General features: G+C 36.0%; 111 protein-coding genes, 1 tRNA gene and 1 other RNA gene (1 of these 113 only partly in view). 80 read left to right on the top strand and 33 right to left on the bottom strand.

What is annotated here, in order from left to right:
* Positions 1 to 351 precede the first annotated feature (351 nt).
* From ACXYMZ_RS06400 to ACXYMZ_RS06425, 6 genes are all read left to right on the top strand, one after another.
* On the top strand, positions 352 to 789 hold the full coding sequence (locus tag ACXYMZ_RS06400) for a CotD family spore coat protein (RefSeq protein ID WP_458947554.1): 438 nt from the start codon (positions 352 to 354) through the stop codon (positions 787 to 789).
* A 63-nt stretch (positions 790 to 852) separates the two neighbouring features.
* The gene (locus ACXYMZ_RS06405; RefSeq protein WP_458947555.1) at positions 853 to 1407 is read left to right on the top strand and encodes an SLOG family protein; all 555 of its coding nucleotides are present in this window, start codon (positions 853 to 855) and stop codon (positions 1405 to 1407) included.
* A gap of 79 nt (positions 1408 to 1486) precedes the next feature.
* Entirely contained in the window at positions 1487 to 1651 is a 165-nt protein-coding gene (locus tag ACXYMZ_RS06410; RefSeq protein ID WP_458947556.1) for a hypothetical protein, read from the top strand.
* A 652-nt stretch (positions 1652 to 2303) separates the two neighbouring features.
* Complete coding sequence (locus ACXYMZ_RS06415) at positions 2304 to 2771, top strand: GNAT family N-acetyltransferase (protein ID WP_458947557.1); 468 nt, start codon at positions 2304 to 2306, stop codon at positions 2769 to 2771.
* Positions 2772 to 2841: 70 nt separating this feature from the next.
* Entirely contained in the window at positions 2842 to 4518 is a 1677-nt protein-coding gene (locus tag ACXYMZ_RS06420) for a formate--tetrahydrofolate ligase (protein WP_458947558.1), read from the top strand.
* A gap of 19 nt (positions 4519 to 4537) precedes the next feature.
* Complete coding sequence (locus tag ACXYMZ_RS06425; RefSeq protein WP_458947559.1) at positions 4538 to 5092, top strand: 5-formyltetrahydrofolate cyclo-ligase; 555 nt, start codon at positions 4538 to 4540, stop codon at positions 5090 to 5092.
* Positions 5093 to 5148: 56 nt separating this feature from the next.
* Here the strand turns inward: ACXYMZ_RS06425 and ACXYMZ_RS06430 are convergent, their stop codons facing one another.
* Positions 5149 to 5676: a YusW family protein gene (locus tag ACXYMZ_RS06430; protein WP_458947560.1), complete on the bottom strand. Its 528-nt coding sequence runs from the start codon at positions 5674 to 5676 to the stop codon at positions 5149 to 5151.
* 204 nt (positions 5677 to 5880) lie between these two features.
* On the opposite strand from ACXYMZ_RS06430, the gene ACXYMZ_RS06435 reads away from it, so the two are divergent.
* Positions 5881 to 7293, top strand: coding sequence for an MDR family MFS transporter (locus tag ACXYMZ_RS06435; RefSeq protein ID WP_458947561.1), 1413 nt, complete (start codon positions 5881 to 5883; stop codon positions 7291 to 7293).
* A 43-nt stretch (positions 7294 to 7336) separates the two neighbouring features.
* Here the strand turns inward: ACXYMZ_RS06435 and ACXYMZ_RS06440 are convergent, their stop codons facing one another.
* Positions 7337 to 7894 carry a beta-class carbonic anhydrase gene (locus tag ACXYMZ_RS06440; protein WP_458947562.1) on the bottom strand — a complete coding sequence of 186 codons (558 nt, stop codon included), beginning with the start codon at positions 7892 to 7894 and terminating at the stop codon, positions 7337 to 7339.
* A 577-nt stretch (positions 7895 to 8471) separates the two neighbouring features.
* The gene (locus ACXYMZ_RS06445; protein ID WP_458947563.1) at positions 8472 to 9509 is read right to left on the bottom strand and encodes a C45 family autoproteolytic acyltransferase/hydolase; all 1038 of its coding nucleotides are present in this window, start codon (positions 9507 to 9509) and stop codon (positions 8472 to 8474) included.
* A gap of 147 nt (positions 9510 to 9656) precedes the next feature.
* Between ACXYMZ_RS06445 and ACXYMZ_RS06450 the strand changes: the two genes are divergently transcribed.
* Together ACXYMZ_RS06450 and ACXYMZ_RS06455 are read left to right on the top strand one after the other, a co-directional pair.
* Complete coding sequence (locus ACXYMZ_RS06450; RefSeq protein WP_458947564.1) at positions 9657 to 10091, top strand: universal stress protein; 435 nt, start codon at positions 9657 to 9659, stop codon at positions 10089 to 10091.
* A 211-nt stretch (positions 10092 to 10302) separates the two neighbouring features.
* The gene (locus ACXYMZ_RS06455; protein WP_458947565.1) at positions 10303 to 10521 is read left to right on the top strand and encodes a YdbC family protein; all 219 of its coding nucleotides are present in this window, start codon (positions 10303 to 10305) and stop codon (positions 10519 to 10521) included.
* Here the strand turns inward: ACXYMZ_RS06455 and ACXYMZ_RS06460 are convergent.
* The gene (locus ACXYMZ_RS06460; protein WP_458947566.1) at positions 10514 to 11302 is read right to left on the bottom strand and encodes an NRDE family protein; all 789 of its coding nucleotides are present in this window, start codon (positions 11300 to 11302) and stop codon (positions 10514 to 10516) included. The genes ACXYMZ_RS06455 and ACXYMZ_RS06460 overlap by 8 nt on opposite strands.
* 145 nt (positions 11303 to 11447) lie before the next feature.
* On the opposite strand from ACXYMZ_RS06460, the gene ACXYMZ_RS06465 reads away from it, so the two are divergent.
* The 4 genes from ACXYMZ_RS06465 to ACXYMZ_RS06480 all read left to right on the top strand — a co-directional run bounded on the left by ACXYMZ_RS06465 (position 11448) and on the right by ACXYMZ_RS06480 (position 13298).
* Entirely contained in the window at positions 11448 to 11723 is a 276-nt protein-coding gene (locus ACXYMZ_RS06465) for a hypothetical protein (RefSeq protein ID WP_458947567.1), read from the top strand.
* Positions 11724 to 11842: 119 nt separating this feature from the next.
* A complete protein-coding gene (locus ACXYMZ_RS06470) occupies positions 11843 to 12541 on the top strand; it encodes a CBS domain-containing protein (RefSeq protein WP_458947568.1) in 699 nt (232 codons plus the stop codon).
* 64 nt (positions 12542 to 12605) lie between these two features.
* A non-coding RNA gene (ssrS, locus tag ACXYMZ_RS06475) (6S RNA) lies at positions 12606 to 12792 on the top strand.
* Between the two features lie 143 nt (positions 12793 to 12935).
* On the top strand, positions 12936 to 13298 hold the full coding sequence (locus ACXYMZ_RS06480; protein ID WP_458947569.1) for a hypothetical protein: 363 nt from the start codon (positions 12936 to 12938) through the stop codon (positions 13296 to 13298).
* 29 nt (positions 13299 to 13327) lie between these two features.
* Here ACXYMZ_RS06480 and ACXYMZ_RS06485 read toward each other — a convergent pair whose 3' ends face one another.
* A complete protein-coding gene (locus tag ACXYMZ_RS06485; RefSeq protein WP_458947570.1) occupies positions 13328 to 14425 on the bottom strand; it encodes an SDR family oxidoreductase in 1098 nt (365 codons plus the stop codon).
* A 331-nt stretch (positions 14426 to 14756) separates the two neighbouring features.
* Here ACXYMZ_RS06485 and ACXYMZ_RS06490 point away from each other — a divergent pair, with 331 nt between their 5' ends.
* The 7 genes from ACXYMZ_RS06490 (at position 14757) to ACXYMZ_RS06520 (ending at position 22162) form a co-directional block, all read left to right on the top strand.
* Positions 14757 to 15605 carry an SAM hydrolase/SAM-dependent halogenase family protein gene (locus tag ACXYMZ_RS06490; RefSeq protein ID WP_458947571.1) on the top strand — a complete coding sequence of 283 codons (849 nt, stop codon included), beginning with the start codon at positions 14757 to 14759 and terminating at the stop codon, positions 15603 to 15605.
* A gap of 178 nt (positions 15606 to 15783) precedes the next feature.
* On the top strand, positions 15784 to 16593 hold the full coding sequence (locus ACXYMZ_RS06495) for a cytochrome c oxidase assembly protein (RefSeq protein WP_458947572.1): 810 nt from the start codon (positions 15784 to 15786) through the stop codon (positions 16591 to 16593).
* Between the two features lie 203 nt (positions 16594 to 16796).
* Positions 16797 to 17759: an alpha/beta hydrolase gene (locus ACXYMZ_RS06500; protein WP_458947573.1), complete on the top strand. Its 963-nt coding sequence runs from the start codon at positions 16797 to 16799 to the stop codon at positions 17757 to 17759.
* 139 nt (positions 17760 to 17898) lie between these two features.
* Complete coding sequence (gene argC, locus ACXYMZ_RS06505) at positions 17899 to 18939, top strand: N-acetyl-gamma-glutamyl-phosphate reductase (protein ID WP_458947574.1); 1041 nt, start codon at positions 17899 to 17901, stop codon at positions 18937 to 18939.
* 12 nt (positions 18940 to 18951) lie between these two features.
* Positions 18952 to 20175, top strand: a complete 1224-nt coding sequence (gene argJ, locus ACXYMZ_RS06510; RefSeq protein WP_458947575.1) for a bifunctional ornithine acetyltransferase/N-acetylglutamate synthase — start codon at positions 18952 to 18954, stop codon at positions 20173 to 20175.
* A gap of 9 nt (positions 20176 to 20184) precedes the next feature.
* Positions 20185 to 20985, top strand: a complete 801-nt coding sequence (argB, locus tag ACXYMZ_RS06515) for an acetylglutamate kinase (RefSeq protein ID WP_458947576.1) — start codon at positions 20185 to 20187, stop codon at positions 20983 to 20985.
* Positions 20978 to 22162 carry an acetylornithine transaminase gene (locus ACXYMZ_RS06520; RefSeq protein WP_458947577.1) on the top strand — a complete coding sequence of 395 codons (1185 nt, stop codon included), beginning with the start codon at positions 20978 to 20980 and terminating at the stop codon, positions 22160 to 22162. The genes argB and ACXYMZ_RS06520 overlap by 8 nt, the downstream gene beginning before the upstream one ends.
* Positions 22163 to 22460: 298 nt before the next feature.
* On the opposite strand, the gene ACXYMZ_RS06525 is transcribed toward ACXYMZ_RS06520, so the two are convergent.
* Both ACXYMZ_RS06525 and dat read right to left on the bottom strand, forming a co-directional pair.
* Positions 22461 to 24464 (bottom strand): S9 family peptidase, encoded by a 2004-nt coding sequence (locus ACXYMZ_RS06525; RefSeq protein ID WP_458947578.1) that lies wholly within the window; start codon positions 24462 to 24464, stop codon positions 22461 to 22463.
* 149 nt (positions 24465 to 24613) lie between these two features.
* A complete protein-coding gene (dat, locus tag ACXYMZ_RS06530) occupies positions 24614 to 25507 on the bottom strand; it encodes a D-amino-acid transaminase (RefSeq protein WP_458947579.1) in 894 nt (297 codons plus the stop codon).
* Between the two features lie 277 nt (positions 25508 to 25784).
* On the opposite strand from dat, the gene ACXYMZ_RS06535 reads away from it, so the two are divergent.
* From ACXYMZ_RS06535 to odhB, 7 genes are all read left to right on the top strand, one after another.
* Complete coding sequence (locus ACXYMZ_RS06535; protein ID WP_458947580.1) at positions 25785 to 26297, top strand: GNAT family N-acetyltransferase; 513 nt, start codon at positions 25785 to 25787, stop codon at positions 26295 to 26297.
* A gap of 254 nt (positions 26298 to 26551) precedes the next feature.
* A tRNA-Gly gene (locus ACXYMZ_RS06540) sits at positions 26552 to 26625 on the top strand.
* Between the two features lie 127 nt (positions 26626 to 26752).
* Complete coding sequence (queG, locus tag ACXYMZ_RS06545) at positions 26753 to 27910, top strand: tRNA epoxyqueuosine(34) reductase QueG (protein ID WP_458947581.1); 1158 nt, start codon at positions 26753 to 26755, stop codon at positions 27908 to 27910.
* Positions 27911 to 27956: 46 nt separating this feature from the next.
* Entirely contained in the window at positions 27957 to 28802 is an 846-nt protein-coding gene (locus tag ACXYMZ_RS06550) for an amidase domain-containing protein (RefSeq protein ID WP_458947582.1), read from the top strand.
* Between the two features lie 59 nt (positions 28803 to 28861).
* The gene (locus ACXYMZ_RS06555; protein WP_458947583.1) at positions 28862 to 29335 is read left to right on the top strand and encodes a tRNA (cytidine(34)-2'-O)-methyltransferase; all 474 of its coding nucleotides are present in this window, start codon (positions 28862 to 28864) and stop codon (positions 29333 to 29335) included.
* A 1226-nt stretch (positions 29336 to 30561) separates the two neighbouring features.
* A complete protein-coding gene (locus tag ACXYMZ_RS06560) occupies positions 30562 to 33399 on the top strand; it encodes a 2-oxoglutarate dehydrogenase E1 component (RefSeq protein WP_458947584.1) in 2838 nt (945 codons plus the stop codon).
* A gap of 14 nt (positions 33400 to 33413) precedes the next feature.
* A complete protein-coding gene (gene odhB / locus ACXYMZ_RS06565) occupies positions 33414 to 34667 on the top strand; it encodes a 2-oxoglutarate dehydrogenase complex dihydrolipoyllysine-residue succinyltransferase (protein ID WP_458947585.1) in 1254 nt (417 codons plus the stop codon).
* A 124-nt stretch (positions 34668 to 34791) separates the two neighbouring features.
* Here the strand turns inward: odhB and ACXYMZ_RS06570 are convergent, their stop codons facing one another.
* The gene (locus ACXYMZ_RS06570) at positions 34792 to 36150 is read right to left on the bottom strand and encodes an MATE family efflux transporter (RefSeq protein WP_458947586.1); all 1359 of its coding nucleotides are present in this window, start codon (positions 36148 to 36150) and stop codon (positions 34792 to 34794) included.
* A 239-nt stretch (positions 36151 to 36389) separates the two neighbouring features.
* Between ACXYMZ_RS06570 and ACXYMZ_RS06575 the strand changes: the two genes are divergently transcribed.
* Positions 36390 to 37472 (top strand): undecaprenyldiphospho-muramoylpentapeptide beta-N-acetylglucosaminyltransferase, encoded by a 1083-nt coding sequence (locus tag ACXYMZ_RS06575; protein WP_458947587.1) that lies wholly within the window; start codon positions 36390 to 36392, stop codon positions 37470 to 37472.
* A gap of 230 nt (positions 37473 to 37702) precedes the next feature.
* Here ACXYMZ_RS06575 and ACXYMZ_RS06580 read toward each other — a convergent pair whose 3' ends face one another.
* From ACXYMZ_RS06580 to ACXYMZ_RS06590, 3 genes are read right to left on the bottom strand one after another with little or no spacing between them, the layout of a single operon-like run.
* Positions 37703 to 38854, bottom strand: coding sequence for a Ger(x)C family spore germination protein (locus tag ACXYMZ_RS06580; protein WP_458947588.1), 1152 nt, complete (start codon positions 38852 to 38854; stop codon positions 37703 to 37705).
* The gene (locus tag ACXYMZ_RS06585) at positions 38844 to 39968 is read right to left on the bottom strand and encodes a GerAB/ArcD/ProY family transporter (RefSeq protein ID WP_458947589.1); all 1125 of its coding nucleotides are present in this window, start codon (positions 39966 to 39968) and stop codon (positions 38844 to 38846) included. The genes ACXYMZ_RS06580 and ACXYMZ_RS06585 overlap by 11 nt, the downstream gene beginning before the upstream one ends.
* An 8-nt stretch (positions 39969 to 39976) precedes the next feature.
* Positions 39977 to 41479 carry a spore germination protein gene (locus tag ACXYMZ_RS06590; protein WP_458947590.1) on the bottom strand — a complete coding sequence of 501 codons (1503 nt, stop codon included), beginning with the start codon at positions 41477 to 41479 and terminating at the stop codon, positions 39977 to 39979.
* 341 nt (positions 41480 to 41820) lie between these two features.
* On the opposite strand from ACXYMZ_RS06590, the gene ACXYMZ_RS06595 reads away from it, so the two are divergent.
* The 6 genes from ACXYMZ_RS06595 (at position 41821) to sigI (ending at position 49046) form a co-directional block, all read left to right on the top strand.
* Positions 41821 to 42057 (top strand): hypothetical protein, encoded by a 237-nt coding sequence (locus ACXYMZ_RS06595; RefSeq protein WP_458947591.1) that lies wholly within the window; start codon positions 41821 to 41823, stop codon positions 42055 to 42057.
* A 388-nt stretch (positions 42058 to 42445) separates the two neighbouring features.
* Positions 42446 to 44224 (top strand): ABC transporter ATP-binding protein, encoded by a 1779-nt coding sequence (locus ACXYMZ_RS06600; RefSeq protein ID WP_458947592.1) that lies wholly within the window; start codon positions 42446 to 42448, stop codon positions 44222 to 44224.
* 1 nt (position 44225) lies between these two features.
* Positions 44226 to 46259 (top strand): ABC transporter ATP-binding protein, encoded by a 2034-nt coding sequence (locus tag ACXYMZ_RS06605; RefSeq protein WP_458947593.1) that lies wholly within the window; start codon positions 44226 to 44228, stop codon positions 46257 to 46259.
* Between the two features lie 15 nt (positions 46260 to 46274).
* A complete protein-coding gene (locus tag ACXYMZ_RS06610; protein WP_458947594.1) occupies positions 46275 to 47096 on the top strand; it encodes a S1 family peptidase in 822 nt (273 codons plus the stop codon).
* A 67-nt stretch (positions 47097 to 47163) separates the two neighbouring features.
* Complete coding sequence (locus tag ACXYMZ_RS06615) at positions 47164 to 47904, top strand: PRC-barrel domain-containing protein (RefSeq protein WP_458947595.1); 741 nt, start codon at positions 47164 to 47166, stop codon at positions 47902 to 47904.
* Positions 47905 to 48314: 410 nt separating this feature from the next.
* The gene (sigI, locus tag ACXYMZ_RS06620; protein ID WP_458947596.1) at positions 48315 to 49046 is read left to right on the top strand and encodes an RNA polymerase sigma-I factor; all 732 of its coding nucleotides are present in this window, start codon (positions 48315 to 48317) and stop codon (positions 49044 to 49046) included.
* A gap of 50 nt (positions 49047 to 49096) precedes the next feature.
* Here sigI and ACXYMZ_RS06625 read toward each other — a convergent pair whose 3' ends face one another.
* Positions 49097 to 49333 carry a YhdB family protein gene (locus tag ACXYMZ_RS06625; RefSeq protein WP_458947828.1) on the bottom strand — a complete coding sequence of 79 codons (237 nt, stop codon included), beginning with the start codon at positions 49331 to 49333 and terminating at the stop codon, positions 49097 to 49099.
* Between the two features lie 161 nt (positions 49334 to 49494).
* Here ACXYMZ_RS06625 and ACXYMZ_RS06630 point away from each other — a divergent pair, with 161 nt between their 5' ends.
* The 5 genes from ACXYMZ_RS06630 to map all read left to right on the top strand — a co-directional run bounded on the left by ACXYMZ_RS06630 (position 49495) and on the right by map (position 53750).
* Entirely contained in the window at positions 49495 to 50304 is an 810-nt protein-coding gene (locus tag ACXYMZ_RS06630; protein WP_458947597.1) for a YhcN/YlaJ family sporulation lipoprotein, read from the top strand.
* A 140-nt stretch (positions 50305 to 50444) separates the two neighbouring features.
* Positions 50445 to 51815: a dipeptidase gene (locus ACXYMZ_RS06635; RefSeq protein ID WP_458947598.1), complete on the top strand. Its 1371-nt coding sequence runs from the start codon at positions 50445 to 50447 to the stop codon at positions 51813 to 51815.
* A gap of 22 nt (positions 51816 to 51837) precedes the next feature.
* Complete coding sequence (locus ACXYMZ_RS06640) at positions 51838 to 52602, top strand: (S)-benzoin forming benzil reductase (RefSeq protein ID WP_458947599.1); 765 nt, start codon at positions 51838 to 51840, stop codon at positions 52600 to 52602.
* A gap of 83 nt (positions 52603 to 52685) precedes the next feature.
* A complete protein-coding gene (locus ACXYMZ_RS06645; protein WP_458947600.1) occupies positions 52686 to 52823 on the top strand; it encodes a YjcZ family sporulation protein in 138 nt (45 codons plus the stop codon).
* Positions 52824 to 52994: 171 nt separating this feature from the next.
* The gene (gene map, locus ACXYMZ_RS06650; protein ID WP_458947601.1) at positions 52995 to 53750 is read left to right on the top strand and encodes a type I methionyl aminopeptidase; all 756 of its coding nucleotides are present in this window, start codon (positions 52995 to 52997) and stop codon (positions 53748 to 53750) included.
* A 28-nt stretch (positions 53751 to 53778) separates the two neighbouring features.
* Here map and ACXYMZ_RS06655 read toward each other — a convergent pair whose 3' ends face one another.
* Entirely contained in the window at positions 53779 to 53988 is a 210-nt protein-coding gene (locus tag ACXYMZ_RS06655) for a hypothetical protein (RefSeq protein WP_458947602.1), read from the bottom strand.
* A gap of 107 nt (positions 53989 to 54095) precedes the next feature.
* Here ACXYMZ_RS06655 and ACXYMZ_RS06660 point away from each other — a divergent pair, with 107 nt between their 5' ends.
* A complete protein-coding gene (locus ACXYMZ_RS06660; protein WP_458947603.1) occupies positions 54096 to 54824 on the top strand; it encodes an AzlC family ABC transporter permease in 729 nt (242 codons plus the stop codon).
* Positions 54821 to 55114, top strand: coding sequence for an AzlD domain-containing protein (locus tag ACXYMZ_RS06665; RefSeq protein ID WP_458947604.1), 294 nt, complete (start codon positions 54821 to 54823; stop codon positions 55112 to 55114). The genes ACXYMZ_RS06660 and ACXYMZ_RS06665 overlap by 4 nt, the downstream gene beginning before the upstream one ends.
* A 68-nt stretch (positions 55115 to 55182) precedes the next feature.
* On the opposite strand, the gene ACXYMZ_RS06670 is transcribed toward ACXYMZ_RS06665, so the two are convergent.
* Entirely contained in the window at positions 55183 to 56064 is an 882-nt protein-coding gene (locus tag ACXYMZ_RS06670) for a cation diffusion facilitator family transporter (RefSeq protein WP_458947605.1), read from the bottom strand.
* Positions 56065 to 56353: 289 nt separating this feature from the next.
* On the opposite strand from ACXYMZ_RS06670, the gene ACXYMZ_RS06675 reads away from it, so the two are divergent.
* The 3 genes from ACXYMZ_RS06675 to ACXYMZ_RS06685 all read left to right on the top strand — a co-directional run bounded on the left by ACXYMZ_RS06675 (position 56354) and on the right by ACXYMZ_RS06685 (position 59529).
* Positions 56354 to 56581 (top strand): IDEAL domain-containing protein, encoded by a 228-nt coding sequence (locus tag ACXYMZ_RS06675; RefSeq protein ID WP_458947606.1) that lies wholly within the window; start codon positions 56354 to 56356, stop codon positions 56579 to 56581.
* A gap of 76 nt (positions 56582 to 56657) precedes the next feature.
* Positions 56658 to 58121: a methyl-accepting chemotaxis protein gene (locus tag ACXYMZ_RS06680; RefSeq protein ID WP_458947607.1), complete on the top strand. Its 1464-nt coding sequence runs from the start codon at positions 56658 to 56660 to the stop codon at positions 58119 to 58121.
* A gap of 97 nt (positions 58122 to 58218) precedes the next feature.
* A complete protein-coding gene (locus ACXYMZ_RS06685; protein ID WP_458947829.1) occupies positions 58219 to 59529 on the top strand; it encodes an MFS transporter in 1311 nt (436 codons plus the stop codon).
* 241 nt (positions 59530 to 59770) lie between these two features.
* Here ACXYMZ_RS06685 and ACXYMZ_RS06690 read toward each other — a convergent pair whose 3' ends face one another.
* Complete coding sequence (locus tag ACXYMZ_RS06690; protein ID WP_458947608.1) at positions 59771 to 60685, bottom strand: zinc dependent phospholipase C family protein; 915 nt, start codon at positions 60683 to 60685, stop codon at positions 59771 to 59773.
* A 273-nt stretch (positions 60686 to 60958) separates the two neighbouring features.
* Between ACXYMZ_RS06690 and fumC the strand changes: the two genes are divergently transcribed.
* Positions 60959 to 62344, top strand: a complete 1386-nt coding sequence (fumC, locus tag ACXYMZ_RS06695) for a class II fumarate hydratase (RefSeq protein WP_458947609.1) — start codon at positions 60959 to 60961, stop codon at positions 62342 to 62344.
* A gap of 248 nt (positions 62345 to 62592) precedes the next feature.
* Complete coding sequence (locus tag ACXYMZ_RS06700) at positions 62593 to 62796, top strand: small, acid-soluble spore protein, alpha/beta type (RefSeq protein ID WP_458947610.1); 204 nt, start codon at positions 62593 to 62595, stop codon at positions 62794 to 62796.
* Positions 62797 to 62846: 50 nt separating this feature from the next.
* Here the strand turns inward: ACXYMZ_RS06700 and ACXYMZ_RS06705 are convergent, their stop codons facing one another.
* Positions 62847 to 63938, bottom strand: a complete 1092-nt coding sequence (locus ACXYMZ_RS06705) for an ABC transporter ATP-binding protein (RefSeq protein ID WP_458947611.1) — start codon at positions 63936 to 63938, stop codon at positions 62847 to 62849.
* Positions 63939 to 64167: 229 nt separating this feature from the next.
* On the opposite strand from ACXYMZ_RS06705, the gene ACXYMZ_RS06710 reads away from it, so the two are divergent.
* On the top strand, positions 64168 to 64524 hold the full coding sequence (locus tag ACXYMZ_RS06710) for a YlbF family regulator (RefSeq protein ID WP_458947612.1): 357 nt from the start codon (positions 64168 to 64170) through the stop codon (positions 64522 to 64524).
* Positions 64525 to 64795: 271 nt separating this feature from the next.
* Here the strand turns inward: ACXYMZ_RS06710 and ACXYMZ_RS06715 are convergent, their stop codons facing one another.
* A complete protein-coding gene (locus ACXYMZ_RS06715; RefSeq protein WP_458947613.1) occupies positions 64796 to 64981 on the bottom strand; it encodes a YhzD family protein in 186 nt (61 codons plus the stop codon).
* A gap of 127 nt (positions 64982 to 65108) precedes the next feature.
* Between ACXYMZ_RS06715 and ACXYMZ_RS06720 the strand changes: the two genes are divergently transcribed.
* Both ACXYMZ_RS06720 and ACXYMZ_RS06725 read left to right on the top strand, forming a co-directional pair.
* Positions 65109 to 66008, top strand: a complete 900-nt coding sequence (locus ACXYMZ_RS06720) for an ABC transporter ATP-binding protein (protein WP_458947614.1) — start codon at positions 65109 to 65111, stop codon at positions 66006 to 66008.
* Positions 66001 to 67257: an ABC transporter permease gene (locus ACXYMZ_RS06725; RefSeq protein WP_458947615.1), complete on the top strand. Its 1257-nt coding sequence runs from the start codon at positions 66001 to 66003 to the stop codon at positions 67255 to 67257. The genes ACXYMZ_RS06720 and ACXYMZ_RS06725 overlap by 8 nt, the downstream gene beginning before the upstream one ends.
* A gap of 72 nt (positions 67258 to 67329) precedes the next feature.
* On the opposite strand, the gene ACXYMZ_RS06730 is transcribed toward ACXYMZ_RS06725, so the two are convergent.
* From ACXYMZ_RS06730 to ACXYMZ_RS06745, 4 genes are all read right to left on the bottom strand, one after another.
* The gene (locus ACXYMZ_RS06730; protein ID WP_458947616.1) at positions 67330 to 67941 is read right to left on the bottom strand and encodes an ABC-2 transporter permease; all 612 of its coding nucleotides are present in this window, start codon (positions 67939 to 67941) and stop codon (positions 67330 to 67332) included.
* The gene (locus ACXYMZ_RS06735) at positions 67934 to 68803 is read right to left on the bottom strand and encodes an ABC transporter ATP-binding protein (protein WP_458947617.1); all 870 of its coding nucleotides are present in this window, start codon (positions 68801 to 68803) and stop codon (positions 67934 to 67936) included. The genes ACXYMZ_RS06730 and ACXYMZ_RS06735 overlap by 8 nt, the downstream gene beginning before the upstream one ends.
* Before the next feature lie 110 nt (positions 68804 to 68913).
* Positions 68914 to 69822, bottom strand: a complete 909-nt coding sequence (locus ACXYMZ_RS06740) for an ABC transporter ATP-binding protein (RefSeq protein ID WP_458947618.1) — start codon at positions 69820 to 69822, stop codon at positions 68914 to 68916.
* 4 nt (positions 69823 to 69826) lie between these two features.
* Positions 69827 to 70198: a GntR family transcriptional regulator gene (locus ACXYMZ_RS06745; protein WP_458947619.1), complete on the bottom strand. Its 372-nt coding sequence runs from the start codon at positions 70196 to 70198 to the stop codon at positions 69827 to 69829.
* A 325-nt stretch (positions 70199 to 70523) separates the two neighbouring features.
* On the opposite strand from ACXYMZ_RS06745, the gene ACXYMZ_RS06750 reads away from it, so the two are divergent.
* From ACXYMZ_RS06750 to ACXYMZ_RS06780, 7 genes are all read left to right on the top strand, one after another.
* A complete protein-coding gene (locus ACXYMZ_RS06750) occupies positions 70524 to 70658 on the top strand; it encodes a hypothetical protein (protein WP_458947620.1) in 135 nt (44 codons plus the stop codon).
* 137 nt (positions 70659 to 70795) lie between these two features.
* A complete protein-coding gene (locus tag ACXYMZ_RS06755; RefSeq protein WP_458947621.1) occupies positions 70796 to 71284 on the top strand; it encodes a hypothetical protein in 489 nt (162 codons plus the stop codon).
* A 53-nt stretch (positions 71285 to 71337) separates the two neighbouring features.
* Positions 71338 to 71505 (top strand): hypothetical protein, encoded by a 168-nt coding sequence (locus tag ACXYMZ_RS06760; RefSeq protein ID WP_458947622.1) that lies wholly within the window; start codon positions 71338 to 71340, stop codon positions 71503 to 71505.
* Between the two features lie 404 nt (positions 71506 to 71909).
* Positions 71910 to 73145 carry a metallophosphoesterase family protein gene (locus ACXYMZ_RS06765; RefSeq protein ID WP_458947623.1) on the top strand — a complete coding sequence of 412 codons (1236 nt, stop codon included), beginning with the start codon at positions 71910 to 71912 and terminating at the stop codon, positions 73143 to 73145.
* A 5-nt stretch (positions 73146 to 73150) separates the two neighbouring features.
* Positions 73151 to 76096: an AAA family ATPase gene (locus ACXYMZ_RS06770; protein WP_458947830.1), complete on the top strand. Its 2946-nt coding sequence runs from the start codon at positions 73151 to 73153 to the stop codon at positions 76094 to 76096.
* A gap of 71 nt (positions 76097 to 76167) precedes the next feature.
* A complete protein-coding gene (locus tag ACXYMZ_RS06775; RefSeq protein WP_458947624.1) occupies positions 76168 to 77397 on the top strand; it encodes an HD domain-containing protein in 1230 nt (409 codons plus the stop codon).
* A gap of 105 nt (positions 77398 to 77502) precedes the next feature.
* Complete coding sequence (locus ACXYMZ_RS06780; protein ID WP_458947625.1) at positions 77503 to 77703, top strand: sporulation YhaL family protein; 201 nt, start codon at positions 77503 to 77505, stop codon at positions 77701 to 77703.
* A 64-nt stretch (positions 77704 to 77767) separates the two neighbouring features.
* Here ACXYMZ_RS06780 and ACXYMZ_RS06785 read toward each other — a convergent pair whose 3' ends face one another.
* The 5 genes from ACXYMZ_RS06785 to ACXYMZ_RS06805 form a co-directional block, all read right to left on the bottom strand.
* Complete coding sequence (locus ACXYMZ_RS06785) at positions 77768 to 78658, bottom strand: peptidylprolyl isomerase (RefSeq protein WP_458947626.1); 891 nt, start codon at positions 78656 to 78658, stop codon at positions 77768 to 77770.
* A gap of 103 nt (positions 78659 to 78761) precedes the next feature.
* Positions 78762 to 78947, bottom strand: a complete 186-nt coding sequence (locus tag ACXYMZ_RS06790; protein WP_458947627.1) for a hypothetical protein — start codon at positions 78945 to 78947, stop codon at positions 78762 to 78764.
* Between the two features lie 181 nt (positions 78948 to 79128).
* Entirely contained in the window at positions 79129 to 79467 is a 339-nt protein-coding gene (locus ACXYMZ_RS06795; protein WP_458947628.1) for a YtxH domain-containing protein, read from the bottom strand.
* A gap of 170 nt (positions 79468 to 79637) precedes the next feature.
* The gene (locus ACXYMZ_RS06800) at positions 79638 to 80159 is read right to left on the bottom strand and encodes a tryptophan transporter (protein ID WP_458947629.1); all 522 of its coding nucleotides are present in this window, start codon (positions 80157 to 80159) and stop codon (positions 79638 to 79640) included.
* A gap of 116 nt (positions 80160 to 80275) precedes the next feature.
* Positions 80276 to 80704, bottom strand: a complete 429-nt coding sequence (locus tag ACXYMZ_RS06805) for an HIT family protein (RefSeq protein ID WP_458947630.1) — start codon at positions 80702 to 80704, stop codon at positions 80276 to 80278.
* A 730-nt stretch (positions 80705 to 81434) separates the two neighbouring features.
* On the opposite strand from ACXYMZ_RS06805, the gene ACXYMZ_RS06810 reads away from it, so the two are divergent.
* The 6 genes from ACXYMZ_RS06810 to ACXYMZ_RS06835 all read left to right on the top strand — a co-directional run bounded on the left by ACXYMZ_RS06810 (position 81435) and on the right by ACXYMZ_RS06835 (position 84695).
* Positions 81435 to 81557, top strand: coding sequence for a hypothetical protein (locus ACXYMZ_RS06810; protein ID WP_458947631.1), 123 nt, complete (start codon positions 81435 to 81437; stop codon positions 81555 to 81557).
* 27 nt (positions 81558 to 81584) lie between these two features.
* Positions 81585 to 82331, top strand: a complete 747-nt coding sequence (locus ACXYMZ_RS06815) for an ABC transporter ATP-binding protein (RefSeq protein ID WP_458947632.1) — start codon at positions 81585 to 81587, stop codon at positions 82329 to 82331.
* Complete coding sequence (locus tag ACXYMZ_RS06820; RefSeq protein WP_458947633.1) at positions 82324 to 83538, top strand: ABC transporter permease; 1215 nt, start codon at positions 82324 to 82326, stop codon at positions 83536 to 83538. Before ACXYMZ_RS06815 ends, ACXYMZ_RS06820 begins: the two co-directional genes overlap by 8 nt.
* Positions 83539 to 83637: 99 nt before the next feature.
* Positions 83638 to 83853, top strand: coding sequence for a hypothetical protein (locus ACXYMZ_RS06825; RefSeq protein WP_458947634.1), 216 nt, complete (start codon positions 83638 to 83640; stop codon positions 83851 to 83853).
* Between the two features lie 67 nt (positions 83854 to 83920).
* Complete coding sequence (locus ACXYMZ_RS06830; RefSeq protein WP_458947635.1) at positions 83921 to 84403, top strand: immunoglobulin-like domain-containing protein; 483 nt, start codon at positions 83921 to 83923, stop codon at positions 84401 to 84403.
* Between the two features lie 37 nt (positions 84404 to 84440).
* Positions 84441 to 84695: a hypothetical protein gene (locus tag ACXYMZ_RS06835; protein ID WP_458947636.1), complete on the top strand. Its 255-nt coding sequence runs from the start codon at positions 84441 to 84443 to the stop codon at positions 84693 to 84695.
* 30 nt (positions 84696 to 84725) lie between these two features.
* Here the strand turns inward: ACXYMZ_RS06835 and ACXYMZ_RS06840 are convergent, their stop codons facing one another.
* The gene (locus ACXYMZ_RS06840; protein ID WP_458947637.1) at positions 84726 to 85316 is read right to left on the bottom strand and encodes a hypothetical protein; all 591 of its coding nucleotides are present in this window, start codon (positions 85314 to 85316) and stop codon (positions 84726 to 84728) included.
* A gap of 468 nt (positions 85317 to 85784) precedes the next feature.
* Between ACXYMZ_RS06840 and ACXYMZ_RS06845 the strand changes: the two genes are divergently transcribed.
* The 6 genes from ACXYMZ_RS06845 (at position 85785) to ACXYMZ_RS06870 (ending at position 90039) form a co-directional block, all read left to right on the top strand.
* Positions 85785 to 86423 carry a phosphatase PAP2 family protein gene (locus ACXYMZ_RS06845; protein ID WP_458947638.1) on the top strand — a complete coding sequence of 213 codons (639 nt, stop codon included), beginning with the start codon at positions 85785 to 85787 and terminating at the stop codon, positions 86421 to 86423.
* Positions 86424 to 86539: 116 nt separating this feature from the next.
* Positions 86540 to 87319 (top strand): cell wall-active antibiotics response protein LiaF, encoded by a 780-nt coding sequence (liaF, locus tag ACXYMZ_RS06850; protein ID WP_458947639.1) that lies wholly within the window; start codon positions 86540 to 86542, stop codon positions 87317 to 87319.
* A 13-nt stretch (positions 87320 to 87332) separates the two neighbouring features.
* A complete protein-coding gene (locus tag ACXYMZ_RS06855) occupies positions 87333 to 88370 on the top strand; it encodes a sensor histidine kinase (protein ID WP_458947640.1) in 1038 nt (345 codons plus the stop codon).
* A 14-nt stretch (positions 88371 to 88384) separates the two neighbouring features.
* On the top strand, positions 88385 to 89011 hold the full coding sequence (locus ACXYMZ_RS06860; protein ID WP_458947641.1) for a response regulator: 627 nt from the start codon (positions 88385 to 88387) through the stop codon (positions 89009 to 89011).
* Positions 89012 to 89115: 104 nt separating this feature from the next.
* Complete coding sequence (locus ACXYMZ_RS06865) at positions 89116 to 89550, top strand: disulfide oxidoreductase (protein ID WP_458947642.1); 435 nt, start codon at positions 89116 to 89118, stop codon at positions 89548 to 89550.
* Between the two features lie 3 nt (positions 89551 to 89553).
* Complete coding sequence (locus ACXYMZ_RS06870) at positions 89554 to 90039, top strand: thioredoxin family protein (RefSeq protein WP_458947643.1); 486 nt, start codon at positions 89554 to 89556, stop codon at positions 90037 to 90039.
* A 310-nt stretch (positions 90040 to 90349) separates the two neighbouring features.
* Here the strand turns inward: ACXYMZ_RS06870 and ACXYMZ_RS06875 are convergent, their stop codons facing one another.
* Complete coding sequence (locus ACXYMZ_RS06875) at positions 90350 to 90856, bottom strand: antibiotic biosynthesis monooxygenase family protein (RefSeq protein ID WP_458947644.1); 507 nt, start codon at positions 90854 to 90856, stop codon at positions 90350 to 90352.
* Positions 90857 to 91289: 433 nt separating this feature from the next.
* On the opposite strand from ACXYMZ_RS06875, the gene ACXYMZ_RS06880 reads away from it, so the two are divergent.
* Positions 91290 to 93452, top strand: coding sequence for a transglycosylase domain-containing protein (locus ACXYMZ_RS06880; RefSeq protein ID WP_458947645.1), 2163 nt, complete (start codon positions 91290 to 91292; stop codon positions 93450 to 93452).
* Positions 93453 to 93517: 65 nt separating this feature from the next.
* On the opposite strand, the gene pepF is transcribed toward ACXYMZ_RS06880, so the two are convergent.
* A complete protein-coding gene (pepF, locus tag ACXYMZ_RS06885) occupies positions 93518 to 95338 on the bottom strand; it encodes an oligoendopeptidase F (RefSeq protein WP_458947646.1) in 1821 nt (606 codons plus the stop codon).
* A gap of 326 nt (positions 95339 to 95664) precedes the next feature.
* Positions 95665 to 95793 carry a protein YhfH gene (gene yhfH, locus ACXYMZ_RS06890; protein ID WP_458947647.1) on the bottom strand — a complete coding sequence of 43 codons (129 nt, stop codon included), beginning with the start codon at positions 95791 to 95793 and terminating at the stop codon, positions 95665 to 95667.
* A 240-nt stretch (positions 95794 to 96033) separates the two neighbouring features.
* Here yhfH and ACXYMZ_RS06895 point away from each other — a divergent pair, with 240 nt between their 5' ends.
* Both ACXYMZ_RS06895 and ACXYMZ_RS06900 read left to right on the top strand, forming a co-directional pair.
* Positions 96034 to 97029 carry a lipoate--protein ligase gene (locus ACXYMZ_RS06895; RefSeq protein ID WP_458947648.1) on the top strand — a complete coding sequence of 332 codons (996 nt, stop codon included), beginning with the start codon at positions 96034 to 96036 and terminating at the stop codon, positions 97027 to 97029.
* 393 nt (positions 97030 to 97422) lie between these two features.
* Positions 97423 to 97941 carry a competence protein ComK gene (locus tag ACXYMZ_RS06900; RefSeq protein ID WP_458947649.1) on the top strand — a complete coding sequence of 173 codons (519 nt, stop codon included), beginning with the start codon at positions 97423 to 97425 and terminating at the stop codon, positions 97939 to 97941.
* Positions 97942 to 97945: 4 nt separating this feature from the next.
* On the opposite strand, the gene ACXYMZ_RS06905 is transcribed toward ACXYMZ_RS06900, so the two are convergent.
* Complete coding sequence (locus tag ACXYMZ_RS06905; RefSeq protein ID WP_458947650.1) at positions 97946 to 98320, bottom strand: hypothetical protein; 375 nt, start codon at positions 98318 to 98320, stop codon at positions 97946 to 97948.
* A gap of 181 nt (positions 98321 to 98501) precedes the next feature.
* On the opposite strand from ACXYMZ_RS06905, the gene ACXYMZ_RS06910 reads away from it, so the two are divergent.
* From ACXYMZ_RS06910 to ACXYMZ_RS06945, 8 genes are all read left to right on the top strand, one after another.
* Positions 98502 to 99176 carry a TVP38/TMEM64 family protein gene (locus tag ACXYMZ_RS06910; protein WP_458947651.1) on the top strand — a complete coding sequence of 225 codons (675 nt, stop codon included), beginning with the start codon at positions 98502 to 98504 and terminating at the stop codon, positions 99174 to 99176.
* Between the two features lie 120 nt (positions 99177 to 99296).
* Positions 99297 to 102785: a helicase-exonuclease AddAB subunit AddB gene (gene addB, locus ACXYMZ_RS06915; RefSeq protein WP_458947652.1), complete on the top strand. Its 3489-nt coding sequence runs from the start codon at positions 99297 to 99299 to the stop codon at positions 102783 to 102785.
* Positions 102785 to 106522, top strand: a complete 3738-nt coding sequence (gene addA, locus ACXYMZ_RS06920) for a helicase-exonuclease AddAB subunit AddA (RefSeq protein WP_458947653.1) — start codon at positions 102785 to 102787, stop codon at positions 106520 to 106522. Before addB ends, addA begins: the two co-directional genes overlap by 1 nt.
* A 631-nt stretch (positions 106523 to 107153) precedes the next feature.
* The gene (locus ACXYMZ_RS06925; RefSeq protein ID WP_458947654.1) at positions 107154 to 108341 is read left to right on the top strand and encodes a DUF418 domain-containing protein; all 1188 of its coding nucleotides are present in this window, start codon (positions 107154 to 107156) and stop codon (positions 108339 to 108341) included.
* Positions 108338 to 109546 (top strand): DUF2157 domain-containing protein, encoded by a 1209-nt coding sequence (locus tag ACXYMZ_RS06930; RefSeq protein ID WP_458947655.1) that lies wholly within the window; start codon positions 108338 to 108340, stop codon positions 109544 to 109546. Before ACXYMZ_RS06925 ends, ACXYMZ_RS06930 begins: the two co-directional genes overlap by 4 nt.
* Entirely contained in the window at positions 109543 to 110049 is a 507-nt protein-coding gene (locus ACXYMZ_RS06935) for a GDYXXLXY domain-containing protein (protein ID WP_458947656.1), read from the top strand. The genes ACXYMZ_RS06930 and ACXYMZ_RS06935 overlap by 4 nt, the downstream gene beginning before the upstream one ends.
* Before the next feature lie 99 nt (positions 110050 to 110148).
* Positions 110149 to 110511 carry a YisL family protein gene (locus tag ACXYMZ_RS06940; RefSeq protein ID WP_458947657.1) on the top strand — a complete coding sequence of 121 codons (363 nt, stop codon included), beginning with the start codon at positions 110149 to 110151 and terminating at the stop codon, positions 110509 to 110511.
* 361 nt (positions 110512 to 110872) lie between these two features.
* Positions 110873 to 112369 (top strand): alpha-amylase family glycosyl hydrolase, encoded by a 1497-nt coding sequence (locus ACXYMZ_RS06945; protein ID WP_458947658.1) that lies wholly within the window; start codon positions 110873 to 110875, stop codon positions 112367 to 112369.
* A 90-nt stretch (positions 112370 to 112459) separates the two neighbouring features.
* On the opposite strand, the gene ACXYMZ_RS06950 is transcribed toward ACXYMZ_RS06945, so the two are convergent.
* Positions 112460 to 113674 carry a hypothetical protein gene (locus ACXYMZ_RS06950; RefSeq protein ID WP_458947659.1) on the bottom strand — a complete coding sequence of 405 codons (1215 nt, stop codon included), beginning with the start codon at positions 113672 to 113674 and terminating at the stop codon, positions 112460 to 112462.
* Positions 113675 to 113863: 189 nt separating this feature from the next.
* Positions 113864 to 114727 (bottom strand): DegV family protein, encoded by an 864-nt coding sequence (locus ACXYMZ_RS06955; protein ID WP_458947660.1) that lies wholly within the window; start codon positions 114725 to 114727, stop codon positions 113864 to 113866.
* Between the two features lie 117 nt (positions 114728 to 114844).
* Here ACXYMZ_RS06955 and ACXYMZ_RS06960 point away from each other — a divergent pair, with 117 nt between their 5' ends.
* Positions 114845 to 115343 carry the 5' portion of a YitT family protein gene (locus ACXYMZ_RS06960; protein WP_458947661.1) on the top strand. The gene runs 344 nt beyond the window's last position, so the window shows 499 of its 843 coding nt (coding positions 1-499); its start codon is at positions 114845 to 114847; its stop codon lies beyond the right edge, outside the window.

Here is a 115343-nt window from a genome sequence, read left to right on the forward strand (position 1 = left end):
GTGGATTTTTATGTTTATATGAAGGGCTGTTAAAAATTAATCTTGCCTAGAGGTAGAACCCGCTTCGGAAATATACTACGCTTTCCGCGGGCGGCTGGTGAGCTCCCTTGCGCGCTTTGCGCACTTCGGGATCTCACCTATGCCTTGCATCCCGCAGGAGTCTTCGTATATTTCCGAAGCTAATTTAGCGATTTTATTTTTGACTGGATGAAGTCTCAACAATTAGCTTTAACATAATCTAATATAAAAGATCCTTTAAGGTTATTTCTTTCTGTATGGGTACCTGCTTATACATCTTAGGTATAGTTGTCATAGGTTAGTAGTGAATCTATAATAGAAAGGAGTAATTATATGCGTCATCGTCATGGGCGGCATTGTGGCTGCCAACAGTGTAAAACAATTGTGCATCCAACAAAGCATAATTGTGTGAACAAATACTCGGAAAGCACGGTAAATCATGTGCATCCTTCTCACACTACTGTCATGAATCATCATTTGGTGAAGAATAATCATGTCTTCCCTCACTCAACTTCCGTGCAAAATACAATGAACAGCGTCGACCAGTTTGGTGGATCATTTAATGTACCAGCACCGAATCAAGTAGCAGGTGCCTTTAGTCCTCCAGGAGGTATGGGACCAGGTATGGGAATGGGACCAAACATGATGGGTCCAGGATCAATGGGAATAAATCCAAACATGGGTCCAGGTGGGCAAGTAATGGGTGCAACTTCCCCGCAATATGGAATGAATCATGGTGGAAAGTGGAATCATCAGGGTAAATGGTGCTAAGATAGAGAGAATGAAGGCTGGAGCAATATGCTACCAGCCTATTTTCTTAAAAGAGGTGATTCCGTGAAAGTACTTCACATTACGGGTTATAAATCTCTAGAGTTAGGAATCTTTAAAGAGGATGATCCGAAAGTATCGATTATTAAATATGCCATAAAAAAGAGGATTATTGGTTTTATTGAAGAAGGTTTAGAGTGGGTTATTGTTTCAGGACAAATGGGTGTAGAACTTTGGACTGCAGAAATCGTTCTAGATTTGAAGGAAGAATATGAGATTAATCTTGCTGTTTTCCCGCCCTTTGAAAACCAGGACAAGCGTTGGCCCGATAATCTAAAAGAAAAATATCAGGAAATTACAATGACAGCAGACTTTTTCAAACCATTATATCAAGGAGATTATAAAGCGCCGTATCAATTCCAAGCTAAAAATATGTGGTTAGTAGATAAAAGTGATGCGAGTTTGCTATTAATTGATGAAGAATATCCAGGAAGCGTGAAGTTTTTCTATGATGTTGCAAAGAAAGAAGAGGCTTATCCTGTATATCTTATTACCCCTTTAGACTTGGATGACATTGTCGAAGAACTGCGTATGCAAGACCCAGATTATTGGAGTAGTTAAATCAGTTGTATAAAAGGATGGAAGCGATACCTTTAAACAAGTATAATAGAATTAATAAACAAAGAAGGATGATAAATCAATGGAAAGTATCCTAAATATAATTTTAAGTTTCGTCGTATACATAGTACCATTTCTAATTTTGTACTTCGTAGTTGCTGCTGGTGTGAAAAAAGGTATTGACAGTTCCGAAGCAGGACGAGCAATTCTGGAAAAGCATCACGAGCGTAAAACGCTGAAAAAATAAATATCGCTTTTAGAATATCACTTTGTTAATTGCATTTATATAAGGGTATTCTGGAACTTATTTTTGAACTGACACTTATCAGATTAAGAATAGATAGGCTACAATAAGTCGGCTTAATTAGTTTGGTCGCTAATAAAACCGATCTATCGGTCAACAAAAAGCGAAAAGCCGAAATTGGTAGCCGATAGAACCAATCTATCGGTCAACAAAAATTGAAAAGCCGAAATTGATGGCCGGTAGAACCAATCTATCGGTTAACAAAAAGTGAAAAGCCGAAATTGGTAGCCGATAGAACCAATCTATCGGTCAACAAAAATTGAAAAGCTGAAATTGATGGCCGGTAGAACCAATCTATCGGTCAACAAAATTCGAAAAGCTGAAATTAGTGGCCGATAAAACCAATCTATCGGTCAACAAAAATCGAAAAGCCTAATTTGATGGCCGTCAGCACCATCCTAGCGATCAAAAAAGCTTAAAGAGCAATATGACCAACGGCGAGATTAGGAAGTCCTGTCTATTGTGGGTCACTAGTCGCCCTAGGATACACAAAATATATTTCTGAAGCGAGTTTATCCTCATGACGAAATTGAGCACTAACTACACCAAATCTTTAGAAAGTCAGGTGAGAGAAATAGATATTAAAATTCGAAAAATGAAGAAAAAAGATATTAAAGACGTCCGCCAAGTAGCCCAGTCTAGTTGGAGGACGACCTATGAAGAAATTATTCCACTACATATACAAGAAAATTTTCTTGCAAACGCATATAGCCCAAAAATGTTAAAGAAACGATTGAAAGATACAAATATTTTTGTTGCTGAAAAAGACAAAGAAATTATCGGATTTGCAAATTACTCTCCTGTTACAGAAGAAGGCAAGACAAATCTATACGCGATTTATTTATATAAAGAGCATCAAGGAGAAGGTATTGGAACAGCGTTTTTAGACAAGGGAATCCAGGAACTTGGTGCGAAAGAAATTGTTTTGAATGTTGAGAGACAAAATACTCCAGCACTTCAATTCTATGAAGCAAAAGGCTTTAAAAAGATTGCAGAATTTGATGATGATTTTGATGGCCATATTCTACATACTATTCGTATGTCATTAACAGTAAATGAATAATTTTTTCCCTCAGTAGTAATGAAAGATATATAGATAAAATATTTTTTCAGATGCCAAAGGAGGAATTAAGGTGAGTCACAAAACAGATATTGAAATCGCAGAGTCCGTCACACTAGAGAAAATAGAAACAATTGCAGAAGAAGCGGGAATTGAACGAAGTGATCTTGAGTTGTATGGGGATTATAAGGCAAAGGTGAGTTTTTCAGCCTTTGATCGTATGGTGGATAAACCAAACGGGAAGTTAATTCTTGTTTCAGCGATTAACCCAACACCCGCTGGAGAAGGGAAGACAACAACTGTTGTAGGTTTAGGGGATGCATTGAAACGAATTGGAAAGAAAGCAATGATTGCATTAAGAGAACCTTCATTGGGACCAGTTTTTGGAATGAAGGGTGGAGCTGCCGGTGGTGGTTATGCACAGGTTGTTCCGATGCAAGATATTAATTTGCACTTCACTGGAGACTTTCACGCGATTGGTGCAGCCAATAACTTACTTGCCGCATTGATCGATAATCATATTCACCAAGGAAATGAATTGAAAATTGATACGAAAAAAATTACTTGGAAACGCGTTGTTGATATGAATGATCGTCAACTTCGCTATATTGTGAATGGACTTAATGGAGAGAAAAATGGTGTTCCAAGAGAAGATGGTTTTGACATCACCGTTGCGTCAGAAATCATGGCGATTCTTTGTTTGGCAAATAATATTGAGGAACTAAAGGAAAAGATAAGAAATATCATTATCGGTTACACCTTTTTTGATGAACCAGTTACTGCAGGAGATCTGAATGCTCATGGAGCAATGGCAGCTTTATTAAAGGATGCTTTAAAACCAAATCTTGTGCAAACGCTAGAGAAAACACCAGCCCTGATTCATGGTGGGCCTTTTGCAAATATTGCACATGGTTGTAATAGTGTTATGGCAACAAAGCTAGCAATGAAATATGCAGATTATACAGTTACAGAAGCAGGATTTGGAGCGGATTTAGGTGCTGAGAAATTTATTGATATTAAAAGTAGATTATCAGGCTTAGCACCAGATGCAGCAGTAATTGTTGCGACCGTAAGAGCACTTAAAATGCATGGCGGGATTGCCAAGCATGAATTAGATACAGAAAATGTACCTGCTGTGGAGCATGGACTACCAAATCTATTGAAACATATTGAGAATATGCAAGATGTATTTGGAATACCAGCAGTTGTCGCCATTAACAAATTCCCTACAGATACAGACGCTGAAATTCATGTCATTAAGCATAAATGTGAAGAGATGGGTGTAAAAGTAGTGCTATCAGATGTCTGGGCCAAGGGTGGGGCAGGCGCAGAGGCATTAGCCCATGAAGTTGTTGAACTTTGCGAACAAGAAAGCACGTTAAAACATCCATATGACTTAGAGGATTCCATCACTACGAAAATGGAGAAGCTTGTTCAAAAGGTTTATGGAGGAACAGGGATTGAACTTTCAAAAGAAGCTGAGCGCGAAATCACTCGCCTTGTAACACTTGGTTACGATAAGTTGCCAATTTGTATGGCAAAGACTCAGTATTCTTTATCAGATGATCCAACAAAACTTGGTGCACCAACAGACTTTAATATTATGATTCAACGTGTAAGAGTTTCAGCTGGTGCAGGTTTTCTGGTTGTTTTGACAGGTGAGGTTATGACAATGCCTGGACTACCTAAAAAACCTGGAGCTGAAAGTATTGACGTGACGGCTGACGGTCAAATTATTGGACTTTTCTAAAGTGAATTGAGGGGTTTAATTGAATAAAAAAGAATTAAGAGAATTAGGAAAAGAAATTCTGTTAAATATCGCAGCTGAAGAGAAGCAAATAATTACTGAAAAAATGGTAAACGAATTATTTCTTTCAACCTTATGGAAAGAAGCAAAAACAATTGGTGTAACGGTTTCTACGGGATTTGAGTGGGATACAACACCAATTATCGAGCGCGCTTGGGAAGAAGGAAAATCCGTTGTTGTTCCTAAATGTATTCCAGAAATAAAACGTCTTGATTTTTACAGACTAAATAGTTTTAATCAATTGGAAGATAGCTTTTATAACTTGAGAGAGCCAAACCCTGCGCTTACAACTAAAGTTGAAAAGCAAGAAATCGAGTTGCTAATTGTGCCAGGCCTTATTTTTGATAAACAGGGGTATCGTGTTGGTTTTGGTGGAGGATATTATGATCGTTTTCTAACAGACTTTCCAAACAAAACAGTTTCCGTTTTTTATTCGGAGCAGCTAATTGATGAAGTCCCAAAAGCGTCCTACGACATAGCAGTCCAACATTTATTAACTGAAAAAGGTTTTGTATAAAAAAGAAGCAGTTCATTTAATTAATGAACTGCTTCTTTCTATACATTAAAGGGGGATTATCTCTCAATATCACGTTCTGACCCATTTTGAAACTCAACGTCAATATCGATATTAGATGCGTTCTCGGGAATATTGAATGCTTCCGTGATTTCTCTGATTATTTCATCGTCAGAAGATACATCATCAAAATTAAATGTTGTAAAAATACTATCTAACTTGTCCATCGCTTCATCACCAGTAAGATCGATGTCTTGAGATTTATCAACATATTTTGCCTCTGTCCCGTCAGCATCTGTTTCAAATTCAACATCAATCACATCTTCATCTTGATCAACATCAACTTCTAAACTAAATTCAACAAAATTATAGCGATCATTTACATCTGAATTGTTGTCTGAACCTTCAGTGGTATCGTTATCAGCTGTACCTTCCTCACCAGTAGTATCTGTATCATTTTCATCTGAAACTTCTCCACTCGTGTCACCATCTCCTGGTAATGGTTCGGTTACTTCTTCGTCATCGTTACATGCAACTAGAAATAATGTTGTGGCAATAAATAATACTGCAATAAAGAACTTTTTCATGTAGTCTACTTCCTTTCATCTTCTTGTTGTCTGTATTAACATATCCTTTTTTATATAAAATTAAACACAATTACCTGTATATTTCAGTTCGTCTTTAAATCTTAATTGGTTTGTAAAGGTTCTAAAGATTGTTAGCTTAATGAAAGAGTGGTAAAATTATATACTGCTAAATGTGTTTTATATTTAAGAAAGAAGGCTTCATATATGGGAGAAAGTTTAAATAATAATCAAACGCCGGAGATAAAACGTGTTCCTTTAGTAATTGTTTTAATTACAGGTGCGTTCGTGGCAATTTTAAATCAGACTTTACTGGGGACCGCTCTTCCAGTAATTATGGTTGATTTAAATATAGATGAAAATACGGTTCAGTGGCTTCAGTCCAGTTTTATGCTTGTAAATGGAATCATGATTCCGATTACGGCTTTTTTAATTGGTCGATTTACAACGAGGGGGCTTTTCCTCACGGCGATGACTCTCTTTTCCTTAGGGACACTAACAGCCGCCCTTTCATTCAACTTTGAAATATTACTGATGGGTAGGATTCTTCAAGCCGCTGGTGCTGGGATAATGATGCCTTTAATGCAGACTATTCTTATGCTGATTTTCCCAATTGAAAGACGTGGAGCAGCGATGGGGATGTTTGGATTAGTCATTGCATTTGCCCCGGCGATTGGTCCGACGTTATCAGGTTATATTGTTGAAATGGCATCTTGGAAAGTGCTCTTCTGGATGATACTTCCGATTGCAATCATTGATATTATCCTTGCTTATTTTATATTAAAAAATGTAACGAAGAAAACAAATCCAAAACTGGATGTATTATCTATCATTCTTTCCACATTTGGTTTCGGTGGAATCCTTTATGCCTTTAGTATTGCGGGCAGTAGTGGCTGGACGAGTCTAGAAGTTATCCTCGGAATGGGTATAGGGATTATCACTCTCGTATGGTTTATTTTACGACAGCTCAACCTTGAAGAACCGATCTTAGAGTTTAGAGTATTAAAGTATAAAATGTTTATGATTTCAACCATTATTGGGATGGTAGCATTTATTTCCATGATAGGAGCAGCTGTTGTTTTACCGCTCTATATGCAAAATATGCTCGGCTATTCTCCGTCACTATCAGGACTTGCTTTAATGGCTGGTGCTGTCCTGCATGGGATCTTGAATCCATTTACGGGAAGGTTATTCGATAGATATGGGGCCAGGTGGCTTGCGATAAGTGGTTCATTACTTATGGCAGTCGGAACCTTAATGCTCACCGTGCTATCCACGGAGACGTCCTTTATTTATCTAGCTACAACCCACACATTAAGAATGGTTGGGATTTCCATGGTAATGATGCCTGTAACTACGGCAGGGTTAAACGTATTGCCAAATGATTTAATTGCTCATGGAGCTGCTGTGAACAATACATTGCGACAAGTTGCAGGTGCAATTGGAACAGCATTGCCGATTACAATTATGACACGAACTGCAATCCCTGGAGAAGGCGTTGAAGGACTGATTCATGGTGTGAATGTTTCCTTTATTTTCGCAGGAGTTATTTCCGTTATTGGACTCGTACTCTCGTTTTATATTAAAGATCGAAAACCACGGAAACTTACATCAAAATAAAACCACGTCTGCAGAAGTTGACTACTTTTGCAGACGTGGTTTTTTATTGCTTATCTTCGGTTACAAGATCAATTTTACCTGTTTCTGGATCAATAACTAATCCATGTACTTTTATTCCTTTTGGAAGGAGGGGGTGATTACGAATAATCCCTACACTTTGTTCGACGGATTCCTCGACGGTATCAAATCCGTGAAACTCTTCTTCAAGATGAATCCCACTATGTTCTAATGTATCAATTATTTCTTGCCCAATCCCTCGTTCAAGCATACTGTTTCGAAGTGCTTCAATATCTACATCTGACATGCCACAATCATGGTGTCCAATAACTAAGACTTGTTCTGCCTTAAGTTTGTAGATAGAAACAAGAATACTCTTCATAATACTATCGAAGGGTTTTCGGATGATTGCACCAGCATTTTTAATGATTTTTGCGTCACCATTTTTAAGATTTATAGCTTGGTGAAGGAGTTCTAATAACCGCGCTTCCATACATGTGAAAATAACCATTTTCTTATTTGGAAACGTATCTGTTTTATATGCTTCGTAATTTTTATTCTCCACAAATTTTTTGTTATAATCTAGCATTTCATGTAAGTTCATTACTATTTCTCCTAACTCCTAAAATTTTTATGAAAAAAGTATTTAATAAAATATATCACACTTTTCAAAAATAGTAGAAGTGTAAGGAACAAATAAGAGATAAATGTCGGGGTATACATAAGTTATTTATTTTTTATATTAATTTTCAATTTTAAATAAGAGTAATTATGTGCTTAACCGTCGCTCCGAAAAAAAATATGCTTCGCTTTCCGCGGGCTCGCGATATGCTTCCTCGGAGGAAAACCACTTCCTGCGGGATCATATCGTCTTCGCTTTCCAGCTGGAGTCTACGCATATTTTTTTCTCCGCTATGTTTTGCTCACTAAGTTACATTTAATTATTTATCTAATTTAGGAAATGCATAAGTCGATCAACAGTTTTACTTCCAATCATGTTGTGTAATTACTAAACAATAATTAAAAAGCATATTAAAAATATTTAATGGGAGTAGCCCCGATGCACCGAAGCTCACCAGCCGCCCACGGAAAGCGAAGGTGCATCGGGGCTACGGACTTCCATGAAAGGTCACTTCCTCTTAATTAATGTAATCAACACTTTCTATTTAACCACCAAAATACTATCGATTTATGAATCCATTTGTGGAGGATAGTTCTCCTTTGAGTTGTTTGATGATTACATCTGTTCCTTGTAGCCAGCTATTAAAGTCAAAAATAATTGGCAATCGGTTGTTTCCAAAGGATATCCAGGCTTGCATTTCATGTGGTAAATATGCTGCGGTATGAATGGTGCCTGCCCAAGCTCCATATTTATGTGAAAATACTCCTTGCTCTTCATTATTCATCAATTGGTAAGCATCATAAGGTGTTTCAATTGTATCTTGTTGACTAGCAATATTATCGTAGCGCTCTAAAGATTCATCCACACGGTAGCGATTTTCTTTTGTTAAATTGTCAAAATGGTTGGTACATGCAAATCCTTCGTGAAATAAAACTTCATTTGCAGAGGCTTCTACTACTACAGATTTACCAGAAGCTTCATGTATCATATAATTGAAAGAATGACGATGTGGTATTTCTTTTAAAAGCTCCACAGCCTCATCTGTTGTTGCGGCTTTTTCTAGAATAATTCTACCGATCATATTACAAATAAAGCCGTCATCCGAACGTAAGCGATTGACGAAATTATAACCAACGGAAAGACCTTTTTCGTTCATCCCATCTGTTCTACCAGTTATTTGCATGGATGGTCCTATTGATGCGTAGCCACCATCTGTAGGTTGATAAAGAACATATCTACCTTCATAGGAGGCTGGGTCGCTATCATAATTACGGATCATATAATTTTCCCCTGCGGTAATCGAACAGCCGCTTTTACCATATTCTAAATAATAACCGCCAAATTCGCGAATAGCTGCATCCATGTCAATTTCTAATGCGTCAGCTAAACCGATTAGTTCCTCCCAGATTCCTGAATGAAAATATTTCATAATGGGCTCTATTTTATTTCTATCAATAATGAAATGGCGAGAATTCTTTTTCCATTGTCGTTTCCTAGCTTTTAAAATTGGGGAATCGATTAAATCTAAGCCTTGGCTATATCCAAAATCATAATGACTCCCACGGAATTGTTTTACATCACTAAATACTTTTTGCATAAAATCCCTCATTTTTTATTCCTAATAAAAGCATACTATATCTATTCAGAAGAAAGAAATGATGCGCTTATCAAAAGAATATTTCAGTATTTTGCTGTTGTTTGATAAAGTATAGGTAGAGCATTCAAATGCGAGGGGGGATGGATCGTGGGAAGAAATATCTTAGTTGCCTATGATGGGTCGGAATTAAGTAAGCAAGCAATCATTGAGGCGAAACGACAAACTGCAGTGGGCAAAGAGGGAATTATATATATTGCTACTGTTGTAACACCAGGGATTTCGAGTAACAATACTGCTGTCGCGGGGAATCTCTCCATGAAGGATACGGAATTAATATTTCCAGAATTAGAGAGTGTAAAGAATGAATTGGTTGCTGAGGGATATCTCGTGCATTCGGAAATCCTTACAGACTTCTCACAAAAGAATCCAGGTGTAGCCATTTGTGATTTCGCAGAGGAGAAGGACATCGATCTAATTATTGTTGGTAATCGGGGCTTAAGTAATCTCAGGAAAATGATTTTAGGAAGTGTAAGTAATGCTATTGTTCAAAGAGCTAGCTGTAAAGTGCTAGTTATAAAATAAATGGCTATGTTAAGGTTTATCGTTGATATATCAACTTATAAGAATAAGAAGTGTAAATTGAGCTTCGGAAATATACGTAGACTCCAGCGGGATGGAAGGCTCACCAGCCGCTCGCCAAGCGTGCGTATATTTCCGAAGCGGGATTAACCTCAAAACAACATTGAACTTTAACATCGCCAAATAAATAAAAGAAATGAAGAGGAGAATGAAATTGGCAGATTTTAAATATGAAATTATTGAAACGATTGCAGTAATATCTGAGTCTTCAACAGGGTGGACAAAGGAGTTAAACTTAATCAGCTGGAATGGAAGAGAACCGAAGTATGATTTAAGAGACTGGGCTCCTGACCATGAGAAAATGGGCAAAGGCATTACACTTAGTAAAGAAGAAATACTTAAATTAAAAGAGAGCTTAGCAGACTTTAGCTAAGCTTTTCTTTTTCGGTATTTTTAATTGAGAAGTTAAATTTTTGCTCTGACTCGAGCACACCTTCTGTATACGTTCTTTCAATAAAATCAACATTATTGTTATTATCAATCAACAAGACAGTCGCTGATCGTGTACCATATTCTGGTGTTTTGATAAAAGATGCGGATAAACTTCGCTCTAATTCAGCACCTATTCCTGTGTCTGGTAAATCACTGTCAGGTGCTTGCTCCGCGTTTTCTAGTATTTCGAAAAGTTTATTAGGATCAAGGTTTTCCTCATTTGTCACGTAATGATTCAAATTGGTTTTGCCTTTGACGACCTTTGGCCATGGAGTATTTAATGTATCGTTACTCAAACTATGCGTACCAGGTGTAACTTCAGAAATTACGTTATACAGATTGTTATAATGGAATAACTTCTCAGAATCGCCGACTAAAATATTGAAGCCAGCATAACTATCTTTATTCTTTCTTATTTCCTCGAGGTAATCGACGGGAGATACAGATTGATTTAAGAAACCACTAACAATTCCTCCGCGTGACTTTTTATCTTTTCCTTCAAGTGATAAATCACGAATGTTTGTAAGAGCTGCAAATCTTCCTGTTTTTGTAACCCCAAGCCAAGTGCCTTTTTGTAATAAGTCGCGACCTGCTAAGAGCTCGGACGCATCTGGCCAGAAATGTGCTTTGTCTGTTGGACGTCCATAAAATTCATCTCGATTTGCTGCGATAACCAGTTTATATTTTGGATGCTTTTGTAAATGAAAATTTATTAAACACATACGAATCACCTCTCTTATAATTATACGTTGCTCTGATGAAGTAGCCAACTTATTCGATTGATAACATGAGGTTTATTTGGAAAAAATTGTGGAATAGTTAGCTATATAGATAGTTTCATAAGCTGTTAGGTTGGAGGTTATAATAATGATGGATAATGTATGGATGTATATCCTAATAGGAATAATTATTGCAGTATGTATTTTTGGAGTAATTGCAACGCTTAGAGTTTCAAAGAGAAAAGAAAGGTTACAAGAGGAACGCCGTAGAAGAGGCGACACTTTCGAAGATGAAGTCGAACGTTCCCATGAATATGAAGAAAGATCATTAAGAAGAAATCTACCGAATTTAATTCGAATTGTTGTAATTGGTATCGTTGTTTTCGCTATTGCATATTACGTAATTGGATATTTCTCTGGGTAGGCAGATTTGAAGCCATATGATATCAACAAACGTCATATGGCTTTTGTTATGAGATGAATTCTTTCTCTAAGTTATGTTACGATAGATTTATCATTTATTGCTAGCTTAGGAGAGTTGAAATGTACCGGAATTCTGAGAAGTTTTTAACTGCGTTTAATCGGATTGAAAAAGAATTAAGAGCGATAATTAATAATGGAAGAAGTATTGGTTTTTCCAAGATGGTACGAATGTTAAAAAACCATGATGCAATCATTGGAAGATATAGCGATGACTTATTGGAATTCGCCGAGCTTCGTAATGCAATTGTACATAATAAGACAGCTGTCACACATGCTATTGCAGAGCCACATGATTCAGTCGTTGAACAGATTGAATTAATTGAAAGAGAATTACTTGAACCACGAAAAGTATCACCACAATTTATTAAAAAGGTCATATCTTTTCAAAAAAATGAACCTGTTACACATTTGCTAGCAACGATTCATGAGAAAAAGATAACGAAATTTCCTATTTATGATAACGGGAAATTTATTGGACTAATTAGTCAGCATGCACTTACGTTTTGGCTTGCGGGAAATATGTTTGAATCAGAGAATTACCCAATCAATGCAAAAATCGAAGAAATTTTAAGATTTGAAACGAATGGCAATTATTTATTTATCCCTGAAGATACTACCGTTTTAGAAGCAGTTGAAATTTTTAAAAAGCAGGTTGGCAAGGGGCATCGATTGGAAGCATTACTCATTACACCCACCGGAAAAAGAAATGAAAAACTAGTTGGAATCGTTACAAACATTGATATCATGGGGTTAGAGTGATAACTTAGTAAAAATAGTCGAAAATTCCCATTGATTTACTTTCGGAAAAGAGCTATGATATTTTTACAAGCTGCAATGTTCGTATTGAATTAAGTTTTAACCTCTAAATGATGAATAGGGAGTTTTACATTGGAATTGGAATGTCGCGCCGTCACTGAACGGAAGACAGGAAGGTTTCTGCAAACACCCACTTTTTACAAGTGGTGGTTTAAAACTTTTTATTTCTAAAATACGGCAATTGTGGCCTGTATTACATAAGCATTTGAAACTAACCTAACTTTAATGGGTTAGTTTTTTTATTTTGTCTAAAAAGAATAGACTTTATTCTAAAGTTTGCATATAATCTTAGCAAGAGAGATAGATATTAATCGTCGGTTTTTAGGGGTGTACTTTTATGGGAAGTATTTTGTCGTCGCTTGATAATTATTTAATACTAATTGGGTTAGCATTATTAACTGGAATCATTTATTGGGTGTTCGCCAAATTTAGAATTGGAGCAGCTTTAGTAATTATTTTATCCTTAGCCGGACCAATCCTTGTGCTTTTACTTGCAGCACAACGGGTAGATTCAACTCCAGTCTATGAATATATCATGGCAGAAATTAGTAACGGAAATACGTGGGCAAGACTTGCGGTACTCATACATGTTTATTTAATCGGTTGGCTTCTTTTTATCTTAATAAGTTCTATTATAAAATTTGTTCGCTCTCCTTGGCTAAAGGAAAAAGTCGAAAAGTTCCGTACAAGTAATACATAAAAAAATATATAGCTATTTAAAGCAAACTATTAAATTGTTATATGTTTTGCATAATCATGTTTATATTTTCGATAAAACTCTATCATTGGTTCGATCGTCTCTTTCAAGTCAGGACAGCGAATACCTGATTCCGCTAAGTCTTTTTGTGCTTGGGATGAATCATAAGCTGTATCGTAAATAAAATAATCAAGTGCTTCTTGCTCAACCTGCAAGAGTCTCTGAACCGTCTTGGATTGCATTGGTAGGCTGGCTAATGAAAGTGGCAACTCTCCTTTAGGCGTTCTACCAAGATAAGCCTCTGAAAACATTTTGTATAATTCCCGCATTGTGTAAGGATTAGGGTCAGTTAAATGATAAGTTTTACCAGTTCCTTTTGGTGAAAAACTCAAATAACTCGTAGCTTTTAAAACATAATCTGAAGGAACAAAATTGCCTTCCACATCACCTTTTCCTAAATAAGGAATCACTGGCGAAGAGGAGAGACTATCTAATAAATTCAGTAAAAAATAAAGGCCATCGAATTTAATCGTATGTCCAGTTACGGAATCTCCTTTTACAATACCAGGTCGAATGATAGTGATAGGCACTGTAGGCTTTAATGCTTCAACATATATTTCTGCTTCGAATTTTGTTGCTTCATAATGATTTTTAAAACTTTGATTCGCCTCTAAATCGGTTTCATAAATTTTACCTTCTCTTTTACCAGAAACATAAGCGGTACTGAAATAAATATAGCGTTCCAAGTTTTTAAGTTTTCGGACCCATTCATTTACGTTTTTTGTTCCAATAACGTTGACTTGGTAAGCAATTTCTTCTTTCACTGCTAAGTCATAAACTGCTGCAAAATGAAATACATGTGTAACGGTTTCATTTAAAACAGGCAAAACTGCAGGATCAATAGCTAGGTGTTCCTTTGTAATATCTCCTGTAAGCAGTGTAAATTGCTCTGGCTTTAATGCATTACTTTTAATAAAGTATTCCAATTCTCTACTAGCAGTTACTTCTTCATGAGGTAAAACGAGTAGGTAGATTTGCTTTAGATCTTTTTCATGATCCTCGAAAAGTTGACGGATAAAATTTCTAGCTAAAAAGCCTGGGTAACCTGTAATAAAAATGGTATGTTTCACTCGTGCTCCCCCTTTCAAAACTCTTTTTACTTGAAATCACTATAGATTGCAATAACCGTATATATTCTATATAATTATAATAATTCACATAATATAATTAAGCAATGAAGAGCAACAGGATAAATTTTACATGGACTCCTGACTTGGATAGGTACACGATATCTTAAGTTTTAAAAAATAGCATAAGATGTAATTGGTGACATGTAATAATTGTAGGGTTAACTATGTGAGCATGGAAATATTATCACATAATTTTACCCGCGTCTTTATCGTTTATAGCGATAGTGACGTGGGTTTTTTGCTAAAATAACGAAGAAAAGGTGGAGGAAAAATGAATAAACATATTGTATTGCAGACAGATTTTGGACTTAGCGACGGAGCAGTTAGTGCGATGAATGGAGTTGCTTATTCAGTTGATCCGACACTAAAAGTTTCAAACCTAACACATGAAATTCCGCAATTTAATATTTGGGAAGCGTCTTACAGGTTATACCAAACGGTTTCCTATTGGCCAAAAGGGACAGTCTTCATTTCTGTAGTCGACCCAGGTGTAGGTACGGATAGACTAAGCATCGTAGCAAAAACTACCGAGGGGCATTATATTGTGACACCTAATAACGGAACACTTACTCATTTAAAAGAGACCATTGGGATTACAGAAGTGCGCGTAATAGATGAAAAGGTAAATCGCCTTCCACGTTCAGGTGAATCCTATACTTTCCATGGGCGTGATATATACGCTTATACGGGTGCAAGGCTTGCGGCAGGAGTCATTAGTTTTATTGAAGTTGGTCCACAAATTGATGTAGTTGAGGTCATTGACTTGCCAATGAGAGAGGCAATTTATGAGAATGGAATGATCCAAGGAAGTATTGATATTCTTGATATTCGATTTGGAAATATCTGGACAAATATCAATAGAGAGCTATTTCTACAGGCTGGCATAGCATATGGAGATTTATTAGAAGTTACGATTGAGCATAATGGTGTAAATAAATATAAAAACTTAGTTTCATTTGGACGTTCATTTGCTGACCGTCGTTTGGGAGAAGCTCTACTATTTATCAACTCAATTGATAAAATTGGTGTAGCGATTAACCAAGGCTCGTTTGCTGATGCATATCACGTTCGTTCAGGTGCAAGCTGGAGAATCATTATTGAAAAAGTTAAATCTGAATAACAAATATAGTAAATGACTATAGGAGTAGGGATCATGTGTTTATGTTTCCTACTTCATTTTTTTGTTCAATTTTAGAAGTAGTTGAATGGCAAATGTCATTACTTTGTCAGAAAAATGCAGGGTGTAGGTGGTGTGGTGGTATATACTTAAAAGGAAATTGGAAGGGGGAGAAATGCTAGTGTTAGAAATTATTTTGGATGAATTTCATTTTTCAACACTTTGGAACGGTGGAATTTTCATTTATATCGGCTTTATATTTGTTATTTATTTTTTACTACTTCCACAAGATAAAAAGTATCCAATTTGGAAGCAATTAGCTTTTGTGCTTGGCATGTTGGCAGTGTTTGCAGCTTTAGGTAGTCCAATAAATATTATTGCTAGAATTCAGTTCAGTACACATATCGTGCAGTTGATCCTCTTGCTACTTGTTGCACCACCATTGTTAATTATTGGTTTTAAAAATGAAATAATTGAACGCGCTAAAGAAATTAAAGTTCTAAAGTCGATACTAAGCTTTTTACAAAAACCCGCAGTAGGATTAATATCATTTTTTGCTATTTTTTACATTTATCATATTCCCGCAGTATTCAACTATGCGAGATTAGATTTATTTATTAATTATTTCTTTATGCTTGCTTTGTTGTTTACCGCAATTCTGTTGTGGCTACCAATCGTGTCACCTAATCGTATGCAAGCAAAAGGAAAGCAACTTTATGCACTTTTAATATTTATATTATTTGTTCCATACAGTCTTCTACTATTTTTCTTTGAAAATAGCTTGTATATTGTTTATTCAGATGCAGAGTTATTTTTACAAACCCTTGAAGCTTGTATCCCTAATCTAGATGGCATTCCACCAGAACTCGCGGCTAGTCTGTTACCATTTGACCCTGTATATGAACAGGTAAAAGGTGGCTGGTTCTTACTAATCACACAAGGAGTATTCTTCCTAACAGCATCTTTGTCACCAAAATTTATTCGAAAATAATTTCTTTAAAGACACCTTAACCATGGAAAGTATTCCGTTGGTTGAGGTGTCTTGTGTTGTGGAATGAAATTCGGTATCACATATCTAAATATGTACAATTTATAAATATTCCAAGAAATGCTAAAGGTATTTGCCAAGAGTTATAGCGAATACCTTATATTTTTACTATAATAGAGTTATAGACATCTGAGAGGAGATATTTGTTGAAAAATAAAAAACGTTGGTTGAAAATTGTTGGGGGACTATTAGTATTTCTTTTAATTATAGATATCGTTGCTGGTGTATTTTTTTATAAGCTAGCAATTGAACGGAACACAAAAGAATTTTTAACAGGTAATGCTGATTTAGAAGTTTCTGCTGAAGCGATGGATGTTTTCACAAAAGGTGATTGGCGTACATGGGTCAATGAGCAGGACTTTGAATATTGGAAGCAAGAAGCTTTTGACGGTATTACGTTGCAAGGATATTATCTGGAAGCGGAAGAGAAAACAAATCGTACGGTTGTTTTTGCACACGGCTATCTAGGTCGAGCACAGGATATGGCATTATTCGGACAACATTATTATGATGAACTAGGGTTTAATATGTTCACCGCCGATAGTCGCGGACATGGCTTGAGTGAAGGGGACTATATCGGTTTCGGTTGGCATGATCGATTAGATTATGTTGCATGGATTAATAGAATTATAGAGGAATTGGGCGAAGACGTGGAAATCGTTTTACATGGTGTTTCCATGGGAGCAGCGACAGTGCTTATGACAGCAGGGGAAGAACTCCCTGATAATGTAAAACTTGTTGTTGCAGACAGTCCTTATACAAGTGTCCATGAATTATTCGATTATCAATTAAAACGGATGTTTAACTTACCGAGCTTTCCAATTTTACCGACAACCGGAATGGTAACAGATATAAATGCTGGATATAATCTGAAAGAAGCTTCCGTAGTCGAACAAGTGAAAAAAGCAGAAATTCCAATTTTATATATACATGGAGGAAATGATTCTTTCGTTCCTACCGAAATGACAGAAATACTTTATGAAAACACTGAAAGCGAAAAAGACATGCATATTGTGCCAGGAGCAAGTCATGGCGAATCGATTGTACTTGATCGCGAAGGATATCTTGATACCATGCATCAATTCTTAGATGAACATCTAGGAGATTAATAAGGTCCCAAGGTTGGTAAACATCAGCCTTGGGACTTATTTTTTGGCTTACAGTGAATTTTTATAATAATACTTGCATATTTATGCATAAGCTTTTATAATGAAGTTTATTAAATTAAAGAAAGAGAGTTGTTTTAAATTGAAGAAAGCTGCAATTATTGGTGGAACAGGCTATGGAGCGATCGAATTAATTCGATTAATACATTCGCATCCCAAGCTAGAAGTAACAAAAGTGATTAGTCAATCACAAAGTGGTGAAGTACTTTCTTCAATTTATCCGCATTTGTTAAATCTTCCTGAGATTAAATTAGTAGACTTAGATATTCCTAGCTTAGAACAAGAAGTCGACATCGTATTTTTAGCAACTCCAGCTGGCGTAGCAAAAAACATTATTCCAGAACTTCAAAAGACAGAGCTCCAAGTCATTGATTTATCAGGGGATTTACGTTTGGCTTCTCGAGCAGAATATGAAGAATGGTACGGGCAACCTGCAGCACCTCAAGCAACGATCGACGAAGCTGTTTATGGATTGTCAGAAATTTATGCAGAAAAAATAAATAAAGCGAAAATAATTTCCAATCCAGGATGTTTTCCAACCTCAGCATTACTCGGGTTAATTCCAGGGATTGAATCAGGTGTAATCAGTCCTAAAGGAATTTCAATAGATGGTAAAACAGGTGTGTCTGGAGCAGGGAGAACGCCAAGTGGTGCAACTCATTTTTCAGAAACCAACGATAATGTAACACCATATAAAATAGGAAAACATCAGCATATACCTGAAATAGAAAATTATCTATCGGATGTGCTCGGTGAAAAAGTGTTAACGACCTTTACTTCGCATTTAATTCCAATGACAAGAGGGTTAATTTGTACGATATATGCGAATGTAAATGAAACGGTAACAACAAGTGAACTTATAGAAAAATACAAAGCGTATTATGAAGGACATCCTTTTATTCGAATTTTACCAGAAGGCCAGTTTCCGTCGACGAAGGCAGTTGTAGGAAGTAACTTCTGTGATATTGGTATTTTTGTCGATGAAAGAACACAGCAAGTAATTATCGCATCTGCAATTGATAATTTAGTAAAAGGCGCATCTGGTCAAGCGATTCAGAACGCAAATTTAATGAATGGTTGGGATGAGACCTTGGGGTTAGACATCGTTCCAATGTATCCATAGGAGGATTTACAAATGATAAAACTGAAAGAAAATATACAAATACTAGTGAATGGCAATGTAACTTCTCCAAAAGGATTTCAGGCTGGTGGTGTTCATGCCGGGCTTCGTAAGAGTAAACTTGATTTTGCTTGGATTCACTCTGAAGTACCTGCGACAGCAGCTGGGGTATATACATTAAATGCCTTTCAAGCAGCACCATTAAAAGTTACAAAAGCTAGTATTGCAAAGACTGGAAAAATCCAAACCATTGTTGTAAATTCAGCAAACGCAAATGCAGTTACTGGTCCTCAAGGCTATGCAGATGCTTTGGAAATGCAAAAACTCGCAGCAGCTAAAATGCAAGTAGAAGTCGACCATGTGGCAGTTGCTTCAACTGGAATTATAGGTGTCCCTTTACCAATGGAAAAAATCAAAAAGGGCATCGCAGCAATGACAAATTCTAAAAATCAAGCAGCTGATCGGTTTGAAAAAGGAATTTTAACTACAGATACAGTAACAAAACATGCTGCTGTAAAAGTGGAGATTGATGGGAAAACAATAACGATTGCTGGTGCAGCGAAAGGGTCCGGAATGATCGCACCGAATATGGCAACGATGCTTAGTTTCATTACGACAGATGCCGCAGTTGATCAACAAAGTCTTGATCTTGCACTACGTGAAGCGACAGATCAGACATTTAATATGATAACGGTTGATGGAGATTGCAGTACGAATGATATGGTCCTAGTGCTTGCAAATGGATTACAAGAGAATGAAACGTTAAACGAAGCACATCCTGAATGGAATATTTTTAAGGAAGGCCTGCAGTATGTAAGTAAGGAATTGGCAAAACAAATTGCAAAAGATGGTGAGGGCGCAACGAAATTGGTTGAAGTAAACGTTACTGGAGCGGTCTCCAATGAATCAGCAGGCATTATTGCTAAAACCGTAATTTCTTCTAATTTGGTGAAAACAGCTATCTATGGTTCCGATGCAAACTGGGGGAGAATTGTTGGTGCAATAGGCTATAGTGCACAACCAATCGATGTGGAAAAGGTATCGGTTTTATTGGGAGATATCCAGGTCGTTCAGAATGGTTTACCATATCCATTTGATGAGGTGGAAGGTAAGGCATATCTTGAACAAGATTCTGTAAAAATAATTATTAATCTAGAGAATGGCGATGGAGAAGCAACAGCATGGGGCTGTGATTTAACATATGACTACGTGAAAATCAATGCTTCTTATCGTACATGAGGTGAATACATGGAAACGGTAGTATTAAAAGTTGGTGGAAGTGTTCTTGAGAAATTACCTTCTTCATTTTTTGAAACGATTGTGGAATTAAGGAAATCCGGAAAATTTCAGCCAGTTATTGTACATGGCGGCGGTCCAGAAATTACACAGACATTAGAGAAAATGAACGTGAAAACCGAGTTTGTTAACGGATTACGAGTAACAAGTGAAGAAGTTCTACAAGTTGTTGAACTTGTTTTGAGCGGAGACATCAATAAGAAAATTGTTACAAAAATCCACAAAGCAGGAGGAGTTGGTCTTGGTTTGAGTGGAGTAGATGGAGCACTCCTCAAGGTGAAACCACTTGATCCATCAAGAAAACTAGGGTTCGTCGGCGAAGTCCAAGAAGTGAATACAAGTTGGATTAAATTAATTATAGAAAACGATGGTATTCCAGTTATTTCACCAATTGGGATGGATGCTGCTGGCCAGCACTATAATGTAAATGGGGACACTGCAGCGGCAGCAATTGCTAAAAGCTTAGGAGCGAAACTTGCTCTAATAAGTGACATCCCGGGAGTTCTTGAGGAAATATCTGGAGAAAAACACTTGCATCCTTTGCTTACAAAAGTGGAGATTGAAGAGAAAATTAAAACTGGCATCATTTATGGTGGCATGATTCCTAAAGTAAAATCTGCACTTTCAGCATTATCAGGTGGAGTAAAGGAATCTGTGATTTTAAATGGGCTAGTTCCTGAAGATTTAAAAGCGTATATAGAAGGTAAACAAGTCGGAACAAAGATTGTCATTGGGGAGGTGCAACATGTCTAACGCAGTAAAAAAAGTAAAAGAATCAGCAATTATGCAAACGTATGGCAGATTTCCAATTACCTTAGTCAAAGGGAAGGGGAGCTATGTTTGGGATGAAGCCGGAAATAAGTTATTAGATTTTACATCAGGGATTGCGACCTGTAACCTTGGGCATGTTCCGGATCAAGTAAAGGCAGCTATGGAGAATCAATTAGATACCTTATGGCATTGCTCAAATCTCTATAACATCCCCGTTCAAGAACAACTTGCAGAGATCCTAACGGAAAATAGCAGTTTAGATGCTGTGTTTTTCTGTAATAGTGGAGCTGAGGCAAATGAAGCTGCAATAAAAATCGCAAAAAAATATGCGAAAGACCAGGGGAATCCTGACCGGACAGATATTGTTACTTTCAAGCAATCTTTTCATGGAAGAACAGGTTCTACGCTTGCGGCAACAGGCCAAGATAAAATCCACCAGGGCTTTACGCCAGTAACACCAGGCTTTCGCTATCTTGCTTTTAATGACTTTGACGCTTTAACTAAAGTAGATGATGGTAAAACAACAGCCGTATTGGTTGAACTAATTCAAGGTGAGGGTGGAGTGAACGAGGCTGATGAGGCATGGATTCAACAACTTGAAAAGGTATGTAAAGAAAATGATATCTTACTAATGTTAGATGAAATACAAACGGGTATTGGCAGAACAGGAACATTATTTGCATACGAACAGTTCGGAATAAATCCAGATGTGATTACATTGGCCAAAGGATTAGGTTCAGGTTTTCCAATCGGAGCAACTATGGCCAAGAAAGAAGTTGCATCTTCCTTTACACCAGGCAGCCATGGAAGTACTTTCGGTGGCAACCCACTTGCAGCAACTGCAGGTCACGCAACAATCAAAACGATTCTAAATGAAGATATCTTAACGTCCGTTCAAGAGAAGTCACAATACTTTTTAGATAAATTAACTGGTCTACAAAAAACGTATTCAGTTATCCAAGTGATCAAAGGGAAGGGACTTTTAATTGGGCTAGAAATGGAAGGCGGAGCAGGACCTTATGTTACAGCTCTCCAAGAGAAGCAGGTATTAACACTCACAGCAGGAGAAGGTGTTCTCCGCTTACTCCCACCACTGACTGTTAGCGAGGAAGAGATAGATTTATTTATAACTACGTTTATAGAAGTAATAGAAAGTTAAAAAGCAGGCATGCTGTCTTGGACAACGTGCCTGCTTTTTCAATTCGCTCGGTGTTTGCGTCAAATCGATCGGTCCTCACGTCAATTCGCTCGGTGCTCACGCCAAATCGCTCGGTCCTCACGTCAATTCGCTCGGAGCTCACGCCAAATCGCTCAGTCCCCACGTCAATTCGCTCGGTGCCCATGTCAAACCGCTCAGCCCTCACACCAATCCGCGCAGCTCACCCGCGAATCCGCGCACTCACACTCTCAATCCGCGCAGCTCACCCGCGAATTCGCGCACCACACCAAAATAACTCCTACAAATACTCCTCAAACCATCTACAAATCTGTTCCAATCTAGCAACTCGCATTTCTGGCTTGCCACTTCTACTTAACTCATGGTTTGCTCCAGGGAAACGCACGAATTCTACTTCTTTTCTCAAATGTTTCAATGTAATATATAATTGCTCCGCTTGTTCAATCGGGCAACGGAAATCACGTTCACCGTGAAGGATAAGTAAAGGCGTCTCCACATTTTCCGCATATTTAAGTGGCGAGAATTCCCATAGCTTTTTAGGGTCCTCAAGTAAATTATGTCCAAGCTCCCATTTTGTAAAGAAATACCCGATATCACTTACACCATAAAAGCTTAGCCAGTTCGCGATCGAGCGCTGGGTAACAGCTGCTTTAAAGCGATTTGTATGACCAACAATCCAGTTTGTCATAAATCCACCATAGCTCCCACCTGTTACACCAAGTCGGTCAGAGTCGATGAAATTATAATTCTCCAAAGCATAATCAACTGCTGTCATTAAATCGGTATAATCTGAACCACCATAATCAGCACGGCATGCATCAACAAATTTCTGGCCATAGCCATGACTTCCGCGTGGGTTCGTGTATAGAACGACGTACCCTTTCGCAGCTAATAACTGCATTTCATGGAAAAAGCTCTGGCCGTACATCATATGAGGCCCGCCATGAATCTGTAATACGAATGGATACTTTTTACCTTCTTCAAAACCATAGGGCTTAAGCAACCAGCCTTGAATTTCCCAACCATCTTCTGCAGTGAAATTCACTTCCTCAGGTTCAGATAATGCTACTTCCTGCAACAACGCTTGATTTGTATGGCTTAACTGCTTTGGTTCAGTACCACGCTTGAATAAGTAAAATTCACCTGGATTTGTTGGCGTACTAATTTCTAAAATAAAAGAGTCTGAGTTCGCATCATAACTGTATCCAAACACATGACTATTCTCTTTATATAAAACTTCTAAATTCCCCTCTAAATCTGTTTCATATAAACCAGTAGCTCCACGGTCTGTAGCAATGAAGAATATTTTATCTCCATCTTTTGACCAACGAGGTCCAGTATTAGAACTTCCTAAACGCATATCACCAATTAGTAAATCACCTAATGCTAAATCCCACTCTTTTCCTAAGCGTGTGTGAGATCCAGTTTCTACATCAAAAATATATAAATTCGTCAACGTTGCGCCAGCATATTCATACTCATGCCCGTAGCTAACTATCTTTTTACCATCTGGTGAAAATCTAGCACTATGAAATGCGCCTTCTGGTCGATTGAGCTTTCTTGTTTCTTTTGTTGAAAGGTCCAATAGAAAAAGGTCATTGGTTAGTTCATAGTCTGCATCCTCATTTAAGTTAGTTGAAAAGAGAACCTGACTTCCATCAGGAGAAATCGCTTGGAATTGATGATGTACGTCATCTTTTGTTAATTGGGTAAAGCTTTCTTCCTCAACATTATATAAAATAATTTGTGTTTTCTTCTTATCATGAAAACCCGCTGCATCTGATTTATACTTTAAAGTCTTAACAACAAGTGGCTTTTTACCTTTTTCAGCTTCTAGCTTTTGTTTTTCTTCTTTTGAAAGTTCTTTTTGTTTTTGGATATCATCATCTGCATCTAAGGAAGCGCTGAAAATAATATGTTTCCCATCAGGAGACCACTTTGGACTATGCGCTCCATTCTTAAATGTTGTCAGTTGCTTTGCCTCACCACCGGTTGTGTTTAACAACCAAAGCTGTTGTGTGCCACTTCTTGAAGATTGAAAGACGGCTTGCTTTCCATTTGGTGCAAAGGATAAATTACTATGATTCTTATCGCCAAATGTCCATTGCGTTGGTTCTTCCTCAGCTAAAGATTGGTAGAATATATTTGACTGATATTCTTCTTTGTCGTTAATCTGTGTTGTGACATATGTAAATGCCTTCCCATCTGGTGTGAATTGAGCACCACTTAATACATCTACTTGTTTAAAATCATCTACACGAATTTCTCTCTTCTTTGAATGCATGAAAACATCTCCTCTTTTTGTTCATTAGATAACAAATTTTCTAACTATATCTTAAACTATTTCGTATTCCGAATCAATTTTCAAATAGTAATAATCTACAAAAGAAAAAAAGCAGCCAATCTTATTAAAAGATGACTGCTTTTTATTTGTTATTTAGCTTCTGTTGGTACTGCAGAAGATTCATATGTTAAAGCTTCTATATTCGCATCTAATGCATACGCTGTTTGTAATTTTTGTGTGATTGCTCCAGGTTTGCCGTCTCGAATTAACTTTCCATCAACTTCAACTATTGGCGTGATTTCTGAAGTACTGCTTGATAAGAACATTTCATCAGCACTAGCAATATCTTCCAATGTAAACGCTTGATGAACAATAGGAATAGCTAAGTCAGCAGCGAATCTTTCAATAGCCATACGAACACAACCATAAAGAATATCATTTGTAGTTGGGTGTGTGTAAATCTTTCCATCTTTAACGAGGAAAGCATTTGCCGAACTACATTCTGTAACGACTCCATCTTCATGTAAAATTGCTTCATAACTGCCTTGTTCCTTTGCTTCTTGCTTAGCCATTAAGTTTGGAAGTAAGTTTAAACTCTTAATATGGCAATAGCTCCAACGGATATCTGGTCGAGTGATTGTAGATACTCCATTCTTTATTGTCTCCACCGGTCTTTCAGCAGGCTCAATATATGCGTACACATTTGGCTCAACGTTTTCAGGGAAGAGATGATTCCTAGCAGCTGAACCACGAGTTACTTGTAAATATACCCTTCCATCAACATCCATATTATTTCTATCAATTAAATTTAAAATCATCTTAGTAAAATCATCTTTTGCATATGGGAGATTTATTTTAATTTCGTCTAGTGAACGGTATAATCTATCAATATGTTCTTTCAATAAATAATATTTACCTTTATAGATTCGAATCACTTCGTAAACCCCATCGCCGAACTGTAGTCCACGTTCTTCAAATGGGAATTTCAAATTATCTCGGTGCGTGAAGGTACCTTGTGTAAAAACAATAGGATAAACTGACATGCAATAACTCACCCTTCTTCTTAACAAATTTAACACTAGTCTATAGGTTTTATCGTTGCTTGTAAATATAAAAGCAATAGAGAAATAGAAAATAATTTATCTTAGATTAGTATATGTCTAGATTTTTTTATGTTGCTGTTAAAGAGGGAAGAATAGATAAGTATAGAGATTTTTAAGGACCATTGATATATATTTTTAAAACAACAAGTATATGTTTGAAAAATGTGTAAAGCTTTGTTACTCTCGAAGTCATACATGAAGGAAAGAGGCAGGAAAAATGAGAAACAAATTACAACTTCGCCCGTTAGAAAAGGAAGACTTGGAATTTATTTATCAGATGCGGACGAATCCCGACGTGATGGACTATTGGTTTAAGGAACCTTATGCAACAATGGAGAGTTTGAAAAAGTGGTATGAAGCTGGACAAGATAGTGACTTGCATAGACATTTCATTCTTTACCATTTGAAAGAAAAAATTGGTTACCTTGCGCTATACAATATTAATAATCGTCATAGAAATGCTGAATTTGCAATCATGTTTGATCCTTTGCAACAAGGAAAAGGTTATGCAACCAAGGCTACACGAATGATTGTTGATTATGGATTCAACCAGTTGAACTTACGTAAACTCTATTTATTCGTGGACAAGTCAAATGAGAAAGCCGCTCATATTTATGAAAAGGTTGGCTTCCAAATAGAAGGCGAAATGAAAAAGCATTATTTTGTAAAAGGAAGTTATCATGATGCGGTTTTCATGAGTTTATTTCAAGAAGACTATATGAGGAAGTAATTAAATAAGGTCAAACTCAAAAGTAATCTTGTAAGCAGGTGTCTGTCCCGATTGTTGTAAATAATACAATGATGGGGATAGGTACCTTCCTCAATAAACTAATACAAAACTAAATGTATTCCATAAGATATTATTTGATATAATGCAGGTATAAAAAGTGGAAGGTGTAAGATTCATGAAATGGCGAATTTCTACTTGATTTGATTAATAAAAATTGTTATAATAATATTTGTCAGCAAAAATGACAATGACATGCGGGTGTAGTTTAGTGGTAAAACCTCAGCCTTCCAAGCTGATGATGAGGGTTCGATTCCCTTCACCCGCTCCATACATATGTTAATAACGTAGTATCTCGTAATAATATGGTTACGAGGTGGTACGTTTTTTCTTTGTATTTATAGAAATGAATACGGTTTGATGTTAAAGTTAATAGTGTAGAAAAGGAGGTGGCAACGATGAGAACAGAGGATTTAAAACAGGAGATTATTGCTTATAGCAAAGAAATTGGCATTGATAAAATCGGTTTTACTACTGCAGATGTTTTTGGTGAATTACGTGAACGACTACGTAGGCAGCAAGAGCTGAAGTACCAGTCTGGTTTTGAAAAAGGATCGATTGAAGAAAGAACTGAGCCAACGCGTTTACTTCCTGAAGCACAATCTATTATCTCGATTGCCATTGCCTATCCAAGTAGAATAAAAAACGCCATTCGAAGTACAAAAGAAGAACGTCGCGGAATTTTCGCACGTGCTTCTTGGGGTACAGATTACCACGTTGTTTTACGTGAACGCTTAGAAAAGCTATCTGAATTTATAAATGAAAAAGTTCCAGATGCAAATAATAAAATTATGGTTGATACAGGTGAACTATCTGATCGTGCAGTAGCTGAACGAGCAGGAATTGGTTTCAGTGGAAAAAACACCTCTATTATAACGGAAGAATTTGGTTCATTTGTTTATCTTGGTGAGATGCTTACAAATATACCGTTCATTCCTGATGAGCCAGTAGATGATAGTTGCGGTGACTGTACAAAATGTATGGATGCTTGTCCAACAGGCGCTTTAGTAGGAGAAGGCGGGCAGTTAAACGCCCAACGTTGTATCGCGTTTCTTACCCAGACAAAAGATTTCCTGCCTGAAGAATTCCGCTCAAAAATTGGAAATCGCGTCTATGGTTGTGATACATGCCAACAAGTTTGTCCAAGAAATAAAGGGATTGACTCCCATTTCCATATAGAGTTTGAACCAGATCCAGAGATTGCAAAACCAAAACTTAAACCAATGCTTCGAATTTCAAATAGAGATTTTAGAGAAACATTTGGTCATTTATCAGGTGCATGGCGAGGCAAAAAGCCTTTACAACGAAATGCTTTACTTGCGTTAGGCCATTACCGTGACAAAACAGCAGTAGAAGAAATTATTTCTGTCATGGAAAATGACCCTAGACCTGTCATTCGAGGTACCGCTGCGTGGACGTTAGGAAAAATAGGTACAGAAGAAGCCTATGAAGCAATCAGAACTGCGATGGAAACTGAAAAAGACGACCAAGTTTTATTTGAAATGGAAAAGGGCCTAGATTTTGAAGCTAAATATAGAGCTGCTGAAGTTAATTAAATAATCCAGTGATCGTCTCCATATATTATATAGGAGGCGATTTTTAATGGAGAAAATAAAAGAGTACTGGTTAGCATGGCTATTAAATGACGACAATTCGAATGACTGGTGGAAAAGAAAACGTTCAATGTGGGAAGTACAAGACGGGAGGATAGTTCTAACGCGAGGAAAAGCAACCATAAAAAGCATTCTAAAATACGAAAATAAATATACGGTTCAATACGATATATATCTTTCTCATTTAGTAGAAAAGCTCTCCGACTTTCATCTAGAGGAACAAATCTTATCTTACCGAGCGGACTTAGAAAATGGAGAAATAATCAACCATCAAGAAATTTTACCAGTAAAGCCAAAAATAAAGCATACCGTTTCTCATGATGAAAAACCAAAAGACACTAGTAGACAAACTTTTTCCTATGACCGTGCAGAAGCTGTTCGTTATGCAGAACGCTGGTGGAATGACTATAATCCGGCATTCAGAAGGTTCGCAGATGATTGCACGAATTATATTTCCCAATGCTTACTTGCAGGTGGTGCCCCGATGCGAGGTGCGCCAAATCGAGAAGTTGGCTGGTGGTATCAAGGTGATAATTGGAGTTTTAGCTGGTCGGTTGCACATTCTTTAAGATGGTATTTAAGTGGATCTACAACTGGCCTACAAGCTAGTGAAGTTGCAAGTGCCGAGGTTTTAGAACCAGGTGATGTTATATGCTATGACTTTCAAGGTGATGGCAGGTGGGATCATAATACAATTGTAGTAAGAAAAGATGCTTCAGGCATGCCGCTTGTTAATGCACATACGAATAATAGCCGTAACAGATATTGGACATATGAAGATTCTGCAGCTTGGACACCAAATATTCAATATAAATTTTTCCGAATTGGATCATAAATGCTATACTAATAAAGTTATTAAATATTAAAAGTAAGCAGTGTAAGGAGATTATTAAATTGAGTTTACATGTTGTATTATTTCAACCAGAGATCCCAGCGAATACAGGTAATATTGGTAGAACATGTCTTGCTACGGATACAGCATTACATTTGATTCATCCACTTGGCTTTTCGACAGATGATAAAATGTTACGTAGAGCTGGCTTAGACTACTGGCAGCACCTAGATGTTTTTGAATATCCATCAATAGATGCATTATATGAACGCTATCCTGAAGGTGAATTTTATTATATAGAAAATTTCGGAACAGGGCATTACACCGATTTTGATTATAGCAACACAGAAAAAGATATCTTTTTTGTGTTTGGAAGAGAGTCTTCGGGAATCCCTAAAGACTTACTAATTGGCAAAGAAGATCGTTGCCTGCGAATCCACATGAATGACAAAGTGCGCTCACTCAACCTATCCAATTCAGCTGCTATTATTATTTACGAAGCATTGAGACAGCAAAAGTTTCCTAAGCTAACTTAAATTTTAGACTCTAATAAATCTCATAGTAATTGATAAAAGAGATGATTAATTTAAATTAGGGTAAGGAGCGTAATCATTGCTACAGAAAAAATACACTTCGCTTTCCTAGGGCTCAAGATATGCCACAGGATTCTCCGTGTATTTTTTCTTACGCTATGTTTTGCAGTTGATATCTATAGATAGGAATTTTATTTTTGGTGAAAGAGATTTATCTACGTATTTACTCGGAGCAGTCTATACACTAAAAAACTCCGAAAACACTTAATCTTCAATCCGCTAAACGGAGTGGAAGGAAAAACGTACGAAGACTCCTACGGGAAAAGCATGAGGTGAAGACCCCGCAGCGAAGCGAGGAGGCTGAGGCCATGCCTTAGGATGCGCGAAGTACGTTTTTCCTGTAGCGGTAGATGCGCTCGTAATTAATGACTGCGATTTAGATATACTGTGCATGTGCTTTTAAATTCACTTAATCAACACTTTATATAAATCATTGATATATTTGAGAATATAAAAAACCCGTCACCTAAAAGTAGATGACGGGTTTTGCAATTATTAGAGTGGATTTGTAAAATGCGGTGCAGAACATGATTCTATCGCATGAGCCACATCCAGTTCCAGCGCCCAGCAACTATCAAACTTCACACTCCTCCACTGCGATAAGTCAACATCAACTCTCTTCGTTCGTTGTGTTTCCTTTATCTCGCTTCGAAGTGCTCCAGTTTGTACGTTGCTAAACGGGCGCTTCCACTTTAGTTTTAGTACTGATTATTTTTAGGCACTCCAGCTTTCGACTGACGAGCAGAAGTGAACATTGAAACTAGAAATGTGATGATTACTCCAAAAATTAATGCAAGCTTCATGAAAAGCCCTCCTTTGATATGTAAACAAGACAACATTCTTATCCTAAGGCTTATTATAACGGAAAATAAACGAAATGTGAACCAACAACTGAAATTGTTATATTATATATTATCAAATTGTTGCCAAAAAATGAATATCGGTAAATTGTTTACTAGAAAAAGATAAAAATTACAGCAACTTCACATGTTTTTTCACCCTATTGGTAAATGTAAAGGTTTACATTGTAAAATCAGCATTATTTTAAATTAGATTTATTGTAACAGTAGTTGATTTGAGGTATATTTATAGATGGGATTAAATTTATATCCTAAACAAAAATTATACCGTTCAAGAAACGGCAATAATACTTCATTGGGGGTATCAGAGTGATACAAAATGGGGAGAATGGACAACAGTTTTGGCAACAAGTTTACGGACCAAACAGGGGGTATATAGAAGAACAGTACGAGTTATACAGAGAGAATTCTGAACTAGTTGACGCATCGTTCAGAGAGATGTTCGATACATATGGTGAACCAACTTGGCTATATAAGTCCGATGGTCAAAGTCAAGCACCGTCACAAATGACAGAAAAAGATATGAAGAAACTAACCTCAGCCTTGAAATATGTTGAGGCTATTAGGCGTTACGGTCACACAGAAGCAGATATTTACCCAGTAGGTGGCTATAAAGGGGAAGAAACGACTTATCTTGATGTAAACACTTATGGTCTTACTGAACAAGATTTACGTGATATTCCTGCTGAATGGCTTTGGGAAAAAGCACCAGCTGATGTCAGAAATGGCTTAGAAGTGATTGAACGTTTGAAGAAATATTATACTGGAACAATTACATTTGAATATGATCATGTAAATAATCATGAAGAACGCGAATGGCTTTTCAATATAATTGAAGAAGGAAAAGCAAGAATTGAGCCAACAGATGAAGAAAGAAAGAACCTTCTAAAGCGCTTAGTTGAAGTAGAAGGCTTTGAGCACTTCCTAAATAAAACATTCGTTGGTCAAAAGCGATTCTCTATCGAAGGTTTAGAGATGATGGTACCGATGCTTGATGAAGTAATTAATGGCGCTGCACAGGATAGCATTGAAAATATTATGCTAGGAATGGCACACCGTGGTCGTCTTGCTGTACTTGCAAAAGTATTAGGTAAGCCTGAGGATAAAATTTTCTCAGAGTTTAATTATACTTCTGAAAAAGGATTGATGCCTTCTGAAGGCTCACAAGCTATTAGCTATGGTTGGACCGATGATGTGAAATATCACTATGGTGCAACAAAAGAAGTTCAAAATGGAAGTCAATTAAAATCGAAAGTAACTTTAGCACACAACCCATCACACTTAGAGTTTGTTAACCCAGTTGTAGAGGGCTTTGCTCGTGCTGCACAAGATGACCGTTCAAAAGCTGGTTATCCTACGCGTGACGACAAAAAAGCAATGGCAGTACTCATTCATGGGGATGCAGCTTTTATTGGTGAAGGTGTTGTTGCAGAAACTTTAAATCTATCAAATCTACCTGGCTATAGCACAGGCGGAAGTTTGCATATCATCGCAAATAACCTTGTTGGGTTTACAACAGATAGAGAAGATGGTAGATCGACGCGTTATGCGAGTGACTTGGCAAAAGGTTTTGAGATTCCTATCATTCGAGTAAATGCTGATGATCCAATCTCTTGTATCTCAGCTGTGAAAATAGCTTACGAGTACCGTAAAAAATTCAAAAAAGACTTTTTAATCGATTTAGTTGGTTACCGTCGTTATGGCCATAATGAAATGGATGAGCCACGTACAACACAACCAAGACTTTATCGTGAAATAGATGATCACCCATCGGTTTCGAAAATCTTCGCCGATCACCTCATTTCTAAAGAGGTTGTTCCAGAAGGAGAATATGACCGATTAGCTGAAGCTTCTTTCAAAGAACTAAATGAAATTTATCAGGAAATGAGCGAGCATGATATTGGCAATCCAGAAGCTAAATTAATGCCAGAGTTTCTTTTAAATGGTTTGGATCAATTTGATACAGCTGTTGATTTAGATACTTTAAAAACAATTAATAAAGAATTATTAGAGCGTCCTGAAGGCTTTAAAGGGTTTAGTAAGACAGAGCGTGTTCTGAAAAGACGTGCGAATGCATTAGAAGAAGGCAATATTGTGGACTGGGGTACAGGAGAAGCTTTAGCTTATGCTACTATCTTGAGAGATGGAATTCCAGTTCGCTTAACAGGACAGGATTCTGAGCGTGGAACATTTGCTCACCGTCATATTGTTTTAAATGATGTGGAAACAAATGAGAAGTATAGCCCAATGCATGGTTTATCAGAAGCGAAAGCATCCTTTGATATTCGTAATAGTCCACTTTCAGAAGCTGGAGTATTAGGGTTTGAATATGGATATAGCGTATATTCTTCAGATACTTTGGTTATCTGGGAAGCACAATTTGGTGACTTTGCAAACGTTGGTCAAGTAATCTTTGACCAGTTTATCTCTTCTGCACGTGCGAAGTGGGGAGAAAAATCAAACATGGTTATGCTGTTACCTCATGGATATGAGGGGCAAGGACCAGAGCATTCAAGTGCTCGTCTAGAAAGATTTTTACAATCTGCAGCTGAAAATAACTGGATCGTTGCGAACGTAACATCATCTGCACAACTGTTCCATATTTTACGCAGACAAGCAGCACTTAAAGGTCGTGACGAAGCTCGACCATTAGTGATGATGACACCGAAGAGTAGTATGATTCGAAATCCGAGAATGGGTTCTACAGCAGAAGAATTCGCAGAAGGTAATTTCGAACCACTAAGAATTCAGCCGAACTTTGAACCAAATCGTGAAAAAGCTACTCGCTTATTAATTGGTAGTGGAAAGATTATGGTTGATATCGAAGAAGAAATGGCGAATTCCGAGGAAAACTATGATTGGATGCATATCCTTCGTGTGGAGCAGTTATATCCGTTCCCTGAAAAAGCTCTAAAAGAAGAGTTAGAACAACTTCCAAACTTAGAGGAAATTGTCTGGGTTCAAGAAGAGCCGCAGAATATGGGAGCATGGGACTTTGTCGATGATTATTTAAGAGAAGTGCTTAAAGAAAATCAAAAGTTACGTGTAATTAGTCGTCCGAAACGTTCAGCACCTGCTGGAGGTATTCCGAGCATTCATAAGACAACACAAGCGAAAATCATTAACCAAGCGATTAGCAAAAATTAAAGGAGGAGTTACGGTTGCAAGATATTAAAATCCCTGAATTAGCAGAATCAATTACAGAAGGTACGATAGCAGAATGGCTTGTAAAACAAGGTGATAAAGTTGAAAAAGGCGATCCGATTATTGAACTTGAAACAGATAAAGTAAACGTTGAGGTAAACTCAGAATTCTCTGGTGTAATTACAGAAATCCTCTCTGAAGAAGGCGAAGATGTTTCTGTAGGAGATGTTGTTGCAAAGCTTGATGAAAATGGACAAGCTGGTTCAGCTGCTCCAGAAGCAGAAGCTAAGAAAGAAGAAGCACCAGCAAAAGAAGAGCCAGCGAAAGAAGCTCCGAAAGCTGAGGCACAAGCAGAAGAAACAGAAACATCAACAAATGATGTGATTGCTTCACCTGCAGCTAGAAAACGTGCACGTGAATTAAATATTGATTTAAGCAAAGTTTCTACAATTGATCCACTTGGCCGTGTTCGTCCAGAAGATGTAGAAGCAGCAGCTGCTGAGAAGTCAAAACCTGCACCACAGGCTAAAAAAGCAGAAGCTCCAGCATCTGAAAAAACAGAGTTCTCAAAACCAGTTGAACGTGTGAAGATGACAAGACGTCGTCAAACAATCGCTAAAAACTTAGTGAACGTACAACAAGAAGCAGCAATGCTTACAACATTTAACGAAATTGATATGTCAGCAATTATGCAGTTACGTGCAGAACGTAAAGACAAATTCCTTGAGAAAAATGGCGTGAAACTTGGATTTATGTCATTCTTTACGAAAGCTGTAGTAGGCGCATTAAAAGAATTCCCATTACTAAATGCTGAAATTCAAGGCAATGAATTAGTAATTAAGAAATTCTACGATATTGGTATTGCAGTTTCAACTGAAGAAGGACTAGTAGTTCCAGTTGTTCGTGATGCGGACCGTCTAGATTTTGCTGGAATTGAAGCAGAGATTATGGACCTTGGTCTAAAAGCTCGTGAAAATAAACTAGCACTTTCTGACTTACAAGGTGGAACATTCTCAATCACAAACGGTGGAATCTTTGGTTCCATGCTATCAACACCAATTCTTAACGCTCCACAGGTTGGAATTTTAGGAATGCATAATATTGTTAAACGTGCGGTAGTTATGCCAGATGATTCTATCGAAGTACGTCCGATGATGTATCTAGCACTTTCTTATGACCACCGTATTGTAGATGGTAAGGAAGCAGTACAATTCCTAGTACGCATTAAAGAAATGTTAGAAGATCCATACGATTTATTATTAGAAGGTTAATAAGTAAAATAAAAAACTCAGGCCCATGCTTTTCATACGAAGCACGGGCCTGAGTTTTTGGTATTTAAGAGAGTATAAATCCGTTCTTACTACAAAAGTACAACCAAAGCATTCAGCGTAAGACTTAGCGAATGCTATGTTTTTTAACCTTTTTCTGTACGTAGAGTAACCTTAATAAAAGTGCAATTGCTCCTGTGCTTAATCCAACGATAATTCCAACCCAGTATCCAAAGGGTTCAAGAACTGTATAATTTGCAAGGATCCAACCAGTAGGAAGTCCAACAATCCAATAAGATACAAGTGCAATCACAAGCGTCATATTTACATCTTTATAACCCCGTAATGCCCCTTGAATTGGAGCTCCAAAAGCATCAGCCAATTGATAAAAAATAGCATAAATAATGAATTGCTTCGTTAGTTCAATAACTCTTGGATCTGTATTGTATAACTCAGCAACAGTACCTCTAAACGTGAATAATATGAGTCCAGCAAACACTGCAACAATGATACCAGCTAAAACTCCTAGATACGTATATGACTTAGCATCCTTCATTCTATTTGCCCCAACTTCAAAACCAACCGCAATCGTTAACGCCATACCGATACTTAAAGGAATCATATACAGCAACGCCGAGAAGTTCATCGCTGCTTGATGCGCTGCAATTGTTGATGTACTATAGACACTCATTAACAAAGTAATCGCGGAAAAAATACTTGTTTCAAAAAAGATAGCAAACCCAATTGGTATTCCAATCTTTAGTTGTTCTAGCCAATCAGATATTCTTGGCAGGTTAACTTTTTTAAACAACTGAAACTGTTGAAAAATATGCATTCGATAGCTAAGAAAAATGGCTAGAGAACATATTAACCAATAAGTTAAAGCTGTAGCAATACCTGAGCCAATACCACCATATGCAGGAACACCTAACTTACCAAATATAAAAATATAATTTAAAACAATATTGATAGGTAAAGCGATGAGCATAATTGCCATCGAGATTCGGGTTTGTCCCAAGGCATCCATAAAACTGCGAATGGTATTAAAAACAAATAAGGGAATAATTCCCGCACCAAGTGTAATCAGATAATACTTGGCAATATGCCTTACTTCACTTTCCAAATCCATCATTTGCAAAATAGGATCAAGTAATAAAGCACCAATTATAATAATTAAAATACCTAATATAATTGCTAAATAAATTCCTTGATGTACTTTCGAAGCAATTTTTTTAAATGATTTCGCACCTAATAAGTGGGCGACAATTGGTGTGATGGCAAGAATAATTCCATTAATCCCAGTAGAAATAGGAATCCACAAACTCGAGCCAATTGCTACACCAGCTAGGTCATACACACCCGCTTGCCCACTCATCACCGTATCAAAAAAGTTCATCAAGTTCATAGAAACTTGCGTAACCAAGATAGGAATTAATATTATCAAAAAAAGTTTTAACTTAGCTTTCCAATGAGCAGTCTCATACATCTTAATCTTCCTTTTTACACTAATTTCGTTTAAACTAAATGGAGTATCTTTATGCGAAAATAGGCTGTGTTAAAGTAACTGTTATGTATTCAATCACAAATAGTTTAGAAGAGTATATTTCCGAAGCAGGTCTCTCCTCTTAACAACACCAAAAACCATAGCAAAAGCAATTATATCATGAATAAACAAGATAAATAGATAATCATCTTTAAAAGGGAATGACGGAAAGGATGTAATGAATGAAAAGCAAGAAAAGAATTCTTTTTACTGGTGGGGGAACGGCTGGTCACGTGATCGTAAACCTGGCACTTATTCCAGTTTACCAAGAAGAAGGATGGGAAATTGATTATATCGGATCATATGAAGGAATCGAGCGAAAACTCATAGAAAACCTAGATGGCGTCACTTACCATCCCATATCAACTGGAAAACTTCGACGTTATATGTCAATCGAAAATTTTAAAGATCCATTCAAAGTATTAAAAGGAACAATGCAAGCGTTCCGTATCCTCGGTAAAAGAAAGCCAGCTATTATCTTTTCAAAAGGAGGATTTGTTTCTGTTCCAGTAATGCTTGCGGCAAAACTTAGAAGTGTACCTGCTGTCATTCATGAGTCTGATTACACGCCAGGGCTAGCCAATAAATTATCTATTCCATTTGCAAAAAAAGTTTTAGCAACGTTTGAAGAAACAATGAATTTCTTACCTGAGCAAAAAAGAGAATATGTAGGGGCTATTATTCGCCAAGAACTCTTTATAGGGAGTTCAGAACGAGGTTTAAAATATGCAGGTTTAGTTGGTAAAAAACCTGTACTACTTATCATGGGCGGAAGTGCTGGATCTGTAAAAATAAATGAAACCATTCGCTCAAGTTTACCAGAATTACTCAAGCGATTTGAGATAATCCATATTTGTGGAGAAGGTAATGTTGACGAATCCATTCATGAAGCCGGCTATGTACAATTTGAATATATCAATGAAGAATTGAAAGATATTTTTGCTGCGACAGATTATGTCATATCTAGAGCAGGATCAAATGCGATTTTTGAGTTTTTAGCATTAAAAATTCCAATGTTACTTATTCCATTAACACTCGGAGCAAGTCGGGGAGATCAAATAATAAATGCAAAATCTTTTGTAGAAAAAGGTTATGCGCGTGTACTTGAAGAAGAAAACCTTACCGAGGAAAAGCTTATTGAGGATCTGAAAAATTTAATAAAAGCTTCGCCAATTATTCTTGATAAAATGGAAGCCTTTAAAGCAAGTGAAACAAGAACAAAAGTAGTTGAAATCATTAATCAATCAATGAAAAATAACCTGTAGGTATAAACTACAGGTTATTTTTATTGCATAGGAAACTATAAAATTTGAACATTGTGGATAACTATTCTGACAAGGATAGCCACGTCCGGCTACAGCGCCCAACGACTATCAAACTTCGTACTTCTTCAATCGATAAGTCAACATCGACTCGTACCTCGTCGTGTTTCCTTTATCTCATTACGAAGCACTCCAGTTTGTACGTCGCTGAACGGGCGCTTGCGCCTTTGCTCTTAATCAATTGTACCAGTGTTTAAGATTTTTACATTAATATCGAACTCTAACGTCGTTTCAGGGAATTGTTTTGTCCATTCTTCATTTGTAAGGCCACTACCTTTCCTAGTTGCATTGTAGAGTCTACCTAATCCAAACGCATCAGAGTTATGTTCTTGAAGTTTTGCAAAAAGTGTTTCATATTTTTCTTTATAGAAGTTCTCGATATTTTTTTCTAGTTTCTTTTTTGTACTTCTTGTTTTAATATCGATGAGAGCAGAGGTTTCTAATAGCTCAACTTTAAGGTTAATTTCTACTTTATACTTGAGCGCTTCTTGATCTACGAGTTTTAGTTTACTTTTCCCGGTTATTAGTGATAAGAAGACATGAATCTTCTCATTTTCTTCCTCACGATCACCATCCACATCACTTATATATTCTCGGAATTCTTCAGTTGGTACATGTGCCTCTAATGGGGTGCGTTTAACATTTTTTCTAAATAAGTTAACTAAAAAAGCATCTTCTATAGGGATTTCACCTACGTATTTATCAATATGAAGCAGTGCTGCCCCGTTTAGTGTAGGGAATTCATCGATTACTTCTATTAGAGGTAAAATTGGATCTATACCAACTTGTTCAACCGTTCTTGTAAAATCGTGAAGTGTAACACCTGGAAGTGCATCTTGATATATTTCTTTCGATATCAAATCTTGAAGATATTGGGCCGCATTCACATCTATTTGTCTCTCGGTTTCTAATACTTCTTTTGCCGACTGATTTGTCACAGCAAGTAACATCATTTCGGAGACTCGAGCATCACGGATTAAGGTGTTTACGAAGGATAGAATTCCGCTTTCTGCTGCCTCTTTCCCATAAACTTCGACTCGAATGTGGCCGGGTGATAACTCAAAACTTGTTTTCTTCTCCGCATCTTCTCGAGCGCCTTTAATTGTTGTTCCTTTTCCGCTAATTATATCGATAATTTCTTGAGCTTGTGGGTCAAAAATATAAGGAATAATTGTTGTTTCAATGAATTTTCCATCATCTTCTTCCTCGACAAGATCAATCCCGCGTGCATTTATAATCGCAGTTTGCTCAATCTGAGAAGTCGGAATACAAGCTTGTAAAATAAAAATTACCACGAGTAACAGAAGAAGTATCTTATTCTGCATTTAATGGCACTCCTTTCTTTTTCTTCTGCTTTCTCTTCTTAAATAGAACTAGTGGAAGAAGAATAAAAGGATAAACATATACGAGCCACATGCCGTAATTTCGTACCGTATCAATGAGTTGCTGTATGTCAAAATGCTCTCTAAAAAGTGGAATTAAGGCGAATAGTATCCCTGAAGTTAGATACAAGCTTAGTTTGGTTGACGTTTTAAATAGCCTTTTCGCAATATAAGTGATTCCCCACATAAGAAGAATCATTCGAGGTACTGTAACCATCATCCATTCTGCAACAACGATGTAATCCAGTCTCTCTATTATAGGTGTAGTTTGTAGTTTAAATAAATTCATAACAGGCCAAATACGTCTTTCAAGCTGGCCAGGACTTAAAAATCCAATTGCCGTAATAGTTGTCAAGAGCACAATAAAAGTCGCCCAAGTAGTTCCTAATAGTATTGGCACACGAATATTTTTTTTATTCCTTACAAAGGGATAGATAAAGAAAAGTATTTCAAAACCCATAAAAGTGTATGCAGTAGATGTCATGCCGAGCAAAAGTCCTTTCAAATCAGTATCCATAACAGGAAGGAAATTATGAAAGTCCATTTGTGTTAAAGGTTGATAGAGCATTAAAATGATCCAGTTAGAAAGGATACAAAACAAAAACACAACCCCTACAATAACCTTTAGTCCTCCTACAGAAGAGTAAATGATTAGTGTGAGAAGCATAAATCCTAATAGGAGTGGTTCTAAGTTAGGAAATATAAATACATTGACGATTTCTACATAGGTGATAAGCGTCGATAGGATATGGGCTCCAAAATACACAATGTAGATTATTCCAATTAATTTAGAAATAAATGTTCCAAATATATCTGCATGAATCCCTAAAATATCTGAACTTTCATACCTGGAAAGAATAAATAACATGGTAGAGAGTACTAACAGTACAAAGAGATATGCAAGTATAATTGAAATCCATGCATCATGCCCAGCTTTATCAAATACAATTCTTGGGGTTCCAATCATTCCAACCCCAAGATGTGTGGAGCTAACAATAAAAAACATGTAAAATGCACGGAATTGTTTATCCTTCGTTATTTGTACATTTACTTCCATAATATCGCCTACTCATTCATATCTTTTTTCTCATGGGCTTTTTTCTCACTGAATGTACGTTTATCCTTTAATCGATAAGATAGGAATCTGCGGCCCTGTTTTTCTATTGGAAAACGAAAGAAGACTTTATTAAAGTCAGCTAATCGTAATGGGTAAAGCGGTGTAAGGTATGGTCTTCCAAGTGAGCGGAGTTTTATTAAATGAATGACTATCATGCTTCCACCAAATACGATTCCGATGATTCCAAATAGACCACTTAAAATAATAAGTGGAAAACGGATTAATCGAATGGTATTACCCATTAAGTAGCTTGGTGTGGTGAAGGATGCAAGCGCACTCATAGTTACAAGTATGATGAGAATATTACTAGTGAGGCCAGCTTGAACAGCTGCGGTACCTACTACAACACCACCAACGATACCAATCGTCTGACCTATCTTAGTAGGTAGTCTCGCTCCAGCTTCTTTTAATAGTTCAATCATTAATTCAAGAAATAGTACTTCTAATATTGGTGGAAATGGTACTGAAGCTCTTGATTGTCCGATAGAGATGAGTAATTGGGTCGGAATTAGTTCATAATGATAAGTCGTTGCTGCAATATACATAGGCGTTAGTAGCACAGTAAGAATTGCCGCTAGAAATCGCACAACACGAAGCAAAGTTCCCGCGTTCCAATGTAAATACAAGTCCTCTGTCGATTCAAAAAAGCTAAAAAATGTAGATGGAGCAATCATCACTAATGGACTATCCTCTACCAAGACTATAATTTTACCCGCTTTAACCGTGTACATCGCACGGTCTACTAATTCAGTCGTCGCAAATAAAGGAAAAAGGGTTGTTGAAGAGTCTAAAATATACTGCTTCAATCGATGTATATCTTCTATCGTATCTACTTCTAATTCTGTTAGTCTTTTCCTCATCGTATTAACATCTGTATCATTAGCAACATTCTTCATGTAAATAATTCTTGTTTCTTTAGGAAACCTTTCCCCAATATAAAGTTTTTCCATGACGAGATCAGGTGAGTTGAGTCGCCATGATAATATATTTATATTACTAATAAGTGATTCGGTAAATGCAAGCTGTGGTCCAAGTACGATGGATTCCGTTTCAGCTTTTCCAAGTGAACGCTTTTCGACATTTGCTATATTATAAAAGATAACTTCTTTTTCTTTTTCTACATATATATATACATCCCCAGCAACCAGTCCTTGTATGATTTGATTAATATCTGTAGTTGATTTTCCTTGGCCGAGAGGAATTTCATTTAATATTGTCTCATTAGACCAATCACTTTCAATATCTAGTAATGTATGTAGTAATTGGTTTTCCATCTTTTCTTGATCCACTAGATAAGGGAGATAAAATACGGCTGCTTTATTTTTTTCTTGATTGTATACAGTGAAACTTAAATCATTATCATTCGTTAATTTTGTTTCAATACGTTTCTTTAATATATCAATGGCAAGTGGAAAAGTAGATTGAGTATTTCCATTGTCTAGTTGGCGCATAGTAACCTCCAGCTAAGAATCATTTCTTTGGTAGTATGTAACGGATACACTTAAATTATCCAAGTATAGAAAACAAAATTCGACTTTTTTTAATAGCTGCTAAACTTTAATGTTTTTTGGAGGAAAGCCCGCTGCGTTAACTCTACTTCATGATTTTAGTAGAAGAATTTATTATTAATTAGAGATAACATAGCATAATGAAACATAAAGTGAGTTTGAATAAAAAAAATAGTACTTCTTCGACGTGACAAAAGAATCATTTTTCACAAAATTCAATATTAATATTGAATTTTTATGCACTGTGATGTATTATAGTGATATAACTTAATAGGGGTGAAGAAATGAGGGGAATTGTTCGAAATTGTCGATTGTGTCAAGAGTCAATGGAAAATAGCCCATTTATGCTATGCACAACCTGTCATAGAGAAAGCGAACAAGTATGGAATTTTATTCGTAAGAACCCTCTAGTTTCAATCAAAGATATTTCTGTAGCAACTGAAGTTGAATACGCCAAAGTGGATCGAATGATTCATTATGGTGTAGAAAGAAATCGAAGAGAGTTAAACAAGATACTTTGAAACCCTTTTTATAGATTACCTTTTAGAATAACTCAGATAAACTTGAGGTATTCTTTTTTTGTGTGGAATCATTCGAATCATTTAAGTTTCTTCATAGACATAGTTACAATATTTTAAAAAAGCTATTGACTTATAAAATTCTAAATACTATAATTTACTACGATATGCGAAATAATATAAAGGAGGTCATTAAGATGAAAAAGACAATTAACAGAGCAAAGCAGCAAAATAAAATAATGAAAATGACCTTCGTAAACAGGAATATTTAGTATTATCATACGCGTATTCTTTCTTTTGGTCGGTCATACAACTATGACCACATGTATAATATAATTCACTTAGTGAAAATAGCTCATACACACGTGTCATAGGAAACGTGTGTTTTTTAATGGAAAAATATGTAACTAAAGCGGGTGAGCAAGTGTTTAGGATATTTATAAATTTAAACTGGTTTTTCAAACATTATTGGAAAAGATACACATTTGCAGTAATCGCACTAATAACTGCAAGTGCAATTGGATTAGTACCACCGAAACTAATCGGTTTTGCTATAGATCAAATTCAATTTAATACATTAACAATGGAGTTATTGCAAACGATTATTTTATATCTTTTTCTTCTATTACTAGCACATTATATAATCTCCTTTTTATGGGACTATACATTATTTGGTGGAGCAGTAATTTTAGAAAGATGGATTAGAAGTGATTTGATGGATCATTTCCTAAGGATGACGCCGACCTTCTTTGGTAGATACCGAACAGGAGATTTAATGGCACGATCAACAAATGACCTTAAGGCAATCAGTTTAACAGCAGGGTTTGGTGTCTTAACGTTAGTTGATTCAAGTATCTTTATGTTGATGATTATTGGAGTAATGGTTTTCACGATAAGTTGGGAATTGACTTTAGCAGCACTTTTACCATTACCGATTATGGCAATTATTATGAATAAATATGGAGCAGCAATCCATGCGAGATTTACGAAAGCGCAGGCTGCTTTTGGAGAGATGAATAACGATGTATTAGAATCAATCCGTGGGGTGCGCGTGATTCGTGCCTTTGTACAAGAAAAACAAGATTTAAATCGTTTTGACCAAACGACAGAAGATGTCTATTTAAAAAATATGGAAGTAACTAAAATTGATGCATTGTTTGAACCTACAATGAAAATATTGATCGGATTGTCCTATACGATTGGTCTAGGCTATGGTGCATTTCTCGTATTTGAAAACAAAATGACGATGGGTGATTTAGTAACCTTTAACGTATACCTTGGAATGTTGATTTGGCCGATGTTTGCCGTTGGTGAGCTAATTAATATCTTACAACGTGGGAATGCATCACTCGATCGTGTGAATGAAACGCTTAATTATCGAGCTGATGTGAAGGATAGTGAAGATGCAAAAACACTTAAAACAGTGGAATCTATTCATTTTGATAACGTTACTTTTTCATATCCAATGACAGACCGTAATCAGTTGGAAGGGATTAACCTTCATATAAATAAAGGTCAAACCATTGGAGTTGTTGGTAAAACAGGTGCAGGAAAGACGTCATTATTTAAATTATTACTTAGGCAGTACCCAGGAGTAAAAGGGAAAATAACCTTCACTGATGTCGACATTGATGATCTTCGATTACAAGATTTACGGGATTGGATTGGCTATGTCCCACAAGACCAAATCATGTTCTCAAAATCGATTCGGGAAAACATTCAATTTGGAAAACCTGATGCAACAGATAAAGAGATTTTTCGAGTGATGGATTTAGCTCATTTTCTTGATGATATCAAGCAGTTACCAAAAGGACTGGATACAGAAGTTGGTGAAAGTGGTGTAACGCTTTCTGGTGGTCAAAAGCAGCGAGTAGCTTTAGCAAGGGCATTTATAAAAGACCCTGAAATACTCATTCTAGATGACTCGATGTCTGCAGTCGATGGAAAAACAGAAGCAAATATTATTAAGCATTTACGAGAAGAAAGAAAAAATAAAACAACGTTAATTGCTGCACATAGGCTTTCAAGCGTAACCCATGCCGATCATATTATTGTTTTAGAAGACGGTCGAATCGTAGAAGAAGGCAGACACGAAGAGTTACTTAAGCTTGGTGGATGGTATAAAGAACAATATGAAGATCAACAGCTTAAAGGGGAAGGGGGCTCTTAAGATGAAAAAGCCATCAACAGAAAAGAGACTTATTCAATATGCTTTACAATATAAAAAAGGTATTATTATTGGGATAATTTGTTTGATGATAGCAGTAGCTTTAGAGCTTGCTGGACCCTTAATAGCGAAAACAGTAATTGATGATCATATTTTAGGTGTTGAAGGTTATTTTCAGGAAGTAGCTGAAGATAACGATCGCTTTACGATTACACATGAGCATAAACTTTATAAGCGTGTGGACCGATTAGAACCTACTGATCAAGTATTAAGTGAACCAATTACAATTTTACAGGTTGGCTTATCCTATTACATGATAGAAGATGAAACCCCGTTACAAGGCGTTCGCGATGTTTCAGTTGATACGCTACAAATAGAGTATGGCGATGAAGTTTATACCTATGATGCATTACAATTAACACTTGATGAGATGTATCAATTCTTCCAGCCTGAGCAACGGCCGATTATTGTCCTTCTTGTCCTTTATATGGTGCTATTAATCATTGCGGGTGTATTTAAGTATTTTGAAACCTACTTATTACAAAAGTCATCGAACCAGATAATAAAGAAAATGCGAATGGATTTATTTTCCCACACACAGCGTATCCCAATTAGTTATTATAATGATCGTCCAGCGGGTACCATTGTTGCTAGAATAACGAATGATACGGAAGCTATTCGAGATTTATATGAGCGCGTTTTATCGATAGTTATTTCTAGTTTCGTCTATATGGGTGGAATATTTATTGCGCTATTTATTCTAGATGCACAGTTAGCAATGATGTGTTTAATACTAATTCCAGTACTTTATTTATGGATGAAGGGCTATAAATACTACGGCTCAAAATACAATAAAGTGATTCGTTCAACGATTAGTAAAATCAATGGAAATATTAATGAAGCAATTCAAGGTATGCCAATTATTCAAGCATTTAATCAAGAGAAACGGATAAAAGATGAGTATGAAGTTTTAAACAAACGACATTTTACTTTCCAAAAGAAACTTGTGAAATTGAGTGCACTTACTTCTTATAATTTGGTAACAGCTTTCCGCAACTTAACTTTCGTAGGATTTGTTTGGTATTTTGGTTCAAGTTCATTTGATTTAACGAGTGTAATTTCCATTGGGATGCTTTATGCATTTGTTGATTATATAACGAGATTATTTGATCCTGTGACAGATATTGTGAACCAACTACCATTGCTTGAACAGGCTCGTGTTGCAGGACATCGTGTGTTTGAATTAATGGATTATGAAGGTGAGGATGTTCATTACGAAGCAGTAAATCGATATGCGGGCCATGTGATTTTTGACAAGGTAAGCTTTGCATATAACGATGTCGATTATGTTTTGAACGACATCTCCTTTGAAGTAAAGCCAGGTGAGACTGCAGCTTTTGTCGGTCATACTGGCTCAGGAAAAAGTTCGATTATGAATTTACTATTTCGCTTTTATGACCCGCAAAAAGGTCAGATAACGATTGATGGCTTTGAAACGGGGGAGTGGTCAAGGCAACAAGTGAGAAGCCATATGGGAATTGTCCTTCAAGACCCGTTCTTGTTTACCGGAACGATCCTTTCCAATGTCACGATGAATGATCCTGATATTTCAAGACAACAGGCAATAGAAGCATTGGAAGCAGTTGGAGCTAAAGAATTTATAGAGAGATTGCCTAAAGGTTATGATGAAGTCGTAACAGAAGACGGCAGTACTTTTTCGCTTGGTGAAAGACAACTTATCTCATTTGCTCGTGCCTTAGCGTTCGATCCTGCGATTTTGATCTTAGATGAAGCAACTGCGAATATTGATACGGAAACAGAAACGATTATTCAAAATGCATTAGAAGTTTTGAAAAAAGACCGTACAACTTTAGTAATTGCTCATCGCTTATCGACCATTCAACAAGCAGATACGATTCTGGTTCTTGAACAAGGAACTATTAAAGAACGTGGAAACCATGATACACTAATCAAAGAGAAGGGTTTATATTACCAAATGTATTTGATGCAGCAGGGTGGAAGTCGAACTGCTGGTTAAGTAGTGGGGTGCATCATGGATAGAAATGAAGAAGAAAATCATAAAGATATTATTGATGAAGACCTATATGAGGAAATAGACGAAGAAGAACTTTATGAATTGGTTCAGGAAGAAAAGGAAAAAGCACTAGCAAGAGCAAAGGAAAGAAGAGAAGAAAAACCAAAATCAGTTTTTCCTAAATGGGCTTTTTGGTTAATCGCCGTTGCAATGCTATTCAGTGTATTTGCATACATTCCACAAACTTTTTCGATTCCAGCAATTGAATTTATAAAGACTTCAACGAGGTTATCAGCTCAAGCTGATATTCAAGAGTACAAGGAAGCTGTAGTTGTTATCGAAACACAGGATGGTACAGGGACTGGTTTTTCCATTAGTGAAAACGGAAAAATATTAACAAATCATCATGTTATTGAAGGCGAAGAACGTGTAACAGTAGCTTTTCCAGAAGACGGCCTGCATCAAGGACATGTTGTAGCGACATTTCCGGATATTGACCTAGCTATTGTTGAAACGAACGCAGAAGACGTGCCATTTTTAACATTGGCTGAAAGGACAACTTACGCAGAAAATGAAGAAATATATTTTATTGGTAATCCATTACGATTCAATGGGATTGCTAATGAAGGCGAAATTATTGATTATACACAACTTGCGAGCTGGGACTTACCAGTTATAATGATTCAAGCCCCGGTGTACAGGGGCAATAGCGGTAGCCCAATTATTACAAAAGACGGTGAAGTAATTGGAGTTATCTTTGCCACTTTAAATCATGATGACCATGGCAGAGTAGGATTATTTGTGCCAATTGATTACTATTATGATGTGCTTGAAGAATAGTACGTGCGTTTACTGACTTCCAAAGAGGGTATAAATAAACATCTATACATTAATGGAGGTAGTAAAGATGTATTCTTTTACTAGTAAATTACTTACCTATAATATTGCAGCGACAGACGGTGAAATGGGAAAAGTTAAAGACCTTTATATGGAAGACAAAACATGGCATATTCGTTATGCGATTGTCGATACGCGTAGGTGGTTAGCGGAACGTAAAGTTCTTTTGCCACCGTCGTCATTTAGTCGAATAAATGAAGAGGAAGAAGTACTTGAGGTTGAGTATGACAAAGAAATGATTAAAAAAAGCCCGCCTGTTCCCGAAGAATCTGATTTGACGCATGATAAAGAAAATCAACTCATTAAATACTTTGGATGGTCACGAGACTTTAACGAAAAACCATTAATTAGTGGTGAACATCGGGTTATTGGTGTTTTCAAAACGGATAATGAGATGACAAGGGAACCAGTTGATTATGAACGAGAACAACTAATTGAAAATCACCGAGACAATAATTTACGCAGTCATGAAGAAATAATTGGTGCGCGAGTTCACGGCTCAAATGGAAAACTTGGTAAGGTAGTTGATTTTATTTATGATGAGAACTGGATCATTAAGTATATGGTTACCCAAAGTGCAGCGCTACTAAAAGACGGATATAGTTACTGCTCAGTTAATGAAATTGCTTCCATCGATTGGTTTGAGGGAGATGTTTATCTCGATATAACAGTCGAAGCTTACCAAGATGGAGTCGCATTTAAAAACAAGAAAGATATTTTGCATAGTCTTTCACAAAATGAATTACTATAAAATCTTATACCAACAATGAAAAAAGAAGCGTCAACTAAAGTATTTCTCAGGTTGATGCTTTTTTCATATTAATTCCAAGACATTCATTTAGATGTAATAAATAGTAATATTTTTTTAATTTAATTGTAAGCCTATTGTTATAGCTTAAACCCATCAATTCATATAGGATTAGATTTAGGAAAAGTTTTCTTAATCAATTGGCTTTGTTAAAGCTGATTGTTGATATTTCTGGATTTTAGAAATGAAAAAGAGAAATAAATGGAATAATTTTCTTAAAATCAAAGAGTTTTCACAATTACTTCAATTTATAACAAGTGATGGTAGGTATGAGAGATGAGAAATAATGGGGAGAATTTTAATTTAATTGTAGAGAAAAATAAACGTTATCCAAGTGACGGGGTGGTGCGTGAATGGAAATGATTGATTTCACAGAACAACCATCTATTGAAGATACTGTACAACAAATTCAGCAAGGCAATAAAGACTTACAAAATTATTTATTAAAAGCGTATCAACCATTTATTGCAAAAACAGTATCTGAAGTCTGTAAGCGATTTATTAATCCAGAAAAGGATGATGAATTTAGTATTGGTCTCTATGCTTTTAATGAAGCACTTTTTCTTTATGCAAAAAACAAAGGAAGTACATTTCTTTCGTTTGCCAAGCTGATTATTAAAAGAAAAGTAATTGACTATATAAGGTATCAGGCCCGTCGTCAACAGGCGATTTCATTTGACCAATATTACGATGAAGATTTAATGGAAAATCCAGCAGAGATAGTAGCGGTCTTAACAAAGTACGATGAAGAACGTGATACTTCTAGACTTCACGAAGAAATTATAGAGTATATTACGAAGCTCCGTGAATATAATTTATGTATCGCAGAACTTGAAGAAATAGCGCCGAAACATTGGGATGCAAGAGATAACGCAGTATGTGTTGCAAGAACGCTAACAAAAGATAAAGCAATGCGTGAATATGTATTATCGAAAAAGAAATTACCAATGAAAAGATTAGAAAAGTCTGTGCACCTTAGTAAGAAAACCTTAGAAAGAAACCGTAAGTATATATTAGCTGTTTTCATCGTACTTAATGGAAACTTCATATATTTAGAAGAATATATTAAAGATAAAGGTAAGTAACAATTGGGTTCATCTCTAAGCAGATGAACCCAATTTAATTATTAAATGCTTTAGACTTTTAAAGTCAGCATTTCTACATCTTTCATGGCATGATCCAAATAATAAATGAGCTGATCATGTGATTGAATAATTTGTTCTTCTTCTAATGAATAGTGATACGCATTGAGAAATTTCTCAATTCTTTTAGAGAGGATATCATCCCTCGTGCGAACCATCAGGACAAGCAGTTCATCCCATTGACCCCATAACGTGTAATATAAAGCTTTGTCATAATCAGGAATCACAATATTCCCTCCTAACTAGAAGTTTCATTTTATTGTTCCCTAAAACTTGAACTGATTTCCCACAAGAAAACTGGGCTTGGTTCCAAAAAAAGGATGACACTTCAAAGCATATTCTCCTATGCCTGTAACATACTAAAGGCAAATATTGAAGGAGGTATAAATGAATGAAGTTAAAAATCCTAGGGGTTCTTATGATACTCGTATTTGCATTAATGGCTTGTCAGGGAACAAATGATACTGGAACAGGTACTGATAATCCAAATATCGATCCAGCAAATTTCGGTAACCAAACAGGAAATGGCATGGTAAACAATCGAGATTTTATGATGGATAGAGACGCAGAGCGATACCAGAACAGAGATCGTGATGGTCGTGATAATCGCATGAGTCAAGGACGAAATAATTCTCGATATGAAATTGCTGAAGAAGCCGCAGAAAAAATTTCAGAAGAAGTCGACAATGTAGAAAGAGCATATGTTTTAACAACTGACAATAATGCATATGTCGCCGTACAACTTGACTCTGATAATCGCAACCAAGGAAATAACCACGGGAACATCGGTCGTACGAATAATCGTGGAGATAACGATGGGAACATGAATCGAAACAATAACCGTGGAAACAACGACGGAAATATGAATCGAAACAACAACCGTGGAAACCATGATGGAAATATTAGCACAAGAGACGATGGAAGAATAGATAGTGACAACAATCGTGGAAATAATCGAGGTAATATGACACGTACGAATAACCGTGACCATGATGTACCTGATAATATAAAAGGTGAAATTGCCGATATCGTAAGATCGGTTGATCGAAATATTGAACATGTATATGTCTCAACGAACCCTGACTTTTTAGATTTAGCGAATAACTATGCAGATGATGTTGACCAAGGACAGCCAATTGAAGGATTGTTTGATCAAATGGGAACAATGATCGAAAGAATTTTCCCCGATAACCAACGATAAACCAAGCTTAAAAAACATGTCAACAACAAAAGTTGTTGACATGTTTTTTCATGGAATCGACTCGTTTCTTTAAGATATCAAAAATATAGTGTATCATTTACTTATACTTATTTTTATATAAACGAATGGGGGACTGGGTAATGAGTGAAAAAGCAATTGGATATTTAACGGAAAATCGCGAGGATTTATTAAAAAGGTTAAATGAGTTTTTATCAATCCCTAGTGTTAGCACAGATAGTAAATACAAACAAGACGTTGATAAAGCAGCAGATTTTTTAGTGAACTACTTAGAAGAGTTGAGTTTTGAAAGTATCGAAAAACAACAAACAGCAGGGCACCCGCTTGTATATGCTGAATATAATGGAGCAGGCAAAGATGCACCGACCGTTTTACTTTATGGACATTATGATGTTCAACCAGTAGATCCAATCGAACAATGGGATAGTGAGCCATTTTCACCTGAAGTTAGAGACGGCAGACTTTATGCAAGAGGATCAAGTGATGACAAAGGTCAGGTCTTTATGCATCTAGCTGTGTTTGAAGCTTACTTAAAAACAGAAGGTAAACTACCTGTAAACGTAAAAGTTTGTATTGAAGGAGAAGAAGAAATAGGTAGTGAGAACTTATATGATATCCTTCACGAACAAAAAGAGAAATTCCAAGCTGATTTTGCAGTAATTTCAGATTCAGGTATGGTAGCAAAAAATCAACCTACAATTCTTTATGGACTAAAGGGTTTTACAGGTATTGAAATTCAAGTTACCGGTCCAGATCATGACCTTCACTCTGGAATGTATGGTGGAGCAGTTAGAAATCCAGTGATGGCATTAAGTCATATCCTAGCTTCCATGAAAAATGAAGAGGAAGTAATTACAGTTGATGGTTTTTATGATGGCGTGGAACCATTGACGGAAGAAGAAAGAGAATTAATGAAGCAAGCACCAGGTGAAGACTATGTTGCTGCTACAGGTATCCCAGAAACAGTTTCCGAACAAGGATATACACCAAAAGAACATACAATGGGCCGCCCTACTTTTGAAGTAAATGGTATTTATGGGGGCTATCAAGGTGAAGGAACGAAAACAATTATTCCTTCAGAAGCAACGGCAAAAATTACTTGTCGATTAGTCCCAGGTCAAGACCCTGATCGTATCCAACAGTTATTGGAAGATCATGTGCTTAAGGCTGCACCTAAAGGGGTAACTGTTAAAGTGAAAAAAGAAAAGCTCTCAGCAAAAGCATATAAAGTAGCACCAGACCATCCATTAATTATAAAAGCTGCTGAAAGTTATACGAAAGCATTTGAAAAAGAAACAGTATATGTAAGAATGGGTGGTTCTATCCCAGTAGTTGAGTGGATTGATGCCATTTATGAGATACCTATTGTGCTTCTTGGATTCGGTACTCCAGAAGATCGTTTACATTCACCGAATGAAAGTTTTCCATTAGATAGCTTTGATAAAGGGATGGAGACATTGGTTTATTATTGGGAAAAAGTTACATCAAAGTAAGAGGTAGAAGGGGGAATTTCGATTGTCAAATCTAGCAATAATTACTGGGATATCAAGAGGGCTAGGCGCGTCACTTGCAAAGCTATTACTTGATTCTGGGGTAGATGTTATCGGCATTTCTCGAACAGAGAATTCATCACTTGTAAAGTTATCAGCTGAAAACAATAAATTTTATAAACATTTCTCTTGTGATTTGTCTGATATTGCATCACTTGATCAGGTAATCGTTGATATTCAAGAGGTAATTAAAGAGCGTGAAGGGCAAATTGAAACTCTTTATCTGCTTAATAATGCAGGTGTCGTACATCCAATTAATCAAGCAATGCAAATTGATTCGTCGGAGCTCATATCACATGTTACGATCAATACAATTGCTCCAATGGTTTTAACAAATAAGCTTCTAAAGTTTTCGACGGAACAAAGTGTGCCAATGATCGTAGCAAATGTATCTTCAGGAGCTGCGGAGAGTGCAATCTATGGATGGAGCGCTTATTGCTCTACAAAAGCGAGCTTGAATATGTACACTAAAACAGTCGCACTTGAACAAGACGAATTAGAAACCGGACATAAAATTATTGCTTTTAGTCCTGGAATAATGGATACAGAAATGCAAGAAAATATTCGTAAATCTTCAGCTGATGAATTTGCAGAAGTAGAACGTTTTAAAGAATATAAATCCAATGATTTATTGAGGCAGACAGACATCGTTGCAGGTGTTTTAATTGATATTATAACCGATGAAGACGTAAAGAATGGGAAGGTATATAATATAAAAAATTATCTTTAGTCAACATTTTCTAGCCATTCGCCCTCCCTTTTTTCTTTGACCTGCATACAGTATTGTAGTCTTGAAAATAAGGAGGGACTGCAATGAGCAAAGAAGGTGGAAGCTTTAAATCAGGTGGCTTTTCGCTACTTGTCGTGTTGTTTATTTTGTTAATAATTATTGGAACTGCCTATACTGGCCAAGGATCTGGTGGGGGCTACGGTGGAGGCGGCTACTGGTAAAACCTTCAACTGGTTCAGCACTCTTATATAGAGTGCTGAACCAGTTTTTTTAAGTGTTAAAGGGTCCTTGCTTAATAGCAGGATGAATTTATGATAAACTATAGGATAGTGCATTATTTAGATGAAAGTGACATATAAAATATATACAATTGACTGAGAGGTAGGCTAGGAATGATTACAAGAAAAAGTAAAAGAGAAATTTCTCAAATGCAAGCAGCAGCAGATATCGTTGTCGCTTGTCATAAAGAAATAGCTAAAATGATTCGACCTGGAATTACTACAATGGAAATCAATGATTTCGCAGAAAAGTTCATGCGAGAGCGTGGCGCAATACCTGAACAAATTGGCTATAATGGCTACGAATATGCAACTTGTGCATCTATTAATGATGAAATCTGTCATGGGTTTCCAAGAAATGAAAAACTCAAAGACGGAGACATCGTAACAATCGATATGGTTGTTAATTTAAATGGTGGCCTTGCAGATTCCGCTTGGACATATGCAGTAGGAAACGTTGATGAAGCTGGATTACGTCTGATGGAAGTTACAAAGAAAAGTCTCTACTTAGGTATTGAGCAAGCACAAGTAGGAAACCGAATTGGTGATATCGGACATGCTATTCAAACATATGCTGAGGGAGAAGGCTTCTCCGTAGTACGTGATTTTACAGGCCATGGAATTGGTCCAACAATGCATGAAGAACCAAACGTGCCACATTTTGGATTACCAAATAAGGGGATTCGATTAAAAGAAGGAATGGTTATTACAATCGAACCAATGATTAATGAAGGTTCTTGGCATAGTCAGATGGACGATAATAGCTGGACAGCACGTACAATTGACGAAGGCAGATCAGCCCAATATGAACATCAAATAGTGATTACAAAAGATGGACCGATTATTTTAACAGATCAGGATAAAGAATAAAGATGATTAAAAACAACTACGCATGCAACTAATGTGTAGTTGTTTTTAGTATGAAGCTAATTCGCTCCATTCGATTTCCAATCCGCTCGATACCAACCTCAATTCGCTCAGTCAACCCCTCAAACCGCTCCACACCAGCCTCGATTCGCTCCACCAAGTCATCAATCCGCTCCACCCAACCCCAAATTCGCTCAACAACTTCTAAATAAACATCACTTTTCTGGTTTTCCTGACGCAACTATTCTTCCAATTCTAGAAATGAAAATTAAAATACGCCATCCTTTTTAATTTTCAAAATTTGAGTTATAATGAATTCAATTTACAATCTTACAAAGGAGGATAATCATGGATAAGGCTGTGTCCACAGAAAGAGATCAAAATAGAATAAAAATGTTTCAAAAAGGATTAACTACAGGCTTTCCAATAATGTTAGGATATCTTCCAATAGCTATTACATATGGCGTATTAGCGAAACAAACAGGCATGTCGTTATTCGAGCTTACTGCAATGAGTGCATTTGTCTTCGCAGGAGCAAGTCAGTTCATGGCAGTTAATATGATTGCTGTAAGTGCAACAATGATTGAAATAATTATTGCCACATTTGTTCTGAATTTCAGGCATTTCGTCATGAGTCTCTCTTTTATGAATAGACTGCGCAGTCTAGACAGAAAATGGAAAGCACCTTTATCACTGGGACTTACAGATGAAACCTTTGCCGTCTCTTCCTTCCATCCAAAAGAAGCAGAAGAAAAAAACGGTGCGTATTTTTATTTTGGTATTATTTTAATTGCTTACATATCTTGGGTGCTTGGTTCATTGCTTGGTGGAATTTTGGGAGATGTGATTCCATCTAATTTAAGCCAGAGTATGGGAATTGCTCTTTATGCAATGTTTATTGGTTTACTAATTCCGTCCGTAAAAAAGAATATGAAATATGGTTTAATTGCCGTTTTAGCCATGCTGATTAATTTCATTTGTGTAGAGTTAGGTCTTAGCTCTGGATGGGCAATCGTTATCGGAACGGTCCTCGGTGGCTTTAGTGGCGTGTTCTTGCTAAGGGAGGAAGAAGCATGATATTACTTATTATAATTGGGATGTCCTTAGTAACAATGATACCTAGAGTTATTCCGAGTTTTCTGGTGGATAAACTTCAATTTAAACCATGGGTCAATCGTTGGTTGAATGCAATTCCTTATGCAGCGCTTGGAGCACTAATTTTCCCTGGGATACTTTCCGTTATTGATGGTAATCCACTGGTAGGAATAATTGGTGGGGTAGTTGCTATTATTCTCGCCTACTTCGGTTTAAATGTAGTTATTGTTGTAGTCGGTGCAATCTTGACGGTCTTTTTACTAACATTATAAATAAAAAATCCGTGAGCATAATACTCGCGGATTTTTTGTGCTATATAAAAGTTCGTCGCAATTTCTAATTAAATACTTTCATCTGGAAAATATGGTTCTATATGAATATGTGCGTGTGTGACGGCATGGTTTTCGGCTAAATAACTTTCGATTTCATCTGTTATCTTATGGCTTGCTTCAACTGTGATTCTTGCATCAAGAAGAATGGTGATTTCCAGTAATCCCTCACTCCCATGGATTCGTCCTTTAATATCTTCAACGGACTTAACTTCCTCTATCCCTTCAATACTCTTTTGTATTAACATTAATTCTTCGTCATCAAAGGCATCTGTTAGTGTTAGACTGGCATCTTTGAAAATATCAAACGCTGTTTTACAAATTATTAAACCAACAATGGTACCTGTAAGCGGATCGAGCCAGCTAAGCCCGATTTGCGCTCCGATAATCCCAATGAACGCACCAATACTAACAAGTGCATCTGAACGATTATCTTGTGCAGTCGCAAACAATGCACTACTTTTCAATTTTTTTGAGAGACGAAAATTATAAAAATAAACAGCAAACATGATGATAGCTGATCCTAAGGCTGTCCAAGCGGTTAACATATTGGGTTGCACTGGATCGTAGAAAATCATTTGTTTTAAAGTATCATAAATAACTTGAATTCCAATAAACATCATAATAAAAGCAGCGAAAAGTGATGCAATAGTTTCTGCTCGATAATGTCCATAACGATGATTTTTATCTGGAGGCTTTTGTGAAATTCGCAGGCCAACGAGAACTGCAATGGATGCAATGACATCTGTCGTGTTATTTAGTCCGTCAGATCGTAAGGCTATAGAATTCCCCCAATTTGCAATCCACAATTTAATAACTGCTAGGATTAAATAAGTAATGATACTTAACCATGCACCTTTTTCGGCTAACTTTAGATTATCTGCATGTTTCATTCATACGCCTCCGATTATTTCTATTCACTTAGTTTATCAGACAGGTCCTTAGTGGGTCTATAGAAAAAGAAAAGCGCCAAGTAATCACTTTTGAACGGGACAAAACATGTTAGCCAGATGAAAGAAAATATTAAAAATAATGAAGCTCAGTTGAAATACTAGGTCTTTTTCTACAACTTCTGACATGATTTGTAATATTTCTGTTGCTAAAGTTGTATAGATTAAAAAATTATGATTGCATTTTTTCTGAACATTTAGGATAATGAATGAAAGGAAGGGGACATCTCCAATGAAAAAAGAGTATGCAAATATTTTATTTTTTCGATATGAAGGAAAGCCAGTCCTAGCTAAAAGAGAAATACCGTTCGCGATGAAGCTACAAGCACGTTTAATCATGGACGAGATATGTTTTAATTTTAATAAAAAACAACTAGAAAAAGAAATTAATTTAGCTTTACGTACAAGAGATAGAAATAAATTCAGCAAATATAGTGAAACGTATAAAGAATTTATTTGAAAATGAAAGATTAGATAGAGAAATATCATGCAAAAATAATTTTGCTTGTGAACTTTTAGACCATAGGGGGAGAATAATGAATAGAGAAAGTTTCATGAAAAAACAGCACCAAATTATGTTTTACTTATTGATTTTTTCAGTAATTCTAGGTGCAGGTGCACAAATCATCGTCCAAACGCCATTAGAAAATATATTAGCAATTGTAGTTGGTGGTGGAATTAGTTTAACTATAATTGGAATTCTACATTACCGAAATATATTTACTATCGCAATACCGTACATAGCCATAATTACAATTGCTGGGGTTACTTATAGTATCATGTTAACTTCAGATTATGTAACAAATATCCTGTTTATCTTTTACATACTTGCAGTTGCAATGATTGCCCTCTCACGTAGAGTGCTAATCACTGGTGGAGTATTAGGTTTAGCATTACTTACATTCTTTGTTGTGACAAAGGGTGAGTTAATTGGTTTTGACACAAGAGCTACTGCGATATCTCTCGTATTTTTTATTTTAATCTTTTTCGTCTTATTTATTCAGATAATCATTACGAACCGCTTACTCAATAACGTGGAAGAGTCTTTAACAGCCAGTAATGCTGCTTCTGAACGATTACAGCATCAAAAAGAAATTGTTAGATTAGGGGCAAAGGAGGTAAATGCACAGACTGACAAAATCAAAGAAGATGGGGAAAAAAATGCGGAAACAATGAATAGAATGTTGGAAGCATTTACAGATATTAATCGCGCAACAGAGCTTCAATCTGAAGCCGCCCAAAACATAACAGTAGCTAAGGAAACGAATAGCCAATTGATTGAGAAGATGCTGGTTTCCTTTGAAAGAAGTCGTAATGATGGTGTTGAGCTTCGAGAATTATCAACGAGAGGCCAAGTTTCAATGGATGAATTATCTGTTCTTATGCAAAGATTCCAAGATTCCTTTACTGGTTTAATTACTAAGATGGAAACGTTAGTACAGAATATCCAAGATAATAATAACTACACAATGAAAATAAGAGAAATTGCTGAACAGACAAATCTGTTAGCGTTAAATGCAAGTATTGAAGCTGCGCGTGCAGGTGATGCTGGTTCTGGTTTTGCGGTTGTTGCAGGTGAGGTTCGTAAGCTTGCTGAAATATCTGATCAGACTGCAAATCAAATCTCACAGAACCTTCAAGTGATTGAGGAGCATGCTCTCGGAACACAAAATGAATTAAATGCAAATATGACAGATCTTATTAAATCAAAAGATAAAACACAAACAACTAGGAAAGATTTTGAAATTATTACAAAGCAACTTGTCGGGTTCATTCAATATCTAGAATACCTAGCTAGACAAGGGGATGAACTTCAAAAGTCTACTGTTACAATTGATAATTCAGTTGAACAACTTGCAGCTCATATTGAAGAGACAACTGCGACTACAACAGACCTTGTTGGGTTTGCAGATGAAGCAACAAGTAGAATGAACCATCTTCTATCTATTATAGAAGAGACAAGTCAAACGGCTGCTGACCTTGAATCCTCTAGTGATTAATCAATGTAGTAAGCAATTATATAATTAGTGTAAAACTTGCACGAATTTTAACAAATGATAAAAATTATTTGCTATGCTTACTATTGAATAAGGGGGGATTGTTTTGAAAGATAGAAAGAAGCTGCAAAGAAGTTGGATGATGTATGACTTTGGTAACTCTGCTTTTGCAACAACCATCATGGCTGCAGTTCTACCAGTTTATTATGCAAACGTCGCAGCAAGCGGACTTGAAGATGGGCTAGCCACAAGCTATTGGGGTTATTCTCAGTCTATATCCGTTTTAATTGTTGCAGTCCTCGCACCAATATTAGGTGCTATAAGTGATTTTTCTGCAGCTAAAAAGAAGTTTCTGCAATTCTTTGCTTTCATGGGGATCATTGCAAGTGTTCTCTTAGCATTTGTTGGTGAAGGAGATTATATTTTAGCGTCTGCACTATTTATCGTAGGTTCAATTGGTTTCTCTGCAGCAAATATCTTCTATGATGGCTTCTTGCCTGAGGTTGCTAATAAAGATGAAATAGATAAGATCTCGGCAGGTGGTTATGCTTACGGATATATTGGTGGGGGATTATTACTAGCTATAAATATATTAATGATTTTAAACCCAGGTTGGTTCGGTATCCCTGATACAGTTATTGCTACAAGAATTTCATTCGCAACCGTTGGTGTTTGGTGGTTGATTTTCTCTATTCCACTGTTGAAAAATATTAAAGAAGAGAAAAAAGTTAAAGTAAAACGTGATAGATCTTATATTGCGATAGGTTTCACACGTGTAGGAAACACATTTAGAGAAATTAGACAATATAAACAAGCGCTTCTATTTCTAGCGGCTTTTTGGCTTTATAATGATGGTATTTCAACCATCATGAGGATGGCTACTATTTACGGCGCTGAAATTGGAATTGCTGGAAATGATTTAATCATTGCCTTATTAATTACCCAGTTCGTTGGAATTCCATTTACATTCTTCTTTGGATGGATCGCTTCCAAGATTACAGCAAAGCGGGCACTTTATATTACATTATTTGTGTACATGGGAATTACCATTGTCGGATACTTTATGACAAGCGCCTTGCATTTTTACACGCTCGCAATCTGTGTAGGAATGGTTCAAGGTGGAGCACAATCATTGAGTAGATCAATTTTCGGAAAAATGATTCCAGATAATAAGCATGCGGAATTCTTTGGTTTCTACGGTATTTCATCGAAGTTCGCTGCAATCGTTGGACCGTTTGTCTTTGCTTTCGTTGGGCAAATAACTGGTAACAGTCGGTACGGAATTATATCTTTAATATTCTTCTTTATCGCTGGAATTATCATGTTACGATTTGTCGATATTGATCAAGGAATTAGAGAAGCAGAAGCAAAAACAGGTGTTGTAGGTCAAGTAGATATTGAGAAAAAATAAAAACAGCGCTCCCCATCGAAAGGGAGCGCTGTTTTTAGATTAGGATAAGTTAAATATTTATTATTGAGATTACAAATTAAAAAAAGTAGTGCAAAATCAGCTTCGGAAATATACGTAGACTCCAGCGGGAGGAAAGGCTTAGGTGAGATCCCGGAGTACGCGAAGCGTGCGAGGAAGCTCACCAGCCGCCCGCGGAAAGCGAAGTATATTCCCGAAGCGGGTATAAGCTCAAAACAAGGTTTTATACAATCGGATCACTATAAACATTTACCAAATTTAAATCCAATGCTTTACCTGTATCATAAGAAATATCATTAATAAGATTATTGAGTTTTACTTTTGAGTACTCTGCTTCTGTTTCCCAATAATTTTGGACCTCTGTAATAATATCAATACCCTCCATACGACTTTCATTATAAAGCTCAATGAAACTTTTATTACATGGTTCATTTGTTGCTGGGTGATACCATGTTGTTTTATTTAAGTTTAAATAATCTACATCATTTGTAATTGGACGGTGAGAATAAGCAGAGATCATTTTTCCGAGAATAAGGTTTTTAAAACCAGTTGGATCTGCAAGTATTTTTAAAGCGAGCATCATGTCGCGATACGATTTTTGAATATAGTTACTATCTTTTTGATCTAACTCAGGAAAATGTTTATTGATGGATGAAGATAAAAGTTCAACAATATCTTGGTTTAATTTCCTTCCAAGATCAATTTCCTTATACACTGGTGCTTTCCAAGTTTTTAAATTTTGATACTTTTCCATCATAAGCGTGTCAATTTGGACTTCTAGACGTTGATGATCATTCCCTCGATATCCTGCACGATAGTGGATGTAGGGGTGTGTATTGCGATCTAGCACGTGGTGGGTAACGAAGCCAAGAACAAAAGCTTTTACTTCATCACTACTATCTTTCGCATACTCAATTAATTCTTGCAAAAATGCGCCACAATTCCTCGTGTGTAATGCCATCCCTACTTCTTGTATGGAATCGTCTTTAATCCATGGCCAAAATTTATAGTAAAAAAATGGATCTGGGCCCTGAGCTCCGAGCTTTAAATAGTTCTCATGTTTTGCAATTGACTGCAAGTTTGGAACCTTATCTAATACTTCCTCAGAAAAAAGTATATGTGTCCATATATTTGGCATAGCAAAACCTCCTTATATCCGACTAATATTCATAAGAAGACTTCTGCATGATGTGTTTCTTTGTCTTCTAAAGCTACCAGTTAAAGTATCTACTCCAAATATTATAACGGAAAAAAATTATATTTCACGTTTTCAGTAGTACAATTTTGTGTCAATCATAAAAGTAATAGCAAAACCCTGTGATTTGTGATGTTTAGATGTGATTTAGTATAGTTTTTGTGAAATATTTGTTACAATAAAGGATGTAGAAGATTTTATGGGGAGGAAACAAAAGTGAACTATCGCGTAGAAAAAGATACAATTGGGGAAATTAATGTACCTGCAGATAAATTCTGGGGTGCGCAGACACAAAGAAGTAAACAGAACTTTCCAATTGGAAATGAAAAAATGCCTGTTGAAATCATTCAAGCTTTTGCCATTCTTAAAAAGAGTGCTGCAAAAGTAAACAGTGAACTTGGTCTACTGGAAGCTGAAAAAGCAGAAGCAATCGCTTATGCAGCTGACGAAGTACTAGCAGGTAACATTAATGAACATTTCCCACTTGTTGTTTGGCAAACTGGGAGCGGTACGCAGTCTAATATGAACGTCAATGAGGTTCTTAGTTTTGTTGGGAACCAATGGTTAGAAGAAAAAGATAGTGAATTACGTCTTCACCCAAATGACGATGTAAATAAATCACAAAGTTCGAATGATACATATCCAACAGCGATGCACATTGCTTTTGTATTAAAGCTTGAAGATCATGTAGTACCAGCTGTTGAATTATTAAAAAATACATTAAAAGAAAAATCAGATGCATTTATGGATATCGTTAAAATTGGTCGTACACATTTACAAGACGCAACACCACTTACACTAGGTCAAGAGATTAGTGGCTGGCATCGTATGCTTGAAAAAGCTGAAACGATGATCACGACAAGCGTTGTAGAACTTAAAGAACTAGCGCTTGGTGGTACTGCAGTAGGTACTGGCTTAAACGCTCATCCAGAATTTGCAGAACGTGTGGCAAAACAAATTAGTGAGTTTACTGGAAAAGACTTTGTTACAGCGGAAAATAAATTTCATTCGTTAACTAGTTACGATGAAACTGTTTTTGCGCATGGAGCATTAAAAGCACTAGCAGCTAACATTATGAAGATTGCTAATGATGTTCGTTGGTTAGCAAGTGGTCCACGTTCAGGACTTGGCGAAATTACAATTCCTTCAAACGAACCTGGAAGTTCAATCATGCCTGGTAAAGTAAACCCAACACAAAGTGAAGCAGTAACAATGGTTGCAGCTCAAGTAATGGGTAACGATGCTACAATTGGTTTTGCAGCGAGCCAGGGTAACTTTGAGCTTAACGTATACAAACCAGTAATCGCATATAACTTCTTACAATCTGGACAGCTTTTAGCAGATAGTATTGTATCATTCAATGATCGTTGTGCGGTTGGAATTGAACCAAATCATGAAACAATCGACAGACATTTAAACGAATCATTAATGTTAGTTACAGCACTTAATCCTCATATTGGTTATGAGAATGCAGCTAAAATTGCAAAGACTGCATATGAAGAGAATTCTACTTTAAAAGAAACAGCAGTTAAACTTGGTCTACTAACAGAAGAAGAATTTGATAAGTATGTAGTGCCAAAAGAAATGACATATCCGAAATAAATTCATATTAAAATCCCGTTGTTTACTAAAAACAACGGGATTTTTTTAGATTATATGTATTTTTATAGAACTAGCTTTTAAGTTAATTACAACACGAACCCTGGTAGATAAGTGTTTTTCATTAAAAGATATAGGTGATTTTCATTGGAAAACAGTGAATTGGAATACAAGCTACATTTTACCAGTGCATTTTTGTCATAAGATTAGTTGAAGTGAGAACAATAGTATTACAGAAGGAGGTGACAGACATGGCTAATAACAACAATTCAAACCAATTATTAGTTCCAGGAGTACAACAAGCGCTTGATCAAATGAAATATGAAATTGCTCAAGAGTTTGGTGTTAACCTTGGAGCAGACACTACATCTCGTGCTAACGGTTCTGTTGGTGGTGAGATTACGAAAAGACTTGTTCGTACTGCACAGCAACAAATGAGTGGTGGCGGACAATAATTAAATGATATAACAAACAAGTGGGCAAACTTTTAATAGCTTGCCCACTTTTATATAGGTTCATTTATTCTTTTTTTCGTTTTAGAATCGAAAAAGTGTAACTTGTCTAAAGAAAAGTTAAAAGAAATAAAATCATTTTCCTTTATTGAAAAGTGATTACTCGATCGGATGATGAGATTTTGATTTTTCCAGTTACAATATAGAAGGTTTTCAGCTCCAAGTTGTTCTACTTCTTTAATTTTCGCTGAATATGTTTTTTCTTGATTATTATTAATTTGAATCGCCTCTGGTCGAATACCTACAATAATATCTTTCCCTAAATAACCCTCTTGCTGTAGCATTTTAAGTGTCTCTATAGGTAGAATTAATTTATCATCCTCCACTTTAAGATAGCTATCTTTTAAAGTTCCATTTATGAAATTCATAGGTGGTGAACCAATAAAACTTCCGACGAAAACACTTTGAGGATGATTATAAACTTCTTTTGGTGTTCCAACTTGCTCTATCCTACCTTCATTCATCACGACAAGCTTTGTTGCCATCGACATTGCTTCTATTTGATCATGTGTAACATAGATGATAGTAGTCTGTGTTTCTCTATGTAATCTTTTAATTTCCGCACGCATCTGTACACGTAGTTTTGCATCGAGATTGGATAATGGTTCATCCATTAGAAAAACATGTGCATCTCTTACGAAAGCACGCCCTAATGCAACCCGCTGTTTCTCTCCACCTGAAAGATTTCGAGGTTTTTTATCTAAATATGCTTCAATACCAAGTAACTTTGCAGCTTCATATACTTTTTCCTTAATCATTTGTTTATCGAGTTTTCGTTGCTTTAAACCAAAGGCTATATTTTCAAATACAGTCATATGCGGGTAAAGCGCATAGTTTTGAAAAACCATGGAAATATTGCGTTGTTGTGGAGGAAGGGCATTTATTTTCCTGCCATCAATATACAAATCCCCACTAGTTATTTCTTCAAGTCCAGCTATCATCCGGAGCGTAGTAGTTTTCCCACATCCAGAAGGCCCAACAAAAACTGTAAACTCCTTGTCTTTAATCAAGAGGTTGAAATCCTTTACAGCGTGGATATCTTTACCAAATATCTTCTCAATATTATCAAATCGTATCTCCGCCAAATTTTACAACCCCTTAATAGAAATTTTATATAAAAAAATAAGTTAGAAAATTGATAATGCAAAGGTGATTTATTGTAGTATGCTCATTCTTTAAACCTTCCTTTCATTATAACAATTAAAGTAACTTAAAAAAGTTATTATTCGTTATAAATGAATTCTTTGTCATGATATACAATCAGCTAATGATTTGTTATAGTGGGGTTAGTCAAAAAACATGGGAGGAAATTGAATGTCAAATATTTACGATAACGCGTACAGCTTAGAAAAAGCGATTAGAGAGAGTGAAGAATTCAAAAGCTTGAAAGAAGCTTACGAAGCAGTGATGGGCGACCCTGAATCAAAGGAAATGTTCGAAAACTTCCGCGATACTCAGTTAAACCTACAAGAGAAACAAATGCAAGGTCTTGAAATTTCTGAAGAAGAAGTTGAGCAGGCTAGAAGTGTTGTAGAACTTGTACAAGACAACCCAATTATATCTAAATTAATGGAAGAAGAGCAGCGTTTAAACGTGATCATCGGTGAAATCAGCACGATTATTACAAAACCACTTGAAGAAGTATATGGTTTTGATCAAGAACAACATTAAGAAAAAAACTCACAGTTCAGCGCTGTGAGTTTTTTCTACCTTAATACATAGACGGCCGCGTCCAGCTCCAGCGACCAACAACTATCAAACTTCGCACTTCTCCATTACGATAAAGAAGACTTGCCGAATGGCGTAAGACAGAGGCTTAGTCGCACTTATACCCTTGTGGTGAAAGTCAACATCGACTCTCTACGTTCGTCGTGTTTCCTTTATCCTATTGCGAAGTACTCCAGTTTGTACGTTGTTAAACGGTCGCTTGCGCTTTTGAGTGTTATCGATGAAATAATACAAGTTTAGCTTCAGGTGATACACAGCGGTGCGTATGCTCCTCATAGTTATGTTCAGCTAGCATTTTTTGACCAATTTCTTTTGCTTCATCATTATTTTCTGCTGTAAATTTTTCGTCTAGTAATTTTTCGCCGGTTTGGTTAAAAACAGTTAATGCATAAGTTCTCATATGTATACGCTCCTTTCGAATTCTAAATATTATTATAAATCACCTGCTAGAAAAATGCGAAATATATTAATGCATTTGAAACTTATTTATGTGAAATTCGTATGATAAGGACAAGGGGGATGAAGAGATGAGTTTAGTTATCGATCATGTTACAAAAAGGTTTGGAAACTTTACCGCAGTAAATGATTTGAATTTGCGTATTCCAAAAAATGAAATCTTTGGTTTCTTGGGTGGGAACGGGGCAGGGAAGACAACAACCTTCCGAATGATTCTTGGGTTACTTGATAAAACAGATGGAAAAATCACTTGGAATAATGAACAGATTAATTACGATAAAAGTCATTTAATTGGATACTTACCAGAAGAAAGAGGTCTATATCCAAAGCTAACGGTAAAGAATCAAATCATATACTTAGCAAAATTACGAGGAATGCCAAAACAAGAAAGTTTGCCAGCTTTAGAAATGTGGCTGGAGCGATTTAAAGTTCCTGAATATATGAATAAAAAGGTAGAAGAATTATCCAAAGGGAACCAACAAAAAATCCAGTTTATTTCTGCGGTTATACATAAACCGGAACTATTAATCCTTGACGAACCATTTTCAGGGCTTGATCCAGTTAACGTAGAAATGCTGAAGGAAGCAGTCTTAGATTTAAAGGATAATGGAACAACAATTGTATTCTCCTCGCACCAAATGGCAACAGTTGAAGAACTTTGTGAAAATCTATGTATTTTATTAGATGGAAAACCAGTGGTTGAAGGAAAACTTGGAGACATCAAACGCTCCTTCGGTAAGAAAAACTTACGAATTCATGCTGATTATTCTCTGGACTTTTTAAAAGATTTCCCTGGTGTAGTTAAAGTGAAGCGTCTAGCTGAAGGTATGGAGTTACAAATTGAAAGTGAAGCAATCTCCCAGGATATATTCCAAGCCCTACAAAGTCGTGGATTTATCCGGAAGTTTGAGCTTGAAGAACCTTCGTTGAACGATATCTTTATTGAAAAGGTAGGTGCTTCCTATGAGTAAGTTCTGGACAATTCTTAGCCATACTTATTTAGATAAGGTGAAATCAAAAACCTTTATTATTACTACAGCACTGCTACTACTATTAGTCATTGGTGCAGCGAATATGCAAACAATTATCGGTTTCTTTTCCGATGAAGATGCAGTAGACAGAATTGCTGTCATTGATGAATCTGGAGCTTTATTCGATCCATTAAAACAAGGGATGGAAGCTGTTGATGATGGTTTAGAAGTTGAATCATTTGCAGGGACAGAAGAAGATGCGAAAGCTGCTGTTCAAGAGGAAGATTTTGCTGCATTAGTTGTTGTCGGTTTAGATGACAATGAATTACCAAATGGAACGTATTATGCAAGTAATATTACGGATTCATCGACGCAAATGCTTGTACAGGAGCAGCTACAAAATTTGAAAACAGCTATTTCAATGGAGCAGGCAGGTGTTGATGCAACGGTCATTCAAGACATCTATGTGCCAGTGCAATTTGAAACGGTCGCACTTGATGATGATGCAAGGAGCATGGAAGAAATATTCCAAGCACAGGGCATTGTTTATGTCATGGTATTTTTAATGTATATGGTTGTTATATTATATGGACAAATGATTGCACAAGATGTTGCGAATGAGAAGTCCTCGAGAGTGATGGAGCTTCTGATTTCAAGCGCTTCACCAGTAACACATATGTTTGCTAAAATCTTTGGTGTTGCATTGGTCGGACTTACGCAAATTCTTCTTTTTGTTGGTGTCGGCGCAATCATGATGAATATGAAAAAAGATGAATTAGCAGGTAGTTTTCTAGATGCTGTTGGACTCGTAGATATTCCTGTAGATCTCGTCATCTATGGAATCATCTTCTTCCTACTTGGTTACACACTATACGCAACACTCGCAGCAATGCTTGGTTCTCTAGTAAGCAGAGCAGAGGATGTTGGCCAGTTAATCACACCGATGATTATCCTAATTGTGATTGCGTTCATGGTAGCAATGTTTGGGCTAGGAGCACCAGAGACAACACTTGTCACAGTTTCATCCTTCATTCCATTCTTTACACCAATGGTAATGATTTTAAGAATTGGTATGCTAAACATCCCGATGTGGGAAATTGGCTTATCCATCGGGATTTTAGTCGCGTCGATTATCATACTTGGTCTAATTGGAGCGAGAGTTTACAAAGGCGGCGTGCTGATGTACGGACGTTCCGCTTCACTGAAGGACTTTGGTAAGGCGATTAGGTTGTCGAAGAAGGAAAAGTAGAGAAGATTAAAGGACCGATTAACAGTGTTTCTTAGCTGTTAATCGGTTCTTTTTGATTTGTAAAACATAAAATTAAAATTCTTTTCTCTGATAAATAAATTGACTAACCATCCAGGAAATAAGATAGAAGCTAATTGCGATTGCAGCTCCACTTAAGTAAATCGTTATTGTTGATAAACTCATAAGAAAGTCCATAATCGATGTAAGATTTCGTTCTAAAAATTGAAGAACAGGAGGGATAACGGATGCTGATAGCATTACCCCAAGTATCATAAAGAATCCGACATAAGCTGGGTTCAAAACATAAAAAATCGGAAAGAAGATTGCTGTAGAAATAAGGAAAAGTCCAGCAGCAATTGCAATATCTCTAAACAAGAATTCATAACCAACAAAATAAAAAATTACGCTAGCTAATGCGATGGATAAGGCCATATAGACAACAGAACCGACGTATTTTGCATTAACGATTTCTTTTCTTGTATAAGGTAGTGAGTTGAGTAAAATATTGGATTTGACCATTCCATCATAAATATAACCATTTAAAGGTATATAAAGGCTAGTAATTAGTAGTACAAATGCCGGGCTCATCTGACTCGCAAAAAATGCAAAGAACAAAATAAATGGAATGAGAATTAACACTTGCATTTTTTGAATAACGATATCTTTTCTAATTAAATTATACATATTGTTCACGCGCTCCTTTCGCATAATACATAATATCTTCGAGAGTTGCTTCTTCAATATCAACATATTCTCCAATAGATTTTCTGACTTCATCTGTGTTGTTTGTTAATGCATGAAATTCATTTTTATAACGTTTGATATTTATAAAGCTATTTTCAATAGTTGGATTGAGTATATTTGTAGCACCTTTTACCAATCCATATCTTGCCTGAATGTCTGAAATCGATTCATTAAAAAGAATCTTCCCGTTTTGGATAAAAACAATATCTTCTGCAATGCGCTCTAAATCACTTGTGATATGAGTAGAAAAGAAGAGGGTTCTATTTCCGTCTGCCACTAGCTCATTCAGAATATCTAATAATTCTCTGCGAAAAACTGGATCAAGACCTGCTGTTGGTTCATCCATCATGATAAACTCTGCATTATGGGAAAGAGCTAATGCCAAAGATGTTTTCATCTGCATTCCTTTAGAGAAAGTCTTTATAGCCTTATTTAAAGGTAGTTCAAACTTCTTGATATAATCATAAAATTGTTCGTCACTCCAATTAGTGTAGGCAGGAGCGATAATTTTCCGAATATCTTTTAAGTTTAAGCTTTCATAGAAAATATTGCTATCATAGACAAACCCGATTCGTTCTTTGATTTCTTTTTCATTTTTTGAAAAATGTTTTCCAAAAACTTTAATCTCACCTTTATCCGCTTGTAAGAGATTCATCATTAATTTCATAGTTGTTGACTTTCCGGCACCATTTGCACCAACAAAGCCTGTCACTTTTCCTTGTTTTATTTCTAAATTAATATCCTTTAATGAAAAGTCTTTGAAATTCTTAGTCACATTCTTAAACTCCACGACACTAGCCATTTTTTCACTCCTCTATTTATTAGTACCCATCTGTATATATACAGTATATACTCTATAATCAGTATATACAAGAAGAATTTTATATTATTGCAAAAAAAAGAAGATCCCAATTATTCATTAAGATCTTCCTGCATTGTATTCTTTATTGAAAGTTTTCCATTGCGATGTGCTGTTTTCATATGAAACATAATTTCTTCTAAGGATGGTTTTTCCATTACTACATGGTCGCCAAAGACAGTAACAACCTGCTTGCGATTTATAGATAAAGCCTGAAACGTGTCTTGCTTACGTTCAATGTTAATAAAATAAGCTTCTGTATCCCGATCAAGTAAATCTACACTACCTTTGACTAGGGCATATTTTTCCTGAAGTATATCCATGCGTTCATGGAAAAGAATATTCCCTTGATCAATCAACACAATATAATCTGCAAAACGTTCTAAATCACTTGTAGTGTGGGTAGAAAAGAATATACTTCTGTTTTCATTAACCATTTGTTCTTGAAAAACATCCAATAACTCCCTTCGGAATGTCGGATCTAATCCTGCGGTTGGTTCATCCATCATGATTAATTCCGCATGATGTGATAAGGCCATAGCTATAGATGCTTTCATCTTCATTCCTTTAGAAAGTTTTTTAACTGGTTTATTTAATGGTAATTCAAATTGATTGATGTATTTTTTAAATTGTTTATGATCCCAATCTTTGTAGGAGGGAGCAACAATTTTACTAATATCTTTTAAGTTCAATGATTCATAGAATATATTACTGTCATATACAAAACCGATACGATCTTTTATTTCTTTTTCATTGGTTGCGTAGTCCAAACCAAATACGCTTATTTCACCATTATCTGGCTGTAAAAGATTCATCATCAACTTAATCAATGTTGTCTTTCCAGACCCGTTAGCACCAATAAAACCTGTAGTGTAACCTCGTTTTATTTGTAAATCAATGCTGTCTAAAGAGAATGCTTTAAACTTTTTAGAAACATTATGAATTTTGATTACATTTTCCAAGTCATCACTCCTCATACAACAGCTTTAATAATTCTTGTAGTTCTTCAAAAGTTAACCCTATTTCTTTACTATTGGAGATAACTGCACTTAATTGTTCTTCGATCACTCTATGTTTTTTCTCTAAAATCATTTCTAAATTTTGCTCAGCTACAAAAGAACCTTTACCTGCAATTAAATAAATGAACCCTGCTTTTTCTAATTCTTCATAGGCCCGCTTCGTTGTAATTACACTAATACTTAAATCTTTTGCCAACTGTCTAATAGAAGGTAAAGCAGTTCCTTCCGTGAGTTCACCGGACAATATTTTAGCTTGAATCTGTTTAGATATTTGTTCATAGATGGGATCCTTCGAACTGTTTGAAATGATAATTTGCATGCAGAAACCTCCTTTCGATATATTTAATTATCTTATACAGTATATAGAAGTCATAAACACTATATACACTAGTTAATCATGATTATCTTGATTTATCAATAATTTATATGTGGAAAAATGAAATTGAAAAGTGGCATACGGCTTATTCGATATTAAGTGCTATTTAATCGAAATTAGCACTTACTTGTAGATATGTCGTATACAGTCAGTTCAAATTGAATTTCATCTCCGCCGCCAGACTGAGCGAATATCAAACGTTAGTCATTTGAACAGGAACAACTTTTAATATAAAAAAATTTAGATGATAAATGGGAGGCCAACAATTATGTACACTAAGATATTTCAAGAGATAGTTGAAATCATGCACACTGATTATGCTGGATTAATAGATAAAGTTATTTGGCGTAATTCTAAACCGTATGAGAAAGAATATCAGAATTTGAATGTAAAGAAGAATTAACGGAACATTTTTTCTGGAAATTGTTCAAAGAAGTAAAGAGCCTTTTTCTAGATTTAACACAACACTTTTATTTGCTATAATAAACCTAGATAAAACATCTTAGCTAAGCATCACTAACTAAAAAAGGATGCGATAACATGGGTAAGTTTTACAGTTTGGGTGTTATTAAAAATTTTACAGCAAGATCAAATAAATATTTGACGATGGAAGAGTGGAAAACAGCTCTGCAGGACCGGTTGGATCTGTCTTGTTTTGAATTAACACAGGATGAAAATGAAAAGTTGCACGGTACTTTGCATGAGGAACTTTTCGAAGAGAATATCGATGATTTCTATGATGTGTTGAAAAAAATTCTCGGTAAGAATAGAAACACTAATATTGATTATTATCAAGAAACGTTCGGAAACGATATTAACGATTATCAAATAGAATATTCAAAAATCCAATTTAATCCAGAAGAGCATATCGATATAACTGTTGAATTTAATTATGCAATGCTATTTATTGAAGGGAAAGTGATGGCGGAAGAGTTTTATACAGAACCGATACTTTTGAATTGGCTGTTTAGGAACAGTACGATTGAGAATAAACTAGCTGGTTGTATAGCAAGTTATGTTACTGGTTAATAAGTATAAAAGTTACGAAAGCCAGACCCATACAAATTCAGGAGTAAATAATCATGAAAATCCTACTCACCGACTTCGCCCCTTTCGCCGAAATAGAAATAAATCTTGCAATCGAAGTCGTATATAAATCACCGAATAAAACAGAAGAAGCATCAGCAACGGGAATTAATCAACTTTCCATCTATAATCAAAAACAGACCCAACGAAAAAATATAAAATGATTTAATCTCTACAACAAAACGCCCCACAGAAGACTATGGGGCGTTAGATTATTAATATGCATTTCTGATGCAACAATCACTTATACTTTAACGCTATAAAGAAGTGTTTTCGCTATAGATCTCCGTATAACAGAAAAAGAAAGGGATTAAAATCATTACGAATTATAATCATTTTTGAGTATTATTTTATCTTCTATTTAACAATTTTCGTTTTTGCTCTAAAAGCACACGAAATTCTTCATGAAGTACCTCTTCCTGTATAGAGTATCGCAACCGTTCTATACGTGGTTATAAAGTAAGGCCAACCAAAAAAATCTATATTTCGAAACATAGTAATGAACAGAACGTGCATTCTTATTAGCCCTTTGATAGAATATAACTTATAGAGAAACGGAGGGAAAGGGATGAATCGTGACATTACGTTTATTCATGCTGCGGACTTACACTTAGATAGCCCATTTAAGGGCTTAGCAAATACACCTGAACATATTTTCAAAGAGATAAAGGAAAGTACTTTTCTCGCTCTTGAAAGACTAGTTGCAACAGCTATCGAAAAACAAGTCGATTTTATTGTAATTACAGGGGATCTTTTTGATAATGAAAAACAAAGTTTAAAAGCACAAATCCGCTTAAAAAAAGCATTTGAGAATTTGCAAGAAAACCAGATAAATGTTTACCTAAGCTACGGTAATCATGACTATATAAGTGGGAATATTCATGAAGTTGCTTATCCTGATAACGTTTATATTTTCCCAGACGACACCGTTCGCAGCTTTTCCTTTGAAAAAGATGGAAAAGCTCTTGCAGCAATCACAGGATTTAGTTACGTGAATCGTGCGGTTATGCAAAACAAGGCAAATGAGTATCGAATTCAACATCCTGAAGCAACGTATCAGATCGCGATGCTCCATGGTAGTATTCAAGGGAATAATGAGCATGACACATATGCTCCGTTTCAATTATCTGATCTCACTTCGAAGGAATTCGATTATTGGGCTCTTGGGCATATACATAAACGTGAAATCTTAGCAAAAGATCCCTTGATTGTTTACCCAGGAAATATTCAAGGGAGGCATCGGAAAGAAACAGGTGCGAAGGGCTGTTATTATGTTAAATTATCATCTATGGAACAGAAAATAGATTTTATCTCACTTCAAGAAATCCTGTTTCTTCCTTTACAAATAGATGTATCAGACTGTACGAAAGCATATCAATTAGAAAGTAAGATTCAAGAAGTGTTTACTAATGAAAAGTGGGACCAATCCATACTTATTGATTTAACTTTAACAGCCACACATGATGCACTTAGAGATTGGCAATCTTCTGGTCAGTTAGAAGAAATTATTGAAGTACTAAATGAAAACAATGAAAATAAAAGTCCATGGATTTATGTTTTCCGAACAAAAGTTCAAATAGAAGCAGAGCAAAAGCATATATCCTATTTTGGAGAGCATTTCTTAGGTGAATTGCAAACAAGCTTTGAAGAAGCAGTTATTCAAGAGCATCTTGAGGAGCTGTATAATCACCGACAGGCTCGAAAGTATTTAGACAGCTTTCAGGAAGTTGATAAGCAAGATATTCTTGAAGAAGCCCGTAATCAATTATTAAATAAGCTTTTGAAAGGGGAGGAAAATCAGTGAGAATAATGCGTGCTTCTATTTTCGGTTTCGGTAAACTGGTCGATTACTCTCTTGATTTCCCCCAAGAAGGTCCAGTAATAATTTATGGTGAAAATGAATCTGGAAAATCAACTTTCCATCAATTTATTTTATTTATGTTATTTGGAATGCCACCAAGACTGCGGAAGTTCTATCAACCAAAAACGAGTAGTAAATTTGGCGGTCAGCTAGTCTTATTTGATTCCGAAATTGGTGAATTCACCATAGAAAGAACGGATAATAAAAATAATGGAGCAGCTACCTGTTTTACAAATACAGGTGAAGTCTATGATGAATCTTGGTTAAAAGATAGACTACATCAAATGGATCAAAAAACATTCCAAGCGATATTTTCATTCTCAGCATTAGATTTAAATGCCATCAAGGACATGGATGAGGAAAATCTTGGAGAAGTCTTATTAAGTATTGGGTTAACAGGATCTAGCAGTATTTATCAAGTTGAAAAACAGTTGGATGACCGCTTGGCAGAACTATTTAGACCGGCGGCGAAGAATCGGATCATAAATCGTCAACTACAGGTATTGGATGAGCTCGCCGAACAATTGACAGCATATAAAATGAGTGAAGCTAGTTATCGTGAAAAAGTTATGGAAATCGAATCCATCACGAAAACGCTTAAAAGTTTTCAAATGGAAAAACAAGAAAAAGTTAAGCAAAATAACTTTATTACAAAGCAGCGCACAACTTTGCCTGTTATCCAGGAATATCAACAATTGAATCTGAAGCAAGAACAGTTTCAACAAGAAAGCAGTTTTCCGGAAAATGGCATTATGCGACTGGAAAAAGTAAAAGAAGAGTTAAGGCCTCTGGAGAGCGAGTATACCATTTTAGAAAACAATGCGGTTAAAGTGAAAGATAATCTTGCTACACTAAATAAAGAATTGCTAGAAGAGCAGCATATAGAAAAAGTATCAAGCATGATTATGGAAATCGAAAATTCTTTTTCCATGCAAGATAAGTTCCTAAAGCTACAAGACGAACAGGCCGCAATAAAAGCCAAAATAGAAGATGAATTACATGATTTACAATTGAATATAGAAGAGGTTGATTTGGAATCGTTGTCTTTACCTTTCTATATTGAAGAAACCTGGAAGCAATTAAAAGTGGATAAAGAACAGCTAGGGCAGGAAAAAAACCAATTGGAAGAAGCGTTCAATGGGTTGCGTGAAGAAAAGAGATATTATGATACTGCTCTACAAGAAGCCAAAAGAAATTTATTAATGGAAGAACATATAAATGAAATCCGTCAGAAATTAGACCAAAATAGAGAGCATGAACAACTCCAACGTTTACATGAAGCTACAGTTTTAAAACAAAATAAATTTAAGAAAGAAAAAGAAGTAAAAAATAAGAGATCAAAAAATATTTTATTTGGTAGCTTTATTTTACTAGCACTATTTGTGGGATTAGCTTTAATAGTAGATAATAATTTATTCTACGCAATAGCTATATTTTTTATTGTACTAGGCATAGGGCAATATTTCGCAAATAAGCAAAATATAAAACAAATGGATGATATGCTACAATCGCCAATACTCTTTAAAGAACATGAACAATTAACCGAAACGGAAAGAATAGAACTTGAAAGACAACTTAAATTACATGAAGAGAAAGTAAGCGAAGTAGAAAGAATAAGCACCACTATCCAAGAACAAATCGTGAAAGAAATTAAATTAGAAGAGAAGGAACGAATATTTAGGGAAAAGTTGCAAAGACATCAACAGCAGGTAGAGGAACAAATCACAATCTATCCATTTTTAAGGGATAAAAATGTTAGTTACTGGTCCGATTACTATCAAAGACTAAAAGAACTAGCGAAATCGCAACAAATTTATACCCAGTTAGCAGCTGAAATCAGTGACCTGCAAAAGGAAGTGAATAAGATTGATATTGAAGTTAATCAATCAATGGAAGAATTATATCCCGCTATTGAACATATGGACTTAACTTCCACGCTGCAATTTTTAAAGCAATTACTGACAAAAAATGATGAATTAAAGCATAATATTTCCCTCCGAAAAGAGTCATTAAAGGAAATAAAAATTGATTCGGAAAATCTTTTAAAGCGTATGTCGGTATATAAAAATGAAATTGTAGCATTACTTAAAGTTGCGCAAGCAGATACAGAAGAAGCATTTTATGAACTGGCCAGATACACGGAGGAAAAGAGGGAGTTAGAAGCAGCTTTAGAATTGAATAAACAGCAGCTAGATAAAGCTTTTCCACATAACGCATGGTCCTTATTTATCAACGAACATCTAGATGATTTAGAGTTGCAACAAGCACAAGATCAGTTAGAGAAAGAAATTACCGAGCTTGATTATTTTATCGAAGAAAAGCGTTCGAGATTTGCCGAAGTCAATTACGAACGAGATCAGCTAGAGAGTTCAGATGCTTATTCTGCCAAAATGCATCAATTTGAGATGGAAAAAGAAAAACTAAATCAGTTAGGTAGGGAATGGGCGATTCTTAAAACAGAAAAAGAAGTTCTAAGTGATACAAAACAAAAATATCGTGCAAAGTATCTAACAAAAGTGATGGAAGAAACAACGCATTTTCTAGAAAAGATTACAAATGGAAATTATGTGGCTGTCAATGCACCCGAAAATAAAGAAACATTTTGGGTCGTTTCAGAAGATGGTATTCGCTACGATGTAAATGAACTTTCACAAGGAACAATGAACCAGCTTTATGTAGCTCTTCGATTGGCAATAAGTAATGTGATGACTGAGGCCCATGCACTCCCGTTTATTTTGGACGATGCTTTTGTCCACTTTGACGAAGGGCGTAATCGAAAAATGATTGAGATTTTACAGCAGATTGCGACAAGCCAACAAATGATTATTTTTACTTGTAGAAATGATGTACGCGATACAGGGGAAGCACTAAAAATAGCTACAATTGAATTATAAAAAGGCTATGATTTTCAAGCAATCATGATTTAAGCTAGAATGAAAGAATAGACTAGTTTGGAGTGATAGGAATGACGGAAAAGAAAACATATTTTTATGATTTTATCCCAGTTGATGTTCATGTGACTGACGAAGAAAAAGAAGAGATCCTACTAAATTATCCAATCCCTGAATTACCAACGCAAGAGCAAAACTTTAGCTTGGATAATGAAGTGAAAGGTAATCATGTTTCTGTTCGCGTTTTATTAAATGAAGCATCAGTACAAACGACAAAGACAAATAAAGAATTTTTAAAAATGACGTTTAGTAACAATGCCGGATCAATTAGCGCAAAAATGTGGGATAACCAAGGAGCAGTTGAAAAGAATAAACCAATTCTTGATGCTAACTCGATTTTTGATATTGAAGGTGTTGTTGATGAGTTTCGTGGATATAAATCATTAACGATAAATAAACTTAAACCATGTAAAGAAGATATAAACCCATTTTTCTTTTTACCATACACGAGACAAAGTATTGAAGAATATACCGTAGAGTTATTTTCCTATCTTCATGAATTATCTGCACCATACAAAGACATATCATTAGCTGTAATGAATCAATTTTGGGAAGGTTTTAGCATAAGTCCAGCAGCGAAGGGCTTCCACCATAATTATTTGGGAGGCTTGTTAAAGCATACAGTGGGCTTGATGCGATTTGCTAGGTTCATTGTTAAACAAGAAGTGAATCCTTTTCAAGCTGTCATTAAATTGATTAATGTTGTAGAAAAAGCATATAAACAAGAACTGTGGTCCAACTTCCAAAATGAGGAAGGCACAAAGCAAATCGTTTGGAAAGACACAATTGATCACCTCTACCGAATGCTAGCAGGAATGATGGAGCACAAAGAAGACAATCTAAATATAGATGCTTTAATGACAAGTATTCTCATGCATGATATAGGTAAATTATTGGAATATGATTATGCTGGAAAACAATACGCGGAGTTCTCTTTCCTTTACCCGACGGCAACGACTGAGAATTTAAGTGCCCGCAAACAATCAGGCATCACAATGGATGAGTTAGGTGTTATGATTGGTCACATTCCATATGGTGTTTTGATATTAAACCGCATCATTGAACAAGAAAATATTACACTTTCACTCGAGGATATTCATTTGATTTCCCATTGTATCTTATGTCATCATGGTTTGCCTGAATGGGGTTCAACTGTTAGAAACCCACAAACTATCGAGGGATATATTATCCATATTGTCGATTTTCTAGATAGTCGCTATGAGAATACGGAGCAAGTGAAGTAAAGCATTTACCTAAACCGCGAGTGCATCTATTAAGTGTCAACTTGTAATGATTGAGCCACTTTGTTCATATAGATAAGGTAGAAGCAATTGGACAAGGAGGAATGCATGATGATGGTTGGTGGTGTTCCCTTATGGATATTCTTTATAATTATCCTGATTTTCTTTAGTGGTTATATGGCATTTCGAGCAATGACTGCAGAAAGAAAACTTGATGAAGAGTTCATTGAAAGGGAAGGGAAAATATATATCGATAGAATGGTCGAAGAAAAAAAGAAGAACGCAATGCGCAGGCAACATGGAGAGTAAAGCATTGTCCGCTATATATAAATAGAAGCTATCCCCAACGAATGGGAATAGCTTCTATTTTGGTTTAACCTTGTGCTTCTGTTTCTTCCGGTTCTTGTGGATCAAAAATATTTTCTAAATCATCAATGTTAATGTTTACTTCAGCTTCAGAAATTAATTGATTAATTTTTTCTGCTGCTTGTGTCATATCAATTTGTGCTAGAGTTAATTCACGACGAATATTTTCCTTTTCGTCTTCGAATTCTCCAATGCTATCAAGGTCTTCGATTTCACGCTTATCATTTACTTTAATAATATGGAAACCAAACTCACTTTGAACGGGATCACTAATTTCGCCAACTTCCATGCTATAAGCAGCATCCTCGAACTCAGGAACCATTCTTCCAGCACTAAAGTATCCTAGTGCGCCTTCGCTCTCTGCACTTCCATCAATGGAATACTCAGCAGCTAATTCACCGAAATCTCCACCATCATCAAGTTTTGTTTTTACTTCATTTGCTGTTTCTTCATCTGGAACTAAAATATGCTGTGCATCAATTTCTGTCTTCATTCTTTCATAACGCTCTTCAATATCAGCATCTGTTATTTCGATATCTTCGGCAAGTGCTTGTTCTTGTAATAAGCTTGCATAGATAATATTTGCATATTCTTCTTCAGAGCTTATCTGATTCTGCATCAATACCATATCAAAGTTCTCACCAAATTGTTCTTTCGATTTATCAAGTTCACTTTGAACCATTTCGTCAGTAACTTCATATTTATCTTCTAATACTTTTATCGTTACTAATTCACGTAGAACAGATTCACCATATCGAGTTTTTAATTCTTCATAAAACTCATCTTTTGTTATATTACCTGCTTCAGATTCTACAACTGTTTCTGAATCATCTGCATTACATGCTGCAAGGATTAATAGAGATAAAGCAGCCAAAGCAGCGATAGTAAATTTTCTCATCAACGAACACTCCTAATATATTGTCTTATTATTTTACATTGTTAAATATATCATATATTTAACAAAGATAAGTAGTGAAATGAAGAATCCCTCATATTTTCCACTAAACTGCCATATTTAAAACTCTTAAGTAAGAACAAACGAGCATGATTACCATAATCGTATTAATTGTCTTATATACTTTCTTTGCTTTAAGTTCATTCATTTCCATTTTAGTACAAAATTTATGCGCCATTATATTAAAAACAAATAGTACAATAAATGCAAAAGCTAAATAAAATAGAACCACTAAAATCCCCCTTTGAAACATCCCCTAAAAATGTCTATCACTAACTGTATCAAAAATAATTGTTTCTGAACAGTATTTCAAGAAGTTTTCAATAAAAAAACTCCTAGTAAAATGAATCGAGTGGATTCACTTTTAAGCTAGAAGTTTTACAATTACTTACTTTGTTAAAAGAAATCATGCATTAAATGTTTTTTACTTTATTTTCAAGATCTTTCAAGCTTAATTCGATCTGTTCTAAATATTGGTAAATACTTTCTTGATGAGGATCTACTGTTTCTTTCCATTCTTCTACTGATTTTTTCATTTCCTCAGTGATTTCTTTAACGATAACGACACCTTCTTTAGAGGTTTCGCTAAGCTTATCTTTTAAACTAAGGAGGAGATTTTTCATTTCAAAAAGTTGTTCTTTCACACGAAATCTTACATCACGCCCTGATTCTGGTGTACTTAAGAGAGTAGCTGATGCTCCAATTGCACTACCAACAAGGAGTCCAAGAACTAATGATTTACCTTTAGACATAGTGTATTTGCTCCTTTCATTCTTAAAGACTGTATTCACTTTATCCAATCAATTAAAACATTAAATTATTTTGATGGGATTATTTCTATTATACCACGATTAAGACCTGGTGCTAAGTTTTCTACATAAAAAATCCTCTGATAAAGAATATCAGAGGATTTGGTTATCGTTTATACTGCAGAAATTGGATTTGTTCGTTTCATAATACCTTGAACGACAGGATATATAACTGCCATTACAATGATATTTATCGCCATTGCAGGTAGTACTACAAGTGTAAATAATGCGAGTAACCCACCTTCAGGAATTCCACCAATAATTGAAATGACGGTGATGAAAATACTTCCACTTATTAATGTTCCGATACCAGTAAGTGCTGGTACTGAAATGTTTTGATTTAATCGGTTTTTAATTAGTAGAAATAATGCTAGGAAAACAAAAGCAGTGATTGGTTTATCAATCATATTAGCAATTTGTCCGCCTGGTGCGCCTGTTGTAAGTGCAGACATGATCCCAGTTCCAAGTGCAATAATTAACACGTACTTCGGTTTTGGAAATAAGACAATTCCCAAAAACATCATGGCTAACAACATATCTGGCTTAACTCCGAAAAAGATTGGCGGCATAACGGCATGTAATACAGCACCTATACCTACAAGCAATGATAAAATAACTAAAATTCTTACGTTCATCCTAATCTCTCCTATTCTCTTCTCATCTCATTTATTTCCAACTGTACACTCGTTGTCAGTTGCGAAATATTAAATTTTATTATAACAGATATTTCTAATAATAGATAGTGCTATTTTTATTTAATATTTGTATGGATGTCTGCTGCGATTTTTTGAAGATCTTCACTTGTATAATCTTCTGCGTGCGTCGTCCAACCAAGCTGGTAACCATCGCCCTCACCATATCTTGGAATCAAGTGCACATGTAAATGAAAAACAGATTGCTCTGCAGCAGCTTCATTATTTTGCAGCATGTTCATGCCGAGTGGCTCGTAGGTAGCTTTAATTGCATTCGCAATTTTAGGAACGCGTGCAAAGAATTCTTTCGCTACTTCGGCTGATGTTTCATAAATATTTTTCGTATGCGTTTTCGGAATAACTAATGTATGCCCTTTTGTTACTTGGCTAATATCTAGGAAAGCATAAACCTCATCGTCTTCATATACCTTAGCCGAAGGAATTTCTCCATTAATAATTTTACAAAAAATACAATCCTCATGACCCATAAAACTCCACTCCTTTTATTTAAATATTACATCTATTGTATAGGGGAATGGAGGATAAATCAAAAAAGGGGGTGGGAATGCTACTATTGTAATTCTAACGGTCATCAAAATTTCTGCAACGCAGTTTGTTGACCGATACCAGCGTTTTATCGGCCACCAAAATTCTCAAAATACGATTTGTCGACCGATACCCGCGTTCTATCGGCCATCAATTTTCCCGAAACACGATTTGTTGACCGATACCCGCGTTCTATCGGCCACCAATTTTCCCGAATCACGATTTGTTGACCGATACCCGCGTTCTATCGGCCACCAAAATTCTCGAATCACATTTTGTCGACCGATACTCGCATTCTATCGGCCACCAATTTTCCCGAAACGCAATTTATTGACCGATACTCACGCTCCACTAGTCACGAAGCTCAAATTACTCCTCAACAAAAATAGAAACAGGACTGGTTCAAGGGGGATAGAACCAGCCTGCTTTAAGAAGGTAGCAATGCATGCGACAGCTTAAGAATGGGGACTGTGAACGAAATGTGGAGTGAAAATATTTCGTTTACAGTAAAGCTAACAAGTCGATTTTAAGCTTAGAAACCAAACTTTGAAAGCTTTATTTGTCTTAGATGTCGTGATAAGCGTGAGAATTTGTGATTAACACGTAAATTGGCATCATCAAGCACCTCTTTTGTGTATTTCATCAAATTTATACTCGCAAGCATTTCCCTTCATGGGTTATTTTGTTCAGCATCCATCTTCTTATGCATGTAAAATGAAAATGCTGTCGAAAGCTTTGTCGCAGTTTACTTTGGCAATCTTTGTTAAAGATGATAAAATTGATGGAAGTAATTAGCTTTGGAATCAATTAGGAGGTTAGCGCGTGGAATCATTATTACACATCAATAATCTTCACGGTGGATATACACATAAGAATGTTTTGCACGGAATTTCTTTCGATGTTTATCCGAATGAAATTGTCGGGCTTATTGGTTTAAATGGAGCAGGAAAAAGTACTGCGATTAAGCATGTTATCGGATTGATGCACCAAAAGAAAGGTGAAATTGTTGTTAACGGAAAAACATTTAACGACAACCCGACAGCATACCGTAGTCAAATGGCATACATTCCAGAAATGCCAATTCTTTATGACGAATTAACATTGTATGAGCATTTACGTTTGACTGCGATGACATATAATATATCAGAGGAAACCTTCAAAAAGAGACTTGATCCATTATTGAAAGAGTTTCGTATGGAAAAAAAATTAAATTGGTTCCCAGTACATTTTTCAAAAGGAATGCGTCAAAAGGTAATGATCATGTGTGCGTTTCTTATTGAACCACCATTATATATTGTCGATGAACCATTTGTGGGACTTGATCCGCTTGGAATTTCTTCTTATCTAGAAATAATGGAAAACATGAAGAAAAAAGGTGCGGGCGTTTTAATGTCGACTCATATCTTGGCAACTGCAGAACGCTATTGTGACCGCTTTGTGATTTTACATGAAGGGGTAATTCGAGCGTATGGTACGCTAGCTGACTTACGAGAAAGCTTCAACATGCCAGAGGCTACTCTAGACGACTTATATCTACAATTAACGAAAGAAGAAGATAGCCATGTTTGATGCGCATGCCTTTTATAAAGAACGTCTTTCCATGCACATAAAAGAGCTTAGCCGTTACCTGCGCTACATATTTAATGGGCATATCGCTGTAGCTTCATTTTTCTTTATCGCTGCGATTGCTTATTATTATCAAGCTTGGCTCGCGCAACTTCCTGAAAATTTTCCTAGTGCACTTATTATTGGAATAGCATTTGGTTTGTTAGCTAGCTATAGCCCGATTCGTACATTATTGAAAGAGCCAGATCTTGTCTTTTTAGTAGTTGCTGAAGAAAAGATGCGTCCTTATTTTCGAAATGCTATCATCTATAGTTTTCTTATTCAATTATATGTTGTTTTATTAGTTGCGGCTGCTCTGGGGCCATTATATTCAGCAAGTTTTTCCGACCGTGAAGGAAGCCCATACTTATTAACAATTCTAGTGTTACTTATTTATAAAGTTGGGAACCTTCTTGTAAACTGGTGGATGTACCGAGTAAGGGAAAGTCGAACAAGGCGTATCGAGTTATTAAGTCGTACGATTGTTAATATCCTCGTTTTTTACTTTCTCGTTGCAGGTGAAATATTACTAGCGAGCATCATGACGATTATATTCACCGCTGTTTTCTTATATATCTATTCTTTATCTGTGAAGAAACCAGGTGTTTTATGGGATCTATTACTTGAAAAGGATCAGAATAGAATGCAATCCTTCTATAGAATTGCAAATATGTTTAGTGATGTTCCGCATATAAAAAGTCGAATTAGTAAAAGACAATGGCTTGTTTCGTTGTTAACTAAAAATATTACGTTTGAAAAACGCTATACTTTTGACTATCTTTACCGAATTACTTTTATAAGAAGTGGCGATTACCTAGGAATGTATCTCCGCTTAATCGTTTTAGGCGGAATTTTTATTCTGATGATACCGAATATATGGGTGAAATTATTATTTTCTCTCCTATTCATTTATTTAAGCAGCTTCCAAATGATGGCGTTATATAAACATCACCGCACAGTAATGTGGCTAGATATCTATCCAATTGAGGAAAGTGACCGTCAATCATCGATGTTAAAACTTCTTTATCAACTAGGATTTTTGCAAACGATAATTTTTTCAGCATTATTTTTAGTTGATCAAGCTTATATTGGTTTTGTTTTAACACTGGTAGCTGGAATAGTATTCACCTATTTATTCACAAATGGTTATATAAAAAAGAAATTAGTATAATGTATCTTTTATGGTAATATCAATATAAAGAATATTTAAAATGACTATAAATTGTTATTCAGTTTATAGTCATTTTTTTATTAGGGGGAGTATTTTATCGTGAAACAATTTTTTGGAATATTTGTTTTGTCGATCATGTTGTGGGGGACTTTTGTTTTCTTTTTCCTAGGCTTGTTGATTCAAACCATGTGGGGTCTCGTTTTAATACCTGCATTCGTGATGGCCGTACTAATTAAATTTCTTGTAGAACAAGATTCAAGAATAAATAACTTAGAAGATAAAATTATAGAGTTGGCGAATGAAGCGGAAAATTAATATTTTGCGATAAATTGAAACTACATCCTGTTTTCAACGTCTAATTGTTAAAAGGGGTGCTTCGCTTATGAAAAAACATACATTGATTTATGGAATTTTACTTGTACTAATTTTAATGGGTTGTGGAACTTCAATGAATGGAAAAAATGCATCAGATTTTGAGCCAACTTCATACGAGTCTATAAATGATTTAAATGGAGTTACGATGCAGGTTGTAGAAGAAACGGTTTCTCCACTTGGATTATCCGTGCGTATAGAAAATAATTCGGATAACCGAGTAGTTTTTAGTGATGATTTTTTACTTGAAATGAAAATAGCTGAAGATTGGTTTCAAGTTCCAATAAAATTAGAAAGCTACGGATTCAATGATATTGGTTATGAAGTGGAGCCTGGAGCTTCTGAAGAATGGCCTGCTAATTTTGAATGGTTATATGGCAGTCTAGAAGATGGTGATTATCGCATCTTTAAAAAAGTCCTGGATTTCAGGGGACCAGGAGATTTTGATGAGTACGATGTGGCTGCAGAATTTACGATTAATGAGGCAAGTTGACCTTAAAAATTAATTTCTAATCGAAAAGGGTGTTAAAATGATATTTTTTAAACCGATGGCTGATACAGAAAATAATAATTGGAAGAAAAGCGCAATTATTGGCTTTTACACATACCTGATTATTTTATTCATTGATCAGTCTTATTATATATTTAATGAAAAAAGCTTAATATCTAGTGTAGTCATTTTTTGGATTGGATTAATCGTTGTTTTCACAAGTAATTTTATATTGAATGTCTTAGCAAAAAGAAATAAGGATTCCATGCGAATGAGCAAGAATCCTAGGGAGTGAAGTGCGATTTTAGTAAGGAAGGGTTTCTTTTTATTTTTTCTTCAATTCTTCCTTATTTTTTTCAATTGTTTCTTTAACTTTTTCCATTTGCTCTTGATAGGCATCTTCTACATCTGTTGTAGAAGGGATAAAAGGCTCTGGATTATAATCAGTACGCTTTCCATAACGCAGCATTTGATAAATAATCATGCCGTTGTTTGGTTTCCCGTTTACAGTAAGCATAGGAATAGCATCGAATAATACATAGAAGAAAGTATAGAAAACAAAACGATTCCAAAATGTTTCATACTCGGTTATAAAGTCATTCGCTATCAATGCATTTATAAGTAGGCCAGAAATAACATTTACTAAGATTGGACTTGCATAAAGGATAACGTAAGCAATTTTACTTTCATTTTTTAATGTATCATAAGAAAACCAACTGTATAGATGATAATATTTTCTCACATCAAGTATACCAATCTTGAAAATACGTGGGCCGGATCCTAAGGTGATTCTACAATTTTTTGCTCCGAATATAAGGCCGGAAATTAAATACCCTAGTTCCCTTAAGAAAATGACTGATGGGAAAATAATAAATGCTGATATAATGAGTCCAACCAAATCAGAAAGACCGAACATAAACATACCTCCATTCTGCCTTACCGATTACATAAACTTTGCGAAGCTTCTATTCTGTAATTCTTCCACAAAAAGCTAAAATTGAAACAAAGCCTCATTAATATATTTTTTCTGATTATTTAGCGCTGTTAATTTCTAATATTGTGTTGAGGATAAACCCGCTTCGGAAATATACTCCGCTTTCCGCGGGCGGCTGGTGAGCTTCCTCATACGCTTTGCGTACTGCGGAATCTCACCTAAGCCTTTCCTCCCGCAAGAGTCTCCGTATATTTCCGAAGCTCAATTTACACTTTGAATTTCTTATTGGTTGAAATATCAACAGTAAGCTTTAAGATAGCCAGTTATTTAAGAAGCCATTCTAATACTCAAGCTCATTTCTCACCATAGTTTATGGTATTATTTGAATATACTAGATTCATAGAAATAATTTTAAATGTTAATACCATCATTTTAAAACGGAGGAAATCAATGAAACGAAGTAAAAATATCATTATCTTTCTATTTTGTGTCATTCTTTTATCAGTGGGGATTTGGATTTTTCAAATCATGACAGATAGAATGCCACTCATTGACCAAGTAACAAGAAGTACGGTAGATAAATTAGAATCATCTTTTCTGTTTGACGTCTTTCGGATGATTACTAATCTTGGTTCAGAATTCTTTCTTTATCCATTCGTACCAATCGCAGGAATTTTACTAATTATATGGTACAAGCATTGGCTGCCAGGTTTACTCTTTGCCGGTGGAACATTACTCGCTCATATACTAAATATCTTTATCAAGCAAGTTGTCGTAAGAGATCGACCTAGCATTTCTGTCTCGGCAAATGCGGAGGGGCATAGTTTTCCATCCGGTCATTCCATGATTCCGATGGTTTGTTACGGACTACTAGCATACTTTATCGCTAGAAAATTAAAATCAAAAGCGGCAATTCTCACCGTGCAAATTTTAGCAGCACTTCTAATTTTCCTAATTGGAATAAGTCGTTATGTGATTAATGTCCATTATCTAACAGATGTTATTGCAGGATTCTTTTTCGGATTTCTTCTATTGATCGCTCTTATTTTCTTATATGAACGAATCACTGTAAAACGGACTCGGTCTTAAGGCTGAGAGAAAAGCAATCTTCAGAAGGTTATCTCAAGAGTTAAGCTAAGATAAACTATAGATAACAAGTAAGAGAGCTGGTTTTATAATTGAAACAGTTCAACAAGAAAAGGGTGATGACAGTGAGTAATTTTCTTCGAATATTTCTTGCAGTATTTTTAATTGGTACAGGGATTATGCTTGTTCTTTCAAATCTTGGCATTGCAGATTTTGGAATTGGCTCCTTATGGCATAATATCTACCCTGTCTTTATATTGGTTATTGGATTGAAATGGTTATTTGATTTTTTAAGAAGACGCGGAACACATTGGTTCCTAGGTTTATTCTTTGTAGTTTTCGGTAGTTTATTACTTCTTGACCGTTTTGAAATCATTACTTTTTACTTTAAAGATGTCTTCAAGTTATGGCCTTTATTAATTATTTATGTTGGATTTGCTATCTTTGGATTTAGCTCCGGTAGAGGGATGATTGTTATTAACCGAGGAAAAGATAGAACTTCTTCTACAGAAAATTGGAATAAACAATATGGGAATGCGCAAAAGTTTGTTGTAGGAGATCATGATTTTAGTAAACCAAACTGGCGTGTGGAACCTATGAATATACGAACGATGGCAGGAGATTTCTATATGGACTTCTCTAAAGCCTATATTCCTGAAGGTGAGACACCAGTATATATTCGCAGTTTAGCAGGCGATGTGCACTTGCTTGTACCTGAAACGCTTGAATTTAGAATACAAGCGAAAGTTAAGGCTGGAGATATCGAAATATTGGGCAGTGACATGGGTGGAATCAACCGTTCTTATTCTTACCAATCACCTAATTATGAAGCAGCAGATCGTAAGCTTGATTTTGATATTGATTTGAAAGCTGGCAGTATTCGTTTGGACAGTGTATAGGAGGTCAGGAAAAATGAAAAGTAGATTTTCAAGTATCCGATTTATTTTTATTCGTTCTCATTTATCTGGACTTGTAGTCACCACGATTACACTGCTAGCGCTTCTTCTATCCATTTATGTTTTATTTGAACCAGAGTGGCTTTCTGCAGGCGCAATTTTTGTCTTTATTATTTCTTATCTTATTTTAGGGACAATCATTGCACTTTATACAGGTTTTACCATGAGTGGAAATATGAAATCTAGACTTGATTCCTTATCCGTATTAATTACTCAATTCTCTAATGGGAACTATCAGTCTAGCGTATACTTTGAAGAGGAAGATGAGATTGCAAGAATTGGTAGTGAATTAAATGAGTTAGGGAAAAAGTTACAAGCCCAAGTAAAATCTTTGCAACGTATGGCTGATGAAAAAGCGGAATTTGCAAAGTCAGCACATAAATCTGCCGTAATTGAAGAAAGACAGCGACTAGCGCGCGATCTTCATGATGCGGTTAGTCAGCAACTTTTCGCTTTAAATATGATGTCGGAAGCTGCGGTCAGGCAAATCGATGTTAATCCAGATGTTGCGAAGGACCAGATTATAGAGGTTTCCAATATTGCTTTACAAGCACAAACAGAAATGCGTGCGCTTTTACTTCATTTGCGACCTGTTCATTTATCAGGGGACCCATTGCCGAAAGGAATACATAAATTAATTAGTGAATTGCAAATGCGTAGTCAAATTGATTTTCAAGTGAATGTGAATGATGAATTAATTTTAAATGAAACAACAGAAGAACATGTTTTTCGTATTATTCAAGAAGCGCTTTCCAATATTCTAAGACACTCCCAAGCTACGATCGTTAATTTAGATATCACCACCCGTAAAAATGAGTTGTTTGTTCATATTAGAGATAATGGGAAAGGCTTTGATATTGCTGATGAAAATGGAAATAAAACTTCTTACGGCATGCGAACGATGCGAGAACGAAGTGAAGAAATAGGTGGGACATTCAAAATTCATTCGAAACTGGGAGAAGGAACATACCTTGATATTCGAATACCTTGTTAAAGGGGGAAAAGCAAATGGTACGGGTTGTAGTTGTTGATGACCATGATGTGGTGCGAAAAGGAATTATTGCATTTTTAACAACAGATGAGAGAATTGAGGTAGTCGGTCAGGCCTCAAGTGGTAATAAAAGCATTCCAATCATCAAGGAAGAAAAGCCAGATGTCGTCTTAATGGATCTGATGATGGAGGACGGAAATGGTATTGAAGCAACAGAGCAAATTATGAAACTAGATTCAAATTGTAAAGTAATCATTTTAACAAGCTTCTATGATGATGAGCAAATTTTTCCTGCTATTGAAGCGGGAGCTTTTAGTTATATTTTGAAAACATCTTCTGCAACGGAAATTGTTGATGTTATATTAAAGGCTGCAAAAGGCGAAAATGTAATTGAACCAAAAGTTGCTGGAAAGATGATGACGAATTTTCGTAAACCGGAGAAAAAATTGCATGAGGATTTAACAGAAAGAGAAATGGAAGTATTACTTTGTATTGGGAACGGGATGACAAACCAAGAAATTAGTGAAGAATTATTTATTGGGATAAAAACAGTGAAGACACATGTGAGTAATATTTTATCAAAACTTGAAGTGAAAGATCGAACACAGGCGGCTGTCTATGTGCACCGAAACAAATTATTATAGTTCACGGAACGTTCAAAAGTTATTTTGAAATGAAGCATAATTATTGTAATAAAAACCTGTGGTTCGTATAATGAAAAACGAAGATATGTGAAAGGAATAATCCGATGCGAAATCTGACGAAAAAAGCAGAAAACCTTTTGCTGCTTATCTGGGTACAAGCACTACTCGCAACAACAGGCAGTCTTTTTTATTCTGAAGTTATGGGATACATACCCTGTGAACTTTGCTGGTATCAACGAATTTTAATGTACCCGTTAGTAATCATTTATGGTTTAGCACTGTTTAAAAGAGATCTTAAAATTGCTTATTCAGGATTATTTTTAAGTGGAATTGGTTTTTTTGTTTCTACTTATCACTATTTAGTTCAAAAAGTGCCAGCGTTTCAAGGAATGGGCGGTTCTTGTTCAGGACCAGTTCCATGTAATGCAATCTATGTAAATTATTTTGGATTTATAACGATTCCTTTCTTGGCAGCTGTAGCATTTCTAGTTATTTTTATTGTGCATCTTATACTTCTTAAGGAAAAAGGGAGGAACTAATGTATGGGAAAGAAAGTTATTATTATCGTAGGAGCAATTGCAATATTATTCGTTGCGCTATTCTTCGCAATTAATTATAAAAATGATAAAGCACTTGAAGGAGATAATCCTTACGGTACAACTGATTTAGATCAAGCGACAATTGATCAATTAAATAATCCGCTGTATGGAAATCAAGTTTTACCTGATGATTTATTGGAACAAGTGACGAGTGGCGAATCGACTACTGTATACTTCTACAGTCCAACATGTTCGTTTTGTCAGCAAACAACTCCGTATCTTGTACCATTATCAGAGGATATGAATGTTGATTTGAAAAAATTAAACCTGCTTGAATTTGGCGGGGAAGCAGCACCATTCAGAATTCAATCAACACCAACTGTTGTTCATTATGAAGATGGGGAAGAAGTTTTCCGTCTTGAAGGACAACACACAGAAGAACAGTACGAAGCATTCTTTAATGAATATGTTTTAACAGAAAGTGAATAAAGCACAAAGGCGCAAGTGCCCGGTCAGCGACGTACAAACTGCGCCCCACAGGACGTGGGGTGGTTCAACGTTGCGACGTGATGTCGCGATTTTAGTTGAACTTCCTTTTTCAATTGAGATAAAGGAAACACGACGAGGTACGAGTCGATGTTGACTTATCGATTGAAGAAGTGCGAAGTTTGATAGTCGGTGGGCGCTGGAGCCGGACGTGGCTTTCCCACTAATAATATCCAAAGCATAGAAGTTTTATAACTTCCTTGATAAATAAAAAGGGCCAACTGATAGGTAATAAAATCAGCTGGCTCTTTTTTTATTCTTTATTTTCTTCTTCTACATACATGTTATAGGTTGCTAAAAATGGTCGCTCTTCAAAATAGTCTAGAGGTTTTACAGTGTTCTCCCCGTGTACTGCAGCAAACTCAGGTGAGTTTTTCCAGTTTTCGAAATCTGTTTTAGAATTCCATTGGGTAAACGCAATATATACATTTCCTTTTTTAGGCTTTAATAAGCGAACTGCTTGAAACCCAGGGACTGTTTCGATATCTCCCATTCTTTTTGTGAAGATAGACTCGAATAGCGGCTCACTTTCTTCACGCACAGGGATGTTATTCATCGCTACATATCCTGTTTCAAAGACATGACCAGCTTTGGCAAGTATTTCGTATGTTCTCCCAGATTGGAAAATTTCTTTGTTTGGATGTTCGTAATAAGCAATCGCTCTTTCATTATTAGACATAAGTCGAACATCAAAACCACTATGTTTTTCTTGTAGTTTTATTAAAAAATCAATTGTCCCACTCGTTATAAAAGCTTTCATCATTTTTCCCCTTTCTCGACTATTTATATTTATACTACTTTAATCATACCCCAAATCGAAGCAATTTACGCTGTTGTTTTACTATAATCTCTTTGGAGTTGGCTATGTAAGGTAGAGTGTTGATATTTCATGAAATATTAATTAAAAAGTGAAAATCAGCTTCGGAAATATACGAAGACTCCAGCGGGAAAAAAGGCATAGGTGAGATCCCGCAGTACGCGAAGCGTGCGAGGAAGCTCACCAGCCGCCCGCGGAAAGCGTAGTATATTTCCGAAGCGGGTCTACGCTCCTTACTAATGTAACTTATGAAATACAAAAGCTTAAATATGAACACTTTGTAGCAGTCTTAGCTAACTCTTAATCTCAATTGCTTGCTAATCACTTTATAGTCTACCTTTTTTAAAGTATAATTTATAGAAGCAGAGGTGTAGATATGCGTAGACAAGATCGTAGAAAAAAGTCGATAAAGAAGAGATTTAAATGGATTTTAATTAGTTTGGCCATCGCGTTCGCGTTAGGCTTATTTGGTTTTATATCCATTATTTATTTTGGTAGTTTAGTAGTGGATGATGATAAATTAATTTTATATGAAACGACAACAATTGAAACAGCAGATGGCGAAGTAATCAAGGAAATATATACGGAAAATAGGAATTACATACCTATCGAGCAAATTCCTGATCATGTAAAAAACGCTTATATTGCAATTGAAGATCAACGTTTTTACGAACATTATGGAGTAGATGTAAAGTCGATTGCACGAGCTGTATACAAAGATATAGTTGCAATGAGTAAGGTCGAAGGTGCAAGCACAATTACGCAACAATTAGCGAAAAATTTGTTTTTACACAATGAAAAGACTTGGTCAAGAAAGATAAAAGAAGCGATGGCAGCAGTTTATATGGAAACACAAATGACCAAAGATGAAATTCTTGAGCTTTATTTGAATGAAATTTATTTTGGTCATGGATTATACGGAATTGAAAAAGCTTCTAATTTCTATTTTTCTAAAAGTACTTCAGATTTAACGGTTGCTGAAGGGGCACTGCTTGCTGGGCTAGCGAAGGCTCCCAATGGCTACTCACCGATAAATCATCCAGATAAAGCACTAGAAAGAAGAAATCTCGTACTTACCATCATGCAAAATACGGGAATGATATCGACAGAAACAAAACAACTAGAGGAAAGAAAGAATCTAGGTCTGCAAATAAAAGAAGCAGAATCAAAACCATGGGCTGATAGCTACGTTGACTTGGTTGTTAAAGAAGCACAAGAAAAACAAAATATTACGAGCGATCACCTAAGTAAAGGTGGTTATCGAATCGTAGTCGCATTGGATGAAGAAATCCAACGAATCGCCTATGAAAAATTCAAAGATGATGACTATTTCCCAGGAAATACAGCTGGTGTAGAAGGCGCATTTGTCATGATGGAACATGAATCAGGAAGAATTGTGTCGGCTATTGGTGGACGAGATTACCAGTTAAGTAATTTAAATCGGGTTACTGTTAACCGTCAACCTGGTTCAACCTTTAAACCATTAGCAGTTTTTGGTCCTGCATTAATGCAACCGGAAAAATATAATGCTTATAGTTTACTTCCTGATGGAGAACATACAAACGAAACATATCTTGCTGCGAATGTTGATGGTGTTTATGCAGAAATTGTCACATTATATGATAGTATTGTCGCTTCCAAAAACGTTCCGACAATCTGGTTGCTTGATCAGATAGGAATAGCAGAATCAAAAAGTTATTTAGATAAAATGGATATGCCGATCACGGACGAAGGATTAGCAATCGCACTAGGTGCACTATCTGAAGGTGTATCTCCTTTAGATATTATGGAGGGATATAGAACCTTTGCGGCAAATGGTAATGGAATTGAATCTTATGCTATAGAAGAAATTTATGATAAAAATGATAAATTAATTTATCAAGCTGAAAAGAATGAAAAAGAAGTTTTCAATCCGCAAGTCGCATGGGATATGACAGAGATGCTTTCGAAGGCTGTTGAAAATGGATCATCACAGGCTGGGGAATATTCGAAAGCTTTAGCAGGGAAAACAGGTACAACAGAACATCCACATGTCGAAGATCAAGTGAAAGATGCATGGTTTGCAGGGTATACTCCAGAATATGTAACAGCATTGTGGATGGGATATGATGTTTCAGATAAAGACCATTATCTAACTGGAGGAAGCTCCTACCCGACAAGACTAACGAAAGATATACTTACTGAAGTCGATAAAATAAAACCATTAGGGGAATCTTTTGAGCGTCCGTCATATGTAGAAGCACTTCCAGAGCCAATCCAGATTGAAGCAGTAACGAATGTGAAAGCAACGTATGAACTTGGTGGATTTTCTCTTGTTAAAGCAAGAATTACTTGGGATGCTCTCGGTGATGACCGAATCGTTTATCGCATCTATGAAGAAAGAGACGGCATTGATCGTCGTGTAGGTGAGGTAGAAGGGGAAAGTGAATACGTAATTAATCATGCTTTATTCAAAAATAAAGGATATTATGTTGTAGCGTATGATCCTTTGACGAAACTTGAAAGTAGAAAATCAGAGACAGTGAAATTAGAATTTTGATGAGAAAAACCGGTTATGAATTGTTGGAGACCAACTTTCATAACCGGTTATATTAATTTAAGATATTATTCATTTTCATAGCTCTTAATTAATTCATCAATCAGTGACCCCACATAGTCAACTGCAATTTTGATTGGTTCTGTTGTAGACATATCTACGCCAGCTTTTTTGATTAGCTCTAGCGGCTTCATTGTGCCACCAGCTTTTAGGACATCTAACCAACGATCAACTGCAGGTTGTCCTTCTTCTTTAATTGCTTGTGCTACAGCTGTAGAAACTGTTAAACCAGCAGAGTATGTGTATGGATATAGTCCCATATAATAATGTTGCTGTCTCATCCATGTTAAGCCAACACCTTCATCATACGTAACTTCATCTCCCCAGAAGGATTGAATCGTTTCTAGCTTTTGTTTCGTAAGCACATCTGCTGTTAATGGAACACCTTGCTCCGCTAACTCGTATACTCTACGTTGTAATTCACCTTCTAAAAGATGTGTAATGAAATTATGATGGTATGTGCCAAGCAATTGAGTGATTACCCAACGCTTCATTCTGACATCATCTGTTTTTTCCATTAAATGTTCCGCTAGAAGTAATTCGTTAATTGTTGATGGTCCTTCTACAAAATAAGTAGATGGGCGCGTATTTAGTAAGGGTTGATTTTTCCCTGCCAGATAGAAGTGTCCAGCATGTCCCATTTCATGTGCAAGTACAAAAGCACCACGCATTGTATCTGTCCAAGTGATTAAGATATACGGGTGAACACCATATGGGCTTGAACAAAATGCCCCATTTGCTTTCCCAATATTATCTGAACGATCAACCCAGCCTTCATGGATTGATTTCTTCATAATCTCACTATATTCTGGCCCCATAACTTCTAGTGAAGATAAAATCGTCTCCGTAGCTTCCTCATACGTCACATGTGGATTGAAATTAGGATCTAATGGTGCTTTTAAATCCGAATAATGTAACTCATCTAAACCTAATAATCTCTTTTTAAGCTTCGCATATCTTCTCATATGTGGTGCTAGCTCTTTTTGAATAACATCTAGTTGATTATGGTACATTTCTTGTGTTACCTGCTGAGGAGCTAAAAGCATATCTGTTACAGATGAATAATTTCTTAGTTTAGACATTGTAACTTGCTTGGAAACCTCTGTTGAGTAAACAGCTGCAAATGTATTTTTATATTGGTTAAGTGTATTTGTGAAAGATTCATAGGCATTTCTTCTAGTAGTTGTATCTGCCGCAAATTCATAGCGATCCTCATAAAGAGCTTCAGACATTGGCAATACATTACCTTCACTATCTTTGATTTCTGCAAACTGCATATCAGAAGTTTTTGCTCTCTGATAGATTTTATGTGGAGCTCCGTGAACTTCACTTAAAGCTGCCAAAGTCTGCTCGATATCAGGCGCTAATTTATGTTCTTTTTCTTCGACAACATCTTGAAGTACCTTTTTATATTTTTCTAATTCTGGGTTGTCTTGCATGAATTGAGTAACTTTCTCTTCCGTTAAGTCATTTAATTCAGATTGGAAGAAAGAAAGTTTCGCACTAATTTTTGCTAAGACACTAGATACTCTGGCTGCATCTCTTTGATTACTTGAATCAGATCCGTCGCCACTAAGCTTTAAGTTCGCGTAAACTGCAACTCGAACCATTTTTTCATTATAAGCTTCCATTTCTTTAATAGCCTCAAGCACGGTAGAAGCATTTTCTAGCACTCTACCTTTATATTGCAATACCTTATCTGCTTCGGCTTCAATCGTTTCTAAGCCCTTCTCCCAGTCAGCATAATTCGCAAATAAATCACTAAGGTTCCACATCTGCTCTGCTGGAACGTCTGCACGACCAAGAAGTTTTGCTGTATTTGTCGTCATATAAATCCCCCTATAGATAATTATTTCGGTACTCTAAGTAATTATAATACAAACATTTAAAGAATGATACAACTTTTCAGATAAAATAGATTTGATAATCTTTGGAGTTTCACACGGTAGATATGTCTTCAAAATCGCAATCGTCTGTAATGGTGCAGCAAATGAGTGACTACAACTATAGTCATCCAAAATACTTCTATATAAAAATACACAAAAAAAGACAGCTAAAATTGGTAGCTGCCAAAGAGAGAAATATGGTGTTGTAATACAGATAGATACAAAGTTTAAGTGACAGTTAACTAAATAAACAAATGTGAGTACTGCAATTAGATTGCAGGGTGATCACAGTCATCACAGATATTGCCATAGCAATCTGCTTTTTCAACGATATCATGACCGCATTTGTTACATTTCTTCTTCGGTAAGTTCTTGAAAAACTCGACTAATCCAAGCATGTGATTCCTCCTCAGCTGTTTATAAGTTATTTTGTTATTAAAGTCATTGTATTATAACAGTATGTATTTTGTCAACACTGTGTTACAACATTTTATCTAAATAGTTTTTAAATAATCGGATAAGTGAAACGATAAACTGTACTATATCAGGGCTTAAAGTACTTTTTCCTTACATTTTTATTGATTAAAGATTTTTTTTACATTAAACTACTATTAGAAGTTATACGAGGAGGAACCTACATGAAGTTTATAGACAATAAAGGTATTACAGATCCCATGGTTAACTTAGCACTTGAAGAGTATGTTTTGGAAAACTTCGGTGAAACTGATTCATACTTACTTTTCTATATAAATCAGCCTTCGATTATTATTGGACGTAATCAAAATACGATTGAAGAAGTTAACACGAATTATGTAGAAGAAAATAATATTAAAGTCGTCCGTCGCTTATCTGGTGGGGGAGCAGTTTATCACGATGAACAGAATTTGAATTTTAGTTTTATTACCAAGGACGATGGTGATAGTTTTCAAAACTTTAAAAAGTTTACACAGCCGATCGTTGACGCATTAAATGACAAGGGTGTACCTGCAGAAATGCAAGGACGAAATGACATTGTTGTAGATGGTCGCAAGATTTCTGGAAATGCAATGTTTTCTACAAAAGGTCGTCTATTTAGTCACGGTACGCTAATGTTGAACTCTGCAATTGAAGAACTTTCAAAAGCATTAAAAGTGAATAAGCTTAAAATTGAGTCAAAAGGTATCAAGTCTGTGCGAAGTCGCGTTGCGAATATAAATGAATTTCTAGAAGAAAAAATTACGATGGAAGAATTTAAAGAAATGATTTTAAAGCATGTTTTCAACGTGGAAGATATTAAAGATGTTCCTGAATACGTTTTAACTCAAGAAGATTGGGATAAAATTTATGAGATTTCTAAAAATCGTTACCAAGATTGGAAATGGAATTATGGTAAATCTCCATCATTCAACATTCAAGAATCACATAAATTCCCTGCTGGACTAGTAGACGTCCGTTTAAATGTAAAGAATGGAATAATAGAAGATGCAACAATATTTGGCGACTTTTTCGGTGTAGGTAATATTGTTGATTTAGAAAAGAAACTAATTGGATTACGTCATGACCGCAAAGCAATTGAAGAAGCTCTAGAGGATTTCCCAGTATCTCATTATCTTGGAAAAATCACAAAAGAAGATTTCATCAATTTAATCTACTAAAAATATAAAAAGTAAAGCTCAGGAAATTTAATTCTTGAGCTTTACTTTTTTAATTTTGTGTATGTTAAAACCTATTATTGAGATTTGACACTTTAAAAATAAGAAGTGTAAATTGAGCTTCGGAAATATACGTAGACTCCAGCGGGATGGAAGGCAACGGTGAGACCCCGCAAGTCGCTTGCGACTGAGGAGGCTCACCAGCCGCCCGCGGAAAGCGGAGTATATTTCCGAAGCGGGTTTGTTCTCATAATAAAATGGAACTTTAAAATAGCATTATTTTTAGAAAATCATTAATAATTTTCTTATAATTTCCTTTTTTCACTTTCTTTTTAACTAGGACTTTGCTAATATATATTTAAGCCACTTTCCCTGACATAGAAGGGAATAAATAAAATGAAAAGACTTACGTTTACAAGTGCTCATGAAGTCACACCACTAACGATGGCAATTATTGCTAGCCGGGACGAAGGAGGCAGGGCTGTAAGTTATATTTTAGAAGAAACCACCGAATACATCAGCAATAACCCCCCAAGTAAACTCATCGATGAAGCATGTAAATTTTTTGGTTCAAGCCTACGCGGCAGACAAGAAGGAACGCGTGACATATCAGGCCTAACCCATAAAGTGCCTGTATCAATAGACCCCGCGAGCGGTATGTACTTTTTCCCTACGTCCTCGCCGACTAGCCCAAGATGTTCCTGGATTGCTCACTCCCACATTGATAAAATCAACCGATTAAAAGAAGGACGAACAGAAGTAATATTTAAAAATGGTAAGAAAATAAAGTTGGATATTTCCTATGGTTCCATGTTGAATCAAGTGCGTCGCACCGCACAATTCCGCTTTCTACTCGACAATCGCATCAGATTTATTAAGAACCAAATCGATTTTGAAGTTTTAGAAGAGATGTAGGTTTCTAACCTTCTTTTTGATGGTTCCTAACTTTAAATAATTGCTCTTGAATAATTGTTTCTACTTTTTTTCGGATGGCTGGGTTGAAGAAATTGCGCTTTTCTTCTCTTCCTTGGCATAAGAAAAGAAAGGAGGAAAAAGAATCATTTTTATTTAAGGTGACTACATCAATTCTTTGCTTTTTCATTTCCTTTCTTAAATTTCTGCGCTCATCTAAGGATAGAGATTCCATATCTCGTAATAGCTCCATATAAGGCTCTTTAATTTTAAAAGATCCTTGTTCCACATGCTTGATATCCTGCCTGATGACAACGATAGCCATGGAAAGAAAAAGAAAGCGTGAGGCAATTGCGTATTCCTCTTCCGTTAAAAATCGCATCATGAACTCTCCCTCTCTACAGAACGTATGTTTCTATTATAGGTTAAAAATGAAAAAAATACTACAATAAAATATAATAAAAGGGAAAGTGGCAAATTTTGCATTGTTTTACTAGGCATTTTTAGTCGAATACTTTAAAATAAAAGAAATTGCGTAATGTAACTGAGGAGCATAGAGCTAAATGTATATTCACACCATCACGTTTCAAAATTGGCGAACAGAATTAAATGAAAATGGTTATGATGCATTTATTCAACAATTATTAGATCAGTATGAAGGACTTGGGCCATTGCCAGGAATTTTATTTCCTTTTATTGAAGCTTTTTTGCCTTTCTTACCTTTAATCGTTTTTGTTCTGGCGAATGCCGCTGCATACGGATTACTGGAAGGCTTTCTCTATTCATGGGTTGGTGCAAGTGTCGGGGCAGTTGCTGTATTCTTCATCATCCGAAGATTAGGAAACGTAGCATGGGTGCAAAATAAAGTTAAGAGTAATAAACAAGTTATTCGAATTACAGGTTGGGTGGAGCGCCACGGATTTGGTCCGTTGTTTCTATTATTATGCTTTCCGTTTTCTCCTTCTGCGATCATAAATGTTGTTGCTGGACTATCAAGAGTTAGTACGCAACAATTTATTTTGGCAGTATTGTTAGGGAAAGCAGTGATGATTTTCTCTATTTCCTATGTGGGATCGTCGATTATGGAGTTTGCTCAGAATCCAATGAAAACCATTGTAGTGTTGGTGAGCGTAGGATTGTTCTGGATTATCGGTAAGTATTTAGAGAAACGACTCCAAAAAAGAGTCTATGAAAAAAATTACCCGAATATGGATAAAGAGAATACAATAAAACGTTAGGATAGAGCTTTTATCTCTGCTAAGATGGAGATAGAAGCTCTATTTTATAAGAAAACAATATTATTTAATTATACGAAATTAACACTTCATACATAGAACACATAGAAGGAGGGGTTTGTTATGGGGATTCGGTTTATTACTGGTCGTTCAGGGACAGAGAAAAGTCAGGTTATTCTGGATGAAATTAAAGAAAAACTAGAAGAAAATCCAATCGGAGCACCAATTTTTTATATCGTACCTGACCAAATGACCTTCCAACAAGAGCGGGCCTTATTTACGGATAAAGGTATTCAAGGAAGTATTCGGGCGCAAGTAGCTAACTTCTCAAGACTAGCTTGGAGAATTTTACAAGAAGTTGGGGGAGGTACGCGTCAATTTATAAGCTCTGTCGGTATTCAAATGATGCTAAAAAAAATAATTGAAGAGAAACAAGGGGACTGGCTCACTTTTAAAAAGGCGCTTGAAAAACAGGGATTCTTAAAACAACTCGAGCAAATCATTACCGAGTTCAAACGCTATCAAATCACACCAGAACTTCTGCAACTTGAGTTAGACCATATGAATAAATTCGTCCATAAAGAAGCGATGGAAGTCTCTTTGGAAAAGAAAATCACTGATTTACTTTATATATATAATAAACTAACTGAAAATCTAGCAAATCAGTATATCGATAGTGAAGATCAGCTTCAACTGCTTGCAGAAAAAATTCCACAATCAAGTTATTTAGAGAATGCAGAGATTTACCTAGATGGCTTCCATCAGTTCACTCCAAATGAACTATCTGTAGTTGAAACGCTATTAAAGAAATGCAAAACAGTGACAATTTCTTTAACGGTTGATAACCCAGGTGAGGTCGGTGGAGAACTTGATCTGTTTTACCAAACAAAAGAAACCTATCTTCGTTTGCAAGAAATTGCTGAAGAGAACGGTATTCCGAACGAGGAGCATCTCGTTATTCAACCAGAAACAAGTCGTTTTAAAGATCGGCCATATTTTGTGCATTTAGAAAAGTATTTTGATGTTCATCCAGCACCAGCATATGAGGGCGACGTTCCAATAGAAATTGCTGAAGCTGTACATCCAAGAGCTGAGGTTGAAGGAGTAGCACAAGAAATATTACGACTTACTAGGGAAGAAAATTATCGTTACCGTGATATTGCTATTTTAATGCGAGAATCAGATGTTTATCATGACTTAATTAAAACAGTTTTTACCGACCATGACATTCCAGTATTCTTGGATGAAAAGAAATCGATGTTAAATCATCCATTTATTGAATTTATCCGTTCGGTGTTTGATGTTGTTGAAGGTAACTGGCGTTATGATGCTGTGTTTCGAGTGCTAAAAACAGGCTTCATTCCACCAACAGATGAAGAATACCCATTAACGAGCGATGCCATTGATGAGTTGGAAAATTATATTCTTGAATATGGGATACGAAGAAGAGATCGTTGGTTTAGTGATGAAGAATGGAAGTTTCAACGTTTTCGTGGTTTTGAAGGAGCAGGACAAACAGATACAGAAAAAGAAACACAAGATAGAATCAATGCTTATCGTAGACAAGTAGTTCATGCACTCCAGCCTTTTGACGAAGCGATTCGTGAAGCGCAAACAATTCGTGAACAAAGCGAGATTTTATTTAACCTTTTCGAACAAGTAGAAGCACCAACTTGCTTGGAATCATTTAGAAAATATCATGATGATAAAGGTGAAATCGAAAAAGGCCGAGAGCAGCAACAAGTATGGACAGCTGTCATTCAAGTGCTTGATGAATTTGTGCAAATGGCAGGCGAGGAAAAAATGGAGCTAGACGTATTTCGCGCGGCTCTCCAAGCAGGACTTGAAACGCTGGAATTCTCGCACGTACCACCAAGTATGGACCATGTCATCGTTGGTACAATTGACCGTTCAAGAATAGGTGGAGTAGGTGTTGCTTTCTTGCTCGGAGTAAATGATGGGGTTTGGCCAATGAAACCGCCAGCAGAAAGTATCATTAATGAAAGTGAAAGAGAGTTATTAGAAAAAAATGGAATACGACTGGCAGAGAGTAGTGTCCGTCAGTTATTAGATGATAACTTTTATATGTATCTTGCCTTCACGGTCGCAAGGGATGCACTAAAAATTAGCTATCCTTTAAGTGATGAAGAGGGTAAAGCAAAAATGCCTTCACAACTCATTAAGCGAATGGAAGACTTTTTCCCAGTAACAAGAGAGCATGCTCTCTTGCAAGATCCTGATGAGCTTGTAGAAGCAAAACGTTTCATTACGACACCAACAAAAACAAGATCTGCATTAAGTGCACAACTTGCTCGCCATCTGAGGGGCTATCCTTTAGACGAAGTATGGTGGGATGTGCTGAATTGGTACATGACAAATGAACCGAAAAATAGTACGACCTATCATGTTTTACAAGGTTTATATTATCAAAATAGACCAATTGATTTATCTGATGAAGTAATTGAGGAACTTTATCCAAAACAAGTTAAAGCTAGTGTGAGTAGATTAGAGACTTATTATCGTTGCTCCTACCAGCACTTTGCAAAATATAGCTTGAACTTGGATGAGCGTAAAACATATAAATTAGATGCTCCAGATATTGGGCAGCTCTTCCATGAAGCATTAAGAGTTATTACGGAATGGGTGCAGCATGAGGGGAGAGACTTCTCGCAACTCACTCAAAAAGACTCTAGTGCTTACGCAAATCGAGCAATAGGAACACTCGCACCAATTTTACAACATCAAATTTTGCATAGTTCGAACAGATATAAATATATTCAAAAGAAACTGCAGGAAATTATTGCCCGAGCAACATTTATTTTAAGTGAACAAGCAAGGCAAAGTAATTTCTCACCAGTCGGGCTCGAGCTAGGATTTGGCGATGGAGGCAAGCTCCAACCTCTTACAATGAAATTACCAAATGGTTTTGAATTAGTTTTGAGAGGGCGAATTGATCGGGTGGATAAAGCAATTAATCAAGAAGAATTATATCTAAGAATCATTGACTATAAATCAAGTGCGCGAGGATTAAGTTTACTTGATGTTTATTATGGACTAGCTTTACAAATGTTAACTTATTTAAATGTCGTTATTTCTCAATCAGAAGCATGGTTAGGTGTAAAAGCAACCCCAGCTGGCGTGCTTTATTTCCATGTGCATAATCCAATGGTTACAGATAAGCCAGATATGGATCTTTCTGAAATCGATGAAGAGATTTTTAAGAAATATAAAATGCAAGGTCTTTTGCTTTCCAATCCACAAGTTGTTCAAATGATGGACACCTCGTTAAGTTCAGGAAGAAGTGATATTCTCCCAGCTGGTTTTAAGAAAGATGGCAGCTTTTTCAGTAATTCTAGTGTGGCTGGTCCCGAAACGTTTGAACATCTTCAAGACTATATGAAGCAGCTTATCCAACAGGCTGGCATTGAAATAACGAACGGAGTTGTAAAATTAAACCCGTTTCAACATAAGCAACAGACGGCTTGTACCTATTGTCCATTCCTATCTGTATGTCAATTTGATACGGGACTTGAAGAGAATAATTTCCATCATTTAAAAGATATGAAAGATAATGAAGTACTAGAGAAGATTGCTAGAAGGGAGGAGAGCTAATGGTACAGTGGACAGCAGAACAAGAGCAAGCAATATATACATCTGGTAGTAATATTTTAGTTGCGGCAGCTGCTGGATCAGGAAAAACAGCAGTGCTCGTGGAAAGAATTATTCAAAAACTTTTAAACAAATCTGATCCTGTTGATATTGATTCCTTACTAGTTGTTACCTTTACAAATGCAGCAGCACAGGAAATGCGAAACCGTGTTGGAATCGCATTGGAGAAAGCACTTGCAGCTGATCCTAAATCAAATCATTTAAAAAAACAACTATCCTTGCTACAGAAAGCTTCGATCTCTACTTTGCACTCCTTCTGTTTAGAAGTTGTAAAAGAGTATGCGTACTTACTTGATATCGATCCAAGCTTCCGAATAGCGAACGAGATGGAAGTAGACTTATTCAAACAAGATGTACTCGATGATTTATTTGAAGAATGGTATGGCGCTGAGGATGAAAGTGCCGATGAATTCTTTGCAGTGGTAGACCGCTTTTCAAACGATCGAAGTGATGTAGCTGTAGAGTCTCTCATTTTAGATTTATACACTTTTTCCGTTCAAAATCCTTTCCCAGAAAAATGGTTAGATAGCTTAGCAACCGTTTATAATATTCCAGAAAATTGGGAGGAAAATGAACTGCAATTCCTAGATATCTTAAAGGTTGAAGTGAATAACCAGTTTATTGCTCTAAAAGGACAAATGGAAAAAGCAATGGAGATTGCTAGAGAAACCGATGGACCATATGAATATATAACGACAATTGAGCAAGATTTAGAAGGTTTAAGACTTGCAGAAGAAAAAGCTACTTCTTGGCAAGAACTGCAAGAGTATATGAGTGCTTATAAGTTCGCACGGCTTTCTTCAAAGAAAATGGAATGTAACGAAGATAAGAAACAGAAAGTAAGAAAAATGCGTGATGGCTACAAAGATAATTGGAATAAAATGAAAAATAACTACTTTAACCGTGCATTAGAAAATCATTTACAAGACATGCGAGAATTATATCCAGTTATTAAAAAGCTGACAGAGTTAGTGAAGGAATTTAACAAAGGATACTCAGAGTTAAAAAAGGAAAAAGCAGTCATTGATTTCTCTGACTTAGAACATTTTTGCCTCCAGTTATTATTGGATGAAAATGCGAAAGAAAACGAGCTTGTTCCATCGAATGTCGCTATCAACTTTCAAAATAAATTTAATGAAGTATTAGTCGATGAGTATCAAGATACAAACCTTGTTCAAGAAACGATTATCCAGCTTGTAAGTCTACAAGAAGGACCAGGCAATACATTTATGGTAGGCGATGTGAAACAAAGTGTTTATCGTTTCAGACATGCAGAGCCGAATTTATTTATTGAAAAATATAAACGATTTGCCGAACCTGATGATCCAGGCGTCAGAATTGATTTGGCACGTAACTTCCGAAGTAGAGAAGAAGTTTTAGTTGGTGCAAATTATATTTTCAGACAGGTACTTGATGAAGGCTTGGGCGAGATTTCATATGACGCTGATGCCGAACTCATTTATGGAAATAAAGGCTATGATGACTTGCCACTAAAAGATGCCGAGACGGAACTCATCATAATAGATCGAGAGAAAGCTGAAGAGCATTTACCAGAAGATGAAGAAATGGAAAGCTTTGAAGATCTTGAGAAAGCACAGGTCGAAGCCCGAGCATATGCAGAGAAAATTAAACAATGGATTGGAAAAAAAGATGGAAAAGACGGACTCACTGTTATCGATAAAGAAACAGGTAGACAGCGTCCAACACAGTACCGTGACATCGTCATCTTAATGCGTTCGATGACATGGGCACCAACGATTGTCGATGAATTGAAAAAGCAAGGAATTCCTGTTTATGCTGAAGTTGCTGTCGGATATTTTGAAGCGATTGAAATTAAGATCATGATGAGTTTCTTAAAAATTATTGATAATCCCAGACAAGATATCCCATTAGCATCCATTCTACGTTCACCAATTGTAGGTTTTAATGAAGATGAACTTAGTAGAATTCGCATCAAAAATCGAACGGGAAGTTTTTATGAAGCATTAAAGCAATATGAAAAAGAAGAAACCAATGAAGTTGCAGATAGAATTAAGGACTTTCTTGATAAATTCGAAGCCTTTCGAGTTGCAGCACGTGAGGGAGCATTGTCTGATTTAATCTGGGATATTTATCGTGAGACAGGATATTATGACTTTGTTGGTGGGATGCCAGGTGGAAGACAACGCCAAGCAAATTTACGTGCATTATATGATCGTTCGAGAGCATATGAAGCAACAACCTTCCGAGGTCTATTCCGTTTCTTAAGATTCATTGAAAGAATGGAAGAACGCGGGGATGATCTAGGAGCAGCTAGAGCATTAAGTGAGCAGGAAGATGTTGTTCGAATCATGACGATTCATAAAAGTAAAGGTTTGGAGTTCCCAATTGTTATCTTGGGTGCGATGGATAAAGAGTTTAACTTTATGGATTTAAAGCGAAAATATTTACTCCATAAGGATGAAGGCTTTGCAACGAAATTTATCGATCCAATCAAGCGAATATCCTATACGACACTCTATTTTGAGGCTGTAAAAAGACAGATGCTCCGTGAACAGCTAGCTGAAGAAATGCGGGTTCTATACGTTGCATTGACACGCGCCAAGGAAAAACTCGTCATGATCGGAAGTGTCAATTCAGCGGAGAAAAAACTAGAGAAATGGGAACAAATAGTAGACCATACCGATTGGGTGATGCCCGAGCATTATCGTGTCGGCGTGAAGAGTTATATGGATTGGGTAGCACCTGCATTAATACGTCATGAACAAAGTGAAATACTCAGACCAGAAACAGATGTTGAAGAAATGGTTCCTTTAGAGATCCGTGCTGACCGTTCACAGTGGGAAGTATCAATTATTCATGCGAGTGAGCTAACAAATTTAGAAACGACGAGTCAAGATGAAAACACTCAATTGAAAGCACATCTTTCTGCTTGGGAACCCGTGCCAGTCCATGCATCTGAAACGACTGATTTTGTAAAAACGAGATTTGACTATGAATACCCTTATCGTGAAGCAACCCTTACACGTGCAAAACAAACAGTAACAGAAATAAAAAGACAAAAAGAGAAACTAGATGAATACAGTAGTAGTCAGTTAATAGGAGATTACAAGCCACCTATTATCGAAAGGCCAAACTTCCTACAAAAGGAAAAAACACTGACAGCTGCAGAAAAAGGAACGGCTCTGCATGGAGTAATGCAACATATTCCATTGGATAAAGCTTTAACAGAGGAAGAAGTTCTTGAATTTATTGAAGAGCTGGTAATCAAAGAGATTTTGACAAGAGAAGCAGCTGATTCTGTTGATGTTTCAGCAATTGTAGCGTTCTATCAAACACCGGTTGCAAAATATATTAGAGAACAAAAAGAAGTCTATCGCGAACTTCCATTCAGTCTCACACTAAAAGCTGAAGAAATCTACCCTGACTTCTCAGGTGATAAGGAAGAGGAAGTACTAATCCAAGGTGTAATCGACTGCTTGATCCCTAAGGACGACGGCTGGATTATACTTGATTACAAGACAGATACGATCACGGAGGAAATTACACCAAAGCTAGAAGAAAAACTTATCAAGCGTTACCAAGTACAACTAGCGCTATACAAAGAAGCAATCGAGAAAATCTGGAAGCAACCAGTAAAAGATACTTATCTCTATTTCTTCTCAAAACAGCTATTAGTCAAAGTCCCAACAGAAGATTAACACACGAACAACATGTAAATAACTCGCCCACTCGAATATAGGGCGAGTTATTTACTTTAAATTAGCGTGGGGATGTGCTAAATCGTCGCTCCGAAAAAAATATGCTTCGCTTTCCGCGGGCTCGCGATATGCTTCCTCGGAAGAAAACCACTTCCTGCGGGATCATATCGTCTTCGCTTTCCCGCTGGAGTCTACGCATATTTTTTTCTTCGCTATGTTTTGCTCACTAAGTAAAATTGATTTATTAAATAAATAGCTATTATTTACCTAATCCAGAAAATGCATAAGTCTATTAACAATTTAACTACAATCATGATGTGTAACTACTAAATAGTAATCGAAAAGCATATTATAAATATTTAATGGGAGTAGCCTCGATGCACCGAAGACTCCTACGGGATTAGAGTCTAGATGAGACCCCGCAGGGCGATAGCCCGAGGAGGCTCATCAGACGCCCGTGGAAAAGCGAAGGTGCATCGGGGGTACGGACTTCCATTAAGGAGTTACCCACGCTGATTTAAAGTAATCATCAATTTACTAAACTAAGAATTTATAATTGAGCTATGCAGGGATTTATTGATGGGGTAGCGAATTAGGAAATATATGAATGAAAAGAAGGATGCGAAGGTTTATGGAAAACGGACGGGCACCGATTAAAGAGAAAAATAGAATCGTTTGGATTGATATTATTAGAGGCTTTGCCATATTAGGTATTTTTGTTGTTAATATTGGTGCTTTTTCAGCGCCATATTTTATGTATGGTGGAAGTGAAGCAGCATGGCCTGCTCCAGTCGATCAATTCATGCTGTTTTTTATTGATGTATTTTTCCAAGGAAGCTTCTATACATTATTCTCTATCCTGTTTGGTTTCAGCTGGCAAATGATGAAAGATAGACTCGTTATTAGAGATAAGAATATTGTTCCATTTCTATTTCGCAGACAACTTGCTTTAGTCGGAATTGGATTAGCACATGCATTTTTAATTTGGCACGGAGATATTTTATTATCGTATGGATTAGTTGGTATGCTTCTACTATTATTTATTGAAGTAAAGGACCGTAATCTACTAATTTGGGCTATAATATTATTAGGTGGAAGTGTTGCGTTTATAAGCTTTGGACTATACCAGGTTCGCTTTATCATTGGCGGCGCAGACTACCAAATGATTAACCGAGCAGTTGAGAACTATTCTAGCTTTAACCCTATTCGAATCCTTGGTCAAAATGCACATGATTGGTCAATGATGAATAGTGGAATTGCATTTATTTTCCTAATTGTAATTTTACTACCGCTCTTTCTATTTGGTGCATATATCGCTCGAAAAGGGTGGTTGCATAAGCCTGCAGAGCATCAAGATTTATTATGGCGTATTTTACAAATTTCATTTTTCGTCTTTATATTTTTAAAAATAGGTCCATATGTATTCGATAATCCTTTATGGTTTTCTTATATTCAAGATAATATAGGTGGAACTGCTTCAGCTGTCTTTTATATCGTCCTTCTCACAATTATTTCTCAGTACCGAATCGGTTTGAAGATCCTCGGTCCTTTAAAATATGTTGGTAGGATGGCACTGAGTAATTATATTCTACAATCAATCTTTTGTTTTATTCTTTTTTACGGATTTGGTTTGTATCATCGAGTTTCTCCAACGTTATCTTTACTTATCGTAATTCTGTTTTTCGTTTTGCAAATCGTTCTAAGCAAGAAGTGGTTAGAAAAGTATCATTTCGGTCCTTTAGAATGGGTTTTACGCAGCTTAAGCTATAAAAAGAAACAAAGCTTTCGAAGAGAACCTAGAGAGGAGCAGAAGTTATGAAAAGACGAGAATTAGAGCGTGAGGGTAAAAGTTGGGTTGCTGAAGGAATTATAACAGAGGAGCAGCTTGAAAAAATCCTAAAAAGAAAAGAGAATGATAATCCAAATTATATTATTATTCTTTTTGCTGTGTTACTTACTGGGCTCGGATTTTTGACATTCATTATGAGTGATTGGGCAAGAGAACAACATATTTCACGGGTTATCATTATCATTGCAGTAACGCTTTTCCTTTATATTTTAGGTGATGTTTTATATAGAAAACGCGGGGATTTATTTGGTGTAAGTTTTATCGTGCTAGGTTATATCGTATTTGGTACAGGTATGTTACTAGTCATAGATATTTATAATATATCTGTTTATACTTCTTGGCCATTTATTATATGGACGATTGTAGGTCTTGGGCTTTATTATATTTATCGACATATTCTCGTATTTGCTGTCGCGATTATTGTGAACACGTTTGGCCAATTATATAGTGGGATGGCACATCTTGATTCGAACTGGTTCCTCCTATTATTCATTGTTTTAGGATTCGGTTATTTTATTTTCAAAGAGAAGAACGCGATTTATAGTTACTTCTTTGCAATTGGTGTTGTGATTCAAATGATTGTTGTTACTAATACAGCGTTTGATGCTTTTTATTACTATATTATTTTGATTTTTCCATTGTACTTAATAAGCATGGTAATAAAAGAGGATTCGATTCGTTTACCACTGAAATACATTAGCCTCGCTGCCATATTTATCTTTGGGATGTTTCAAACATTTATGCTCCAAGAGAATTGGTTTACTGATGAAGTGACGTTCGAATTCACCTTTTTCATTATTTGGTTAATCTTTTTTATCACAGGAATTACTTTCAAGCTGAAAGAGAAGCGACCAGAAGAGTTGATCGAATTGGTATTATTCTTACCGATTGTGTATCTACCTATAGCGTATTTAATCGGTCTCATTAGTTTATTTGTCTTTTCACTCGGTTGGATATTTGTAGGTTATTTAAAAAACAAACAACAGTACATCATGCTAGGAACAGGTGCTTTTCTCTTTAGTACGTTTACCGCGTATGTTCAATTTGCTTGGGATGCAATTGATCGTTCTCTATTCTTTTTCATAGGTGGAATCCTTCTCTTTGTTATTAGTTTTATTATCGAAAGACAGCGAAGACAGCTTTCCAACTTGAATAAAGGAAGTGAAGGAGAATGAAGCGTATAACTTTATATAGCTTACTCATTGTCCAAGCGATTGTGCTGTTACTTTTAGGTTCTCAGCATTATTTAACGGATTCCTATGGGCAGGAAGTCAAATTAGAAGTACGGCCACAAGATTATGCTAAATATAATGAATATCCAGGCTCCCTCTATATAGATTATAAAATTAATACACTTTCCTCGGATGTTTGGGAAATTGATGAGGAAATGAATTATGGTGAGAGGGTCTATGTCGTATTGACCCCTGATGAAGATGGGATATATGAAGCGGTAAAGGCTACAAAAGAAAAACCTCAAATTAGTGAAAACCAAGTGATTTTAAATGGACATTTTCAATATATGGATTCTAATCGGAAAACATATCACGTAAATTATGATATTGAGGAAGTCAATAACAAATTCAAAGGAGAGGAGTTACGTTCGAAAAAACCTTTGGTAGTAACTGTGAAGATTGCTCCTTGGGGTCATAAGTCAGTTGTGCAAATTGGTAATGATTAATCTCTCCATTGTTACTTTATAAATGATTTCTTTAGTTTTACATGGTATGATATGCTGGAAGATTGAAATACTCTAAGATTATGAGGAGGAAATTGAATTATGCTTCATATGCACGTTACGTCATGGATTGTCGGACTAATCCTATTATTAGTTGCTTTATTCCTTTACAAACAAAATAGTGAAAAGGGCGCAAAAATCGTCCATATGGTATTACGATTATTTTACCTATTAATTCTCTTTACTGGAGGATACCTTTTATTCGACGTCTACATTGCGAACTTCTCCATGCCAATGGGCGCAGAGGCAATTACAAAAGGCTTAGCTGGAATTTGGTTAATTGCTGCAATGGAAATGCTCTTAGTTAAAACGAAAAAAGGAAAGCCAGTTACAGGAATATGGATTCAATTAATACTTGCGTTCGTAATTGTATTAGTACTCGGTTACTTCCGCTTACCACTATAATTTAACGAATAGTAAAGGCTGTCTCGGTCGAGATGGTCTTTTTTCTCGTTATGTAGGAAATTATAATAATTATATATTCTGGTTAAAGTAAGCAATAAAGCCACGTCCGGCTCCAGCGCCCAGCGACTATCAAACTTCACACTTCTCCACTACGATAAGTCAACATCGGTTCGTACCTCACCGTGTTTCCTTTATCTCATTGCGAAGTGCTCCAGTTTGTACGTCGCTAAACGGGCGCTTACGCCTTTGCATCAGGATAAAATTTTGAAGTTTTTCCAACAATACTAGTAATAGCATTGACTAAATGATTTTATAAGGAATAATAGGACAAGGATATTAATTTAATTAATGGGGGATACATATGAAAAGAAACGTTATATCAGTCGGGATAGCAATACTTGCTTTCTTCATATATACAATGCCAATTTTTGCAGAGTCAAACCAAATTAAAGATGAAATGTTGTATGAAATTATTGTAGATCGTTTTAACAACGGAAACTATGAAATTGATGACAATATGGAAATTGACAATCCAAAAGCATACCAAGGTGGAGATATAGAAGGGGTACGTTTAAAACTTGATGAGCTAAGTACATTGGGAGTTTCAACCCTCACACTATCACCAATTATGAAAAATGCTGAACAAGGTTTTCATGGTTATTGGATAGAAGATTTCACTGAAATTAATCCAAATTTCGGTTCGATGGAAGAATTAAACACATTAATTGAAGAAGCACATAAAAGAGATATCAAGATTGTACTTGAATTCGTGACAAATTATGTAGCGAAGAGCCATCCAATCGTAACGGATGCAACAAAAGCTGACTGGGTTTTAACGGATCAAGTAGATGGAGCGGATTGGACAGAAGAGGTTGTACAGCTTGACCAGGATAATCCAGAGGTACAAGCGTTTCTACTAGAAGCGGCGACATATTGGTTAGAAGAAACTGAAATTGATGGTTTCACACTCCATGCAGTTGATCAATCTTCATTAGATTTTTTAGAAATGTTTACAGAGACTTTAAAAGCAGAGCATGATATCTATTTACTAGGTGATATCTTTGTAGACTCTGATAATATGGCTGAAATTTTAGAAAGAACTTCACTAGATGCTATTGATAATAATGCATTAGGTCAATTAATTGCAGAAACATTTAGCGAACCCGACCAGCCAGTTAGTAATATCTTTGATGCTTCCGTACAAGCGATGGAATATCCAAGTCTTGTAGGAGTAGACAATAAATATTCAAAACGTTTTAGCCAGAAGTTTGCTGAAAACGGCAGAAATGCATTGACAACATGGACGCTCGCATTAACTTATATGTATACAACTCCAGGAACACCTTTGATTTTACAAGGTTCTGAAGTGAGCATGTATGGGGAAGATGCAGAAGGTTCACAAAGACTTGTTCCCTTCATGAGTGGGGACCCAGATATTAAAGAATTCTTTGACCGCATTTCTTCGCTCCGTTCAGAATTCCCAGCGCTTCGCCAGGGAGACTTTGAATTGGTTGAAGACTCGGTTTCCATGCTTGTCTTTAAACGTACACTAGATGATGAAACATTGTATGTTGCGATCAATAATGGTAGTGAATCAAATTACACAGATATAACTGATATTCCTACAGATAAAATGCTCCGAGGCTATTTGGGCGATAATATTGTTCGTGCAAATGAAGAAAATAATCACCGTATCGGGATTCCGCGTGAGTCTGTAGAAGTATTTGAAGTAGTTGATGAAGAAGGATTTAACTGGACAATCATTCTAATGGTAGCCGGTATAATGTTTATCTTCGTTGCAGGAGTTATCTATCTATCAATTAAACAAAAAAGAGATGAAGCGAAAGATAATCAATAAGACTTCGTTTAAGATATTAGGATCTAAAAGTGTGAACATAAAAAAACGGTATTGAGCATGTTACAATGTGCTCAATGCCGTTTTAAATTGTTAATTTTGGAATTGTTTTTTTGAAACAGTGAACCACATCAGGATAACCCCGATACTTAATATTGAAGCAGCTACTACCAAACTTTCTATATAATATGGAATCGTATAAAGAGCTGTCCATTCGGATAAAGCTTGAAAGAATAATAATAATTCATTATATAAAAATCCTATGAAGAAGACAGTAAAACTGACAGATGCATACTTTGTTGTTTTAGTAATATCAAGCATTTGATATTGCGTCAGAATGAAAATACTGATGAACCCTAATAATGTTAAATGCAAGTAACCTATAATGACACTTCTTGTAGAATTAACAAGGCTTGCAAGCTCAGGAAAAATCAAACCAAGCTCCATCGTACTTTTTCCTAAAAATAAGCCGAACGAAATAATTAACATGATCCAAGTTAATTTAGCTAATCGATTTCTTAACGGTTTAATTGTATCTTTAAGGGCAAAGAGTATAAGAATGACCGAAACCCATTGTAAAATGCTTCCGATTGTTGCAAATAACGCAACCGTCGCTCCCAAATCCGCCCATAATACAGAAAGTAAATAACTAGGGAAGAGAGCAATGAAGTAAAGCCAGAACCCAATGTTTAAAAGTTTCGTATGAAAGCTAAGTTTATGATTAGATAAGTAGATTACAAACATTCCAATTAAAAATAGACTAAGCCACCCATTGTATTGGAAATGCAGATAAAAATATATTGCCATTTCATAAATCGGATGATCTTTTAAACCCATCATCGAAGTTGCAGCAAGTGTATAAGGTCCAATGGATGAAATAATCAAAGCAAGAAGTGCACCAATTATATATCGCTTTGCGACAATCGGAATCACAATATGTTTCAACTGTTTCATGATATAGATTGCCGCCCAATATTCGATAAAGATATGTATGGTTGATAAACCAATCGAAAAGACTCCATAGCCTTCAAAGATAAATGCAAAGAACATTAGCAATGAACTAGTAAATAAACTGAATAAAATCCAATACATTTGTTTCTTGGAAGTTAGTTTATTCCAATATGTACGGAGGAATAGAATAAATGCAGCAATAAATATCCACCCTAATAGTGCGAGATGTGAGTGAGCATGTAGTACATTATCATAATCAATCGTAGAACTAGGCGAGATAAAATAATAGCGCATCCAAGTGCCAGATAATGCAGTGAGTAAGAAAAAGAAAAAGGTAGCATGTATATATTTTTTCATCCGTAGTTACCTCCAAACGATAGCCTTTCTTTCATCATGAGGGATAACCGCTTTCTACTCTATGCATTTAAGAAAAAGTTGAAAAACTTTAAAATCTTTATGACGTATTTTATAACAAATGATGGGAAAATAACGGCAGAAAAAAAAGGCTAGCTAGCTTTAAAAGCTAATTTGCCTAAATGTAAGAAATTAGTTCGGTTTGTTTGAGAAATATAATCCAAGTGTGCCTGGACCAACGTGTGCACCGATTACTGCACCAATCATTTCAATAACGATATCATCTTTAGCTACACCATGCTTATCTTGAATCATTTGCGATAGTGCTTCAGCTCTTTTAATGTCGTCTCCATGGCTTATACCAATAGTTTGATTGGTAAAGTCAGTTCCGCGCTCTTCCATCAATTCGAGCATACGACTTAAAACTTTTTTCGAACCGCGAATTTTTTCAATTGGAACGAGTTTACCATTCTCAACGTTTAAGATAGGTTTAATATTGAGTAAACCACCAACAAAAGCAGATGCTTTGCTTACGCGACCACCACGTTGAAGATACTCAAGATCATCAACTGTGAAAATATGTTCCATATGTTCAGCTTGATAATTAACTGCTTCAATTACTTCGTCAACACTTGCGCCACCTTTAGCAAGTTTTGCAGCATGAAGAACAACAAGTCCATATCCCATGGAAGCACATCTTGAATCAATTACATGAATTGGTGCATCTGGATAGTCTGCTTTTATCATATCTTCCATAATCTTTGCGCTTTGATATGTACCAGAAAGCTCAGATGATAGAGAGATATAAATAAGTGGTTCATTTTTTTCAGCGTACTCTGTGAAAATAGATTTAAAAGCCTCAGGTACAGGCTGTGATGTCTTGGCTGTTTTCCCGTTTCTAAGTTCATCATAAATCGTCTTAGCTTGAATTTCGATTACGTCTGCAAAGGCTTTATCATCAATATGGACATTTAAAGGTATCATTTCAATACTGTATTCGCTATAATGTCCGTTTGATAAATCACTAGCAGAATCTGCAACTATTTTTACATTCATTTCTTTCACTTCCAATCTTGAATTTGCTATACTTCTTATAGTTTAAAGCTAGAAACGGATTTAGTCAAAAAATATTTCAAAAGTTAAGAATTCTATAAGGAATTAGGAGGACAAATAATGTTTTATATGGAAGCAAAACGAATAATCGTAGTAATTATCGGCGCGCTCCTCAATGCAATCTCTTTGAACTTTTTCCTCATTGCAGCTAATGTATATGCTAGTGGGTTTGCTGGAGCCGCCCAACTTTTATCAAGTGTTTTTAATGATTTTATTGGTATTAGTCTTGGTACAGGTATTATTTTATTAGTACTAAATATTCCTGTATTTATACTAGGCTGGTTCAAGGTCGGGCGTGGCTTTACGATTTATAGTATTATATCAGTAGGATTTACAACTCTATTTTTAGAGCTCATGCCTGTCATTGCATTATCGAATGATATTATATTAAACGCAGTATTTGGTGGAGTAATAGCTGGTGCCGGTGTAGGAATTTCTTTAAAAATCGGTGCTTCAACAGGTGGAATGGACATCGTAGCGATGGTGCTCTCACGTCTAAACGATAAACCGGTGGGCTTTTATTTTATGGCGTTAAACTCTGTTATTATTGCTTTAGCAG

The organism is Oceanobacillus sp. CAU 1775 (assembly GCF_054482815.1).

Bases quoted from the DNA above. Each gene is read 5' to 3' on its own strand.
- ACXYMZ_RS06865 (WP_458947642.1), top strand. From the start codon at position 89,116: ATGCGAAATCTGACGAAAAAAGCAGAAAACCTTTTGCTGCTTATCTGG.
- ACXYMZ_RS06600 (WP_458947592.1), top strand. From the start codon at position 42,446: ATGGAAAAATATGTAACTAAAGCGGGTGAGCAAGTGTTTAGGATATTT.
- ACXYMZ_RS06465 (WP_458947567.1), top strand. From the start codon at position 11,448: ATGATGGATAATGTATGGATGTATATCCTAATAGGAATAATTATTGCA.
- ACXYMZ_RS06895 (WP_458947648.1), top strand. From the start codon at position 96,034: ATGAAGTTTATAGACAATAAAGGTATTACAGATCCCATGGTTAACTTA.
- ACXYMZ_RS06570 (WP_458947586.1), bottom strand. From the start codon at position 36,150: ATGTATGAGACTGCTCATTGGAAAGCTAAGTTAAAACTTTTTTTGATA.
- ACXYMZ_RS06940 (WP_458947657.1), top strand. From the start codon at position 110,149: ATGCTTCATATGCACGTTACGTCATGGATTGTCGGACTAATCCTATTA.
- ACXYMZ_RS06590 (WP_458947590.1), bottom strand. From the start codon at position 41,479: ATGCGCCAACTAGACAATGGAAATACTCAATCTACTTTTCCACTTGCC.
- ACXYMZ_RS06875 (WP_458947644.1), bottom strand. From the start codon at position 90,856: ATGAAAGCTTTTATAACGAGTGGGACAATTGATTTTTTAATAAAACTA.
- map (WP_458947601.1), top strand. From the start codon at position 52,995: ATGATTACAAGAAAAAGTAAAAGAGAAATTTCTCAAATGCAAGCAGCA.
- ACXYMZ_RS06860 (WP_458947641.1), top strand. From the start codon at position 88,385: ATGGTACGGGTTGTAGTTGTTGATGACCATGATGTGGTGCGAAAAGGA.
- ACXYMZ_RS06750 (WP_458947620.1), top strand. From the start codon at position 70,524: ATGTACACTAAGATATTTCAAGAGATAGTTGAAATCATGCACACTGAT.
- ACXYMZ_RS06490 (WP_458947571.1), top strand. From the start codon at position 14,757: ATGAATAAACATATTGTATTGCAGACAGATTTTGGACTTAGCGACGGA.
- ACXYMZ_RS06440 (WP_458947562.1), bottom strand. From the start codon at position 7,894: ATGAACTTACATGAAATGCTAGATTATAACAAAAAATTTGTGGAGAAT.
- ACXYMZ_RS06595 (WP_458947591.1), top strand. From the start codon at position 41,821: ATGAGGGGAATTGTTCGAAATTGTCGATTGTGTCAAGAGTCAATGGAA.
- ACXYMZ_RS06805 (WP_458947630.1), bottom strand. From the start codon at position 80,704: ATGGGTCATGAGGATTGTATTTTTTGTAAAATTATTAATGGAGAAATT.
- ACXYMZ_RS06930 (WP_458947655.1), top strand. From the start codon at position 108,338: ATGAAAAGACGAGAATTAGAGCGTGAGGGTAAAAGTTGGGTTGCTGAA.
- argB (WP_458947576.1), top strand. From the start codon at position 20,185: ATGGAAACGGTAGTATTAAAAGTTGGTGGAAGTGTTCTTGAGAAATTA.
- ACXYMZ_RS06855 (WP_458947640.1), top strand. From the start codon at position 87,333: ATGAAAAGTAGATTTTCAAGTATCCGATTTATTTTTATTCGTTCTCAT.
- ACXYMZ_RS06765 (WP_458947623.1), top strand. From the start codon at position 71,910: ATGAATCGTGACATTACGTTTATTCATGCTGCGGACTTACACTTAGAT.
- ACXYMZ_RS06645 (WP_458947600.1), top strand. From the start codon at position 52,686: ATGAGCAAAGAAGGTGGAAGCTTTAAATCAGGTGGCTTTTCGCTACTT.
- addA (WP_458947653.1), top strand. From the start codon at position 102,785: ATGGTACAGTGGACAGCAGAACAAGAGCAAGCAATATATACATCTGGT.
- ACXYMZ_RS06785 (WP_458947626.1), bottom strand. From the start codon at position 78,658: ATGAGAAAATTTACTATCGCTGCTTTGGCTGCTTTATCTCTATTAATC.
- ACXYMZ_RS06775 (WP_458947624.1), top strand. From the start codon at position 76,168: ATGACGGAAAAGAAAACATATTTTTATGATTTTATCCCAGTTGATGTT.
- ACXYMZ_RS06535 (WP_458947580.1), top strand. From the start codon at position 25,785: ATGAGAAACAAATTACAACTTCGCCCGTTAGAAAAGGAAGACTTGGAA.
- ACXYMZ_RS06760 (WP_458947622.1), top strand. From the start codon at position 71,338: ATGAAAATCCTACTCACCGACTTCGCCCCTTTCGCCGAAATAGAAATA.
- ACXYMZ_RS06800 (WP_458947629.1), bottom strand. From the start codon at position 80,159: ATGAACGTAAGAATTTTAGTTATTTTATCATTGCTTGTAGGTATAGGT.
- liaF (WP_458947639.1), top strand. From the start codon at position 86,540: ATGACAGTGAGTAATTTTCTTCGAATATTTCTTGCAGTATTTTTAATT.
- ACXYMZ_RS06480 (WP_458947569.1), top strand. From the start codon at position 12,936: ATGGGAAGTATTTTGTCGTCGCTTGATAATTATTTAATACTAATTGGG.
- ACXYMZ_RS06810 (WP_458947631.1), top strand. From the start codon at position 81,435: ATGGGTTATTTTGTTCAGCATCCATCTTCTTATGCATGTAAAATGAAA.
- ACXYMZ_RS06525 (WP_458947578.1), bottom strand. From the start codon at position 24,464: ATGCATTCAAAGAAGAGAGAAATTCGTGTAGATGATTTTAAACAAGTA.
- ACXYMZ_RS06410 (WP_458947556.1), top strand. From the start codon at position 1,487: ATGGAAAGTATCCTAAATATAATTTTAAGTTTCGTCGTATACATAGTA.
- ACXYMZ_RS06520 (WP_458947577.1), top strand. From the start codon at position 20,978: ATGTCTAACGCAGTAAAAAAAGTAAAAGAATCAGCAATTATGCAAACG.
- ACXYMZ_RS06710 (WP_458947612.1), top strand. From the start codon at position 64,168: ATGTCAAATATTTACGATAACGCGTACAGCTTAGAAAAAGCGATTAGA.
- ACXYMZ_RS06690 (WP_458947608.1), bottom strand. From the start codon at position 60,685: ATGCCAAATATATGGACACATATACTTTTTTCTGAGGAAGTATTAGAT.
- ACXYMZ_RS06460 (WP_458947566.1), bottom strand. From the start codon at position 11,302: ATGTGTTTAATAAATTTTCATTTACAAAAGCATCCAAAATATAAACTG.
- addB (WP_458947652.1), top strand. From the start codon at position 99,297: ATGGGGATTCGGTTTATTACTGGTCGTTCAGGGACAGAGAAAAGTCAG.
- ACXYMZ_RS06905 (WP_458947650.1), bottom strand. From the start codon at position 98,320: ATGCGATTTTTAACGGAAGAGGAATACGCAATTGCCTCACGCTTTCTT.
- ACXYMZ_RS06415 (WP_458947557.1), top strand. From the start codon at position 2,304: ATGAAGAAAAAAGATATTAAAGACGTCCGCCAAGTAGCCCAGTCTAGT.
- queG (WP_458947581.1), top strand. From the start codon at position 26,753: ATGAGAACAGAGGATTTAAAACAGGAGATTATTGCTTATAGCAAAGAA.
- ACXYMZ_RS06615 (WP_458947595.1), top strand. From the start codon at position 47,164: ATGTATTCTTTTACTAGTAAATTACTTACCTATAATATTGCAGCGACA.
- ACXYMZ_RS06780 (WP_458947625.1), top strand. From the start codon at position 77,503: ATGATGATGGTTGGTGGTGTTCCCTTATGGATATTCTTTATAATTATC.
- ACXYMZ_RS06950 (WP_458947659.1), bottom strand. From the start codon at position 113,674: ATGAAAAAATATATACATGCTACCTTTTTCTTTTTCTTACTCACTGCA.
- ACXYMZ_RS06745 (WP_458947619.1), bottom strand. From the start codon at position 70,198: ATGCAAATTATCATTTCAAACAGTTCGAAGGATCCCATCTATGAACAA.
- ACXYMZ_RS06550 (WP_458947582.1), top strand. From the start codon at position 27,957: ATGGAGAAAATAAAAGAGTACTGGTTAGCATGGCTATTAAATGACGAC.
- ACXYMZ_RS06470 (WP_458947568.1), top strand. From the start codon at position 11,843: ATGTACCGGAATTCTGAGAAGTTTTTAACTGCGTTTAATCGGATTGAA.
- ACXYMZ_RS06580 (WP_458947588.1), bottom strand. From the start codon at position 38,854: ATGCAGAATAAGATACTTCTTCTGTTACTCGTGGTAATTTTTATTTTA.
- ACXYMZ_RS06660 (WP_458947603.1), top strand. From the start codon at position 54,096: ATGGATAAGGCTGTGTCCACAGAAAGAGATCAAAATAGAATAAAAATG.
- ACXYMZ_RS06935 (WP_458947656.1), top strand. From the start codon at position 109,543: ATGAAGCGTATAACTTTATATAGCTTACTCATTGTCCAAGCGATTGTG.
- dat (WP_458947579.1), bottom strand. From the start codon at position 25,507: ATGTCAGTTTATCCTATTGTTTTTACACAAGGTACCTTCACGCACCGA.
- ACXYMZ_RS06870 (WP_458947643.1), top strand. From the start codon at position 89,554: ATGGGAAAGAAAGTTATTATTATCGTAGGAGCAATTGCAATATTATTC.
- ACXYMZ_RS06400 (WP_458947554.1), top strand. From the start codon at position 352: ATGCGTCATCGTCATGGGCGGCATTGTGGCTGCCAACAGTGTAAAACA.
- ACXYMZ_RS06835 (WP_458947636.1), top strand. From the start codon at position 84,441: ATGATATTTTTTAAACCGATGGCTGATACAGAAAATAATAATTGGAAG.
- ACXYMZ_RS06910 (WP_458947651.1), top strand. From the start codon at position 98,502: ATGTATATTCACACCATCACGTTTCAAAATTGGCGAACAGAATTAAAT.
- ACXYMZ_RS06675 (WP_458947606.1), top strand. From the start codon at position 56,354: ATGAAAAAAGAGTATGCAAATATTTTATTTTTTCGATATGAAGGAAAG.
- ACXYMZ_RS06900 (WP_458947649.1), top strand. From the start codon at position 97,423: ATGAAAAGACTTACGTTTACAAGTGCTCATGAAGTCACACCACTAACG.
- ACXYMZ_RS06840 (WP_458947637.1), bottom strand. From the start codon at position 85,316: ATGTTCGGTCTTTCTGATTTGGTTGGACTCATTATATCAGCATTTATT.
- ACXYMZ_RS06720 (WP_458947614.1), top strand. From the start codon at position 65,109: ATGAGTTTAGTTATCGATCATGTTACAAAAAGGTTTGGAAACTTTACC.
- ACXYMZ_RS06830 (WP_458947635.1), top strand. From the start codon at position 83,921: ATGAAAAAACATACATTGATTTATGGAATTTTACTTGTACTAATTTTA.
- ACXYMZ_RS06735 (WP_458947617.1), bottom strand. From the start codon at position 68,803: ATGGCTAGTGTCGTGGAGTTTAAGAATGTGACTAAGAATTTCAAAGAC.
- ACXYMZ_RS06610 (WP_458947594.1), top strand. From the start codon at position 46,275: ATGGATAGAAATGAAGAAGAAAATCATAAAGATATTATTGATGAAGAC.
- ACXYMZ_RS06430 (WP_458947560.1), bottom strand. From the start codon at position 5,676: ATGAAAAAGTTCTTTATTGCAGTATTATTTATTGCCACAACATTATTT.
- sigI (WP_458947596.1), top strand. From the start codon at position 48,315: ATGGAAATGATTGATTTCACAGAACAACCATCTATTGAAGATACTGTA.
- ACXYMZ_RS06770 (WP_458947830.1), top strand. From the start codon at position 73,151: ATGCGTGCTTCTATTTTCGGTTTCGGTAAACTGGTCGATTACTCTCTT.
- ACXYMZ_RS06945 (WP_458947658.1), top strand. From the start codon at position 110,873: ATGAAAAGAAACGTTATATCAGTCGGGATAGCAATACTTGCTTTCTTC.
- ACXYMZ_RS06680 (WP_458947607.1), top strand. From the start codon at position 56,658: ATGAATAGAGAAAGTTTCATGAAAAAACAGCACCAAATTATGTTTTAC.
- ACXYMZ_RS06715 (WP_458947613.1), bottom strand. From the start codon at position 64,981: ATGAGAACTTATGCATTAACTGTTTTTAACCAAACCGGCGAAAAATTA.
- ACXYMZ_RS06795 (WP_458947628.1), bottom strand. From the start codon at position 79,467: ATGTCTAAAGGTAAATCATTAGTTCTTGGACTCCTTGTTGGTAGTGCA.
- pepF (WP_458947646.1), bottom strand. From the start codon at position 95,338: ATGACGACAAATACAGCAAAACTTCTTGGTCGTGCAGACGTTCCAGCA.
- ACXYMZ_RS06585 (WP_458947589.1), bottom strand. From the start codon at position 39,968: ATGGAAGTAAATGTACAAATAACGAAGGATAAACAATTCCGTGCATTT.
- ACXYMZ_RS06635 (WP_458947598.1), top strand. From the start codon at position 50,445: ATGAGTGAAAAAGCAATTGGATATTTAACGGAAAATCGCGAGGATTTA.
- ACXYMZ_RS06955 (WP_458947660.1), bottom strand. From the start codon at position 114,727: ATGAATGTAAAAATAGTTGCAGATTCTGCTAGTGATTTATCAAACGGA.
- ACXYMZ_RS06700 (WP_458947610.1), top strand. From the start codon at position 62,593: ATGGCTAATAACAACAATTCAAACCAATTATTAGTTCCAGGAGTACAA.
- ACXYMZ_RS06665 (WP_458947604.1), top strand. From the start codon at position 54,821: ATGATATTACTTATTATAATTGGGATGTCCTTAGTAACAATGATACCT.
- ACXYMZ_RS06605 (WP_458947593.1), top strand. From the start codon at position 44,226: ATGAAAAAGCCATCAACAGAAAAGAGACTTATTCAATATGCTTTACAA.
- ACXYMZ_RS06820 (WP_458947633.1), top strand. From the start codon at position 82,324: ATGTTTGATGCGCATGCCTTTTATAAAGAACGTCTTTCCATGCACATA.
- yhfH (WP_458947647.1), bottom strand. From the start codon at position 95,793: ATGCTTGGATTAGTCGAGTTTTTCAAGAACTTACCGAAGAAGAAATGT.
- ACXYMZ_RS06435 (WP_458947561.1), top strand. From the start codon at position 5,881: ATGGGAGAAAGTTTAAATAATAATCAAACGCCGGAGATAAAACGTGTT.
- argJ (WP_458947575.1), top strand. From the start codon at position 18,952: ATGATAAAACTGAAAGAAAATATACAAATACTAGTGAATGGCAATGTA.
- ACXYMZ_RS06730 (WP_458947616.1), bottom strand. From the start codon at position 67,941: ATGTATAATTTAATTAGAAAAGATATCGTTATTCAAAAAATGCAAGTG.
- ACXYMZ_RS06925 (WP_458947654.1), top strand. From the start codon at position 107,154: ATGGAAAACGGACGGGCACCGATTAAAGAGAAAAATAGAATCGTTTGG.
- ACXYMZ_RS06845 (WP_458947638.1), top strand. From the start codon at position 85,785: ATGAAACGAAGTAAAAATATCATTATCTTTCTATTTTGTGTCATTCTT.
- ACXYMZ_RS06725 (WP_458947615.1), top strand. From the start codon at position 66,001: ATGAGTAAGTTCTGGACAATTCTTAGCCATACTTATTTAGATAAGGTG.
- ACXYMZ_RS06880 (WP_458947645.1), top strand. From the start codon at position 91,290: ATGCGTAGACAAGATCGTAGAAAAAAGTCGATAAAGAAGAGATTTAAA.
- ACXYMZ_RS06630 (WP_458947597.1), top strand. From the start codon at position 49,495: ATGAAGTTAAAAATCCTAGGGGTTCTTATGATACTCGTATTTGCATTA.
- ACXYMZ_RS06575 (WP_458947587.1), top strand. From the start codon at position 36,390: ATGAAAAGCAAGAAAAGAATTCTTTTTACTGGTGGGGGAACGGCTGGT.
- ACXYMZ_RS06445 (WP_458947563.1), bottom strand. From the start codon at position 9,509: ATGCAAAAAGTATTTAGTGATGTAAAACAATTCCGTGGGAGTCATTAT.
- ACXYMZ_RS06755 (WP_458947621.1), top strand. From the start codon at position 70,796: ATGGGTAAGTTTTACAGTTTGGGTGTTATTAAAAATTTTACAGCAAGA.
- ACXYMZ_RS06670 (WP_458947605.1), bottom strand. From the start codon at position 56,064: ATGAAACATGCAGATAATCTAAAGTTAGCCGAAAAAGGTGCATGGTTA.